The organism is Pseudomonas sp. ABC1 (assembly GCF_013395055.1).
Lineage (GTDB): Bacteria > Pseudomonadota > Gammaproteobacteria > Pseudomonadales > Pseudomonadaceae > Stutzerimonas.
In genome coordinates this window covers 57,672-173,014 of the sequence record NZ_CP058349.1, presented here as the reverse complement: position 1 = coordinate 173,014, position 115,343 = coordinate 57,672, and the positions used below count along the sequence as shown (strand labels likewise).

The window sequence follows — 115,343 nt, the reverse complement described above, 5'->3', positions numbered from 1 at the left end:
GTTGCCCAAGTCAATGATGGCACCCTTGGCATCGACTTCCTTGACAGTACCGCGAACGATGCTGCCTTTGTCATTGATCGAAGCGTAGTTGGAGAACGGATCGTCTTCCAGCTGCTTGATACCCAGGGAAATGCGCTCGCGCTCCGGGTCGACCGAGAGAATGACGGTATCCAGCTCGTCGCCTTTCTTGAAGCGGCGAACAGCCTCTTCGCCCGGCTCGTTCCAGGAGATGTCGGACAGATGGACCAGGCCATCGATGCCGCCGTCCAGGCCGATGAAGATACCGAAATCGGTGATCGACTTGATGGTGCCGGAGATGCGGTCACCCTTATTGAACTGACCGGAGAAGTCTTCCCATGGGTTGGTTTTGCACTGCTTGATACCCAGGGAGATACGACGACGCTCTTCGTCGATGTCCAGAACCATGACTTCCACTTCGTCGCCAACCTGAACGACTTTCGACGGGTGGATGTTCTTGTTGGTCCAGTCCATTTCGGAAACGTGCACCAGGCCTTCCACGCCCTCTTCCAGCTCGGCGAAGCAGCCGTAGTCGGTGAGGTTGGTGACGCGGGCCACGACGCGGGTGTTTTCCGGGTAGCGAGCCTTGATGGCAACCCATGGGTCTTCGCCCAGTTGCTTCAGACCCAGCGATACGCGATTACGCTCGCGGTCGAACTTCAGGACCTTGACGTCGATCTCGTCACCAACGTTGACGATTTCCGACGGATGCTTGATACGCTTCCAGGCCATGTCGGTGATGTGCAGCAGGCCATCGACGCCGCCCAGGTCGACGAACGCACCATAGTCGGTGAGGTTCTTGACGATACCCTTGACCTGTTGGCCTTCCTGCAGGGATTCCAGCAGGGCTTCGCGCTCGGCGCTGTTCTCGGCTTCCAGCACGCTGCGACGGGAAACGACAACGTTGTTGCGCTTCTGGTCGAGCTTGATGACTTTGAATTCGAGCTCTTTGCCTTCCAGGTGAGTGGTGTCGCGGACAGGACGCACGTCGACCAGGGAGCCCGGCAGGAACGCGCGGATACCATTGACGTCGACGGTGAAGCCACCCTTGACCTTGCCATTGATGACGCCCTTGACCACTTCTTCGGCAGCGAAGGCTGCTTCCAGAACGATCCAGCTTTCGGCGCGCTTGGCTTTTTCGCGGGACAGCTTGGTTTCACCGAAACCATCTTCCACCGCATCCAGAGCGACATGGACTTCGTCACCCACCTTGATGGTCAGTTCACCCTGTTCGTTGTAGAACTGCTCGACAGGGATGACGCCCTCGGATTTCAAGCCGGCATGTACAGTGACCCAGTCACCGTCGATGTCGACCACCAGGCCAGTGATGATGGAGCCCGGTTGCATGTCGAGGGATTTGAGGCTTTCTTCAAAGAGTTCCGCGAAGCTTTCGCTCATGTTGATTCCTGCTGTTCTCGGACGGGATTCCGCCCAATCTCCACATCCCAGACGATATGGGTTGACTCATTAATAAAAGGCCTGTGGAACAGGGTCTGGATTCCCACCCGCCTTCTTTTCGACGGACCGCACATGCGGCCCCTCATCAGGCGAGGTCGCGACGGGCGGCCTCGCTCAGAATACGTTCAAGCACCTGCTCGATGGTCAGCGCGGTGGAGTCCAGCAACACGGCGTCGTCAGCCGGTTTCAAGGGTGCCACAGTGCGTTGCGTGTCACGCTCGTCGCGGGCACGTATCTCATCGATAAGACTCGCGAGATTAACATCATCGCCCTTGCCCTTCAACTGCAAGAAGCGCCGGCGCGCCCGTTCCTCGGCGCTGGCCGTAAGAAACACCTTCAGCCGCGCATCAGGAAAGACCACCGTCCCCATGTCACGGCCATCGGCCACCAGGCCCGGCGACATGCGAAAATCTTTCTGCCGCTGCAGCAAGGCACTGCGCACCTGTGGCAATGCCGCGACCCTGGACGCCCCCGCCCCGACCGTTTCATTGCGAATGCTTTCGCTGACGTTCTCGCCCTCGAGCAGAATGACCGTTGCGCCTTCACCTTCCGCACCGAAACGAACATCCAGCGAAGCCGCCAGGGAAGCCAGGCGCACTTCGTCATCCAGCGCCACGCCATGCTTTTCAGCCGCCAGGGCCAGAATGCGATACAACGCCCCCGAGTCGAGGAAATTCCAGCCCAGTTGCCTGGCGAGCAGTGTCGCCACCGTCCCCTTTCCGGAACCACTGGGGCCGTCGATCGTGATGACGGATATCTCTGCACTCATAAACCAGCCTCTGTATTGATCCGCATGCCGAATCGCTCGGCAAATGCGATGAAATCCCGCAGCGACGTCGGGCTCTCGCGTATTTCCAGCCCACCGTCGACAACCAGCCCAGCCGCACACAAGGCCATGGCCAGTGATGGATCATGGTGCGCCGAGACACTGCCACCCACGAGCGCACCACCGCTGAGCGTCAGTGCGCCCTTGTCGATAGCCGCAGAAACACCCAACTCGCCCAGACTGCCGAGCAACTGCTCGACACGCTGCCGATCCTGCTCGAGCAAAGCATCGAACCCGTGAAAATGGCTCTCACCCGTAGCGCAAACAGCCGCGATGAGCAGGAAAGGAAGTAGCGATGCTGCATCGACGGCAATTTCGACGGCTTGCAAAGAGGCAGAGCGCACCCTGAAGCTTGCGGTCGGCACACCGACCCTATCGACCTGCCGAAGCAGGCAAACATCCGCCCCCATGCTTTCCAGAATGGACAGACCACGCTCGAACGCTGGCGTCACCGCAACGGATTCGAGAGTAACCTCGGAACCACGACTCAGAGTGGCTGCCAACACGAGAGCCAGCGCCATCATTGCATCCCCCGGCACGGCAACGGTCGTTGCCGCCAGTTGATAGCCGCCAGGGAGCGCTACTTCATTCCCGTCGAGCCGGACAGGCCAACCAAAGCCTCCCAGCAGGCCAGCTTCCAGGCTTGAGGAGGTATGCAGGTACGTCACGCCGGGGGCATACAGACCTGCGAGCAAAAGCGCCGAAGACGCTTCGCACGAAGGCTGCTCATCATTCGCCTGCAAAACCTGCCGCCCACAGATACGGACAGGCGCATGCCCTTCATGCAGGGCGATACTGGCTCCCATCGCGACCAGAGGGCCAACGACCGCCGCCATCGGCTCTCGGCTCAACTGCGCGTCACCGGTCAGCATGCAATCGAAAGGTTGCGCCGCCAGCAGGCCGGTGAACATGCGCATGGCTCGGAGCGAACCACCGAGATAGAGCGGCCCCGGAGGCGCCTGTAAGCCATTGAGCCCGGCACCATGGACCAGTAGCCGGCCCTGCTGTGGCCCCTCGATGACGACACCCATGTCGCGGAACGCCTGGATAGTCGCCAGCGAATCCTCACTGGCACGGAACCCGGAGATCTCACTGCGCCCTTCCGCCAGGGCGGCCAGCACGATTGCCCACAGGGCGATCAGCCGATCACCGGGAACAGACGCCTCGCCAACCAGTGGCGCGCCCCTCTCCACCCGCAGATTCGGACTGTCGGCGTATTCGTCCTCGGCATAGGCACGCCCGGCCAGGATCTTGCCAAAATGCTCACGGGCCGCTCGCGCCCGGGTGAAAACCCCCAGCAGATGATGGCCATCTCCATCGACCATCGCCTGGCGCAGCTGATCGAGATCGGCCTGGAACTCGTCCAGGGTCGCCAGGACCGACTTGCGGTTGGCCAGGAAGATGTCATGCCACATCACCGGGTCACTACCGGCGATCCGCGTGAAGTCGCGGAATCCACCAGCGGCATAGCGGAATATTTCCAGGTTCTCATGGCGCCGGGCCAGCGAGTCGACCAGACCGAAGGCCAGCAGGTGCGGTAGATGGCTGGTGGCCGCCAGCACTTCGTCATGGTGCTCGACAGCCATATGTTCGACATCGGCCCCCAGCACCCGCCACGCCCGGTCGACCAGTGCCAGCGCCTCAGGATCGGTATCCGGCTGCGGCGTGAGAATGACCTTGTGACGCCGGAAAAGCGCCGGTTTGGCCGCGCTCACGCCACTCTGCTCGGAGCCGGCAATGGGATGCCCCGGCACGAAGCGTGGCAGGTTGCAGCCGAATGCCTCGACCGCACAACGCACCACACTGCCCTTGGCGCTGCCGACATCGGTCAGGACGATGCGCTGAAGATCGAGCTTCATCCCCGCCAGTGTCCGCAGCAGGCGCTCCATGGCGAGTATCGGCACCGCCAACTGAATCAGATCGGCCTCACGGCAGGCCTCTTCCAGCGTTTCCGCGCAGCGATCGACCACACCCAATTCCACCGCTAACCGGCGCGACTGCGGGTCGAGATCGAAACCGATCACCGCCTCGCACAAGCCGGAGGCCCGCAGCCCCTTGGCGAATGAGCCGCCGATCAGGCCCAGCCCGATCACCAGGACACGACCGAAGGCGGGCGATGACTTCACGAAGCCAGCACCTTGCCCAGCGCAGCCAGGAAACGAGCATTCTCTTGTTCGGTGCCGATGGAAACCCGCAGGAATTCCGGCATACCGTAACCCGCGATGGGGCGCACGATCACACCTTCGCGCAACAGCCCCTGGTTCACCGGCCCGGCATCGCGCCCGACATTCACCGCGATGAAGTTGCCGCGAGAAGGAATCCAGGACAGCCCCAACGCCGCGAAGCCCTGCTCCAGTTGCGCCTTGCCGGCATCATTGATGTCGCGCCCGCGCCGCAGGTATTCGAGGTCGTCCAGGGCCGCGCAGGCGGCGGCCTGGGCCAGCGAGTTGACGTTGAACGGCTGGCGCACGCGATTGAGCACCTCAGCAATCCGAGGCGAACTGACCCCATAGCCGACACGCAGCGCACCCAGCCCATAGGCCTTGGAGAAGGTACGCGACACCAGCAGATTGGCATGACGCGACAGATAGCCAAGGCCGTCCGGCAGGTCATCGCCACTGGCGTACTCGATATAGGCCTCGTCCAGCACCACCAGCACATTTTCAGGCACGCGGGCCAGGAAACCTTCCAGAGCCTGCGGACCGAACCAGGTGCCGGTCGGGTTGTTCGGGTTGGCGACGAAGACCACCCGGGTCTGCGCATCGATAGCCGCCAGCATACCTTCCAAATCGTGACCATAGTCGATGGCCGCGACCACCTTGCTCTCGGCGCCTACGGCTTGAGTCGAGATGGGGTAGGCAGCAAAGGCATGGGCACTGTAGACAGCATTGCTGCCTGGCCCGAGGAAGGCGCGGGCGACGATGTCGATGATGTCGTTGGAACCGTTGCCCAGGGTAATCCCGGCAGGATCGATGGCGAATCGCTCGGCGAGCTTCTGCTTGAGCTCGTAGCCACCGCCATCGGGGTAGCGCGTCAACTCCGCCAGCGCCTGCTCGATGGCTTGCAGTACGCGAGGATTGGGACCTTGCGGGTTTTCATTGCTGGCCAGCTTGACGATCTCGCTCGGATCGATACCCAGCTCGCGCGCCAATTCGCTGATTGGCTTGCCCGTGACGTAAGGGGACAGTTGCTGTACGCCTGGCTGCGCCAGGGTGAGGAAATCACACGACATAAATAAGCCTCGAGCTTCGAGCCGCAAGCTTCAAGCCTCAGGCCAACCCACGTGCAGCTTGAGGCTTGCAGCTTGCCGCTGCGGTCAGAGAACGGCCTTAGGATAGGAACCCAGTACTTTCAGCGCCACCGCTTCGCCGTTGATCTTCTCCAGCACGTCCTTGACCAGCGGGTCCTGGTGATGGCCCATGCAATCGATGAAGAAGACATAGGTCCATTTGCCACTGCGCGACGGACGGGTTTCGATCCGGGTCAGATCGATGCCATTGGCATGGAACGGCAGCAGCAACTCATGCAGCGTACCGGGCTTGTTGCGCATGGAAACGATCAGCGAGGTCTTGTCGTCACCGGTCGGAGGCACTTCCTGGTTGCCTATGATCAGGAAGCGCGTGGAGTTGTCCGGACGATCTTCGATCTTCTCGTGCAACTTGGTCAGCCCGTAGAGGCTGGCGGCCATGTCGCCGGCGATCGCCGCAGAGTTCCATTCGCTCTTGACCCGTTTCGCCGCGTCGGCGTTACTGGAAACCGCCACGCGCTCGACGTTCGGGTAGTGGGCGTCGAGCCACTTGCGGCACTGCGCCAGCGACTGGGCATGGGAGTAGATGCGCGTGATGCGGTCGGTCCTGGTGGTTTCACCCACCAGCAGGTGATGGTGGATGCGCAGCTCGACTTCGCCGCAGATGACGATATCGTGCTCGAGGAAGCTGTCCAGGGTGTGGTTGACCGCGCCCTCGGTGGAGTTCTCCACCGGCACCACGCCGAAGTTCACCGCCCCGGCGACCACCTCGCGGAACACCTCGTCGATCGCCGCCATCGGCTTGCTCAGCACCGAATTGCCGAAATGCTTGAGGGCCGCCGCCTGCGAGAAGGTCCCTTCAGGGCCAAGGTAGGCCACGCGCAACGGCTGCTCCAGCGCCAGGCAGGAGGACATGATCTCGCGGAACAAACGAGCCACTTCCTCGTTGTCCAGCGGCCCCCTGTTCAGTTCCATGATGTGCTTGAGCACCCAGGCCTCGCGTTCCGGACGATAGAACACCGGCTGCTCGCCTTCCGACAGCGAGGCGGTCTTCACCCGTGCGACTTCCTGGGCGCAGCGGGCGCGCTCACTGATCAGCTCGAGCAGGCGCTCATCCAGGTTGTCGATGCGCAGGCGCAATGCCTTGAGCTGGTCAGCCTCGCTCATCAACCATGCTCCTTCTCGAACTCGGCCATGTAGGCCACCAACGCTTCGACCGCATCCAGGCCAACCGCGTTGTAGATCGAGGCGCGCATACCGCCGACCGAGCGATGGCCTTTCAGGTTGAGCAGGCCGCGCGCATCGGCGCCAACCAGGAACGGCTTGTCCAGGCGCTCGTCGGCCAGGCGGAACGGCACGTTCATCCAGGAACGGGCATTGACGTTGATCGGGTTGGTGTAGAACTCACTACGATCGATGAAGCCGTAGAGCAGCGCCTGCTTGGCATGGTTGCGCTGGCCGATGGCCTCGACGCCGCCCTGCTCCTTCAGCCACTCGAAGACCAGCCCGGAGAGGTACCAGGAGAAGGTCGCAGGTGTGTTGTACATGGAACCGTTATCGGCCGACACCTTGTAGTCGAGCATGGTCGGGCAGACGCTGCGGGCGCGCCCCAGCAGGTCTTCGCGAACGATCACCACCACCAGCCCGGAAGGACCGATGTTCTTCTGCGCGCCGGCATAGATCAGACCGAAGCGGGAGACGTCCAGCGGACGCGACAGAATGTCCGAAGACATGTCCACCACCAGCGGCACGTCGCCCGTCTCAGGAATCCAGTCGAACTGCAGGCCGCCGATGGTTTCGTTGCTGGCGTAATGCACATAGGCGGCATCCTTGCTCAGCGCCCACTCGTTCTGCCCGGGAATGGCGAAGTAGTCATAGGGCTTGGCGCTGGCAGCGACGTTGACGTTGCCATAGCGACGCGCTTCCTCGATGCTCTTGCGCGACCAGATACCGGTGTCGATATAGTCGGCAATGCCATCCTCAGGCAGCAGGTTCAACGGGATCTCAGCGAACTGCTGGCTGGCACCACCTTGCAGGAACAGCACCTTGTAGTTCGAAGGAATCGCCAGCAGGTCACGCAGGTCCTGCTCGGCCTTTTCAGCGATGGCGACGTAGTCGTCGCTACGGTGGCTCATTTCCATGACCGACAGGCCCTTGCCACGCCAGTCGAGGAGTTCCGCCTGTGCACGCTGCAGTACGGCTTCCGGAAGCGCGGCAGGGCCGGCGCAGAAATTAAAGGCTCGCTTGCTCACATCCACTCTCGCTCAAATGATCTCGTCCACCCCGCACGATGCGGAGCCATCGCGGTACAACCACAACGGCGGGCTCGAAGGCCCGCCGTTGTGTCGTCGTCACTCTTCCGGCTGCTGCTCAGCCTCGCCGTCCACGGCTTCATCGCCGGGCAGCGCCTCATCCAACTCGGCGTCTTCGTCCTCGGAAGGCTCCTGCACCCGCTCCAGTCCGACCAGGGTTTCCTCCTTGGCCAGCTTGATCAGCGTGACGCCCTGGGTATTACGCCCGGAGCTGGAGACTTCGTCGACGCGCGTACGCACCAGTGTGCCCTGATCGGAAATCAGCATGATTTCCTCACCTTCCTGCACCTGGATGGCAGAGACCAGCTTGCCGTTGCGCTCGCTGCAGACCATGGCGATGACGCCCTGGCCGCCACGTCCGCGACGCGGGAACTTGCTCAGTGCAGTGCGCTTGCCATAGCCACGCTCGGACGCCGTGAGGATCTGCGCTCCCGATTCGGGGATCAGCATGGAAATCAGGCGCTGACCTTGCGCCAGGCGAATACCGCGCACACCTCGGGCGTTACGGCCCATGGTGCGCACGGCGCTTTCAGCGAAGCGGATCACTTTGCCAGCCTCGGAGAACAGCATGACTTCCCGCGCACCATCGGTGATGGCAGCGGCGATCAGGCGGTCGCCTTCGTCCAGTTTCAGGGCGATCAGGCCGGAGCTGCGCGGTTTGCTGAACTGCGCCAGCGGCACTTTCTTCACCGTACCCTTGGCGGTGGCCATGAAGATGAAGGCGCCGGTCGGTTCGGCGACCAGCTCGGCAGTCTCGCCATCGGCCTCCTCGACCTCGGCCTCGACCACTTCGCCTTCGATCACGGAGCCTTCAAGATCGTCCAGATCGTCCTCATCGCCGGCATTCTGCTGCAGCGCTTCCAGGTCGATCTGCAGCATGGCGGTGATCAACTCACCCTCGTCCAGCGGCAGCAGGTTGACCATGGGACGGCCACGGGCCGCGCGCGAAGCCTCGGGAATCTCGAAGGTCTTCAGCCAGTAGACCTTGCCCTTGCTGGAGAACAGCAGCAGCGTGGCATGGCTGTTGGCGACCAGCAGGTGTTCGATGTAGTCCTCGTCCTTGACGCCCGTGGCCGACTTGCCCTTGCCGCCGCGACGCTGCGCCTGGTAGGCGGCCAGCGGCTGGCTCTTGGCATAGCCACCATGGGAAATGGTCACCACCCGCTCCTCTTCGGGGATCAGGTCGGCCATGGTCAGGTCGGTCTGGGACGCGGTGATTTCGGTGCGACGCTTGTCGCCGAACTCTGCCTTGACCTTCTCCAGCTCCTCGCGAATCACTTCCATCAGCCGCTCGGGGCTGGTCAGGATGCGGATCAGTTCGCCGATCTGGGCAAGGATTTCCTGGTACTCGCCCAGCAGCTTCTCATGTTCGAGACCCGTCAGGCGATGCAGGCGCAGGTCCAGGATCGCCTGGGCCTGTTCCGGCGACAGGTGATACTTGCCGTCTATCAGGCCGAACTGCTCGTCCAGCCCTTCGGGGCGGCAGGATTCGGCGCCAGCGCGCTCGACCATGGCCACCACCGCACTCGACTCCCACGACATGGAAATCAAGGCTTCCTTGGCCTCGGCCGGCGTCGGCGACGCCTTGATCAGCGCGATCACCGGGTCGATGTTGGACAATGCGACCGCCTGGCCTTCAAGGATGTGGCCGCGTTCGCGCGCCTTGCGCAGTTCGTAGACGGTACGCCGGGTCACCACCTCGCGACGGTGCAGGACGAAGGCTTCCAGCAGTTCCTTGAGGTTCAGCGTACGCGGCTGACCATCGATCAGCGCCACCACGTTGATCCCGAACACGCTCTGCAGTTGCGTCTGCGCGTAAAGGTTGTTGAGCACCACTTCCGGCACTTCGCCACGGCGCAACTCGATCACCACACGCATACCGTCCTTGTCGGACTCGTCGCGCAGCTCGGTGATGCCTTCGATCTTCTTCTCTTTCACCAGCTCGGCGATCTTTTCGATCAGCCGCGCCTTGTTCAACTGGTAAGGCAGCTCGGTGATGACGATCTGCTGGCGGCCACCGACCTTGTCGATGTCCTCGATATCGGCGCGGGCGCGGATGTAGATGCGGCCACGGCCAGTGCGGTAGGCCTCGATGATGCCGGCACGACCGTTGATGATGCCCGCCGTGGGGAAGTCGGGGCCGGGGATGAACTGCATCAGTTCGTCGATGCTGATATCGGCGTTGTCGATCAGCGCCAGGCAACCATCGATCACTTCGCCGAGGTTGTGCGGCGGGATGTTGGTCGCCATGCCCACGGCAATACCGCTGGAACCATTGACCAGCAGGTTGGGGATCTTGGTCGGCATGACCGCCGGGATCTGCTCGGTGCCGTCGTAGTTGGGCACCCAGTCGACGGTTTCCTTCTCGAGGTCGGCCAGCAGCTCATGGGCCAGCTTGGCCATGCGCACCTCGGTGTAACGCATGGCGGCCGCGTTGTCGCCATCCACCGAACCGAAGTTGCCCTGGCCGTCGACCAGCATGTAGCGCAGCGAGAACGGCTGGGCCATGCGCACGATGGTGTCATACACCGCCGAGTCGCCGTGGGGGTGGTATTTACCGATCACGTCACCGACCACACGGGCGGATTTCTTGTACGGCTTGTTCCAGTCGTTGCCCAGCTCGCTCATGGCATAGAGGACACGGCGGTGCACCGGCTTCAAGCCATCACGCGCGTCCGGCAAGGCTCGACCGACGATCACGCTCATTGCATAGTCGAGATAGGACTGCTTGAGCTCGTCTTCGATGTTGACGGGAAGAATTTCTTTGGCCAGTTCGCCCATGGAAGCCTGGTTCCTTATAGTCAGCAGGGTCCTGCGATAAGCGCGGGATAGTAACACAAGGCAAGCCGGCGCAGGAGCAGGCAACGCGCCCGCCGAACGCCTCCTGGCCGCCGTTCATTCGTGCGAGGAACATCAGTGCAGGTGGCGGCGACTCATGAGCGTCGCGATCTTCTCGCTGGTCGGCCGCTCGACGATGCCCCTTTCGGTGACGATGAGGTCGATCAGGTCCGCCGGGGTCGCATCGAACGCCGGGTTGAACACTTCGACGCCCAACGCCATGCGCTGTCCATCGTAGCCCAGCAGCTCATCGTCGCCGCGCTCTTCCAGATCCAGCAGCTCCGCCGTTTCCAGGGTCATGTCGATGCTGGAGCTGGGGGCCGCAACCATGAAGCGCACACCATGGTGCATCGCCAGTACCGCAAGCTGGTAGGTGCCGATCTGGCTGACGACATCGCCATTGGCGGCGATGCGGTCGGCCCCGACGATCACCCAGGTCACGCCACGCACCTTCATCAGGTGCGCTGCCGCCGCGTCAGCATTCAGCAGGACGGGAATGCCTTCGATCTCCAGCTCCCAGGCAGTCAGGCGCGAACCCTGCAAACGAGGGCGGGTTTCGTCGACGTAGACGCACTCCACCAGGTCTTCCTCACTGGCCGCCCGCACCACGCCAAGGGCCGTGCCGAAGCCGCCACTGGCCAGTGCGCCGGCATTGCCATGGGTCAGCAGATTCTGGGCATTGCCCTGGTACTTGCGGATGGCATCCAGCCCCAACTGCGCGATGACCAGATTGGCCTCGCGGTCGCTCTGGTGGATGGCGATGGCCTGCTGCTCCAGTGCATGCAAGGGGGATTCGCCCGCACGGCAACGGTCGAGTCGTTCACGCATCAGCCGTAGCGCCCAGCCCAGGTTGGCCGCCGTACTGCGAGAAGCGGCCAGGTGGTGAAAGTCTTCTTCGAGTGCGCCACGCCAATCACCACCGGCCTCGAGACGGGCACGCAGCGCAAGCACGATGGCGTAGGCGGCACTGATACCGATGGCCGACGCACCACGCACCACCAGGGAACGAATGGCCTGCACCACGCCGGAGGCCGTGTCGTAGCAATGCCATACGCTGTCCTGCGGCAACTGGCGCTGGTCCAGCAGATAAAGCCGTCCGTCCCGCCACTCGATGGACTTGACCTTTTCCGCCGCCAGCAGACGCTCGCGCATGGCACATTCCCCTATGCAAAAGGCGGCGATTATACCGATAGATACAGGCCAGGCGACCGCTCCGCCATCAATGCCGTGGACTGTTCTCTGGCAGCGCCATCAGTTGCAGCTCCTGAGCCCAGTCGAAATCCTCGCCAGCCTCTTCGGCCTCGAAACGGCGCTCGTCGATGGCCTGGAAGATCGCGATCTCCTCGTCCGGCATGAAGTGCAGGCAATCGCCACCAAAGAACCAAAGCAGATCGCGCGGGACCAGGTGGGCGATCTGTGGATAGCGCTGGAAGACCTGGCAGATCAGCTCCTGGCCGAGGTAGTTCTCCTGCCCCACGCTTGCCAGATCGCTCACCACCTCATCGAAGCGTTCAAGAAAAAGGGCATGGCTCTCGTCCTCCACCTGCTCGCTTTCCCCCACGGCGGCCAGGATGCTGCGCAGGTGCGTCATGAGCGCCACATTGTGATCAAGGTAGGAGGTCGTCATTGAGCATGCACCTGTGTCGGAATTTAGGGCGGGCGATTATAGGCGTGCAGCGCTCACGAAACGAGAGGATTGCCACAGAGACGAAAAGCGTTATTATTAAAAATGTTATCTCATAACATGAAGGCTCTCAGATGAAACCCGGCATCCACCCCGATTACCGCCCTGTTCTCTTCCACGATGTCGCCGCCGACGTCTACTTCCTCATCGGCTCCACGGCACAGAGCGACAAGACCCGTGAACACAGCGATGGCGTCACCTACCCCTATATCGCCCTGGATGTATCCAGCGCCTCGCACCCGGTCTACACCGGGCAGCAGCGCCAGACCAAGAGCGAAGGCCGCGTGGCTGGCTTCAACAAGCGCTTCGCCGGCTTCCCCGGAGGTGGCCAATGAAGGTCGTCTCCTCCCTCAAACAGGCCAAGCTGCGCCATCGCGACTGCCAGATCGTCAAGCGCCGCGGCCGTGTCTACGTCATCTGCAAGAGCGAACCGCGCTTCAAATGCGTGCAAGGCCGTCCGAAACCCAAACGCAAGAACAAAGGCTGACGAACCCACTCCGGGTACAACCGCCCGGAGCTTGCGGTCACACCTTGCGAAGAAATAGGATGCGACGAATTCACATCCGCATCCTGTTTCAGAGGTAGCCGCAGCAGTGTCCATCCACCCTCCCGGCTCCACTGACAAAGCGGACGTCCAGACGCTTTACCACGATCACCACGCCTGGCTGCTGAGTTGGCTCAGGCGCCGACTGCACAGCCATGACAGTGCACCCGACCTCGCCCACGACACCTTTCTCTACGCCCTGATCCGCCCGGAACAGACCGCGCATATACGGGAACCGCGCGCCTGGCTGCGCACCATCGCCCATGGTCTGATGATTGACCAGGTTCGCCGGCGCAAGCTGGAACAGGCCTACCTGGCCAGCCTCGCCCAGTGCCCGGAGGCCGAAGCGCCTTCCCCGGAAACCCGCTTGCTGATCCTGGAAACCCTGGCCCAGATCGACGCCCTGCTCGACGGTATGCCGAGCAAGGTTCGTAGCGCCTTCCTGCTGTCGCGCCTGGAGGGAATGGGCTACCGGGAGATTGCGCAACACCTCGATGTCAGCATCAGCTCGGTGGAAAAATACATGGCCAGCGCCATCCGCCACTGCTACCTCGTGCAACGCCGGGCAGGACAGTGAAAGCGACCACACCGGAGCTGCCTGAAGCCATCCTCGATCAGGCCATCGACTGGATGGTCCGCCTGCACTCCGGCGAACAACGCCCTTCGCAGCAAGCGGAATTCAGCCACTGGCTCGCCGCCAATCCGCTGCATGCGCTCGCTTGGCAGGCGTTGCAACACACCGAGCAGCGCTTCCAGAAACTAGCCCCGCTGCCACCTCAAGTCGCCCTGCAGACACTGGAGAGCCTGGGCCGGCAACGACTGGATCGACGCCAGGCGATCAAACTGCTGAGCCTGTTCGGGGCCGTCGGGACCAGCGGCTGGCTGGCCTGGGACCACCTCCCCGTCGCCGACTACCGTACCAGCACGGGCGAACGGCGCAGCTTCGAGCTGAGCGATGGCAGCCGGCTGCAACTCAATACCGGCAGCGCGGTGCTCGAACGTTTCGACGCGCGGCAACGCCTGCTCGAACTGCAACGCGGGGAAATTCACCTCGACACCCACGGCGATCCCCGTCCCTTCTGGGTGCATACCCGGCACACGCGACTGCAGGCGCTGGGTGCGCACTTCTCGGTGCGCCAGGACGAACGCCACACCGACCTGCAGGTCGACCAAGGGGCCGTCGGTATTCACCGTGCAGCAGCCGAGACATTGATCGCCACGCAAGGCCAGAATTACCGCATCACCCCGACGCAGAGCATTCGCGTCGCACAACCGGCACGGGATGGCAGCGCCTGGACACGCGGCCAACTGGTCGCCCGCCAACTCCCGCTGGCCGAGCTGGCACGAGAGCTGGAGCGTCATCGCCATGGCTGGCTGATCTGCGCAGACACCATCGCCGACCTGCGCGTTTCCGGCGTGTTCCAACTCGGGGATATCGACAAGGCGCTGGACGCCCTGGCGGACTCGCTGCCGGTGCGCATCGAGCGCACCACCCGGCTATGGACACGCATCGTTCCGGCATGAGGCCGGCAGTACACACGAATAAACGCTTCGAACCTGCTCACAATCTGCTACGCGTCGGCCCTGCTGCGTTAAAAACAGGCTCGGAATGCTCATTTACAACTCGTAAACTCCGCTTCCTCGCCTGTTTTTGCCTTGCAGTGCTCTAGCTCGCGAGATCGTGAACAGGTTCTAAGAATTATCAAAATCTCTTGAGGGTTTTTCCGGGCTCTTCGACATACAGCAATAACGATCAGCCAATAACGAAGGAGCCACCCTCATGATCCGTAGCACGCTCTGCTACAGCCCCCTTGCCCTGGCCTTGCAGGCCGTCCTGCTTGGTGGAATCGTCGGCAGCCCATCCCTGACGGTACAGGCCGCAGAAACCAGCCAGGTACGCCACTACCAGTTACCCGCCGCACCGCTGGAGCAAGCGCTCAACACGTTAGCCCAGCAGGCCGGCATTACCCTGCCCTACGATCCATCACTGGTAAGGGGAAAGAGGGCGCAAGCACTGGATGGAGAGTGCGACGTCGGCAGTGCCCTCGCACACTTGCTGGCGGGCAGTGGCCTGCTGGCCAGGCAAGGCAGCGGCGGCAACTGGCTGCTGGAAGCGCGGTCGCCACTGGCACTGGATGCGCTGGAACTGAGTGCCGTGAGTATCTCCGGCAAGGCCCCTGGTTCGATCACGGAAGGCACCGGCTCCTACACCACGCATTCGTCGAGCAGTTCGACGCGGCTCAACCTGTCGCTACAGGAAACACCGCAATCGATCACCGTCCTCACACGGCAAAGACTGGACGACCAGCGCCTGGACAGCCTGACGGACGTACTGGAAGCCACTGCGGGGATTACGGTGATCAGGGAATCGCTCGGCGCGGATGCCAACTCATTCTGGTCGCGCGGGTTCTCCATCGCCAACTTCTCGATCGATGGCGTGCCGACCTCATCCTCCCTGGCCAATTACCGGCACAACACGGCCATCTACGACCGGGTGGAAATCGTCAGGGGCAGCACCGGCCTGGTCAGTGGCATGGGAACCGCGTCGGCGACCATCAATATGATCCGCAAGCGCCCGACCTATGAACCGCAGGTGATCCTGAACGCCCAGGCAGGCTCATGGGACCGTTATGGCGGTGGCCTGGACCTGTCCGGCCCGCTGAATCAGAGCGGTAACCTCCGTGGCCGCCTGGTCGCCGACTATAAGAGCCAGCGGGCCTGGGTCGACCACTACGAGCAGGAAGACATCACCCTCTACGGCATCACGGAACTGGACCTGAGCGATCGCACGCTACTGACCCTGGGCTTCAGCCACCAGACAAGCAATGCCGATGCTCCGCTACGCAGCGGCTTTCCACTCTTCTACAGCAATGGCCAGCGTACCGACTTCAAACGCTCGGCCAACAGCGCCCCGAACTGGTCCTACTACGACAACGCCACGAACAACCTCTTCATCTCACTGGAGCACCAGTTCGACAGTGGCTGGAGCGCCAAGGCGGAATACAGCCACACCCGCTATGTCTATGACGCCGTGGTGACCTACCTCAGTGGCTCGCCCGACCAGGCCAGTGGCGCGGGAACCAGTCTTCAGTCAACGCGATTCCAGGCAGACCCTACCCGGCAAGACGCGCTGGACGTCTATCTGACAGGCCCGTTCAAGCTACTCGGGCGGGAACATGAGCTGATCGGCGGCGTTACGCTTTCCCAGCTCGACACCCTGAACAGCACCGACCATGGCTGGTTCTCGGTATCTAGCCCCATCGCGAACATCCACGATTGGAGCGGCAATGCACCAAAACCGCAATTCTCCACCTATGGGGAAAGCGATAGCCGGGTCTATCAATATGCCGCCTACCTCACCACACGCCTGCATCTGACCGATACCACCCAGTTGATCCTGGGCAACCGCGTGCTCGACTGGCGGGACAACTACGACTACACCGCGAACAACGGCGCCAAGAGCAAGAACAGTCGCCGGGAAAGCGGCGTCTACATTCCCTATGTCGGCCTGGTTCAGGCACTGGATGACACCTGGTCGCTCTACAACAGCTATACGAAGATATTCAACCCCCAGGGCGACTGGGTTCGTGATGCCAGTGGCAACCGGCTGGCCCCGGAAGAAGGCACCAGCTACGAAGCCGGCATAAAGGCCAGTTTCGACGAAGGCCGCCTTACCTCAAGCCTGTCGCTGTTCAGGACCGAACAGGACAACCTCGCTATCTATGACCCATCGTTCTCCGCCTACCGAACCGAGCAAGGCACCACCACCCAGGGCTTCGAACTCGAAATCAACGGTGAACTGACGCCTGGCTGGCAGTTGAGCGCAGGCTACACCCACAGTGTCAGCACCGATAAGAACGACGAGAGGATCGTCACGCAGATTCCCCGGCACAGCCTGAAAACCTTCACCAGCTACCGCCTGCCCGGCGCGCTGGACAAGCTGACGGTCGGCGGCGGCATCAACTGGCAGAGCAAGGCAGCCTATTACCCGGACACCTACATGCAAGGCAGCTACTCCCTCGTCAACCTGATGGCCCGCTACGACATCAGCGAAAACCTTTCCGCCTCGCTCAACCTGAACAACCTGTTCGACAAGGCGTACTACTCCAGCGCCAGCGAATACGGCGTCCATGGCGCACCTCGCCACTTCCTGACATCCCTGAAATACACCTACTGAAACAGAAGGGGCCGGCAAAGCCGGCCCCCTCGGGATTCATCGTGCCTACCACCCCAACTACGCCTCCTGCGGAACCTCCAGCAGCAGGCGTTCCCTGATCACATCCACCAGCTTCTCCGGCTGGAACTTGGACAGGAAGTTGTCGCAACCGACCTTCTGCACCATGGCCTTGTTGAAGTTGCCGGACAGCGATGTGTGCAGCACCACATAGAGATCGCTCATGCGTGGATCGTGGCGAATCTCGGTGGTCAGCCGGTAGCCGTCCATTTCCGGCATTTCGGCGTCGGTGAAGACCATCAGCAGCTTGTCGCTCAGCACCAGCCCTTCATCGGCCCATCGCTGCAACTGGCGCAGGCCCTTGAGCCCATCACTGGCGGTGTGGATGGTGATGCCCAATTGCGACAGCGTATCGCGCAGTTGCGCCAGGGCCACGATGGAGTCGTCGACACACAGCACTTCGCGGCCACGTGCGCGCTCCAGGATCGGATCGCTCAGGCGCTCACTGGAAATGCGCGTGTCGTACGGCACGATCTCGGCCAGCACTTTCTCCACGTCGATGACTTCAACCAGCTCATCATCCACTTTGGTGATCGCCGTCAGGTAGTGCTGGCGTCCCGCCGTGCTGGGCGGTGGCAGTACCGACTCCCAGTTGAGGTTGAGGATGCGGTCCACCCCACCGACCAGGAAGGCCTGCACGGACCGGTTGTACTCGGTGACGATGATGGTGCTGTTCGCATCCGGCACCAGCGGGCGCAGACCGATGGCTCGGGACAGATCGATGACAGGCAGGGTCTGGCCACGCAAGTTGATCACACCACACACCGAGTTGTGGCGGTGCGGCATCAGTGTCATGCGTGGCAGTTGCACGACCTCCTGCACCTTGAACACGTTGATCGCGAATTTCTGCCGCCCGGCAAGGCGGAACATGAGGATTTCCAGGCGATTCTGCCCCACCAACTGGGTGCGTTGATCGACTGAGTCGAGGATGCCGGCCATGACGTGCTCCTGAATGCTTCAAGACCCAGGGTATCGGCAGTGAACGCCCGGCCTTGAAAATGATTGCCGGGCAATCCCGCCGGCAAGGCATCATATCGCCATCAATGCGGGTTTGTCAGGCCACCGGCATGCGCAGCGGACACGACGGGGGCAGATGCATGCGCAAGGCACCTGGCCGCACACCGAAGCGCAGTGTCTTCGCCGTCAGTGGCTCGCCATCCAGATTGAGGTCGAGGGTGTCATCCAGTTCGATCTCCAGCCAGGGCAGCCGAGCGCCAACGGAAATGCTCTCCACCCCCAGGAAACTACCACTGAGCAATGCCCCGAGAGTTGCCACCGTATCCTCGGGCGCGGGAACGATGCAGAGATCCAGCAAGCCATCGTCGATCAAGGCCTCCGGGCAAAGCGCCTGGCCTCCACCGGCCTGGCGACCGTTGCCTACGCCCATGGCCAGGAAGTCGCCTTCCCAGTGGAAATCCGGTCCACGAAAGCGGCCATGGGCCGCATTCAATTCGCTGAAGCGCGACAAGCCGCTGAGCAGGTAGGCACCGCCCCCCAACACCTTCTTCAGGTCTTCCGGCGTATTGGCCGTGACATTCGAACCGAACCCGCCAGTGGCCATGTTGAGGAAGAAGTCGCCCTCGCCAAACTCCCCGACATCGACCGGCACCGCCGCACGATCAAGCAAGGCCAGGGCCTGGGCGGGTTGCAGCGGGACACCGGCGGCACGGGCAAAATCATTGGCCGTGCCCAGGGGCAATACCGCCAGGGAAACGGCATGGCCACCTTCGAGAATGGCACCGGCGACCTCGCGCACCGTACCGTCGCCACCGCCGGCGATAATCCGGCCATAGCCTTGCGCCACGGCTTCATGAACCAGGCGCCGCGCATCACCGCCTTCCCAGGTGACACGCACCGCCAGCGACTGCGGCCCGCCGTGGGTTTCGCGCCAGCGGGCCACGGCATGCCGCACGTCTTCGTTCAGCGCCTGTTTGCCGTGCAGAATCAGCAAGGCCGGTGCCTGCGCCATGGGGCTTCTCCAGATGATAGGTACAGCTCATCGGACAGCAGTGCCTGGCCAGCGTTTCCACTGCCAGGCTGCGTTGCCGATGCCTGATATCACTCGACCGATGGCGCCTCGGCGAGGCTGTCGCTGTGCCAGCCGCCGCCCAGGGCCGCGACCAGTTGCACGCTCGCCTGCAGACGGCTGCCCAGCAACGTCAATTGCGTGCGCTCGTTATCCAGCGCGGTGGCCTGTGCGGTGACCACATTCAGGTAATCCACCGTACCTGCACGATACTGGTTCTCGGCCAGGCGCAATGCCTCGCGGGCCGCCTCAAGCGCCTCACCCTGCACAGCGGACTCCTGTTCGAGTACGCGCAACTGCACCAGGTAGTCCTCCACCTCGCGCAGGCTGTCGAGCACCGTCTGGCGATAGCTGGCCACGGTGCGGTCATAGCTGGCTTCGGCTTTTTCGATACCGGAACGGATCTGACCGCCATCGAACAGGGTCATGGCGAACTCCGGCCCTATCGACCAGAAACGGTTGGGTGTCTCGATCCACTGGTCCAGCACACTGCTGCGATAACCACCGGAAGCGCTCAGGTTGAGGCTGGGGAACCAGGCGGTCTTGGCCACACCGATCAGCGCATTGGCCGACATGACCTGACGCTCGGCAGCCGCCACATCCGGGCGGCGCTCCAGCAACTGCGACGGTACCATCCTCGGCACCTGCGGCAGGCTCGGCAGCTGTTCCCGCGCCGCCAGTTCGAACTGTGCCGGAGGCACGCCGATCAGCACGGCGATGGCATGCTCCCGCTGGGCCCGCTGGTATTCCAGATCGATGAGTTGGGCTTCGGTGCTTTTCAGTTGGGTCCGTGCCTGGGCCACATCGGCCCGCGTGACAATGCCGGCCTTGCGCTGGTTCTCGGTGATACGCAGGGAGCGCGCATAAGCATCGAGGGTATTCTGCAGCAGTTGCCGTTGCGCATCGATGATGCGCAGTTGCAGGTAGCTCTGCGTCAACTCGGACTGCTGGCTCAGGCGCACAGCGGCCAACTCGGCGGCACTGGCGTCCAGGCTGGCCCGGTCGGACTCCAGTTGCCGGCGCAACCGTCCCCACAGGTCGAGCTCCCAGCTCACCCCGAGGGACAGGTCGTAGCTCTTGGAGATGCCGCCACCGGAACTGGTCACGGCGGTGCCATCGATCACCCGCGTACTGGTCCCGCCGCCCTGCCCGGAGCGGGTCTTGCCGGCACTCGCCGAAACCGTCGGAAAGAACGAGGCACTGGAACCGCGCACCACCGCCTGGGCTTCGCGGTACTGGGCCACCGCCTGCGCCAGGGTCTGGTTGGACTGCTGCAGGCGCGTGTGCAGATCACTCAGCAGCGGGTCATCGTACAGGCTCCACCAGTCGCCCTGGGCAATCTCCGCAGGCTCGGCCTGCTTCCAGCCTTCGACCTGGCGAAATTCGCCGGCCGCCGGCACTTCCGGACGCTGGTAGTCGGGCCCCAGGGCACAGCCGCCCAGGATCGTCAGGGAAACCGCCAGGCCAAGCGAGCACAAGCGTGCAGACGCAGTAAATGAACTCATAGTGGATTTTCCAGAGCGGCATCGGTGCGTACACCACGCCAACGGTTGAAACGGTGGCGCAGGTGGTCGAGGTACAGGTAGACCACCGGCGTCGTATAGAGCGTCAGCATCTGGCTGAACAACAGCCCGCCGATGATCGCCAGCCCGAGCGGCTTGCGCATCTCGGCGCCTTCGGTACCGCCGATCAACAGCGGCAGCGCACCGAGGATCGCTGCCATCGTGGTCATCAGGATCGGCCGCAGGCGCAACAGGCAGGAGCGCCGGATCGATTCCCTGGGCGACATGCCCTCCTCGCGCTCGAACTGCAACGCAAGGTCGATCATCAGGATGGCGTTCTTCATCACGATCCCGATCAGCAGGAACAACCCAAGCAGGGAAATCAGGCTGAACTGGTCACCGACCAGAATGACCGTGAGCAAGGCGCCCACCCCGGCGGACGGCAGGGTCGACAGGATGGTCAGCGGGTGGATGTAGCTTTCGTAGAGGATGCCCAGCACGATGTAGACCGCCAGGATCGCGCCGAGGATCATCAGCGGCTGGTTGTCCAGGGTCGACTGGAAGGCGCCGCCACTGCCGCCCAGGCGTCCCTGGACGTCGCTGGGCAGACCAATGCCGGCCACCGCCCGGGCGATCGCGATATTGGCCTGGTCCAGACTGATGCCCGGTGCCAGCTGGAAGTAGATATTCTCCACCGCGAACTGATTCTGGTGCCTGACCCGGTCATTGGCGACGCTCATCTCGTAGCTGGCGAAGGCCGAGAGAGGAATTTTGCGTCCGTCCTCGGTGACCACCTGGATGCGTTGCAACACCACCGGGTCATAGGCATAGCGCGGGTCGACCTCCATCACCACCTGGTACTGGTTCAGCTCCGAGTAGATGGTGGAAATCTGCCGCTGGCTGAACGCGTTGTTCAACAGGGAGGTGATATCGCTCATCTCGACGCCCAGGCGCCGCGCGGCGTCCCGGTCGATCTTCAGGCTGACTTGTGCGGTGCCATCGCCTTCGTTGCCATCGATATCCACCAGTTCCGGCAGTTTCTTCAATTCGGCCAGCACCTTGGGCTGCCAGGTGCGGAGCTTGCCCAGGTCATCCGCCAGCAATTGGTATTCATACTGCGAGCTGCGATCCCGGCCTGGCCCGCTGAAGCTAAGGTCCTGGTTCTGCATCAGGAACATCCGGGCACCCGGCACCTTGGGAACGCTGTCACGCAGGCGGTCGATGACTTGCTGCGAGGAAATCTTGCGTTCCTTGATCGGCTTCAGGCGTATCAGCAGAAACGCGTTGTTGATCCCGCCGTCGCCGCCAATGAAACCCGCCACACCCTCCACCGCGGGGTCTTTCAGCAGCGCCTGGCGATAGATTTCCATCTTCGGCTGCATGACCTGGAACGACAGCCCGTCGTCGCCGCGGATGAATCCGTTCAATTGGCCATTGTCCTGCTGCGGCATCAGTGTCTTGGGCACTTCGATGAACAGGAACACGTTCAGGCCAATGGTCGCCAGCAACGCCAGCAAGGTGACCCGAGGGTGCTGGAGGATAAAACCGAGGCTGCGGTCATAGCCGCTGACCAACCGCTGGTGCAGGGCATGGCTCCAGCGCTGCAGACGCGATTCCTCATGCCCTGCGCCATGGGCGCGCAGCCAGCGGGCGCAGAGCATCGGCGTCAGGGTCAGGGAAACCAGCAGGGAGACCAGCACGGCGGTCGCCAGGGTGATGGAGAACTCCCGGAACAACTGGCCGAACACCCCGCCCATGAACAGGATCGACAGGAACACCACCACCAGCGAGACGTTCATCGACAGCAAGGTGAAGCCCACCTCCTTGCTGCCCAGGTAAGCGGCACGCAACGGCGGCTCGCCGTTATCGACGTGGCGTGCGATGTTCTCCAGCACCACGATGGCATCGTCCACCACCAATCCGGTGGCCAGGATCAGCGCCATCAGGGAAAAGATATTGAGCGAAAAGCCCCACAGGTACATCACGGCGAAGGTGCCGATCAGCGAAATGGGCACGGCCAACGCCGGGATCAGTGCCCGGCGCACGCTGCCGAGGAACAGGAATACCAGCAGGATGACCAACCCCACCGCGATGGCCAGGGTCAGCTTGGCTTCGTTGAAGGTGGCGTTGATCACCCGCGTCCGGTCTGCCGCGATCTGCAGGTCGACACTGGCGGGCAGCAGTTCGCGCAAGCCAGGCAAGCGCGCTTTGATCGCATCCAGGGTTTCCAGGATATTGGCCCCGGACTGCCGGTAGACCACCAGCAGGACCGCCGAGCGATCATTGTAGAAACCACTGTTGTAGCGGTTCTCGACCGCATCGGTGACCCTGGCCACATCCCCCAGGCGTATGGCGGCACCATTCTCGTAACGGATCACGATGGGTTCGTAATCGACGGCCTTGTGCAGCTGATCGTTGGCCTGCACCTGCCATTGGCGATGCCCATCCTCGACGAAGCCTTTCGGCCGCCGCTGGTTGTTGTTGGCGATGCTCTGGCGCACCTCGTCCATCGAAAGGCCGTGGTGCTCCAGCAGGTTCGCCTGCAATTCGATGCGCACCGCCGGCAGCGAACTGCCACCGATACTGATCGCCCCGACGCCCTGAACCTGCGCCAGGCTCTGGCCGACGATGGTGTCCGCCAGGTCGTACAACTCGCCCTTGCTGAGGATATCGGAGCTGAGCGCAATGGCCGTCACCGGCTCACCGGCGGTACTGGCCTTGCTGTAGCTCGGCATGCTGCGCATGCCGCTGGGCAACAGGTTGCGCGAGGCATTGATCGCCGCCTGCACCTCGCGCGCAGCGGCATTGATATCGCGGCCGAACTCGAACTCGATCATCACGCTGGCCGAGCCCTGGTTGCTGCTGCTGTTCATCTGGCGTATCCCGGCGATACTGCCGAGGGAGCGCTCCAGTGGCGTCGCCACCGTCGCCGCCATCACCTCGGGGCTGGCTCCGGGCAGGCTCGCCGAGACTTCGATCACCGGAAAGTCCACCTGCGGCAACGGCGAAACCGGCAGCAGCCGATAGCAGACGGCGCCCAGCAGCATGATCGCCAGGCCCAGCATCATGGTCGCGACAGGACGAGCGATAAAGGGAGCCGATGGGTTCATGAACGACGCTCCAGCAGCATGATCATGACGCCTCCCCGGACACCTGCGCTGCATCGCGACGCCGACGCAGGCCCGCGCCCAGGCGATCGAAGAACAGGTAGATCACCGGTGTCGTGAACAGCGTCAGCAACTGGCTCAGCAAAAGTCCACCGACCATTACCAGGCCCAGCGGCTGGCGCAGTTCGGCGCCCGAGCCCGAGGCCAGCATCAGCGGTACCGCACCGAACAGCGCGGCCAGCGTGGTCATCAGGATCGGCCGGAAACGCAGCAGCGCCGCCTGATAGATGGCCTGTTCCGGTGACATGCCCTGCTGCCGCTCCGCCTCCAGAGCGAAGTCAATCATCATGATCGCGTTCTTCTTGACGATGCCGATCAGCAGGATGATGCCGATGATTGCGATCAGCCCCAGGTCGTTGCCCGTCAGCAGCAGCGCCAGCAACGCGCCCACTGCCGCCGACGGCAGCGTGGAGAGGATGGTGATCGGGTGGATATAGCTCTCGTAGAGCACGCCCAGCACGATGTACATCGTCACCACGGCCGCCAGGATCAGCAGCAAGGTGCTCGACAACGAGGCACGGAAGGCTTCCGCCGCCCCCTGGAAGCGCGTCTGGATCGATCCGGGCAGGCCTATTTCCTGCTCCACCTGCTCGATTGCCGCCACGCCCTCGCCCAGGGAAACGCCCGGCGCCAGGTTGAACGACACGGTCACGGCCGGGAACTGACCGATATGGTTGATCAACAATGGCGCCGCACGCTGCTCGACACGCACCAGCCCGGACAGGCGTACCGGCGTTCCACCCGCACTCTGCACGAAGACCTGCTCCAGCGCCCGAGGGCCGAGCGTACCGCCCTCGGCATTCTCCAGCACCACGCGATACTGGCTGGCCTGGGTGAAGATGGTGGAAATCTGCCGCTGGCCAAAGGCATCGTAGAGCGCATCGGTGATCGCCGACATCTCGATACCAAGGCGTGCCGCCGCATCACGGTCGATGTCCATGAACACCTGCAAACCTTCGTTCTGCAGGTCGCTGGCGACATCGCGCAGTTGCGGGTGTGCCTGCAGCGCTTCGAGCAGGCGTGGCGTCCATGTCTCCAGCAGTGCATTGTCCGGCGACTGCAAGCTGAACTGGAATTGTGTGCGGCTGACCCGATCCTCGATGGACAGGTCCTGCACCGGCTGCATGTAGAGCGCGATACCGGGCAGCTTCGCCAGTTCCGGGCGCAGGCGCTCGATCACTTGCTGCGCGGTCACGTCACGCTCGGCGAAGGGTTTCAGGTTGATGAGGACACGGCCACTGTTGAGGGTGACGTTGTCGCCATCCACGCCGATGTAGGACGACAGGCTCTGCACCGCCGGATCGGCCAGGACCACCCGCGCCAGTGATTGTTGGCGCTCGCTCATGGCACTGAAGGAAATCGACTGCGGCGCTTCGCTGATGCCCTGGATGACGCCCGTATCCTGCACGGGGAAGAACCCCTTGGGGACGGCCAGGTAGAGCAGCACGGTCAGCCCCATGGTCGCGACGGCCACCAGCAGTGTCAGCGTCTGGTGACGCAGGACCCAGCGCAGCCAGCCGGCATAACCCGCGATCAACCGCTCGACCCAGTCCGGCTTGTCGCTCTGGTGTGCCGGGCTTTGCCGCAGCAGGCGCGAACACATCATCGGCGTCAGCGTCAGCGAAACCACCAGCGAAATAAGGATGGCCACCGCAAGAGTGACCGCGAACTCACGGAACAGGCGCCCGACCACATCCTGCATGAACAGCAACGGGATCAACACCGCGATCAGTGAGAAGGTCAGGGAAATCAAGGTGAAACCGATCTGCCGGGCGCCCTTGAGCGCGGCCTGCAACGGCGTCTCGCCCTGCTCCAGGTGGCGGGCGATGTTCTCCAGCATGACGATGGCATCGTCCACCACGAAGCCTGTGGCGATGGTCAGGGCCATCAGGGTCAGGTTGTTCAACGAGAAGCCGGCCAGGTACATCACCGCGAAGGTACCGATCAGCGACAGCGGCACGGCAATGGTCGGGATGATGGTCGCAGACAGTTTCTTCAGGAACAGGAAGGTCACCAGTACCACCAGCACCGTCGCCATCAGCAACTCATGCTGCACATCGGTGATCGCCGCACGAATGGTCTGGGTGCGGTCGGTCAATACCACCACATCCACCCCGCTCGGCATGCTGGCGGTAATCTCCGGCAACAGCGCCTGGATACGGTCGACCACATCGATGACGTTGGCGCCGGGCTGGCGCTGGATATTCAGCAGCACGGCCTGGCTCTGGTTGGCCCAGGCCGCCAGCCGCTCGTTCTCGGCACCGTCGACGATGCTGGCGACATCGCGCAGGCGCATGGTCGCGCCATCCTGATAGTTGAGGATAAGGTCGGCGTATTCCTCCGGCGTCTTCAACTGATCGTTGGCGTCGAGCATCGACATCTTGATCGGGCCGTCGAAGTTACCCTTCGGCTGGTTGACGTTGGAGCGTGTGACCAGCGAGCGCACGTCCGCCAGGGTCAGGCCGTAGGATGCCAGCGCCTCTGGATTGACCCGGATACGTACCGCGGGTCTCTGCCCACCGGCAATACCGACCAGGCCGACACCGCTGATCTGCGCCAGTTTCTGCGCCATGCGGGTGTCGACCATGTCGTGCAGCTTCGGCAGCGGCAGGCTCGGCGAGGTCACCGCGAGGGTGATCACCGGCGTGTCGGCGGGGTTGACCTTGTTGTAGACCGGTGGTGCCGGCAAGTCATCGGGCAACAGGTTGTTGGCCACGTTGATCGCCGCCTGCACTTCCTGCTCGGCCACATCCAGGGAGACCTCCAGGGAAAAGCGCAGGGTGATGATCGAGGCGCCACCGGAGCTGGTCGAGGACATCTGGGTCATGCCCGGCATCTGCCCGAACTGGCGCTCCAGCGGTGCCGTCACCGCGCTGGTCATCACCTCCGGACTGGCACCCGGGTACAGCGTCATCACCCGGATGGTCGGGTAATCCACCTGCGGCAATGCCGCGACAGGCAAGAGACGGTAGGCGATCAGACCGGCAATCAGGATGGCGATCATGCTCAGCGTCGTTGCCACCGGTCGCAGAATGAACAGGCGGGAGATGTTCATCGTGCGGCGTTCTCCGCGCCGTCAACGGCAGATTGCTCGGCGGCGGCAGACTCGACGACTTCCACGTCCGAACCGTCACGCAGGCGATCCGTCCCTTCCAGCACCACACGCTCGCCCGCGTTCAGGCCCTTGCGAATCACCGTGAACTCGCCGTTTTCCGGACCGAGCTCCAGCGTGCGGATCTCGATGGTGTTGTCCTCCTTGACCACGTAGGCAAAGATGCCACGCCCACCGAATTGCACGGCGGAAGACGGGATCATCAGCGCATTTTCCAGCGTCTCGACCCGCAGCCGGACATTGACGAACTGGTTGGGGATCAGCACTTCGTCTTCATTGTCGAAGCGTGCCTTGAGCTTGAGCGTGCCGGTCGTTGCGTCGATCTGGTTGTCGACGCTGGCCAGCACGCCCTCCCCCAGCAATTGGCGTTCGCCTCGATCCCAGGCCTGGACCTGCAAGGTTTCGCCACGGCGATGGCGCGACAGCACGGCCGGCAAATCCCCTTCCGGCAACGTGAAGCTGATGGAAACCGGCTGGGTTTCGGTGATGACCACCAACGCTGTCGAGTCGTTGGCGGCCACCAGATTGCCCTTGTCCAACTGACGCAAGCCGACACGACCATCGATCGGCGCGCGGATATGGGTGTAGGCCAAGTTGAGCCTGGCTTCATCGACCGCCGCCTGATTGCTGGCGAGCGTGCCCTTGTACTGGCTGTAGAGCGCCTCCTGGGTGTCCAGGGTCTGGCGGGAAATACTGTCCTCGGCATGCAAGTGGCGGTAGCGACGCAAATCCGTTTCAGCATTTTTCAGCAGGGCCTGATTCTGCTGCAACGTACCTTCGGCCTGCTGCAAGGCGACCTTATAGGGGCGCGGGTCTATCACCGCCAGCAAGTCTCCGGCCTTGACCCGTTGCCCCTCCTCGAAATGGATTTCCACCAGTTCGCCTGCGACCCGGCTGCGCACATTCACCACGTTCAGCGGCGTGACGCTTCCCAGCGCCTTGTTCTGGATGTCGAAGGACGCCTGCCGCACCGGCTCGACACGCACGGGGATGCCCTGGCCGAACGAGGCGAACGAAGAGCCCCGGCTGGCCGGAGCACTCGACTCCGAGGGCCAGAGCCACCAGACGATCAGGAGAACAGCGATCAGAAGAAGAGAGAGGACCAGCCAGATACGGCCGGCGCGTTGAGGAGAACGATGAGCCTCGGACATGGAATGTATGTTCGCAGGAGGAGGAAGACGGGAACCATAATCACTCTCGATAAAAACGGAAAGAGCATTTACGGCATTTTTACGAATGGTCCACAGACTTTTGGGAATCCGTTCGATCATTTCACAAACAGTTTAACCTACTGTTTCCAATACCATTATCCATTGAATTGTGACAGGAACGCACGGCAGCTTGGCTTGCCGAGTGTTATCGACAGCTCCTAGAATGTGCGGGTTTGTAGCAATCCCCCAATGGGTTCCCTAACCCCATCCAACAAAAAGGTCCCACATGCCGTTATATGACGAGTCTCGCCAGCGCCTGTTGCTGGCAGCACTGATCACGTTTCATATCCTGATCATCATCGCCAGCAACTACCTGGTGCAATTGCCGGTCGACCTGTTCGGTTTCCACACCACCTGGGGTGCGTTCAGTTTCCCCTTTATCTTCCTCGCCACTGACCTGACGGTGCGCCTGATGGGCAAGTCGCCTGCGCGCCGGGTGATCGCCAGGGTCATGCTGCCCGCGCTGGTGGCGTCCTATGCGGTCTCGGTGCTGTTTCACGAAGGTGTGTTCAACGGCCTGGCGGCGCTGGGCGAGTTCAATGCGTTCGTCTTTCGCATCGCCCTGGCCAGCTTTACCGCCTATGTCCTTGGTCAATTGATGGACGTGCAGGTATTCGACCGCCTGCGCCGCAATCATCGCCAGTGGTGGATCGCACCGGCCGCCGCCAGCGTGGTCGGCCAGGCGCTGGACACCGCAGCCTTTTTCTCCATCGCGTTCTGGAACAGCAGCAACGCCTTCATGGCCGAACACTGGGTGGAGATCGCCCTGGTGGACTACGTCATCAAGCTGGCAGTCAGCCTGATGCTGTTCGTACCGTTATACGGCATGTTGCTCAACACCATCGTGCGCCACTTGCCGACGCTCCAGGGACGGGGCGAAGTCGTCCGATAATAGAGGCGCAACCTGGGCTCAACGCACCTCGCGCAAGCGCGCCAGGTGCAGGGCCACGCCCAGGGACAGCAGCAACAGCATGGCAATGAACAGGCCAACGCCGTTCCAGCCCGCGGCCTGCCAGAACAGCCCGCCCAAGGTGCCGGCCACGCTCGATCCCAAGTAGTAGCAGAACAGGTAAAGCGACGACGCCTGCCCCTTGGCTTGCAGCGCACGCCGTCCGATCCAGCTGCTGGCAACCGAATGAGCGCCGAAGAAGCCGAAGGTGAACAGCAGGATGCCACCCAGGATCGACGGCAGGTAATCGCCCAGGGTCAGCAATAGGCCAGCCAGCATCAACGCAATCATGGCCCACAACACCCGCTGCCGCCCATGCCGGTCGGCCAGCGCCCCGGCCTTGGTCGAACTGTAGATGCCGGAGAGGTAGACCACCGACAGCAGGCCGACGCTGGTCTGGCTCAAGCCCAGCGGCTCGGCGATCAGGCGATAGCCCATATAGTTGAACAGCGTCACGAAACTGCCCATCAGCAGGAAACCCTGGGCGAACAGCCAGGGCAGCCCCGGATCGCGCAGGTGCAGCACGAAGCCCTGCAACAGCGAACGCGGACGCAGCGAGCGCGACGCGAAATGGCGCGAGTCGGGCAACAGCCGCCAGAACGCCACGGCCAGCAGCAATGCCAGCCCGCCCAGCAGCCCCACCGCCATATGCCAGGACACGTAGTCCACCAGCACCCCACCCAGCAGGCGCCCGGCCATGCCACCAATGGCGGTACCGGCGATATAGACGCCCATCGCCAGGCCCAGGTGCAGGGGGTCGATCTCCTCGCTCAGGTAACTCATGGCCACCGCTGCCACGCCGCTCAGCGACAGGCCGACCAACGCCCGCATCACCAGCACCGCATGCCAGCTCGGCACCAGCGCCGCACCCAGGGTGAACACGGAGGCCGCCAGCAACGCCACCACCATCACCGGCTTGCGCCCCCAGGCATCGGACAACGGCCCGGTCACCAGCAACCCCAGGGCCAACGAAATGGTCGAGACGGACAGCACCAGGCTGCTCTGCGCCGCCGTCAGACTGAAACGCTCGGCCAGCATCGGCATCATCGGCTGCACACAGTACAGCAGGGCGAAGGTGGAAAAGCCGCCCGCACACATCGCCAGCAGCACCCGCACGAACTGCGGTGTTCCCTTGAGCACATGGCTGGAAGGGTTATGGTTCTCGTTATTCTGATTCATCACGGCCTCTTGCACGCACCCGCACACAGGGACCATCGCGCCGCTTGAGTACGCGGCCCCCATGCCTAGGCAGGAAAACGCGCACAGATTAATAAGCCGAACGAGACATATCCAATATAGAATTCGACATATTCGATACTCAAAACGAATCAATTGACGCTTATGGAACTACGCCACCTCCGCTACTTCGTCGCCGTCGCCGAAGAACTGCACTTCGGCCGCGCCGCAGAACGCCTGGGTATTTCCCAGCCCCCCCTGAGCCAGCAGATCCAGGCGCTCGAACAGGAGCTTGGGGTTCGCTTATTGGAACGTGGCAGCCGTCATGTGGCGCTGACCGATGCGGGTCGCCTGTTCCTCGAGGAAACCCGGCAGACCCTGGCCCAGGTGAACAAATCAGTGGATGTCGTCCGCCGCGCCCAACAGGGCGAGCTGGGTGAGCTGCAGATCGGCTTCACCTCCTCCTCACCCTTCGTCTCCATCATCCCGCGTTCGGTGTTCGCTTTCCGCCAGGCCTTCCCCGCCGTCCACCTCGACCTGCAGGAAATGACCAGCAGCGAAGTCAGCCAGGCGGTGCTGGAGCGCAAGGTCCAGGTCGGCATGATCCGTCCGCTGGAGCTGCCACAGGAATTGTCTGCGGTGGAACTGCTGCGTGAGCCGCTGGTGGCCCTGCTGCATGCCGATCACCCGCTGGCCGGGAACGAGGATGAAGCCATGCCGCTGGCCGCACTGGCCGAGGAACCCTTCGTATTCTTTCCCCGCACCTACGGCACCGGGCTCTACGGCCAGTTATTCCAGCTCGCGCGTCAGGCCGGCTTCACCCCGCGCATCACCCAGGAAGTGCACGAGGCCCTGACCATCATCGGCCTGGTCGCGGCCGGACTCGGGGTTTCCGTACTGCCCGCCTCCTTCCGCCGTGCGCGTATCGATGGCGTAGTGTTTCGACCGTTGAGTGATGCCGGCGCCACCACCGCCGTCTGGCTGATCAAACGCCGTCAGGAACACTCCCCGCTGGCCCAGGCCTTTATCGATATCCTGACGCAGAATGGGCAGAAGCATCAGGGATGAGTCCATGCGTGTTGCGTAGAGGGGCTTGACCGGGCTCGTGGCACGCGGTCAAGAGGTCAAGACAGCCCGTACGTACTCAGCCTGCCACGTCTGGGCGATCCGCTCGGCACGCCCCAAAGCGATGCTGTCGTTCTCGAAATCCACCACCACGTGAAAATCGGCGGCGTCAGGACATGGCGGCACCTGGCGAAAGCGCGCATCGCTGAGCAGCCACAAGCCGCACTCGCCCCCCGGATGACGTTTGCGCCAGTTACCGATCTCACGTTCAGACAGTGTCAACGCCGCATCCACCGGCGAACCGCCGCCAGCCCCTAATGGTGCGATCCAGCCACGGCTGTTGGCAGAAGCCCGCCTTGGTGCCTGGATCAGCCATGCGCGCTGTCCGGCGAAGCCGATCACCAGCAGGTCGGCGCGTTGCCGGTAGCAATCCTCGGCGCAGTGCAGCAGCCAGCCCTTGGCCAGAGCCAGCTTGTCGCCACGCAGCATGGACGCGGAGCAGTCCAGCAGCAGGCAATGCAATTGACGGGCCCCGCCACGTACCGAACGAAAGCGCAGATGCTCCGGGCGCAACGCCGCCTGGCCCTTGGCCAGCAGGGTGCGAGGCCAGTGCAGGCGCATGTCCTGCTGACTGCCCGAGTCGGTATGACGCAGTTTATGCGGCGCACGCGACCTGGGCAGGCGACCGCCCGCCAGTTGCGGCGTCAGGGCTTTTTTGCCGGTGCGGGCTCCAGCCGTGGTTGCCGTGTCGACGGCTCCTGTATCGCTACGGTCTGCGGCGGCATGGCGCCCCAGTCACCGTCACCATCCGCGTCGGACTGACCTTCACCCGATGTCGAGGACGACGACGCGGACGGCGGCTGCCCCCCGCCATCCGCCGGTGGCTCTGGCGGGTGCTTGCGTCGGTGCGCCAGCACCAGCTCCGCCACTGCCGACACATCGTCTTCTCGCACCTCGTCCCGGCCCTGCCAGGCGGCATGGGCAGCGGCGGCGCGCAGCATCACCAGGTCCGCGCGCACGCCCTCGACACCCGCGCCGTGGCACAACTGGCTGACCTGGCGATACAACGCATCACCGAACTCCAGCGTCGCCACCCGTTGCCGCGCCTCGGCCAGGCGCTCACTCAACGCCTGCTGCTGCGCCTGGTAGCCCGCGACAAAGGCCTGGGGATCGCGATCGAACTGCAAGCGGCTGCGCACGATGCGCTCGCGCTGCTCCGGCTCGATCCCCTGCCCCAGACGCACCAACAGGCCAAAGCGGTCCAGCAGTTGCGGGCGCAGCTCGCCCTCCTCCGGGTTCATGGTGCCGACCAGGGCGATACGCGCCGCATGCTGGTGGGAAATACCGTCGCGCTCGATGCGGTTGACGCCACTGGCACAGACATCCAGCAACAGGTCCACCAGGCTGTCGGCCAGCAGGTTGACCTCGTCCACGTAGAGCACACCGCCATCGGCGCGCGCCAGCAGGCCGGGCCTGAACGCCACTTCGCCATCGCGCAGCGCGGCCTGGATATCCAGCGAGCCGGCCAGTTGCTCCTCGCTGCTGCCCAGCGGCAGGTTGACCAGGCGCCCATCCGGCAACAGGTCCGCCAGCGCCCGCGCACTGGTGGACTTGGCGGTGCCGCGCGGCCCCTCGATCAGCACGCCGCCGATACGCGGGTCGATGGCCACCAGCAGCAGCGCCAGGCGCAGTTCGTCCTGGCCATGCAGGGCGGCAAAGGGATAATGCGGGGTCATGCGCCACCTTCCAGCGTGTGTTCGGCATCCAGCAGGTGCTGCTCGATGCGTTGTCGATAATCGCCCGGCTCCTGCCAAAGCCCGCGCTGGATGGCTTCCAGCAGGCGCTCGCTGATATCGCGCAGGGCATCCGGGTTGTGTCGCTGGAGGAATTCACGGGTGTCCGCATCCTCCAGCCAGGCGTCGCTCAGGCTGGCGTACTGGTCGTCACGCACCACGCCAGTGGTGGCGTCGTAGGCGAACAGGTAGTCCACCGTCGCCGCCATCTCGAAGGCACCCTTGTAGCCGTGGCGCTTGACGCCGTCCAGCCATTTCGGATTAGTCACCCGCGCGCGCATGACCCGGCTGACCTCCTCGTCCAGGCTGCGGATACGCGGCGCCTGCGGGTTGCTGTGGTCGCCGAACAGGATCGCCGGCTGGCGACCGCTGAGATGGCGCACGGCAGCGCTCATACCGCCCTGGAACTGGTAGTAGTCGTCGGAATCGAGCAGGTCGTGTTCGCGGTTGTCCTGGTTCTGCACCACCGCCTGGATCTGCCCCAGTCGCCGAGAGAACCCTTCACGGTCGACCTCGCCATAGGCCTGCTGGCCATAGGCGTAGCCGCCCCAGTTCAGGTAGGCCTCGGCCAGGTCGGCATCGCCCTGCCAGTTACGCGAATCCATCAGCCCCTGCAACCCGGCGCCATAAGCCCCCGGCTTGGCGCCGAAGATACGGAAGCCGGCCTGGCGCCGTGCTTGCGCCGCGTCCATTCCCGCTGCCTGCAATTCGCCGCTTTCCTGGCGAATGCGCGCGCGGATCGGGTTGAAGTCGTCCGCCTCGTCCAGCTCGGCGACTCGCTGCACCGCTGCATCGAACATCTGCATGACATTGGCGAAGGCATCGCGGAAGAAGCCGGAGACCCGCAGCGTCACATCCACCCGTGGGCGATCCAGGCGCTTCTGCGGCAACACCTCGAAGTCGGTCACCCGGTAGCTGCCCTCGGCCCACTTCGGCCGCACCCCGAGCAAGGCGAAGGCCTGGGCGATATCGTCGCCACCGGTGCGCATGGTGGCGGTACCCCAGACCGACAGGCCGATGCTGCGCGGGTAGTCACCGTTGTCCTGCACGAAGCGCTCGACCAGCAGCGCCGCCGACTTCTCGCCCAGCGCCCAGGCGGTGGGCGTGGGGATCATGCGCGTGTCCACCGAGAAGAAATTGCGCCCGGTCGGCAGCACGTCGGGGCGGCCCCGGGACGGCGCGCCGCTGGGACCGGGCGGCACGAAGCGCCCGGCCAGGCCACGGCAGAGCTGCAACAGTTCCTGCTCGCCACAGGCTTGCAGGCGTGGACGCAGGTCCGCCTCGACACGCGCCAGCACCGCCGCCGTTTGCGGCCAGTCGGTGCCAACCGGTAGTTCCTGCTCCAAGAGGTGTAACGCCAGCAGTTCCAGGCGCTCTCGGGTATCGCCAAGGGTACGCCAGGCTTGCCCGGACAGCGCCAGCAAGGCCTCGGGTCGCTCGCCCAGCCAGGGTTCGCCCCAAATGGCATCCAGTGGATCGAAGGGGCTCGCCGGTAACAGGTCGGCGGCCAGCGCACGGATCAGGCTGGCATTGCCGCCCAGTCCATCGCCCACCGGGTGCCGTGCCAGTGCCAGCAAGGTGTCGCGCAGCAGCCGCTGCTGCGGCGACTGGCCGAAGATATGCAGGCCATCGCGGATCTGGCTCTCCTTCAGTTCGCACAGGTAGGTGTCGGTGCGATTGAGCAACCGTTGCTCGCTTTCCTCGTCCTCAGGCGGCGGCAAGCCAAGGTCGGCATGCAGATTATGGGCGAGGATCAGTTCGAGAATCTGCCGGCGCAGCAGCCCGGCGCGGCGGGGGTCCAGGGTCAGCGCATCGTAGAACTCGTCGACCAGCCGCTCCAGGTCGCGGGTTACGCCATAGCTCTCGGCGCGGGTCAGTGGCGGCATCAGGTGATCGATGATCACCGCCTGCGCGCGGCGCTTGGCCTGGGTACCCTCGCCCGGGTCGTTGACGATAAAGGGATAGAGGTGCGGCATCGGCCCGAACACCAGGTCCGGCCAGCACTGTTCACTAAGGGCCACGCTCTTGCCCGGCAGCCACTCCAGGTTGCCGTGCTTGCCGACATGCACGATGGCGTCCGCCGCCCAGCGCCGGCGTAGCCAGCAATAGAAGGCCAGGTAGTAATGCGGCGGCACCAGGTCGGGATCGTGGTAGTTGGCCATTTCGTCCAGGTCGTAACCACGCGCCGGCTGGATACCGACGAACACCCGCCCCAGGCGCAGCCCGGCGATCATGAAGCGCCCCTGGCGTAGCATCGGGTCGGCCTGCGGCGCCCCCCAGCGTTGCAGGATGGCTTGCCGGTTGGCCTCCGGTAGGCTGTCGAAGAAGGCCAGGTAATCCTCCATCGCCAGGCTCTGCCAGGCCGGGCGCAGCGCCCAGTTGTCCGGGTCGTTGGTGATGCCCTGCTTCAGCAGACGCATCAGCGCATCGCCATCCTCGGGGATGTCCTCGACCGCATAGCCCTCGTCGCGCAGGCGTTGCAGGATGCCGATCACCGAGGCCGGCGTATCCAGGCCGACACCGTTGCCCAGGCGCCCTTCGCGGGTCGGGTAGTTGGCCAGGATCAGCGCCAGGCGCTTGTCGCCATTGCCCAGGCTGCGCAGGCGACACCAGCGACTGGCCAGCTCGCAGACGAATGCCAGGCGGTCGGCCAGGGCCTGGTACTGCACCACGTCACACTGGGTCAGCGCATCGCGCCCCTGGGAGCCTTTGAAACTGACCGCCCGGCTGATGATGCGCCCGTCCACCTCGGGCAGTGCCACATGCATGGCCATGTCGCGCGGTTGCAGGCCATGGGCGTCGGCTTCCCAGCTTTCGCGGTTGCCGCCGGACAGCACCACTTGCAACACCGGTATATCGCCGGCCAGGGCATGGTCGCCCGGATCGTCCATGGCCGAGTGTGAGAACGCCGTAGTGTTGAGGATCAAGGCGACCTGCTGCTGTTCGCACAACTGCCGCAGGGTGTCCAGGCACAGCGCATCCTTGAGCGACAGCAGCGCCAGCGGCAACGGGTTCAGGCCCTGGCGCAGCAGGCCTTCGCACAACGCGCGAAACACTTCGGTATTGCCTGCCTGCAAATGCGCCCGGTAGAACACCAGCAACACGCAGGGTGCCTGCGCATGCCACTCAGCCTGCCAGTGGCTGACGCTGGCACTGTCGTGTTCCGGGTGAAAGATCGCCACGGGTGGCAGCGTCTGTGGCGGCAATGCCTGCCAGGGACGCTGGAAAAAACGCTCGCCGATAAAGCGATAGAACTGCCGCGCATTGCCGGCACCACCCTCGCGCAGGTAGCGCCACAACTGGCGGCAGTCGTCAGCGGCAATGGTGCTCAGCGCCAGCAGGTTCGGGTCTTCATGCATGTCCCCGGAGAACATCGCCAAGGCAATGCCCTTGCGCTGGCACAGGCTGACCACTTGCTCGGTGCCATAGGGCCAATAGCTCTCACCGCCCAGATGGTCGATGACGATCAGTCGCGCATGTTGCAGCACTTCATCCAGATAAAGATCGATGGAGGCGTGCTGGCGCAGATGCATCAGATTGGCCAGACGCACGGCCGGGAAATCCTCGGCCGGGCAGGTCGCCGCCAGCAGTGCCAGGGTGGTGTCGGCGGCGCTGAGAATGACGATCTCGCCAGGCGTCTGCTCCAGTCGGGTGATGATCGACGCATCCTCGACATAGCCACCTGGCAACGCTGACAGCATGTGCATGGTTCAGGCCTCGATCACCGCGCCTTGCAGCGCGCCCTGCAATTGCTCGGCATCCAGCTCACGGCCGATCAGCACCAGATAGCTGTAGGGCGTTTCGTCGTCGCGCCAGCGGCGGTCGAAGTAGCTGTCGAAACGCTTGCCGACGCCATGCACCACCAGTCGCATGGGCTTGCCCGGCAGCGCCAGGAAGCCCTTGATGCGCAGGATATCGTGCTGTTCGACCAGCCCCTGGAGAACCGCCAGCAGCCGCTCGCGCTCGACCAGCGGCAGCTTCACCACCACCGACTCGAACAGGTCATGATCGTGCTCATGGTCGTCATCACCATGATCATGGTGGCTCTCGCGCAGGTGGATACTGTCTTCCGAAGCGCTGGACAGGCCCAACAGCAGGTCCAGATCGAGACGGCCCTGGTCGCTGGCCACCACCTTGACCTGAGGCGGCAGCTCCTCGCGCACCAGCGCTTCCACCTGGCGGATGGTCGCGGCATCAGCCTGGTCGGTCTTGCTCAGCACCACCAGGTCGGCGGACAGCAGTTGGTCCTCGAACAGCTCGTGCAGCGGCGATTCATGGTCGAGATTCGGGTCGGCGCGACGCTGGGCGTCCACTGCCTGCGGGTTGGCGGCGAACTGACCGGACGCGGCGGCCGGCACGTCGACCAGGGTGATCACCGCATCGACGGTGCAGGCATTCTTGATCTCCGGCCAATTGAAGGCCTGTACCAGTGGTTTGGGCAGGGCAAGGCCGCTGGTCTCGATGAGGATATGATCCAGGTCGTCACGACGGCCGATCAGTTCCTTCATCACCGGGTAGAACTCTTCCTGCACGGTGCAGCACAGGCAGCCATTGGACAGTTCGTACAGTTGTCCGCCCTGCTCCGCGCCACTCTCGTCGCAACCGATACCGCAGCCGCGCAGGATCTCGCCATCGATCCCCAGTTCGCCGAATTCGTTGACGATCACCGCAATGCGCCGGCCTGCGGCGTTCTCCAGGATATGGCGCAGCAGCGTGGTCTTGCCGCTACCGAGAAAGCCGGTGACGATGGTGACGGGAATCTTGCCTTGAACGGCCATGGTGTTGCCCTCGCGATACAAAAGTGAAAAGCAGCGTTGAAAATCAGTCTTCCAGCACGGGAATCCGGGCGATGAACTTGCCCTTTATCCCCTGTGGCCAGTCGCGGAACGGCACCTGGCCGCTGCTCGACATTCGATAGTGTTCGGCATAGTCCAGCAGTGCCTGGGCCGCCGCCTGGTCCGGCTGGAAATCGCCCAGCACGTAGGTGATCTTGCCGGGCTCGCGCAGCAACACGCTGCAATGCCGCTGGCAGGCCATCAGGCAACGGGTACGCCCCAGACGCAGGGATACACCACGCGCTTGCGCCAGTCGCTCGACCTGTTCGGCGAACAACGCCCCGCGCCGTGGCTGCTCCGGGTTGGCGGCGTCATAGCCGCAGGTTTCGCAGATCAGCAGTTGACTCGTCATACCCGCCCCCTTGGTGTGAGCGATCCGTAGGATGGGTCGAGGAGCGAAGCGACGATACCCATCAATGCCGTCCAGTGATGGGTGTCGCTACGCTCGACCCATCCTACCCATGTGCCCTTTCTTCTCATGCGCTATCCCCTTCCGGGCGGCACGCCCAGGGCAGTACGAACGGCTGTTGCTGGTGTTCGCCGAGCATCGCCTGCACTTTGTAGACCTGTTGCAAGTTCTTCGGTGTCAGCACCTGGCGCGGGCTGCCGTATTCCACCACACGTCCGTGGTCGAGCAGCAGCACGCGGTCGCAGAAGCGACTGGCCAGGGTCAGGTCGTGCAGCACCACCAGAACAGTGCGGCCCTGGCGGCATTGCGCACCGAGCATTTGCATTACGTTCAGTTGATGGAAAGGGTCCAGCGCCGCCACCGGTTCGTCCGCCAGCAGCAGCGGGCTGCCGACCGCCAGTGCCCGTGCCAACCGTGCGCGCGCGCGTTCGCCACCAGACAGACTGTCGACACGGCGCGTGGCCAGGTCGGTCAGTGCCATATCCGCCATGGCCTGCGTCACCGCCTGGTGATCCTCCTCCCTCGGGCGGCCCCAGAACGTCCGGTGCGGCAAGCGGCCCAGGGCGACGTAATCATTCAGGCGCAATGGCCAACCGTGCTCGTCGCCCTGCCCCAGGTAAGCCATACGCAGAGCGCGCTGGCGCGGGTCGAGGGCCTTCAGGTCCTGGCCATCGAGGCGGACCGCGCCACTGTAGGGCAACAGGTGCGCCAGCACCTTGAGCAGGCTGCTCTTGCCGGCGCCGTTGGGGCCGATCAGCCCCAGCAGGCAGCCCGGCTCCACCTCCAGAGAAATGGCGTCGAGCAGCCGTTTGCCATCGATCTCCAGGCCGACTGCCTCCAGCACCAACCCGCTCATCGGGCCAGGCTCCCGCGCTGGCGCAGCACCAACAGCAGGAAGAACGGCGCACCGAGCAAGGCCGTCACCACGCCGAGCATTAACTCCTGCTCGCCACTGACCAGGCGCAGCAGGATATCCGCCGCCAGCAGCAGGATGGCACCGCCCAGGGCGCTGCTCAGCAACAACCGCGAAGGGTGATAGTCGACCCAGCGTCGCAACAGGTGCGGCACCACCAGTCCGATAAAACCGATAGCGCCGGTAACCGCAACACTGGCACCCACACACAACGCTGTGCCAAGGATGATCTGCAAACGCAGGCGCGACAGGTTGACACCCAGGCTGCCGGCCTCGTCCTCACCCAGGGTCAGGGCATCCAGTTGCCGACCACAGGCCAGCAACAACGCCAGGCCGCCGAGGATGAACGGCAGGCTCAGGTGGATATCGGCAAAGCTGCGGTCGCTCAGCGAGCCCATCAGCCAGAGCACGATGTCCTGCATATCGGTCGGTGTCGGCGCCAGGTTGATCGCCAGGGATGTCAACGCCGCCGCCAGGGCGGACAGCGCCACGCCGGCAAGGATCAGCGTCAGGTTGCCGCCTCGGCGGCGGGCGATCAGGTAGAGCAACAGTGTCGAGAGCGCTGCGCCGCCCATGGCAGCCCCCGGCAGCAGCCAGTGGCTCAGCCCGGCGTAACCGTAATAGAGGCACAGCACAGCACCCAGACTGGCACTGCTGCTGACGCCGAGCAGGCCAGGCTCGGCCAGCGGATTGCGCAGCAAGCCCTGCAACGCCGCCCCTGCCGTGCCCAGCGACATACCGACCAGGATCGCCAGCAACACCCTGGGCAAGCGGATTTCATGCACGATAATCCACTGCTGTACCGCAAGGTCGCGCAAGTCGTCACTGGCCGGCTGCCATTGCAGCAGCGCCCGCAGCACTTCGCCTGGCGTCAGGGCCACGGAGCCGATGCTCAGCGACAACAGGAACAACACGACCAGTATCAGCAGCAGGATGGGATTCACCAGCCGGTTCATGGGTGCAGCACTCCCGTATCGACCAGTGCATCCAGTTGCCCGGCCAGTTGCTCCGCAGCCGTCACCAGTTGCCCATCGCTGCAGCCCCAGCGGTTATCGGCGATGGTGATCGAAGGGGTATGACGCAACAGTTGCTGCAACCGAGGATGGCGCCAGTAGGATGACTTGGCATGACCCTGGTCGATCAGCATATCCGCTTTCACCAGCACATCCGGCGGAGCACCGAGCAGGCGCTCCAGCGGGTAATGCCCCCAGCCTCGTGCCGGGAAGGCGTTCTCCGCGCCAAGGGCCTGGAACACCGTATCGACATAGGTTTCGTACCCGGCACTGCCGCCATTGGGGCGCAGGTATAGCAAGCGGAATGGCCGCTCACGTGCCTGTAACCGTTGCAGGCGCGCCTGCCAATCGGCCACGTGCGCTTGCCCGGCTGCTTCCCGGTCCATGCGCCGTGCGACCAGTAGCGTGGTGTCGAATATCTGCTGCCAGGTGGTCGGGTACGGCACCGCCAGTACCTCGATGCCATGGCGCTGGAACAGCTCGCGCGGGTTCTGCGCCAGCCAGCGGCGCGAGGCCAGCACCAGGTCCGGACGCAGCGCGATAATCTCCTCGGACGTGGCCTGATTCGCCGGGTACTGGCGTGCCTGCCCAGGCATGGACGACACCCGCGCATCCTGGCTCTTGGCCGACACTGACAACAGTTGACCGGGCGCGGCCAGCCCCAGTGCCAGGTAATCCGCGCACAGGTTGGTCGACACTACGCGAGGCAGCGCCATGGCGCCCTGGACGACCAGCAGCGACAGCACAACCCCCGCCCCGTAGGCGCGGGCTTGCCCGCGAAGCCGTTGCGGCCCCCTACGAAAGCGCAAAAACATCAGAAATCGACGCCAGCCTGGCCTTTCACCCCAGCGTTGTAGGCATGCTTGACGTCACGAATTTCGCTCACCGTATCAGCCAGCTCGACCAGCTCCGGCTTGGCTGCTCGCCCGGTGACGATCACGCTCTGGTGCGCGGGCCGCTCGCGCAGGGCTTGCAACACTTCGTCCAGCACCAGGTAGTTGTACTTGAGCATATAGGTCAGTTCGTCGAGCACCACAAGGTTCAGACTGGCATCGGCGAGCATGGCCCGCGCATGGGCCCAGGCTTCGTCAGCGGCGGCCTTGTCCTTGTCCCAGTCCTGGGTGTTCCAGGTGAAACCGGTGGCCATCGCGTGGTAACGCACTTGTGGTGCGTGCTGTTGCAGATAGATGACTTCGCCGGACGCGTGGGTGCCCTTGATGAACTGAACCACCCCGGCCTGCTGGCCATGCCCCAGCGCCCGGTACAGGGTGCCGAAGGCCGAAGTGCTCTTGCCCTTGCCGTTACCGGTGATGAGGATCAGGATGCCACGCTCGATCTGCGCCTTGTCGATACCGGCATCGACCACGGCCTTCTTGCGCTTCATGCGCTCGGCATGGTTCTGCTTCTTCTGTTCGTCGATCATCGCTCGCCACTCCGCAAAGGGGCCGGATGGACGCACACAGGCAAGCACGAAAAGGCCTGGCAGCGGCAACCACCCTCACCCCGGGGTCATACCTGGTCATAACAGGCCGGTCTTCTGGCTCGCCGTCGCTCGCATACCGCGCCTTCCCGGAGCGAACCCCAGTGGCGTATCACGGCAGCGTCAGGCTTACAGCAGCGGGGGCTGCGCCGGACTCGGCATGCGCTGGGCACGACTCACCGGACTTCCCGTTTCAGCCCTGCCATGGAGATGGCGCGGGCACCTGTTCGAGGTGTGGCAGGTTAGCAGCAAAACAGTGGAAAGCCGATAGCGGGAGGGCTCGGGTGGAGCGAATCCAGATCTATACTTTTCCGCCAGGCCCAGGCGGCAGGTGCCGACCGTACCAGGGGCGCCGGGGTATACGCTTGGACAGGCGCTCCACTTCCAGCTCGTCGGAGTGGATGATCCGCAGCGCGAGCTTCATGGTCTCGATATCCAACTCCCCGCCGCCACCACCATTGCCTTGTAGCCAGGCACCGCAACCGGCCTGCTGCGGCCCGAGCCAGGGCCGCGCGAGCTCGACCCAACGCCCAGGGGCGAACCAGGGCACGCCATCGACCAGGGTGCGCACCACTTCACCGGGGTGTGCTTGCTCATGGGCCAGGAACCAGTCGTCGATACGGTCGTCGATCCAGCCATGGAACGCCCAGAACACTGGATTGACATGGGACGAGAAGGCATCGCCAAGGAAATCATTGTCCTCGCGGAACCAGCGCTCGGAGAAGTCGACAGGGTTGCGCGCATAGGGCATCGGCAGGCCGCTGTTAGGATCGCGCGCCAGGGAAGCCCAGCACATATGCAGCCAGTCATGGATACCCAGCTCGATACGCGAACCCAACTCTCCCAGACACAGAGTGCTCAAGTACTCAGGGTTCTGGTACTGCGCCTCCCACAGCTGGAAATTACCGAAATACCCCTCGCTGCTCTTGATACCGAGCAGCCAGGCATTGAAGCCAGCATCACCGGGAATCTCCCAGAACGGCGGCGTCGAATAGCCATCGTGGTTTTCCACATAGTCGATGAATGCCTGCACACCATGGCCGATATAGGGCCGTGGCGGCGGCAGACTGGGCCAGGAAAGCAACGGTTGCATGGCACGTGCCTTCAGCACCATATCCCGGTGCATGAACAGGAAGTCCTCGCCCGAGCCGTTGCGGTGGCGCTCCTTGCCCCGCGCATCCCGCTCCTGGCCTTCCGGCCCTGGCTGCCAACCCAGGCTCCGTACCCCACGCCGCTGCGTTTCGTCCAGATGCCGCCAACGATCGCGGGCGGCGTGCCAGAGCTGGTGAAACAACCGATGCCCAGGTGAAATCAGCCAGGCCTTGAGCTCAGGCCGGTAGGGAAGTCGTTCGCGGGCTAGCACGAAAGGGCGGCGCACCGCGACGAAGCGTGCTTGCCGTGTGGAAAAACCGTGCTGCTGTCCTTGCGTACTCAAAGCGCCGCTGATCGTCGCCTGGCCACCACCACTGCTCCAGTCGCCCCAGATTTCATCGAAGATCGCCTGGCAGTCATAGGCATGGCCGGCATGGTCCGTCAGCTTCCAACGCAGGTTGGGAACCTTGCTTGCATCCAGTTCGCCGAACACCTGCAGGTTGCCCTTATCGAAGGGCCGCCGGCCCAGCACACCGCGCACCGCACGCCCACCCGGACCGATGTCCAGCAACAGTTCGAGGTGATCGAGCGCCAGCCCGGGAAAGTCCCCCTGCCCGTCGAGCAAGCGGAAATCCCAGATACCGACCAATCGCTCGCCAAGCAGCACTTCCGCCTGAGGCACCGGAATGATTTCCGGCTCTTCTCTCAACTCGGCCGCTTCCTTTTCCTGATGGCTACGGTAGGCACTACGCGCTGCCACCAACGCCCCGCCTGCGACCCCAGCCGCCGCCAACCCTGCCACGAACTTCCGTCGAGAAACCCTCATAAATTCCTGCCCAGACCTTCTGCCCGATACGGACATTTCCCATACGGACGAAGCGGTCAAAGGTGGATTTAGCGACATAAGGTCAGGCTTGCCTGCGAATGGATGGTCTCCCCCGAAAGCGGATGCCACCTGCACGGTTAAATCCTTCCATGGCCGACTCGTCTAGTCGGTTCAAGGTCAGTCTCAGAGAAGCCCCCATGCCGCCACGCCTGTCCGCGGAAATCTTGCGCATCCTCAAACCCTTCTGGCTGTCCGTCGTGTTATCGACCTTGCTCGGCATCGTCAGTGGCCTGAGCGTCACCGCGCTGTTGGCGACCATGAACGACGCCCTGAACCGCGAAGGCGGCGCCACCACACGCCTGGCCCTGCTGTTCGCCGGCCTGTGCCTCCTTACCTTGGCCTGCTCCACCCTCTCCAACCTGCTGACCAACCGGGTCGGGCAGAAGGTCATCGCGCGCATGCGCCAGGAACTGGCGGCAAAGATCCTCGTCGCGCCCATCGAGCAATTGGAGCGCTACCGCGCCCACCGCCTGATCCCGGTGCTGCTCAACGATATCGGCACCATCAGCGGCTTCGCCCTGTCCGTGGCGCCCATGGTGATCTCCTTGACCGTGACCCTCGGCTGCCTGTCCTACCTGGCGCTGCTGTCCTGGCAAATCCTGCTGCTGACCCTGCTCACCGTGGTCATCGGCAGCGGCGCCCAATACCTCGCCCACCGGGCGGGTCTGCGCAGCCTGCAGGCCGCCCGAGATGGCGAGGACGAACTGCAGAAGCACTACCAGGCCATCTCAGCCGGCGCCAAGGAACTTCGCATCCAACGCGGGCGCCGTCACGACATGCTGGAGCGACATATCAAAGGCACAACGGACGACATCTGCCGTGCCAACATCCGTGCCGCCACCATCTTCGTCAGTGCCGAGACCTTCGGCTCCATGCTGTTCTTCGCGGTGATCGGCATGGCCATCGCCTTCCAGGCCCTCGGCTCAGGTACCGACAAGAGTGTGCTGGGCGGGTTTATCCTGGTGATGCTCTATATGAAAGGGCCGCTGGAACAACTGATCACACTCATCCCCAGCATCAGTCGCGCCGAAGTGGCCTTCCGCCGGGTCGCCGAACTGTCGCAGCGCTTCTCGTCCCCCGAGCCGCACCTGCTGCTGAGTGAACTGCCCGCAACGGACGACGCACTGCAGAGCATCGAACTTCATCGGCTCGGCTATGACTACCCCGAGGTAGAAGGTAGTCAGGCCTTCCACCTCGGGCCGGTGGACCTGGAAATCCGCCGGGGCGACATCGTCTTTATCATCGGCGAGAACGGCTGCGGCAAGACCACCCTGATCAAGGTTCTGCTCGGTCTCTATGAACCGCACCAGGGTGAAATCCGCCTGAACGGCCAGCGTGTCGATGCCGAACACCGCGACGACTACCGTCAACTCTTCACCACCATTTTCGCCGACTACTACCTGTTCGACGACCTCGCCCCCGGCAAGCAACAGCTTCCCGCGGAAGCGGAAAAATACCTGCAACGCCTGGACATCGCGCACAAGGTCTCGATCCGCGACGGCGCCTTCACCACCACCGATCTCTCCACCGGCCAGCGCAAGCGCCTGGCCCTGATCAATGCCTGGCTGGAAGAGCGCCCGGTGCTGGTCTTCGACGAATGGGCCGCCGACCAGGACCCGGCCTTCCGCCGGGTGTTCTACACCGAGCTGCTGCCCGAACTGAAACGCCAGGGCAAGACCATCATCGTCATCTCCCACGACGACCGCTATTTCGACATCGCGGACCAACTGGTGCATATGCATGCCGGCAAGGTGGTCAGCGAGCGTGTTGCAGGCAAAGAAGTGCCCGCCTGAACGTAGGATGGGTTGAGCACCGCAAAACCCATCAACGAGTGCTACAGTTGGGCATCGTCGCGGGGCCCCTCAGCCATCAACGAGAGGCCGACTACAACGCAACACCACCACATCCCACCCGACTGCGCCCCAGATAGTCACCACACCTGTCAGCAACAAACTAGCACCAAAAAAATAGGTGATATATCATCAACTAAAGCATTTAGCAGATGATATACCATGCGAAAGCATAAATCGCTCTTGCCAGATTCGACCCTATCCCTGCTCGCTCAACTCGGAATCAACATTGACCAGGCACGCAAACGCCGCCGCCTCTCGGTCGATACGATCTGCAGCCGAGCCGGGATCACAGCCCAGACCTACAGACGCCTGAGCAAAGGCGAACCGGGCATCGGCATCGGAATCATGGCCGCGGTCTTGAGCGCGATGAACCTGGAAGATGATCTTGCACTGATCGCCTCACCGTCTTCCGATGAAGTAGGCATAGCCATGGAAAGAGCGCATCAACCCAAGCGCATCCGCGAGGAGGCGTCCGATGAACTGGACACCGATTTCTAAGGCGTACGTTTTTGCAGCTCTCGACGGCGAACCACGCCCCCTGGGTGTACTGGCCAAGGACGCCTCCGGGCTGCGCTTTGCCTATGCACAGAGCTGGCTTGGCTCTCCCGACGCCTTCTCCGTCGATCCACTGAATCTTCCCCTGTCACCTGGCGAAAAGAGCGCATCGAAGCTATGGGGATGCTTCGAAGACGCCACACCCGACAACTGGGGCAGAAAGGTCCTCCTCGCCACCCACAGACAGGCCCCCGCCAACGAACTCGAATGGCTACTGGCCTCTCGCGGCGCCGGCGCCGGTTGCCTGCTTTTCTCAGCCTCGCGTCACTCGGTGACAGCTCCCGTCACCGTTCCCTCGTTTTCCGAACTCGAACAACTGCTGGAGCTCGCCGACGAGATCGACCGTGGCGAACTGCCAAGCCACCTGGACGATACACTGGCCAAACTGCTGGTCTACGGCTCATCCATGGGCGGCGCCCGGCCCAAAGTGACGGTGCGCCTCGGTGATCGACAATACATCGCCAAACTTTCCCGGCGCGATGACCTGTTCAACCAGCCCCGCGCCGAATTCGCCAGCCTGACCATGGCCAAGGACGCCGGCATCCCCACCCCTGGCCATCAACTGCGTACCGTGAATGGCAGAACGGTGCTACTGATCGAACGCTTCGATCGCGCGGGAGAACATCGCCGCCACTACCTGAGCGCCAACGCACTCATAGCACCAGATCGCATGCGCCAGGGGGATGTGGAAGGCTCGGTAAGCTACCTGCGCCTGGCGGCCGTCATCCAGAAGATCAGCCAGGACGCCCAGGCCGACTGGCATGACCTGTACCGCCGCATGGTCTTCAATATCGCGATCGGCAACACCGACGACCATCTGAAGAACCACGGTTTCCTGCATCAGGGGCGCGATCAGTACCGACTTGCACCGGCATTCGATATCCTTCCGCACCCCGACCAGACCGCCGAGCTCTCCCTTATCGTGGGCACGCAAGGACGCGCGGCCACTTTCGAGAACGCCCTGAGCCTGTGCGAACGCTTCGGCCTGTCCAAGGCACAGGCCGGGCAGGTCATTGAGGAAGTAAAAGCGGTTACCCTGGATGCAGCCCGGTATTTCCAGGAGGCAGGCTTACCCCCGGTGGAAGCAGATATTCTCACTGCCGCGTGCAGCAGGCACCGAATATAACGGCACGACTCGCTCAGAGGACTTTTCTACCGCACAACTGACCAACTGCTCCATCTGCGCCCTCCCCCTTTCCCCATACAAGAAACAAGGCATAGCTCTACTAAGGTTCCGCTGCCGCATCCTATCGGACTAAATCCCCCTCCCCCCGCCTCGTTCTCCCCATTGATCACTCACATACAGAGCGACGAGCAGACGCCACGGGAGGCTTATGAACACGCGCCACAGAAGCTGGAAATGGTTGATTCCAGTCCTAATCCTGACCCTGGCTGTCGCGGCCGCGCTTATCTGGTGGTTCGTCCTCAGGCAGTCCCAGCCTTACCCGCAGGAGGTCATACGCCGGGCGAATGCTCTGCATGAACAAATGCTGTCGTTCGATGCCCATCTAGACATTCCTCTCGACTATGGCAGTCCCGGAATTGAGGCCAACCATGATGGCCATAGCCAATTCGACCTGGTCAAGGCCGGCAAGGGCCGACTGAGTGGTGGTGCGCTAACCATATGGTCCTGGCCGGAGTTCTGGACCGGTCCGAATTCACCACATAGGCCAACTCCCGGATTTCTAGAGGCCATGCAGAGTGAACTGGAAGTGCGCTACCGGATCATCACAGGTATCGCCAAGGACTATCCCAACCAGGCAGCTATCGCTTACTCCCCTGCCGATTTCCGCCGTTTGGCCCACGAAGGCAAGTTCGCCATCGTCATCAGCATGCTCAACGCAGCTCCATTGGGAGATGACATAGACAAGTTAGATACATGGGCCGCCAGGGGTGTACGCATCTTCGGTCCCGGCTATGTCGGTAACAACAGTTGGACCGACTCGGCCCGTCCGCTGCCATTTCTCGGGGATACGGAAGATGAATTGGGAGGGCTTTCCGAAATCGGTCGTACCGCCATCGAGCGCCTGAATGACCTAGGGGTGATCATCGATGTATCGCAGATGTCCAGCAACGCACTGCGCCAGACCGCTGAATTGACCCGAGCGCCCATCATTGCCTCCCACAGCGGCGTACGGGGCACCATGGATATCCGCCGTAACCTGAGCGACGAAGATCTGCGGTACATCCGGAATACCGGCGGAGTAGCCCACATCATCGGCTACTCCGGCTTTCTCAAACCATTCTCTCGCGAAACCATCGCACGGATGAACGAGCTTCGAGCCCAATACGGCCTGCCGGACATTCAGAACATGACCCAAGTCAGCACCACCACCGACCCGATATTCTCCATCTGGTCCGAAGAGAAGTTCGGCGAATACCTGAACCCCTTCTACGGCATCCTCGGCCAGGAACCCAGCGCCACCCTGGAACAGTTCGTCGATGCCATTGACTACGCCGTAAAAAAAATCGGCATCGACCACGTCGGCATCGGCTCCGACTTCAACGATGGCGGTGGCCTGATCGGCTGGGAGAGCGTTGCCGACAACCGCAACATCACCGTAGAGCTGATCCAGCGCGGCTATTCGGATGAAGACATCGCCAAACTCTGGGGGGGGAATTTCCTCAGGGTGTGGGAGCAGGTGCAGCAATCTGCCAATAGCACGACAAAAGAGAAATAAATATAGCCGATCAACACGACTTTTCGAAAAAGACAGGGTGGCCTATATCGGATGACTTTGTCTTAGCAATGCTTTTAATTGATCTAACTTATTGTGGAGTTCTCATGCATTCAGTTATCTTTCTCGCACAAATGATCGTTCTCGGCCTATTATCAAACAGCATTCAGGCTCAGGACTTATCAGCTCCAAGCACAGTATTCCAAGATTGCCCCACCTGTCCGGAAATGGTCGTACTACCTTCGGGTGAATTTACCATGGGCAGCCCGGAAGATGAGTTGGGCCGTCAACCAGATGAGGGCCCACTGCATCAAGTAACCTTCGCTAAACCTTTCGCCATCAGCCGCTTTCACGTCACCGTCGAAGAGTGGAACACCTATACCAAGGAAACAGGTGTAACTCTCAAGGATGGCGACAGCCGTCCTGGCCGCGAATGCATCGCCGGCACCCCTCGTTATGAACAGACTCCTCGTCATCCAGCCGTCTGCATCGATTTCCACGACGTGCGCAACTACATCGAGTGGCTCGCACAAAAGACAGGTAAGCCCTATCGCATGCTTAGTGAAGCGGAACGCGAATACGCCGCCCGCGCCGGCTCCAGCGGTCCCTTCCCATTTCCCTTCGATGAAGATGGCGAATACCAGATCAGCAAACACGCCAATACCTATGGTCCCCGCGATGGATTCAGCTATGTCGCACCGGTTGGTAGCTTTCCAGCCAATGCCTTCGGCGCCTATGACATGCACGGCAATGTTTATGAATGGATAGAAGACTGCTACCACAATAGCTATAACGGCGCCCATAGCGATGGTAAGGCTCGTCTGACCGGGGAATGTAATCTCAGGGTCATCAGGGGCAACGACTGGATAGAACCCCCGATTTTCTCACGCTCGGGCAACCGAAATGAACGGGCACCCGATATTCGTGGGGATTGGCTGGGTTTCAGAGTAGCCCGGGAACTTTAAAGTTACTCAAACTTTTAACCAAATAGTGAAAGGAGCTCTCAAAGCGCTTTCTAAATCCCCAAGACTCCTCTTCGTCCTCTATTCAGGGTGTGAATAACGACAGCGCAGCTTGGACACAGCCAGTTCCAGGTATCGAACACCATGTGCTCTGCGCCCTCACCGCTTGTGTGCATAACGGCTTATCGACAAGCCATCAGCCATTCGCTTTCGGAAATCGAACCACTTCTGAGGAAAATGCAGACATGACCACGACTACCGCAACCCCCACCCACGACCTTATCGGCGTAGGCTTCGGACCATCCAATATCGCCCTGGCCATCGCCCTCAAGGAACTGTCCCTGCCAGCCGGCAAGAATCTGGATACCCTGTTTCTCGACAAGCAGCAACATTACAGCTGGCACGGCGACACCCTGGCCAGCCAGAGCGAACTGCAGATTTCCTTCCTCAAGGACTTGGTATCCCTGCGCAATCCAACCAGCCCCTACAGCTTCGTCAACTACCTGAAACAGCACGACCGGCTGGTAGACTTTATCAATCTCGGCACCTTCTATCCCTGCCGGATGGAGTTCAACGATTACCTGAGGTGGGTCGCCGAACACTTTTCCGACCAGGTTCGCTACGGCGAGGAAGTGCTGCGCATCGAGCCAGTCAAAAACGCTACCGGCGCTATCCAGAAGCTGAAGTTGATCTCCCGCGACAGCAAAGGCCAGGAACAGGCTCGCCACACCCGTGCCGCCGTGATCAGTTCGGGTGGCACGCCCAGGATTCCGGATATATTCACGGCCTTCAAGGACAACCCTCGGGTTTTCCATCATTCCCGCTACCTGAGCAGCCTGGAACGACTGCCCTGTACTCAGGGCAAGCCCATGCGCATCGCCATCATTGGCTCCGGGCAAAGCGGCGCCGAAGCCTTTATCGACCTGCATGAAAGCTTTCCACACGTCAAAGCTGAAATCATCACCCGCGCTTCTGCCATGAAACCTGCCGACGACACGCCATTCGTCAACGAAGTCTTCGGCCCGGCCTATACCGACCTGGTCTTCGCCAATACGCCCGAAGGCCGGGAAAAACACCTGCGGGAATACCACAACACCAACTACTCAGTCGTGGACCCGGAACTGATTGAGCATATATACGGCGTGCTCTACCGCCAGAAAGTCTCCCGCCAGCCCCGACATGCCGTCCTATGCCGACAGCAAGTGGAAGCCGCAGTGGCCACTGCCGAAGGTATCGAACTGACCCTGAGTGACCTGGCCACCGGGCAACAGCGCACCCACCGCTACGATGCCGTGATCCTTGCCACCGGCTACGAGCGCCGTTCCCACAAGGACCTGCTGGCGCCACTGCAAGAGTACCTGCAGGACTATCAGGTAGACCGTGACTACCGCGCCCTCACCAGCCCGGAACTGCAAACACCTATCTACTTGCAAGGCTTCTGCGAAAGCACTCACGGCTTGAGCGATACCTTACTGTCGGTACTGCCGATTCGAAGCGAGGAGATCGGCAAGGCGCTGTACCAGGACTTGGGCCTAGGCTTGGGTAAACACAAGAACGAGCCATTGGCGACGGCATTGGCCAGCGCCTGAGCAAAAAGAACAGGGCGGAGCCTCAAGGCCTCCGCTCTTAATCACCTAATCCCGAAGACTAAATCCCACTACCGCACTTGCGTTCTGATGCTATAACCAGCATTACGGAACGCCGAGATGAACGCCCTCCTCATAGAAACTCCAGTCCTTTCCAGCCGTTATCCCGCTAGACAGCTTCAAACCCAGATATCATCAGAGAGGCTTGTCGTCACCCTGAATGGCCTGACATTATTGGATCTAGCTCTCCAGCCGGATACACAGGATGACTCACTCCGGGGAGAGCTCAAGTACATCGACAAAACCATGGAGTCGGAAGCCATCCTGGCAGCCTGTGAAGGCGCATTTACACAGAGTCCGGCACTGGAAAAATTGACACTTAGCCATCCCCCCTCAGTGGCAATCGAAGCCTTCCTGGCTGATGGGCTACTACGACGGGCTGGCAAAGATTCCGTGACTTGTACATCCCAGGCCCTCTGGCAAACACCCCACCCCTGGCTGCCCAAGGCCTCGTTCGGAGTCCTGCCTCAGCAATATGTCATGACCGATACAAAACGGCACCCACTACGCCCCGCACCACAATCCTCCGTGCTCTATCGACGCTTTATCCCCTGGCTCGGGCAGACCCTGACCTTCAAACTCAGCGACCCAGAGCGAGACCTAGAGACATTCAACCGCTGGATGAACGCCCCTCGAGTCGCACAATTCTGGGAGGAAGAAGGCAGCCAGGAACAGCACCGAGCCTATCTGCAAAAAATGCTGGACGATCCCCATGCACAACCCGTGACGGGCTTCTTCGATAACCAGCCATTCGGCTATTTCGAAATCTACTGGGCTAAGGAAGATCGCATCGCCCCGTTCTATGAAGCCGACGATTACGACAGAGGGCTGCACCTGCTCGTTGGAGAGGAATCCTTTCGTGGCAAAACCTTCTACACGGCCTGGTTTTCATCCATCTGCCACTACCTGTTCCTCGACGACCCACGCACCCAGCGTATCGTCTGCGAGCCACGCCACGATAACCAGAGGCAGATCGCTAATTTCGACCGTAGCGGCTTCGCCAAGATCAAGCACTTCGACTTTCCCCACAAGCGCGCCTTGCTGGTAATGCTGTCCCGGGAGCGTTTTTTCAGTGACGGCCTTTACCAGCCACTGAAAAGTCAATAGCCCGACCACACAAAATTCGACACACAGCGCAACTATATAAACAAGAAAAATCCCGCTACCGCCCTGTAGAGCTGTATTTAACCACCAAGAAAAATGAGACTAATTTTTATTCTGGATTGATGAAAATAGGCGTCTCAAGGAAGGTTCACCTTAGTCCTCAAATCATGTTTCTTAAGGTGTCTGGTAGCACTTGGCGGTCAAAGACAGGTTCGCTACAGCCGCTGCTTGGACTCCCGCCTTCGCGGGAATGACGGGGAAGGTAAACGGATTGAAAATTCGAGTATTCATCTGTCGGCCCAGAGAAAGCGTGAAATTTGGTACGCAGATACCCAGACAGTCATTTAAAAAATTAATAAAGAGAGTAAAGAGCATAGCTATGTCAACACAACACATTTTGAGTCATCTGAGCAAAGCACTTCACCTTCGGCAAGTTTTCAAACCGACGCTTTCTGCAGTAGCCCTAGCGGCCGCCCTCCCCCCAGCGGTACAAGCACAAACCCAAGAATGGCAACTGAATATCCCCGCCCAGCCGCTCAGCCAAGCGCTGCAGGAACTGGCCAGTAAAACTGGCGCACAGCTGCTCTACAATCCAAGTGATGTCGAAGGTCTGCGCTCCACTACACTTAATGGTCGCTATCAACTGGCTGACGCGACCAGAACCATTATCCAGGGCACCGGGCTGAGTTATGGTCTGAACGGAGATACCGTTACATTGCAACCGGTTACTAAAAGTTCGTTGCAACTTTCAGTAACCGAAATTACCAGCCAGAAACTGGGAGCAGTCACAGAAGGCACTGGCAGCTACACCACCGGCGTCACCAGCACCGCCACCAAGATGAATCTGTCCATCCGTGAAACTCCGCAATCCATCAGCGTCGTTACTCGCCAACGTATGGATGACCAAGACTTGACCAGTATTACCAAGGTGCTAGAGCAAACACCTGGTGTCACCATCACCCGCAACTCAGATGAACGTTTCAATATCTACTCACGCGGTAGTGAGATTACCAAGTATCAGTATGATGGCCTCACCACTCATGTGGAGAATGGGACACAGAATATGACGCAAAACCTTGCCGACATGTCGATTTACGACAGAATCGAGGTTGTGCGTGGTGCCACCGGCCTGATGACCGGTGCGGGCAATGTCAGCGGCATGGTCAATATGGTACGCAAAAAACCCACCGAGATATTCCAAGCCAGCCTAGCCGGAAGCGTAGGGCGCTGGGATGACTATCGTGGCTCGGTAGATATGTCAGGTCCACTGACCAACAGTGGTAAGTTGCGCGCACGCTTTGTCGGCGCCAAACAGGAAAATGACAGCTTTACTGACTACCGCAGCCAGAAGCGTGATGTCTATTACGGCGTGGCGGAAGTGGATATTACTAATAGTACCACACTACGATTCGGTATTGACTACAATAAATATGACGTCAATGGTGGAGCCGATTCACCTTTATTCTATACCACCGGACAACAGACCAATCTCTCCCGCTCCACTACGGTAACTTCTAAACATCAAAACCAGAAGCTTGAAACAACTAATTATTTTTTCAATATTGATCAGGCGCTGGCAAATGACTGGAGACTGGTCATAGCTGGCGGCTATATGGACGTTGATCGAGACATCTCAAACTATGCGTCTATGACCAAGACCGGAGATCTCGATATCGATAGAGAAACAGGGACTTTTCTTGCAAGTCGAATAGCCAAGGCTGTCAATCCTCTTAGTCAAAAATCTGCCGCTGTCAATCTGCAAGGGCCATTTTCACTATTTGGCAGAGAACACCAAGCAATCGTCGGCTATGAGTTCAGTCGCTACAAGTCTCATTACGAAGCCTATGGTCAAGGGCGTATAACTACAAACCTGTCCAGCATTCACGATGTAGAGATGCCTAATCCCGACCTTCATCTTATTCAAGATTTTTATATCATTCAACAAGGATACTATGGCGCCCTACGTCTCAACCCAATTGATAAGCTTCATGTCATTTTAGGCGTTCGTGCATCTGACTATAAATACGATTCCTCTTTCGTATTACCGACTTCTAATTCTTATAGCTCTAGTGCTTATAAAAAGACAGGCGAAATCACCCCCTATGCCGGCCTAGTCTACGACCTAACACCTCAGCAGTCAGTCTATTTCAGCTATACCGATATTTTCCGGCCCAACAATAACACTGACATAAACCGCAAGGTGATTGAGCCACAGGTAGGTTCGAACTATGAGATCGGCTGGAAGGGCGAACTCTATGATGGCCACCTCAATGCTAATGTGGCACTCTACCGGGTCAGCCGTGACAACGCTACCGAACTTGCAGGCTATGACTCTACTAATACGGCTTATTACCGTGCCATCAATGGTTTGGAAACCAACGGTATTGATATCGAAATTGCCGGTGAAGTTCTAACAGGCTGGAATGTCAGCGCCAGCTACAGTCACTCCAGATCGGAAGATGCTAATGACACCCGCAAAACTTCAGAGCACCCGCTGGACACCGTCAAATTTTGGAATACATATAAATTCTCTGGCGAATGGAAAAACCTTACTATCGGTGGTGGCGCTCGCTGGCAGTCGAAAACGTCTACAACTCCATTTACATGGGCCGGAGTATATTACCAAGCTACACAGGATGATTTTGTAGTGGTTGATGCTATGGCCCGCTACAAGTTCAATCAGCACCTTTCCGCCAGCATCAATGCCAACAACATTTTCGACAAAAAGTACTATTCCGCCATCGATAATCTGAACGTGGGCTACTACGGCGCACCACGCAACCTCACTTTAGGCGTTAGATATGATTTCTGACCAGAAACCGGCAGGGCAATCGTAACCTGGAGTTTCCAGTTTTTAGTGGACACGTGACCGGTGATGGCGACGCGCTGCCTCGAACTCGTCAGGACTGACGCCGCCGAGATAGCTATGGCAGCGCGTTGAATTATAGAACCCATCGATGCAGTCGGATATATCCGAGGTCGCTACTTGCCGACTTGCATAGATACATTTCTTGATCCGTTCCTTCTTCAAACTGCTGCAGAAGGATTCAACAACCGCGTTGTCGCAGCAGTTGGCACGCCTGCTCATGCTTGGCTTAAGGTGATTGTATTTGCAGAAACGCCGCTATGCGTCACTGAATCGCCCCGGCTTTTGTGGAGGCCTCAACTCTTGAGAAGATGAGGCCATGAGAAAACTCCCCCGAAGTCCGTGAGCGTGCTGTACGCATGGTTCTGGAGCACCTGAACGACTACCCCTCCGAGTGGGCAACCATTGAAGCCATAGCCCCGAAGATTGGCTGTGCAGCGCAAACTCTGCATGCGCCACCAGACCGATGCCGGTCAGCGTCCTGGGCCGACCAGCGAAGAGCGTGAGCGCATCAAAGCCCTGGAACGGGAAAATCGCGAGCGGCGCAAAGCCAACGAGATTCTACGCCTGGCCAGTGCGTATTTTGCCCAGGCGGAGCTCGACCGCCGCACCAAGTCCTGAGGGCATTTGTCGACCAGCATCGTGACCGTCTCGGGGTCGAGTCGATCTGCCGCGTCTTGCAGATTGCCCCGTCCGGTTACCGCAGACACGCGGCGCAGCAGCGCAACCCGATACTGCGCTGTTGCCGTGCTCGGCGCGATGACACGCTGATCAATGAAATCCACCGCATATGGGACGCGAACATGCAGTGCTATGGCGCAGTGAAGGTCTGGAAGCAGCTTCAGCGAGAAGGCATCGAGGTAGCCAGATGCACGGTGGAGCAACTGATGCGCCGAGCTGGGTTGCAGGGCATCCGTGGCAGCCAGTGCGTCTCGATCCTCTACACAGAGCGACTGCCGGAGGCTGGTATCGAGCCCTCGGTGGGCAGCAAGGGCGACAGCTACGACACTCAGTTCCAATACTGTTGGACACCAACGTGATCTGACCCGAGCTACGACTGGCACAGTTGCCTTTGCATTGACTTGTCGATCACGTCGGATGTTCCCCGAGCACCGTCGGGCTCAATGCATGTGACCTAATAGGAGCTTTGTTCTGCACCATGAATGTCCTGTCCAGCTATTGAGGTTGGCGATGCCTTCTTCAATAAGGAGGAATTCGTGTGAATCAGGACGAAGTCATACTTGGTGTCGATACCCATCTGGATATGCATGTTGGCGCAGTGATTAGCGCCACCGGTAGGCTGCTTGGAACGCAGGCAGTGGAGACAACCGCAGCGGGTTATCTCCAATTGCTGAACTGGGCTCGATCATTCGGAGCATTGCGTCGCGCCGGTGTCGAGGGTACGGCCACCTACGGCGCAGGACTGACAAGACGCGATAATAGCGTCGAGATGTTCGAAGTCAACCATCCCGACCGAGCCGCAAGGCGGACGCGTGGAAAATCCGACCCCACCGGCGCTGAAAGCGCTGCATGTGCCGTCCTCGCAGGCCGTGCAACAGCCATCCCTAAACAGCAGTCTGGCGCTGCATACGCGATGCGCGCTGTCTCGGCGGCGCGCCGTAGCGCCGTGAAGTCCAAAACACAGACCATCAACCAGTTACGTGGGATCTTGGTCAGCGCGCCGCAAGACATCCGGGATCGCTTACTGCATCCCAAGGCCGAGGATTGCGTGCACATGTGCTTGAAAGTGAGATCGCTGGGCACGGGGCCCTTGCTGCAATCTCTGCGGGCAACCTTACGCCTCCTTGCGAAGCGGTGGCTGGCGTTGAAAGCGGTGGTCAAGGTTCTGGACGCGGAGCTCGAACAGCTCACATGTCAGCATGCTTCGCGGCTCCGCCAGAAGTTCGGCGTCGGGGCCCAAACCGCTGCCGTCCTGGTTTGCGTCGCTGGAGATAATCCGGATCGACTGAAGAGCGAGGCATCCCTGACAGCTCTCTGAGGGGTCAGCCCCTTGCAAGCCTCATCCGGAAAAACCAAACGTCATCGCTTGAATAGAGGTGGCGATCATTCAGCAAATAATGCTCTTTGGACCATTGCAATGGTCCGAATGCGAAGTGATCCTCGTGCGCGCGAATATGTTGCTCGCCGAACGGCACAGGGGCTATCGACCAAGGAGATCCAGCGATGCCTGAAGCGGTACATTGTGCGCGAGTTGTACCCGTTGATATTGGGTGATCTGGGCCAATCACCTGGCACCTCTTGACATAGGAGCGTCAACGCCTTGGCCGAAACCATCAACGGGCTGTACAAGGCCGAGCTGATTTACCGCCAGTCATGGAAGAGCCGCGGTAGGCGTCTGCCGAACACACCTTCAGAATCCCCAGATTAAGGACGATGGTGTCCACCTAAAAATACGTGGACACCATCGCACTTAATTCAAGGCCCAGGTTGTTCAGGAATGCCTGCACCCAGGTATCTCGATTGCCAGCGTAGCCCTGCGGCACGGTATCAACGCCAACCTGGTTCGCAAATGGATCCCGCTCTACCGGGACCGGAAAGCTTCTGCTTTGCCTGCATTTATACCGTTGAAGCTTGAGACCGCTGTGGCGATGCCAGCTCGGCAGGATGTCGCTCGCATCGATATTTCCTCCGAGCAGGGTACAGTCACTGTGAGCTGGCCGATCTCCGACCCTGGCGGCTGCGCCCGCTTTATCCGCAGCCTTTCGCAATGATCCGCATCGATACCATCTGGCTCGCCACCGAGCCCATGGACATGCGTGCCGGCACGGACACAGCCCTCGCCCGCGTGGTCACCGTATTCGGTGCGGCGAAGCCGCACTGCGCTTATCTGTTCGCCAACCGCCGCGCCAATCGGATGAAAGTCCTGGTGCACGACGGCGTGGGTATCTGGCTTGCTGCACGGCGCTTGCACCAGGGCAAGTTTCAGTGGCCTGGTATGCATCGAGGCCATGAAGTTGAACTCGACACCGAACAACTTCAAGCGCTGGTACTGGGCCTGCCTTGGCAGCGGGTTGGCGCCAACGGCGCAATTACGTTGCTCTGAATCGGGTCTTTTAGCTGTGTCGGGAGGGTTGCGTTGGTAAAATCCACGGCATGACCTCCTCGCCCAATCTCGACCAGATGCCCCCCCGATCAACTGCGCGCACTCGCTGCGCAGTTGCTGTCGAAGGTCGACACCATGGGCCGAGAGAGGCGCCGCGACAAGACCGTCATCGAGCAGCTCTCTCACGAGATCGCCATTCTCAAACGCCACAAGTTTGCCAAGCGCAGTGAGCAGATCAGCCCGGCGCAAGGCCGCTTGCTGGATGACTTGCTCAACACCGACCTTGAAGCCATAGACGCCGAGTTGAAAGCCCTTCGTCCCGCCCCGGCACCGGACGAACCACGCCAACAACCCAAGCGCGCCCCGTTGCCACCGCAGTTCCCACGTACCGTTATTCATCACGAGCCGGAGAACACCGAGTGTGCCTGCGGCTGCCAGCTTCAACGCATTGGCGAAGACGTCAGCGAGAAACTGGATTACACGCCAGGCCCGGCGCAAGTTTTTCGACCTGCATGTGGCGAACAAAAGCCAGTTGGCCGAGCAAGCGCTGCACTCCATCGGCGGCTTGTACGAAGTCGAACGGCAGGCCAAGGACATGAGCGATGAAGATCGCTGGCGATTACGCCAAGAAATAGCGGTGCCCATCGCTGAAAAGTTGCATGAGTGGATGATCGCTCAACGCGCGCTTGTGCCCGAGGGATCGGCCACAGCCAAGGCACTGGATTACAGCTTGAAACGCTGGGTAGCGCTGACGCGCTACCTGGATGACGGTGCTGTGCCCATCGATAACAACGCCTGCGAAAACATGATCAGGCCGTGGGCGCTTGGTAGGTCGAACTGGCTCTTTGCTGGATCGCTGCGCAGCGGTAAACGGGCTGCGGCGATCATGAGCCTGATCCAGTCGGCGCGCATGAACGGGCATGATCCGTATGCGTATCTTAAGAATGTGCTGATGCGGTTGCCGACGCAGAAGGCCAGAGAGATTGAGCAGCTACTGCCCCATCAATGGATGGCTGGCTAACCTGCGTAAGGCGTGTTCCCCGTACGCTTACGAGCCGCGAAGCTGTTGAGATGGCGACGTTGAAGTGGGTGCACTGGTACAACCACCAGCGCCTGCTGAGCTCAATCGGGTATGTCACGCCTGAGGCAAACTTCTACCAGCAACAAGCAGGTCAGGCCATGGCAGCCTGACTTAAACGAAATGGCCTCCACAAAAGCCGGGGCGGTTCACTACAGCCTATTTACAACGAGCCTTTAGCCAATCAGCCACGTCGCTATAAATTCCCTGAACCCTATCGGTCACGCCAGACATTCTTAAGAAGTCATGAGTCAAGCCTTCCATGACCTCGAAATCAACCTCCCCACCCTTACCCCATAAAGCGTCCGCATAAAACTTCCCCTCATCGCGTAATGGATCGTATTCTGCGACTCGTATATAAGCTGGCACAGGGCATGCCTTAACAGGCTCAAGCAATGGAGAAACTCGCCAGTCCAGTCTCTGCGCGCTCGAGTCAAGATAGTGCTGATAAAACCAGTCCATTGTCTCACTCTCCAGCAGATAACCTTCCCCATACTCCCGAAAAGACTCGTAAACACTTGAGGCATCCGTCACCGGATAGAACAACAGTTGCCCAGTAGGCCTGAATGCGGTTCTCTGCGTCCCTACACTTCCGCTACCGCTTGCCAATAGCGTTGCCAATGTCGCACCAGCGCTATCGCCACCGACAATGACTCTTTCCTTGTCCAGTCCCAATTGTTCTGCCTGCTCCACCAGCCAGCCGGCCGCATCCTCTGCATCTTCCACTGCCGTTGGAAAACGATGCTCCGGTGCCAAGCGATAAGCAGGCGCCAGAACCGCAAAACCGCTGGCCAGCGCCAGCCGACGGCAGACACAGGCATGGGAGTCCAAGCTGCCGACAACATAGCCACCACCATGAAAATAGAGGATGACTGGGCACTTTTCTTTTTCAGACAGAACCCCTCGATAGAACCTGGCCTCAATTGACTCGCCATCTCTCAATGGCACTCGGTACGACTGGATTTCAATACCTCGCGGCAGTTCGGGATCAAGCAATTCCGCGCTCAATTCAAACTCACGACGCGCCTGCTCGACACTGAGCTGGTGCATGGGTACAGCTTTTCCAGTCATTTTTCCCAGTTCGACCAACTCCAGAAATGCTTCGACATCCGGATCCAGAGGCATACTCAGCTCCATCAAGAGCCAGCCTGCAAAGGCTGGCGTTCGATCAAATTACCTGTTCCACACCTATGGCGCAGGAAAGGATTCTTTCTTGTGCAACCAAGAAGTCGTAATCTTTCAAGATGCTGTAGTGATCGCTATCGACACATAAGCTCACGACCTCCGTACCCAGGGCACTTTCAAAACATTTATGCCGAGCATGAGCCTCGCTCTGCGCCCACCAGACATTCACTACCGCCTTCAGCACCGGCATGGAGATAGCCTTCGAAGACAAAGCTCTCAACCTCATCCCCACAATAAAGGCCTGGGCCAAGTCTTCAGCATCGAATTCCCTCGCCTCTCCGCAGGAGGGAGAAGCCGATGCCAGGTTCAACCCAGTAAAGACATCCGCAAGAAGCTCCAGCGTGGGCTCGCAGGTCTTGTCCCACAAGGAAGACGGTAGTTCTTCCACTACACGCCCATACAGGGAATGGATAAACCCTTGCAGATCGTGCCGCCAGTCACCCTCATCACCATGCGTCTCCTCGGCAAATCCCGTTCCAGGGGGAATGAAACTGTCAACCAATGACAGAAATTCCACTTCCTGCCCCTGCTGCTCAAGCTCCGCGGCGACCAGAACCGCAAGGACTCCTCCCAGGGACCAGCCCATCAAACGATACGGACCATAAGGCTGGGCCTGGCGGATATATTGCGCATAATCAATGGCCATCGCGGCCAGCGATTCATCCTGCCAGCCAAGATCCAGCAACATACGGCATTGCAAACCGTAAATACTGCATACGCCATCAAGACGGCGAGCAACCGGCTCATAGTCGAACACCGTACCGAAGCCTGCATGGATGCAGAACAGTGGTATTACCGAGGCCACTTGGCGGTTGAGCAGTAGCAGCGGATTCAGCTGCGCCGCACTATCGCTGAAACCGGAAAGTTCCGCGATCGAAGGACGGGTCATAAGATCACGCAGCTTCAATTCGAAACCTTCGATTTTCAACGCCCGGACCTTGGAGATGACTTTCAGGCTGCGCAGCGAGTCGCCGCCTCGCTCGAAGAAATTATCGGTCACACCGATTCGCTCGACGCCGAGCACTTCGGCCCAGATACGCGATAACTGTTCTTCCAGCGCATTGCGCGGCGCCACATAAAGCTCTTCACAACCACTGAAGTCAGGCTCTGGCAACGCCTTGCGGTCCAGTTTGCCATTCGGGCTCACCGGCAAGGACTCCAGCACCATGATCTGCGTCGGCACCATATAGTCCGGCAGGCATCCGCGCAGACGCTCTCTCAGTGCCTCGTTTCGCCCCAGCGGCAGGCCATGAGCCGTGACATAGCCCACCAGTTGCCGATCCGCCTCGCCACCACAGACTATAGCCACTGCGTCCCGCACATCCGCCTGCTCGCGTAAACGCGCTTCGACCTCCCCCAACTCAATGCGGAAGCCACGAATCTTGACCTGCTGATCAAGACGCCCCAGGTATTCGTAGACCCCATCTGCACGCAGCCGGACAAGGTCGCCGGTTCGGTACAGTCGACCACCGACTGAAAAGGGATCGGCCACAAAACGCTCGGCGCTCAACCCAGGACGCGCGTGGTAGCCGCGTGCCAATCCCTGTCCGCCAATAAATAGCTCGCCTGCGACCCCGTCGGGCAGCCGGTTGAGTTGCGTATCCAGCACATACAGTTCACGCGCACCAACCACTGCGCCGATGGGCGCGATGGGGCCACCACACCACTGCTGCGCATGAGCATCTACTGTCCACAGTAGCGGCGTCACCACTGTCTCGGTAGGGCCATAACCATTGGTCAGGTAGCGCGGACGCAGCTCGGACTTGACTAGCTCGAACGTCGCCTCGGCGACCGCATCGCCACCGAAACAATAGGTATCCACCTTGGGCGGTGCTTTATCAGACGAGGCTACGCACTCGGCAAGCTCCCGCAGATAAGCCGGAGGGAAACAGGCAATAGTGATGGCTTTATCATGCAGTACCTGCAGTGTCTGCTCAGGTGTCCAGAGTTGTTGATCACGCAAGACCATCTCGCCGCCACTGAGCAATACCGACAGCCAGCGCTCCTGGGCGCCATCGAAAGCAAAGGACATAAAGAGCAGTTCACGAGTCTCCTGCTCCATCCCATACTTTTCGACGATGGCCTGGCAGTGCATGCTCAAGGGACCATGGCTTACCGCCACGCCCTTGGGCTGCCCAGTCGACCCCGAGGTATAGATCAGATAGGCCAGACTGTCGGGACTGAGTGCAGCTACTGGCCAGGCAGAAGGAATAGCACACTCCCCGAGCCGATCGATTTCCAGAATATCGATGGCATATGCCCCACTGAATCGTGCACCGAGATCGGAATGAGTTAGCAGCAACGACATTTCCGAGTCCCGAATTATCCAATCGAGACGCTCCGTCGGGTAGTCGATATCCAAGGGCACATAGGCGGCTCCCGCCTTGAGCACCGCGTAAAAGGCAACGATAGACTCCAGCGAACGATTCAGCGCTACTCCGACACGGTTTTCCAGCCCAATACCCCGAGCTTGTAGAATATTGGCAAGTTTTCCAGCACGCTGCTCCAGAAGTTTATAAGTCATGCTGTCCCCGGCGCACCTCACGGCAATTGCCTGAGGTGATCGCTGAGCCTGAGAGGTAATAAGCTCGACTAAGGATGGAATGCCCGGAGAAGTATCTGCTTCGGTTTTTTCTGCCTCAGGCAATAAAAGCAGACTGCCCAGATAGCCATCGGCATTTCCAAGCAGTGCCTGCAGCAAATGTTCGAAGGATTCGACTATTCGAGAGACATCCTGAGGAATGAAGCGATCACGCAGGTACATAAATTCAATGTTCAACGTGGCCCCAAGATGTATCGCCAGATCCATTGCATAGTTCGTGACGTCACGACTCTTGGCCTGCCCGAAGCTGATAGTTTCTGCAACGCCCTGCTGTAAACGCTCGCCGATGGGATAGTTCTCGAAGACGATAATACTGTCAAACAGTGGCTGCCCGGCGTATCCGCTCCAGCGTTGAATATCAGCCAGGGAGCTATGCTCATGACTCCGTATATCCAGATTATAGTCTTGCAACTGCTGCAACCACTGTCCTACCTGTTGCTCTGGCAGTGCCTCCTGAATGACCGGTAAGGTATTGATGAACAGCCCAAGTACTTTATCCATACCGGGCAAATCCACAGGGCGACCAGATACCGTCGCACCAAAACATACCGTGGACTGTCCGGTATAGCGCTGCAGCAGCAATAGCCATACCGCTTGGATAACTGTATTAGGCGTCACTTTCAGGCGCTTTGCAAAAATGAGTAGGGATTCCGTCCGCGCTATATCCCAGTTCAGATACAGCGCCGCATGGCCACCGGAATTTGTATCAGGCTTCGCTAAATTATCAGCCAACAACGTGGGGCCAGGCAGGGTATCCAGCTTTTCCATCCAGAAACGTTCACTGGATCCGGCATCCTGCCGTTGCAGCCAGGCCAGATAGTCACTGTACTGATATTTAATTGGCTCGACCGCCTGCCCCGCATAACGGGCTAGAACCTCGCCGATAAGCTGAGAGGTACTCCAGCCATCCATCAGGATGTGATGAGTGGTCCATATCAGATGTTGCTGATCCGAGAATTGAACAAGAGTAAGGCGCATCAAGGGCGCGTGCGAAAGTGAAAATCCATGTTGGCGATCCTTTGCCGCCTGCTGGTCAATCCGATCAAGGCTTTTCCCATGATTGAGGTGATGCCAATCAAGCACTTGCAAGTCCATTTCGGCCATACGATGTACAACCTGCACAGGTTCACTCAACAGGCCACCTGTATGGAAACTTGTCCTCAGTATTGAATGTGCTTTTATCGCTGCCTTCCAGGCGGCGATAAAACGCTCTATATCCAGACCATTGACCGGGACACTGGTCTGATTGACATAAACATCATCCTGAAGGCTATGGAACAGAATACCTTGCTGTGTCGGTGTCAGCGGGTAGATATCCTCAATTTCGCGAGCCATAACCGGCAAAGTGTCCAGTTGCTCCTGGCTCAAGCCGGCCAAAGTAACATCCGATGGAGTCAGGCCGCTGTTATCTTCAGAAATGCAATGTTCGATCAGGATCCTGAGTTCTTCAGCGTACTCCCGCGCCAGATACTGGATAGTTTCCTCCCTGAACATCTCACGACTGAAACTCCAGTTCAGACTCAGTTCGCCGCCATAGACTTGGCCGTTGATGCTTAGCCAGTTACCCAGAGGAGCCTGTTCGCTCTGGCTTGCACCTGGGCTTTCCAGTGCAGGCGCAAGGAATGCCTCCTCTCCGTCATCCTGCTCTTGGGCAAAGCTGCTATCGAACTGCCCCAGATAGTTGAAGGTGATCCGTGGTACGGGGAGTTGGGCCAGGGCTTGTTGTGCCGGCGCCTCTCCCAGATAGCGAAGTGCACCGAAACCAATGCCTTTATGCGGAATCGCGCGCAGTTGTTCCTTGATTCCCTTGATCGAGCCATCCAGGGTTCCAGTTGGACTCAGCTTCACCGGGAATACACTGGTAAACCAACCCACGGTTCTTGTCAGGTCGATATCCTCGAACAACTCTTCACGGCCATGCCCTTCGAGTTGAATCAGTACATCGCTCCGTTCTGTCCAACGTGCAATGACACGAGCCAGCGCCGTCAGCAACAGATCATTGACCTGGGTGCGATAAGCTGCCGGCGCCTGTTGCAGCAGTTGTTGGGTACAGGTCCGATCCAAACGAGTCTGAGCGCTGGCTGCATAAAGCCCCTGCAGAGAGCCTTCCGGGTTATCGCAGGGCAATTCGGATTGAGTATCAGCCAACTGCGTTGCCCAGTAGCCTAATTCCTGTTGCAGCGCTTCACTATTAGCATAGGTTTGCAGATGCTCCGCCCAAGCTTTGGTCGAGCTAGTTTTTGCAGGCAGTTTGATCGTCTGGTCTGCTTGCAGTTGGCCATAGGCCATCTGCAAATCCTCTAGCAGGACGCGCCAGGACACGCCATCCACCACTAGGTGATGAATCGCCAGCAACAATCTCTGACTACCATCGGCCAGCGTCGCCAGCACCGCTCGAATCAGTGGGCCACCCTGCAAATCCAGGCTACGCTGGGCTTCGTTACACAAGGCCTCCAGCTCGGCTTCATCCTGAACCTCGGACTGCCACAGAAGCAATTGCGGTTCGGCAACCGGGTGGTAACAAGCCGTCCACATCCGATTGACATCCTGTGTGAAACTCAGTCGTAGAGCATCGTGGTGAACGACAAGTGCCCGAATGGCTTGTTCAAGGGACTCGGCATTCAGATCTTTGCCTGGTTTAAGCAACAACGCCTGGTTCCAGTGATGACGCTCGGGGATGTCTTCCTCGAAGAACTGCTGATGAATAGGCAGCAACAGCGCTTCGCCCGTAACCGGGCCTTGATCGATCTGCAGACCTCCCTCTTCGCCACACGTCGCTACCGAGGCCAGCCCCTGTACCGTTTGATGCTGGAACAGTTCCTTGGGCGTAAAGCGGATACCCGCCTGCCGGGCACGGCTGACCACCTGGATCGAAATGATCGAGTCGCCACCCAGTTCGAAGAAGTTATCGGTCAGGCCGACCTTCTCGACCTTCAGTACATCGGCCCAGATACTTGCGATCTGCTGCTCCAGCTCACTCTGCGGCGCGATGAACTCCTGCTGCAATTGACTGACGTCAGGCTTCGGCAATGCCTTGCGGTCCAACTTGCCGTTCGGCGTCAGTGGTAGTTTGTCCAGGAACAGCAGGTGGGCCGGAACCATATAGTCCGGCAGGACTTCCTTTAGATAGTCGCGCAGGCTCGTGCGCAATTCACTCTGCTGCTCGACATCAGCCGTTTGATCCCCAGTCGATACCAAGTAGGCCGCCAGTTGCTTGCCACTCGGCCCTTCGATATCGATGACGACCGCTTCGCGAACAGCTTCATGTTCTTGCAGCCGGGCCTCGATCTCGCCCAGTTCGATACGGAACCCGCGAATCTTCACCTGATGGTCGATACGCCCAACGTACTCGATCACACCATCGGTACGGTAACGAGCCAGATCACCAGTGCGGTACAGACGACCACCTCCCAGCCTACTCTGGTCGAATGGATCAGGAACAAATCGCTCCGCGGTTAGTGCCGGGCGTTGATGATAACCCCGGGCAAGCCCCACCCCACCTAGGTAAAGTTCCCCAGCTACATGCTGAGCAGCAGGCGAAAAGCTACCGATCAAGATATGCATCTTGAGGTTATCAATCGGTTGTCCAATCGGAATGCCACTCTGGTCTTCTGGACGACACGTCCAATGTGTCACATCAATCGCAGCCTCGGTTGGGCCATATAGATTAAACAGCTCCGCTTTCGGCAGTCGTACCAAGGTCTGCAGTGCAAGCTCCACTGGAAATGCCTCACCGCTACACACAATACGTTTGATGCTTGTACAGCTCTCCACCTGCTCATTGGCCATGAAAGCTTGAAGCATTGAGGGCACGAAGTGCAATGTAGTTACCTTATGGCGGTGAATAGTTTCGATCAGGCGCACCGGATCACGGTGGTCACCGGGTTGTGCCATCGCCAAGCGTGCCCCGGTTATCAGCGGCCAGAAAAACTCCCAGACCGATACATCAAAACTAAAAGGTGTTTTCTGCAGAGTGGTATCGACCGTATCCAGCTCATAGGCTTTTTGCATCCAGATCAAGCGGTTGACCAGCCCTGCATGACTATTGGCTGCTCCTTTGGGTCTCCCTGTCGAACCAGAGGTATAAATCACATAAGCTAGGTTCTCAGGTCGAACGATATTTTCCGGATTAACTCCGCTGTAGTCTCTCAGCGACTCGTTGCCCTGATCCAAAACAATAGTTTTGATATGGTTTGAGATCGGCAACTGCTCTTGCAGATGGCTCTGCGTCAGCAACAATTGGATGCCGCTGTCTTCCATCATGTACGTCAGCCGCTCCTGCGGATATTCCGGGTCCAGCGGCACATAGGCACCGCCAGCCTTGAGAATCGCCAGCAGGCCAATCACCATTTCCAGGCTGCGTTCCACCGCGATGCCGACCAGTACGTCCGGGCCCACACCCAACTCGCGGAGTTTGTGTGCCAGTTGATTGGATTTTTTGTTCAGCTCTTGGTAGGTCAGTTCTTTATCACCAAACACAACAGCCACGGCATCCGGGGTTTCCTTGACCTGTGCTTCGATTAACTGGTGGATGCATTGATCGCTCGGGTAACTCGCTTCAGTGCGGTTCCAATCGTAGATAATCTGTTGCTGCTCCTCTGAACTGAGCAGCGGCAATTCAGCAATACGTTGGCTCGGCGCCTTGACGATGCCTTGCAGCAGATTGAGCCAATGCTTGGCCAAACGCTCGATGGTCGCCCTGTCGAACAAGTCTGTCGCATAGTTCAGCGAAGCAGCAATTCCATGACCATGCTCGAAGGTATCCAAGCTTAGATCGAACTTAGTGGTATTTCCGTCCCAAGAAAGCCCTTCGACTGTCAGTCCTGACAAGCAGCGGCTCTCGCCTCTGACCTGGGTCTGGTGGTTGTACATCACCTGGAACAGCGGGCTGTGGCTCAGGCTGCGCTCCGGGTGCAGGGCCTCGACCAGTTGCTCGAACGGCAAATCCTGATGCGCCTGTGCGCCAAGTGCCGTTTGCTGGACCTGCTTGAGCAGACTGCTGAAGGTTGTGTCCAGATCGAATTCTGCCTTGAGCACCTGGGTATTGACGAAAAAGCCGATCAACCGCTCGGTTTCCACCCGGTTACGGTTGGCGGTGGGAACGCCCACACGAATATCGTCCTGGCCCGAGTAGCGGTGCAGCAGGCTCTGGAAACTGGCCAGCAACAGCATAAACAGGGTCACGCCCTGTTGCTGGGCCAGTTGTTTCAGCGATTGTGCGAGGTCGTCGTTAAGGCTAACGCTGAAATTAGCGCCCTCCTGACTCTGGATCGCCGGACGTGGCCGATCGGTGGGCAGTTCCAATACCGGCTGTTCTTCACCTAGTTGTTCTTTCCAGTAGGCCAGTTGCCGTTCCTGCTCACCAGCTTCCATCCAGTTGCGCTGCCAGATGGCATAGTCGGCATATTGGATCGGCAGTTCCGGCAGAGTGACTTGCTGGCCTGTGCGATAGCCTTCATAAAGCTGAACCAACTCATCGACCATGATGGGCATCGACCAGCCATCGGAGACGATATGGTGCAGGGTCAGGATCAGGACATGATCGTCCTCGGCTAACCGCAGCAGCTTTATCCGTATCAACGGACCTTGTTCCAGATCGAAAGGCTCAGCGACTTCTTCCTCGACCTTGGACTGGATCAGCTCCTCGCTCGTATCTTCCTGCTTCTCCTGAAGCAGCGCAAAGTCAATCTTTGGATGAATGATCTGCAGCGCCTGCTCCCCTTCCTGGCGGAAGGTGGTGCGCAGGCTTTCGTGGCGGGCGATCAGGGCTTCAAAGCTGGCGCGCAGCGCCCCAATATTCAAGTCACCCTTGAACCTGAGGGCTGTAGGCATATTGTAGGCAGTGCTCTCAGGCTCCAGTTGCCAGAGGAACCATTGGCGCTGCTGGGCGTAGGACAGTAGCAGTGTCTGAGTACGATCCACTCGCTGAAAGGCCGGTGTCGTATTGGATACTCCCTGCCCTATATGGGCAGCGAAATCCTCCAGCATCGGTGCCTCGAACAACGTACGCAGTGGCTGTTCGATATTCAAGTCTTGGCGGATGCGAGAAATCACCTGGATGGCTAACAAAGAGTGCCCCCCCAGTTCAAAAAAGTTGTCCCTCAGGCCAACCCTCTCGACTTTCAGCACGTCCGCCCAGATGCTTGCGATCTGCTGTTCCAGCTCGCTTTGCGGCGCGACATATTCCTGCTGCAACTGGCTGGCATCGGGTTTCGGCAGTGCCTTGCGGTCCAGCTTGCCGTTTGGTGTCAGCGGTAATGTATCCAGGATCATCAAATAGGTAGGAATCATGTGCCCCGGTAGAGCCCGTTTCAACAACTGCCGGACTTCATCCAGAAAAGCCTGTTGTGCCTGCTCGTCCAAAGCTAGCTCTGGCACCAGATAGGCAGCCAGTTGCTGAGCCTGCTCCTCAACTATATTCACACAGACATTGCCCACGCCCGGAAAAGTGCGCAGTAGGCTTTCAATTTCCGCCAGCTCGACACGATAGCCACGGATTTTCACTTGGCTGTCCTTACGCCCGGCGAACAGTAACTCCCCATCTCTGGTGCGGCGTATACGATCACCACTACGGTAAGTCCGCCTTCCGCTGGAGTTGGAAAGATCGGGAACAAAACGTTCGGCTGTCAATGCCGGACGCCCCAAATAACCTCTGGCTAGCCCTGCACCCGAGATATGCAGCTCTCCACAGACACCATCAGGGACAATTTGCAGGTCGTCATCCAACAATTGGATACCGGTATTTCCCAGGGGCCAGCCCAGATGCGGAGCTCCCTTCATCTCTCCCGCCAGAACGCCTACGGTGGTTTCCGTAGGGCCGTAGTGGTTGAACACTGTCAGTCCTGGCGCCAAAGCCACTATCCTGCTCAACAAAGATGGGGGACAGACTTCGCCACCTAGAATCAGACAGCGCCTGGGTAGCACCTGCCGTCCAAGAGACAGCATCACTCCCAAGTGAGAAGGAACAATCTTAACGGCATCCACCTCGTAGACCTGTATGTAGCTAGCAAATGCCTCTGCATCAAGAACTGTTTCCTTATCCAGAAGATGCAGTTTCTTACCTGTGCACAGAGCACCGTATAAAACAGTGTGGCCCAAGTCTGCCGTTGGTGTGGAGACCATCGCCATACTTTGGATCGCATCCAAAGGTAGACACTGACCAATGGAATTGACGTAATTCTCTAAGGCACCGTGGGATACTGCTACACCCTTTGGCATACCGGTGGTGCCGGAGGTGTAGATAACATATGCTAGGTTTGCTGGCTGCGCGAAATTGGCAAGATTTTCTTGTGAATAAACGTCCAGCCCGCTCTTATCCAGATAGAGGCACAGAGTAGGAATTGGTAGCCTGTCTTGCTGATACTCCTGAGCCAGTAACAACTGGATGCCACTGTTCTCTATTAGATAAAGTAGACGATCATGCGGATATTCCGGGTCCAGCGGCACATAGGCACCGCCAGCCTTGAGAATCGCCAGCAGGCCAATCACCATTTCCAGGCTGCGTTCCACCGCGATGCCGACCAGTACGTCCGGGCCCACACCCAACTCGCGGAGTTTGTGTGCCAGTTGATTGGATTTTTTGTTCAGCTCTTGGTAGGTCAGTTCTTTATCACCAAACACAACAGCCACGGCATCCGGGGTTTCCTTGACCTGTGCTTCGATTAACTGGTGGATGCATTGATCGCTCGGGTAACTCGCTTCAGTGCGGTTCCAATCGTAGATAATCTGTTGCTGCTCCTCTGAACTGAGCAGCGGCAATTCAGCAATACGTTGGCTCGGCGCCTTGACGATGCCTTGCAGCAGATTGAGCCAATGCTTGGCCAAACGCTCGATGGTCGCCCTGTCGAACAAGTCTGTCGCATAGTTCAGCGAAGCAGCAATTCCATGACCATGCTCGAAGGTATCCAAGCTTAGATCGAACTTAGTGGTATTTCCGTCCCAAGAAAGCCCTTCGACTGTCAGTCCTGACAAGCAGCGGCTCTCGCCTCTGACCTGGGTCTGGTGGTTGTACATCACTTGGAACAGCGGGCTGTGGCTCAGGCTGCGCTCCGGGTGCAGGGCCTCGACCAGTTGCTCGAACGGCAAATCCTGATGCGCCTGTGCGCCAAGTGCCGTTTGCTGGACCTGCTTGAGCAGACCGCTGAAGGTTGTGTCCAGATCGAATTCTGCCTTGAGCACCTGGGTATTGACGAAAAAGCCGATCAACCGCTCGGTTTCCACCCGGTTACGGTTGGCGGTGGGAACGCCCACACGAATATCGTCCTGGCCCGAGTAGCGGTGCAGCAGGCTCTGGAAACTGGCCAGCAACAGCATAAACAGGGTCACACCCTGTTGCTGGGCCAGTTGTTTCAGCGATTGTGCGAGGTCGTCGTTAAGGCTAACGCTGAAATTAGCGCCCTCCTGACTCTGGATCGCCGGACGTGGCCGATCGGTGGGCAGTTCCAATACCGGCTGTTCTTCACCCAGTTGTTCTTTCCAGTAGGCCAGTTGCCGTTCCTGCTCACCAGCTTCCATCCAGTTGCGCTGCCAGATGGCATAGTCGGCATATTGGATCGGCAGTTCCGGCAGAGTGACTTGCTGGCCTGTGCGATAGCCTTCATAAAGCTGAACCAACTCATCGACCATGATGGGCATCGACCAGCCATCGGAGACGATATGGTGCAGGGTCAAGATCAGGACATGATCGTCCTCGGCTAACCACAGCAGCTTTATCCGTATCAACGGACCTTGTTCCAGATCGAAAGGCTCAGCGACTTCTTCCTCGACCTTGGACTGGATCAGCTCCTCGCTCGTGTCTTCCAGCCTCTCCTGAAGCAGCGCAAAGTCAATCTTTGGATGAATGATCTGCAGCGCCTGTTCCCCTTCCTGGCGGAAGGTGGTGCGCAGGCTTTCGTGGCGGGCGATCAGGGCTTCAAAGCTGGCGCGAAGTGCCCCAATATTCAAGTAACCCTTGAACCTGAGGGCTGTAGGCATATTGTAGGCAGTGCTCTCAGGCTCCAACTGCCAGAGGAACCATTGGCGCTGTTGAGCATAAGATAATGGAATGGAATTAAAGAGGCTCTGAACCGGTGGCAGGGGCAAATTCGCTGGAGAGATATTTTCTTCATACATTTTCCCTAGATAAACTTTACGCTTATCCAGCGGTAGAGTGACAAAGCGCCTGGCAATACTAATGGCCGCGTCCATACTCATTCGATCGCCTCCAAATCTTCAAAAAAAACATCCAGTCGGTGTAGCTTTTCTTCAAATACAGAGGCGGCATGGCCATCCAGGCTTGAAACAAAATCGCGCAAAATTGGATATTGAAAAAGCATCGACGGCTCCACTTTCAAGCCAAGAACTATCTGTAGCCGAGACACAATGGAAATAACAAGTAGAGAATGTCCGCCTAACTCAAAGAAGTTATCGGTCAGACCAACCTTTTCGACTTTCAGAACATCCGCCCAGATATTTGCCACTTGCTGCTCCAGCTCACTCTGTGGCGTGACAAATCCCTGCTGCATCTGACTGGTATCGAGTTTTGGCAATGCCTTACGGTCCAGCTTGCCATTGAGCGTCAGCGGAAGCTTGTCCAAGAACAGCAGATGGACTGGGGCCATATAGTCCGGCAGGACTTCCTTCAGATAATCGCGCAGGCTGCTACGCAGTGCAGCCTGTTGTTCAAGCCCATTCGAAAATCGAGTATCCGTGACGAGATAGCCAACTAGTTGCTTACCACTCGGCCCTTCGATATCGATTACCACTGCTTCACGAATGGCTTCATGCTCTTGCAACCGGGCTTCAATCTCACCCAGCTCTACACGAAAACCGCGAATCTTCACCTGATGGTCGATACGGCCAACGTATTCAATTACACCGTCGGCACGGTAGCGGGCCAAATCACCAGTGCGGTAGAGCCGCCCTCCACCTTTCCCGCTATTATCGAATGGGTTGGGGATAAATCGTTCGGCCGTCAGTGTTGGACGGTCGTGATAACCACGACTCAGCCCCTCTCCACCCAGATGCAGTTCACCCCTCAGATTCACTGGCAGCGGGCTCAAACCCTCGTCGAGTACATAGGCATAGCGTCGCCCGACCGGCCTGCCAATCGGCGCATAGCCCTCAAATATCTCAGAATCTGCTTCCCATAGCAGCGGAGTAACCACGGCTTCCGTGGGACCGTATGCATTGAATATACGGAACACCTGAATGGCATCAGTTAATAGACCATGTCCCCAGGCCTCGCCTCCCAGGATGCACAAGCGGACATCAATACTCTTCTGCGCCCCGCCCAAGCTTTCGACAATATGAGCTAGATAGGCCGGTGGTATATTGAGAATGGAGACTCCATACTTATGGATACGCTCCACCAGTTGCTTGATCGACCACTGTTTTATCTCGCCAATGACCAATCGCAGGCCAAAGGCTAAAGACATGAAAATCTGTTCGGCAGCAGCATCGAAACTGATCGAGGCAAACTGCAGCATGCAGTCCTTCTCAGTGATGCCATAACGCAGCGCAGCCGCCTGGCAATGCATGGAGAAAGCCCCATGGGGAATGGTCACGCCCTTAGGTTTTCCCGTAGAACCAGAAGTAAAGATCAAATAGGCAGCACTGCCCTGCATCGACTGTCGTGCCGGTGCATCCTCTTCATACCCAGCAAGCCAGTCGGTTTTCTGGCCCAGACTCAAGCAGAGGACACTTTCCGGAACAGATAAATGTTCCTGTAAATGCTCTTGGATCAGCAGCAGCCCAACCCCGCTGTCCTCGATCATGTAAGCCAGCCGCTCTCGTGGATACTTCGGGTCCAACGGTACATAAGCACCACCAGCCTTGAGGATCCCCAGCAGGCCAATCACCATTTCCAGACTGCGCTCGACGGCAATACCCACCAGCACGTCCGGGCCTACGCCTAGTTCAATCAGCTTGTGCGCCAATCGATTAGCTTTTTTATCAAGCTGCTTATATGTGAGTTCCCGACTCTCGAAGACAACGGCCACCGCTTGTGGAGTCCTGCGTACCTGCTCCTCGATCAGCTCGTGAATACACTGGTCACTTGGATAGTTCGCTTCAGTGCGGTTCCAGTCATAGATAATCTGCTGCTGTTCGTCCTGGCTCAACAACGGTAGCTCACCAAGAGCTTTTCGTGGACTATATGCAAGAGTCTGAAGCAAGTTTCTGAAATGCTCAGAAATTCTTTGAACTGTCGAAGCACTGAAGTGCTCCCGATCATAACTGTAATGAATCGACAAGGTATCGCCCAGACCGACTGCCAGGGTTAGTGGGTAATTAGTCTGTTCTTGGCTCATTACCGGTCCAAACTTGATGCCTTCTGGTGCACCTTGTTGCAAAGCTTCGGAGATCGGATAATTTTCAAAGACCAGAATAGTGTCAAACAGCGCCTCGCCGCCCAGCCCAGCCCACCGCTGAACTTCATACAACGGTGTATATTCGTGCTCACGCAAGGCCAAGTTCCGGGCCTGTACCTGCTCGATCCACTGTGCCACGCTCCGTTCCGGTTTCGGGCTGGCAATAACCGGCAAGGTGTTGATAAACAGCCCCAGTTGTTGCTCCACGCCTTTCAGTTCCGCAGGACGGCCAGCCACCGTGGCGCCGAAGCTGACGGTGTCCTGGCCTGTGTAGCGTTGCAGCAACAGCAACCAGGCTGCCTGTACCAAGGTATTGACCGTTACCCGCTGCTGACGAGCGAACTCACTGAGGTATCGGGTTTGATGTTGATCCAGAGCCTGGTAGTGATCGCCGTAGCCAGTGCCGAGATGTGCTCTGTCCTGGCGAATGGCTTGGGCTAAACGAGTCGGCTCTTCCAGCTCATTGAGCTGTTCTCTCCAGAAAGTTTCGCTGATCGCTTTATCCTGTTTCTGCAGCCAGTCGATATAGTCCCGGTAGCGGCCTGTTTGCGAATTGGATTGCACACCGGCATAGGCCTGCAGCACCTCACCCAACAACTGCGAATTGCTCCAGCCGTCCATCAAGATATGGTGGCCGGTATAGATCAAGTGATGGCTGTTTTCATCCGTACGAATGACCGCAATACGCAGCAGTGGATCATTCAGCAGATCGAAACTTTTTTGCCGATCGGCTTCGGCCCAAGTATCTAACCCCGCCTGAAGATCAGGCTGGGTACGCCAGTCCAAGCTGGCGAAGGGCATTTCCACATGTTTGCGGATGACCTGCAGTGGCTGTTCGAACTGGGTAATAAAGCTGGCGCGCAGTACTTCATGACGGTCGACTGCTGCTTGCCAAGCTTGGCGAAAGCGCTCGATGTCCAGCCCTTGCACGTCAACACGCATCTGATTGATATAGTCGCCACCCTCCTGTGCGTACAGGGTGTGGAACAGCATCCCCTGCTGCATTGGTGATAGCGGATAAATATCTTCTATTATCTTTGCGGCTATTGGCAGAGCGTCCAGTTGCTCTTGGCTCAAACCAGCCAGAGGAACGTCCGATGGCGTCAGACCAAAGGTATTTTCGTCCACACAGTGAGCAATCAGCACCTTGAGCTCTTCGGCATACTCTTGTGCCAGACACTGAATGGTCTCCTCCCTGAACATCTCACGACTGAAACTCCAGTTCAGACTCAGTTCGCCGCCATAGACTTGGCCGTTGATGCTTAGCCAGTTACCCAGAGGAGCCTGTTCGCTCTGGCTTGCACCTGGGCTTTCCAGTGCAGGCGCAAGGAATGCCTCCTCTCCGTCATCCTGCTCTTGGGCAAAGCTGCTATCGAACTGCCCCAGATAGTTGAAGGTGATCCGTGGTATGGGGAGTTGGGCCAGGGCTTGTTGTGCCGGCGCCTCTCCCAGATAGCGAAGTGCACCGAAACCAATGCCTTTATGCGGAATCGCGCGCAGTTGTTCCTTGATTCCCTTGATCGAGCCATCCAGGGTTCCAGTTGGACTCAGCTTCACCGGGAATACACTGGTAAACCAACCCACGGTTCTTGTCAGGTCGATATCCTCGAACAACTCTTCACGGCCATGCCCTTCGAGTTGTATCAGTACATCGCTCCGTTCTGTCCAGCGTGCAATGACACGAGCCAGCGCCGTCAGCAACAGATCATTGACCTGGGTGCGATACGCTGCCGGTGCCTGTTGCAGCAGTTGGCGGGTGAAATCTTGATCAAGACGAGTCTGAGCAGTGGCTGCGTGCAGGCTTTGCAGAGAACCCTCAGGGTTATCGCAAGGCAACTCGGCACTTGCATCGTCCAGCTCGGCTTGCCAGTACAACAATTCCTGCTGCAAGACCTCGCTGGCGGCATAATCACGCAGATGCTCGGCCCAAGCTTGAGTCGAGCTGGTCTTGGCCGGCAGGCTGACAACCTGGCTAGTATCCAACTGAGCATAGGCTGTCTGCAGGTCCTCCAGCAGGATGCGCCAGGACACACCATCTACCACCAAGTGATGGATCACTAGCAGCAGTCGCTGGCTACCATCGTCCAAGGTCGCCAAAACGGCCCTAAGCAAGGGCCCGCCCTGTAGATCCAGGCTGCGCTGGGCTTCATTGCAAAGATCCTCCAGCGCTTGCTCTCCCTCCACATCGACAGCCCACAGGATGGGGTTTTGCCCCCAGGCGTGCTGCTGTTCCAAGAGTGAATGGTACTGCGCAGCCCAAACACCATCCGCCTGCCGCGAAAAGCCCAAGCGCAAGGCATCGTGGTGAGTGATCAATTCTTGCAGTGCCCGCTGGAGCGTTTCACTGCTCAGTATCTTGCCCGGCTTAAGCAATAGCGACTGGTTCCAATGATGGTGCTCAGGGACCTCGCTATCGAAGAACCATTGATGAATCGGTAGCAGCAACGCTTGTCCATTTACCAAGCCCTGGTCAATCTGAAATCCAGCCGACTCTCCCTGTTGTGCCACGGAGGCGAGCCCCTGCACCGTCTGGTGCTGGAACAGCTCCTTGGGTGTAAAGCGGATACCGGCCTGCCGCGCGCGACTGACCACCTGAATGGAAATTATCGAGTCGCCACCCAGCTCGAAGAAGTTGTCGGTCAGCCCAACCCGCTCGACCTTCAGCACATCCGCCCAGATCGCGGCGATCCGTTGCTCCAGCTCACTCCGAGGTGCTACATAGGCCTGTTGCAGTTGGCTTACATCCAGCCTGGGCAATGCCTTGCGATCCAGTTTGCCGTTGGGCGTCAGCGGCAGGGCTTCGAGGAAAATCAGGTGGGCTGGAACCATATAGTCCGGCAGCCGCTCACTCAGATAATCGCGCAGGCTCGTGCGCAGTTCGCTCTGTTGTTCAGAATCAGTCGCCCGATCCGCAGAGGGTACCAGGTAAGCTGCTAGTTGCTTGCCTATCGGACCATCGATATCGAGCACCGCCGCTTCATGAATCGTTTCATGCTCCTGCAGCCTGGACTCGATCTCACCCAGTTCGATGCGGAAACCACGGATCTTCACTTGATAGTCGATACGGCCCAGGTACTCTAGTACACCATCGGCACGGTACTTGGCCAGATCGCCGGTGCGGTACAGTCGGCTTCCACCCGGTTCTCCGCTATCGAAGGGATCGGGGACGAAGCGTTCGGCCGTCAGGGCGGGACGGTCGTGGTAGCCACGCGCCAGCCCTTCTCCACCGAGGTACAACTCGCCACTGCCGTTTGACGGCAACAGATTCATGCACTCATCAAGCACATAGGCACTACGCTCCCCGACGGGACGCCCAATCGGCGCATAGCCCCCGAAGGCGCCGGATTCCGCTTCCCAGATCAATGGAGTGACCACAGCTTCCGTGGGGCCATAGGCGTTGAAAATATGGGACGCCCGGATAGCCCCACTCAACAAACCATGGCTCCATGCTTCCCCACCCAGGATGCACAAACGGATATCGACGACCTTCTTGGCCCTGTCCAGACTTTCGCAGAGATGAGCCAGGTAGGCCGGTGGGAGATTAAGGATGGAGACGCCATGTCTTTCGACACGCTCCAGCAACTGCTCGACCGACCATTGTTTCACCTCACCCTGCAGCAACCGGAGGCCAAAGGCCAGGGACATGAAGATCTGCTCGGCGGCAGCATCGAAGCTGATCGAGGCGAACTGCAGCATGCAGTCCTTCTCTGTGATGCCATAGCGCTGCGCGGCGGCCTGGCAGTGCATGGCGAAGGCACCATGGGGAATGGTCACCCCCTTGGGCATACCCGTCGAACCAGATGTGAAGATCATATAAGCGGCACTATCGTATCTGGCCAGAGGAGCGGGATCATCGTCCCCGTACCCTTCCAGCCAGTTGGCCTCCTGATCCAAGTACAGGCTGAGAACCCCGGGCAAGTCCAGCATGCCGGACTGCGTCAGCAGCAACCCAATGCCGCTATCCTCGGCCATATAGGCCAGGCGCTCCCGTGGATACTCAGGATCCAGCGGCACATAGGCACCACCGGCCTTGAGGATCGCCAGCAGGCCAATCACCATTTCCAGACTGCGCTCCACCGCGATACCGACCAGTACATCCGGGCCTACACCCAACTCGCGGAGTTTGTGCGCCAGTTGGTTAGCTTTTCTATTCAGTTCTTGATAGGTCAGCTCTTCATCGCCCAAGACCATTGCAGTGGCATATGGAGTTCTCTCGGCCTGGGCTTCGATCAACTGGTGAATGCACTGGTCGCTTGGATAGTTCGCTTCGGTACGGTTCCAGTCGTAGGTAATCTGTTGCTGTTCCTCTGGACTGAGCAGCGATAATTCTGCAATACGCTGGCTCGGCGCCTTGACGATACCTTGCAGCAGATTGATCCAATGCTGAGCCAGCCGTTCGATGGTGGATTTATCGAACAATGCCGTGGCATAGCTCAACGAGGCGCCAATACCCTCTCTGTACTCGAAGGTATCCAGTGTCAGGTCGAACTGGGCGGTCTGCTTTTCCCAGGACACCCCTTCTACTGCCAGCCCTGACAAGAGGCGAGCCTCGCCTCTGACTTGGGTCTGGTGGTTGTACATCACCTGGAACAGCGGGCTATAACTCAGGCTGCGCTCCGGGTGCAAAGCCTCGACCAGTTGCTCGAACGGCAAATCCTGGTGCGCCTGTGCGCCCAGTGCTGTCTGCTGGATCTGCTTGAGCAAGTCACTGAAGGTGGTACCCAGGTCGAATTTGGCCTTTAGCACCTGGGTGTTGACGAAAAAGCCGATCAGACTTTCAGTTTCCACCCGGTTACGGTTGGCAGTGGGAACACCCACGCGAATATCGTCCTGGCCCGAGTAGCGGTGCAACAGGGCTTTAAAGCTGGCCAGCAGCAGCATAAACAGGGTGACACCCTGTTGCTGGGCCAGTTGTTTCAGCGACTGTGCGAGGTCGTTGCTAAGACTAACGCTGAAATTAGCACCCTCCTGATCTTGGATCGCCGGACGTGGTCGGTCTGTGGGCAGTTCCAGTACCGGTTGTTCGTCTCCCAGTTGCGCTTTCCAGTAGGCCAGTTGCCGTTCCCGCTCACCGGCCTCCATCCATTGGCGCTGCCAGATGGCGTAGTCGGCGTACTGGATCGGTAGTTCCGGTAGATTTACTTGATGATTTGTACAATAGCCTTGGTAAAGCTGGACCAACTCATCGACCATAATGGGCATAGACCAGCCATCGGAGACGATATGGTGCAGGGTCAAGATCAGGACATGATCGTCCTCAGCTAACCGCAGCAGCTTTATCCGTAGCAGCGGACCATGCTCCAGATCGAAAGGCCTAGCGACTTCTTCCTCGACCTTGGATTGGATCAGTTTCTCGCTAGTGCCTTCCAGGCTCTCCTGGACCAAGGCAAAGTCGATCCTTGGATGAATGATCTGGAGTGCCTGCTCCCCCTCCTGTCGGAAGGTGGTGCGCAGGGTTTCGTGGCGAGCAATCAATGCCTCGAAGCTGGAACGTAAAGCCTCAATACTCAAGTCACCCTTGAACCTGAGGGCTGTAGGCATATTGTAAGCGGTGCTTTCAGGCTCCAACTGCCAAAGGAACCATTGGCGCTGCTGGGCATAGGAGAGGAGCAGCGACTCTTCTGGCTCCCTTGGATAAATTGGAGCGACCCCATACAGGTTGATGCCTTGGCGCTTGAGCAGAACTGCCAGAGCCTTGCGCTCCCTGCTGGACAAGGTTTTTACGGACTCAAGCAGCTCTTGCACTGGGATATCTCCTAAGAAGTCAGTTCATCGATTTCCTCTGAGGAGAGACGTTTAAGGGCCTCCAGCGATTTAGTCAGTTCTGACTGCAACGGTGCCGCCATACTGGATTTGCTTGCAAGATGTCTGGAAAAATGAGCGAGGCGGGGGTACTCGAACAGCTCTCGCAGAGCAACATCAAGCTCCATCTGATTCCGGATTCTCACCACTACCTGGGTAGCCAGCAGCGAATGCCCGCCTAGTTCGAAGAAGTTATCGGTCAAACTAACCTTCTCGACCTTCAATACACCGGCCCAGATCGCTGCTATCTGCTTTTCCAACTCACTTTGTGGGGCAATATATTCCCGCCGCGACAAACTCGCCTCCGGTCTCGGCAATACCTTGCGGTCCAGCTTGCCATTGGGTGTCAGTGGCAGTTTATCCAAGAACAGCAGATGCGCCGGGAGCATATGGTCTGGCAGGTTTTCTGCCAGATAATTACGCAGGCTCCCACGCAATGCGTCCTGCAGCTCAAGATCATCCGAAATGTTAGTGTCAGCAACGAGATAACCAACCAGTTGCTTGCCATTCGGCCCATCGATATCAATTACTACCGTTTCGCGGACAGTTGCGTGAGATTGTAGTTGCGCCTCGATCTCGCCCAGCTCAATGCGGAAGCCACGAATCTTAACCTGGTGGTCGATACGGCCCATGTATTCGATCACACCATCAACGCAATAACACGCCAAGTCGCCAGTGCGGTATAAGCGACCGCCCTGTTGCTCATCGAATGGGTTAGGTACGAACCTTTCAGCTGTCAGACCGGCACGCCGCCAATAGCCTTCGCCGACACAGCTCCCACCGATATGCAGCTCTCCCACCAATCCGGGCGCCTGAAGCTCACCCGAACTGCTCAGGACATAGGCCTCCACTCCAGGCAAGGGACGCCCGATCGGTACGGACGTCAAACCGGAAACTGCCACATCTTTCGCCGCATAGGCGATCACTACATCCGTGCATTCGGTCGGGCCGTAGGTATTGTGAAGCATGACACCGGCCGCTTCTGGCGCACCCAACCAATCGGACAGCTCACCTGGCTGAATAGCCTCGCCCCCCAGCAGCACATGGCGCAACGATCGTAGCCTGGCATATCCATCCTGTAATAGGGGCTGGAAAGCACTTGGTGCGCAATTGACCAGCGTCAGATGGTGGAGCTCAATCTGCCGCGCACATGCCTCGGGGTCATAGCCTGGCGCAGGCAAATGCAACTGCCCGCCGACGCAGAGAACGCCGTAGATATTCTTTTGTGTCAGGTCGAAAGCGTACGAACTGAACAGAAGCACCTTATCGTCCGAAGACAGCTCACAAGCCCCCTTGTACCAGTGCAGCAAATTGACGAAGCTGCCGATCCGCACTGCCGCCCCTTTGGGTCGCCCCGTGGAACCAGATGTATAAATCACATAAGCCAGATTCTCAGGTTGAACGATATTTTCCGGATTAACTTCGCTGTAGCCTCTCAGCGACTCGTTGCCCTGATCCAAAACAATAGTTTTGATATGGTTTGAGATCGGCAACTGCTCTTGCAGATGGCTCTGCGTCAGCAGCAATTGGATGCCACTGTCTTCAAGCATGTAACTCAATCGATCCTGCGGATACTCCGGATCCAGCGGTACATAGGCACCGCCGGCCTTGAGGATCGCCAGCAGGCTAATCACCATCTCCAGGCTGCGTTCCACCGCAATACCAACCAGTACGTCCGGACCAACACCCAACTCTAGAAGCTTGTGCGCCAGTTGATTGGATTTTTTGTTCAGCTCTTGGTAGGTCAGTTCTTTATCACCAAACACAACAGCCACGGCATCCGGGGTTTTCTTGACCTGGGCTTCGATTAACTGGTGGATGCATTGATCGCCCGAATAACTCGCTTCGCTATGGTTCCAGTCGTAGATAATCTGTTGCTGCTCCTCTGGACTGAGCAGTGGCAATTCAGCAATACGTTGGTTCGGCGCCTTGACGATGCCGTTCAGCAGATTGAGCCAATGCTGAGCCAGCCGTTCGATGGTGGATTTATCGAACAATGCCGTGGCATAGCTCAACGAGGCGCCAATACCTTCTCTGTACTCGGAGGTGTCCAGTGTCAGGTCGAACTGGGCGGTCTGCATTTCCCAGGACAATCCTTCAACTGTCAGTCCTGACAAGCGGCGGCTCTCGCCTCTGACCTGGGTCTGGTGGTTGAACATCACCTGGAACAGCGGGCTATGGCTCAGGCTGCGCTCCGGGTGCAGGGCCTCGACCAGTTGCTCGAACGGCAAATCCTGATGCGCCTGTGCGCCAAGTGCCGTTTGCTGGACCTGCTTGAGCAGACCGCTGAAGGTTGTGTCCAGATCGAATTCTGCCTTGAGCACCTGGGTATTGACGAAAAAGCCGATCAGCCGCTCGGTTTCCACCCGGTTACGGTTGGCGGTGGGAACGCCCACACGAATATCGTCCTGGCCCGAGTAGCGGTGCAGCAGGCTCTGGAAACTGGCCAGCAACAGCATAAACAGGGTCACACCCTGTTGCTGGGCCAGTTGTTTCAGCGATTGTGCGAGGTCGTCGTTAAGGCTAACGCTGAAATTAGCGCCCTCCTGACTCTGGATCGCCGGACGTGGCCGATCGGTGGGCAGTTCCAATACCGGCTGTTCTTCACCCAGTTGTTCTTTCCAGTAGGCCAGTTGCCGTTCCTGCTCACCAGCTTCCATCCAGTTGCGCTGCCAGATGGCATAGTCGGCATATTGGATCGGCAGTTCCGGCAGAGTGACTTGCTGGCCTGTGCGATAGCCTTCATAAAGCTGAACCAACTCATCGACCATGATCGGCATCGACCAGCCATCGGAGACGATATGGTGCAGGGTCAAGATCAGGACATGGTCGTCCTCGGATAACCACAGCAGCTTTATCCGTATCAACGGACCTTGTTCCAGATCGAAAGGCTCAGCGACTTCTTCCTCGACCTTGGACTGGATCAGCTCCTCGCTCGTGTCTTCCAGCTTCTCCTGAAGCAGCGCAAAGTCAATCTTTGGATGAATGATCTGCAGCGCCTGCTCCCCTTCCTGGCGGAAGGTGGTGCGCAGGCTTTCGTGGCGGGCGATCAGGGCTTCAAAGCTGGCGCGCAGCGCCCCAATATTCAAGTCACCCTTGAACCTGAGGGCTGTAGGCATATTGTAGGCAGTGCTCTCAGGCTCCAACTGCCAGAGGAACCATTGGCGCTGCTGAGCGTAGGACAGTTGCAGTGGCTGAATACGATCCACTCGCTGAAAGGCCGGTGTCGTATTGGATGTTCCCTGCCCTATATGGGCAGCGAAATCTTCCAGCATCGGTGCCTCGAACAGCGTACGCAGTGGCTGTTCGATATTTAGAGCCTGGCGAATGCGGGAGATCACCTGGGTGGCTAGCAGGGAGTGTCCACCTAGCTCGAAGAAGTTGTCGGTCAGGCCAACCTTCTCGACCTTCAGCACGTCCGCCCAGATACTTGCGACCTGCTGTTCCAGCTCGCTTTGCGGCGCGACATATTCCTGCTGCAACTGATTGGCATCAGGCTTCGGTAATGCCTTGCGGTCCAGCTTGCCGTTAGGCGTCAACGGCAGTTTGTCCAAGAACAGCAGATGGGCCGGCACCATATAGTCCGGCAGGGCTTCTTTCAGGAAATCGCGCAGCCTGCTGCGTAGCGCAGCCTGCTGCTCAAGATCATCCGAAAGATGGGTGCCAGCAAGAAGATAGCCAACCAATTGCTTGCCACTCGGCCCCTCGATATCGATCACCACCGCTTCGCGAACAGCTTCATGCGCCTGCAGCCGGGCTTCGATCTCGCCCAGTTCGATACGGAAACCGCGAATTTTCACCTGATGGTCGATACGCCCTACATATTCAATTACACCATCAGCACGGTAACGGGCCAGATCACCGGTGCGATACAGACGGCCGCCACCTTGTTCACTGCAGTCAAATGGGTCGGGAATAAAGCGCTCAGCAGTCAGTGCCGGTCGGTGGTAATAACCACGTGCCAGCCCTGCACGGCCAATATGTAATTCACCATGACATCCTGGGGTTGCGACTCCAAGGTTTCCATCCAGAAAATACCAGGATAGATCCGGAATCACTTCGCCGATCGGGCTAATAGTAGCCTTGGCCAAATCAGCCAAGCGAATAGGCCGATATGTGACATGCACTGTCGTCTCGGTAATACCGTACATATTGACCAGTTGCGGCTGATGATCACCGAACTTCTCGAGCCAAGTAACCAGACTGGTAACGTCCAACGATTCTCCGCCAAATATGATGTAACGCAACGACAGTTTCTGAGATCTTTCTACAGCGATGGGGATCAACTGTTTAAAAGCAGAAGGGGTCTGGCTAAGGACGGTGACTTTCTCTCTTACCAAAAGGGCATGGAAGTCTTCAGGCGAGCGCGCCACCTCCTTCGGCACGATGACTGCCTTGGCTCCATACAATAAAGCACCGTACAGTTCCCACACGGAAAAATCGAAGGCATAGGAGTGGAAGACACTCCAGACATCACCGGAACCAAACTGGTACCAGCCCTGAGTGGCCTGGAACAAACGCATGACGTTTTGATGAGGCAACAAGGTACCCTTGGGCTTGCCAGTTGAACCAGATGTATAAATCACATAAGCCAGATTCTCAGGTTGAACGATATTTTCCGGATTAACTTCGCTGTAGCCTCTCAGCGACTCGTTGCCCTGATTCAAAACAATAGTTTTGATATGGTTTGAGATCGGCAACTGCTCTTGCAGATGGCTCTGCGTCAGCAGCAATTGGATGCCACTGTCTTCAAGCATGTAACTCAATCGATCCTGCGGATACTCCGGATCCAGCGGTACATAGGCACCGCCGGCCTTGAGGATCGCCAGCAGGCCAATCACCATCTCCAGGCTGCGTTCCACCGCAATACCAACCAGTACGTCCGGGCCCACGCCCAACTCTCGAAGTTTGTGCGCCAGTTGGTTGGCTTTTCTATTCAGCCCCTGATAGGTCAGCGCTTCATCGCCAAAGACCACTGCGACAGCATCTGGATTTCTCTCAGCCTGGGCTTCTATCAATTGATGGATACATTGATCGCCCAAATAACTCGCTTCGCTATGGTTCCAGTCGTAGATAATCTGTTGCTGCTCCTCTGAACTGAGCAGCGATAGTTCGCCGAGAGTTTGTTGCGAATTTTCTATAAAGGCCTGAAGGAGGTTTCCGAAGCACTGAGCGATACGCTGCACTGTTGCTGTACTGAAGCGCTCCCTGTCATAGCTATAGTGAATTGACAAGGTATCACCCAAACCCACTGCTAGAGCCAGCGGGTAGTTGGTCTGCTCATGACTAGTTACTGGCCCAAACTTGAGTCCATCGGGTGCGCCTTGTTGTAGGACTTCGGAGATCGGGTAGTTTTCGAATACCAAAATAGTGTCGAACAGCCCTTCGCCACCCAGGCCAGACCAGCGCTGGACATCATACAGCGGCGTATGCTCATGCTCACGCAAGGCCAAGTTCTGGGTCTGTATCTGTTCGACCCACTGCGCCACACTCTGCTCCGGTTTTGGACTAGCAATAACTGGCAAGGTGTTGATAAAAAGGCCTAATTGTTGCTCCACGCCCTTCAACTCTGCGGGACGACCGGCCACCGTAGCACCGAAACTGATAGTGTCTTGGCCTGTATAGCGCTGTAGCAGTAACAACCAAACTGACTGCACCAATGTATTGACCGTTACCCGCTGCTGGCGAGCGAACTCGCTGAGCTGTCGGGTTTGCTCAGGCGTAAATTGCCGATGATGCTCACCATATCCGGGACTCAACTCTGTCTCACTCTGGCGAATCGCCTGAGCCAATCGAGCGGGTTCTTGCAACTCCTGGAGTTGTTTTCTCCAGAAAGTTTCGCTGATCGCTTTATCCTGTTTCTGCAGCCAGTCGATATAGTCCCGGTAGCGGCCTGTTTGCGAATTGGATTGCACACCGGCATAGGCCTGCAGCACCTCACCCAACAACTGCGAATTGCTCCAGCCGTCCATCAAGATATGGTGGCCGGTATAGATCAAGTGATGGCTGTTTTCATCCGTACGAATGACCGCAATACGCAGCAGTGGATCATTCAGCAGATCGAAACTTTTTTGCCGATCGGCTTCGGCCCAAGTATCTAACCCCGCCTGAAGATCAGGCTGGGTACGCCAGTCCAAGCTGGCGAAGGGCATTTCCACATGTTTGCGGATGACCTGCAGTGGCTGTTCGAACTGGGTAATAAAGCTGGCGCGCAGTACTTCATGACGGTCGACTGCTGCTTGCCAAGCTTGGCGAAAGCGCTCGATGTCCAGCCCTTGCACGTCAACACGCATCTGATTGATATAGTCGCCACCCTCCTGTGCGTACAGGGTGTGGAACAGCATCCCCTGCTGCATTGGTGATAGCGGATAAATATCTTCTATTATCTTTGCGGCTATTGGCAGAGCGTCCAGTTGCTCTTGGCTCAAACCAGCCAGAGGAACGTCCGATGGCGTCAGACCAAAGGTATTTTCGTCCACACAGTGAGCAATCAGCACCTTGAGCTCTTCGGCATACTCTTGTGCCAGACACTGAATGGTCTCCTCCCTGAACATCTCACGACTGAAACTCCAGTTCAGACTCAGTTCGCCGCCATAGACTTGGCCGTTGATGCTTAGCCAGTTACCCAGAGGAGCCTGTTCGCTCTGGCTTGCACCTGGGCTTTCCAGTGCAGGCGCAAGGAATGCCTCCTCTCCGTCATCCTGCTCTTGGGCAAAGCTGCTATCGAACTGCCCCAGATAGTTGAAGGTGATCCGTGGTATGGGGAGTTGGGCCAGGGCTTGTTGTGCCGGCGCCTCTCCCAGATAGCGAAGTGCACCGAAACCAATGCCTTTATGCGGAATCGCGCGCAGTTGTTCCTTGATTCCCTTGATCGAGCCATCCAGGGTTCCAGTTGGACTCAGCTTCACCGGGAATACATTGGTAAACCAACCCACGGTTCTTGTCAGGTCGATATCCTCGAACAACTCTTCACGGCCATGCCCTTCGAGTTGAATCAGTACATCGCTCCGTTCTGTCCAACGTGCAATGACACGAGCCAGCGCCGTCAGCAACAGATCATTGACCTGGGTGCGATAAGCTGCCGGCGCCTGTTGCAGCAGTTGTTGGGTACAGGTCCGATCCAAACGAGTCTGAGCGCTGGCTGCATAAAGCCCCTGCAGAGAGCCTTCCGGGTTATCGCAGGGCAATTCGGATTGAGTATCAGCCAACTGCGTTGCCCAGTAGCCTAATTCCTGTTGCAGCGCTTCACTATTAGCATAGGTTTGCAGATGCTCCGCCCAAGCTTTGGTCGAGCTAGTTTTTGCAGGCAGTTTGATCGTCTGGTCTGCTTGCAGTTGGCCATAGGCCATCTGCAAATCCTCTAGCAGGACGCGCCAGGACACGCCATCCACCACTAGGTGATGAATCGCCAGCAACAATCTCTGACTACCATCGGCCAGCGTCGCCAGCACCGCTCGAATCAGAGGGCCACCCTGCAAATCCAGGCTACGCTGGGCTTCGTTACACAAGGCCTCCAGTTCGGCTTCACCCTGAACCTCGGACTGCCACAGAATCGATTGCGGTTCGGTAACCGGGTGGTAACAAGCCGTCCACATCCGATTGACATCCTGTGTGAAACTCAGTCGTAGAGCATCGTGGTGAACGACAAGTGCCCGAATGGCTTGTTCAAGGGACTCGGCGTTCAGCTCTTTGCCTGGTTTAAGCAACAACGCCTGGTTCCAGTGATGACGCTCGGGGATGTCTTCCTCGAAGAACTGCTGATGAATAGGCAGCAACAGCGCTTCGCCCGTAACCGGGCCTTGATCGATCTGCAGACCTCCCTCTTCGCCACACGTCGCTACCGAGGCCAGCCCCTGTACCGTTTGATGCTGGAACAGTTCCTTGGGCGTAAAGCGGATGCCCGCCTGCCGGGCACGGCTGACCACCTGGATCGAAATGATCGAGTCGCCACCCAGTTCGAAGAAGTTATCGGTCAGGCCGACCTTCTCGACCTTCAGTACATCGGCCCAGATACTTGCGATCTGCTGCTCCAGCTCACTCTGCGGCGCGATGAACTCCTGCTGCAACTGACTGGCATCAGGTTTCGGCAATGCCTTGCGGTCCAGCTTGCCATTGGGCGTCAGAGGCAGCTTGTCCAGGAACAACAGATGGGCCGGAACCATATAGTCCGGCAGGACTTCCTTTAGATAGTCGCGCAGGCTCGTGCGCAATTCACTCTGCTGCTCGACATCAGCCGTTTGATCCCCAGTCGATACCAAGTAGGCCGCCAGTTGCTTGCCACTCGGCCCTTCGATATCGATGACGACCGCTTCGCGAACAGCTTCATGCCCTTGCAGCCGGGCTTCGATCTCGCCCAACTCAATACGGAACCCGCGAATCTTCACCTGATGGTCGATACGCCCAACGTACTCGATCACACCATCGGTACGGTAACGAGCCAGATCACCAGTGCGGTACAGACGACCACCTCCCAGCCTACTCTGGTCGAATGGATCAGGAACAAATCGCTCCGCGGTTAGTGCCGGGCGTTGATGATAACCCCGAGCAAGCCCTTTACCTGCAATAAATATCTCACCATTTACAAAAGTCGGCTGACAAATTAAACCGTCACTCAGCAAGTAAGAACTACGCTCACCAACAGGGCGTCCAACAGGAACTACCGACTGACAAGCAGCCAAATTATCAACCTTGAAAGACAGAGGAGTAATAACAGTTTCAGTAGGACCATAAGCATTGAAAATCATGGCACCGGGGAAGACATATAAACTTTCCAGCAGTCTTTTACCCCAAGATTCACCGCCAATAATACACGCTTTAATAGACTCATTCTGACGAGATTCAGACTGGAGAAATTGTACATAGCCCAAGAGATACGCTGGCGGCAGATCCAAAAAGGTAATACCGAGCTTACAAATATTATCGTAAATCTCAGCATAGCTCATCCGAGGAAAATCCCCGACATGGAGCGCAGCTCCATGGGAAAGGCCTCCCCATATTTGTTCGGAAGCAGCATCGAAGCTCAATGAAGAAAACTGTAATATACGCTCTTTATCACCGAGGCAATAAAAACAGGAAACCCCAACCACATGCATACTCAAAGCCCCATGAGGCACAACAACTCCCTTAGGTTGCCCGGTCGAACCAGAAGTATAAATTACATAAGCCAGATTCTCAGGTTGAACGATATTTTCCGGATTAACTTCGCTGTAGCCTCTCAGCGACTCGTTGCCCTGATTCAAAACAATAGTTTTGATATGGTTTGAGATCGGCAACTGCTCTTGCAGATGGCTCTGCGTCAGCAGCAATTGGATGCCACTGTCTTCAAGCATGTAACTCAATCGATCCTGCGGATACTCCGGATCCAGCGGTACATAGGCACCGCCGGCCTTGAGGATCGCCAGCAGGCCAATCACCATCTCTAGGCTGCGTTCCACCGCAATACCAACCAGTACGTCCGGGCCCACGCCCAACTCTCGAAGTTTGTGCGCCAGTTGGTTGGCTTTTCTATTCAGCCCCTGATAGGTCAGCGCTTCATCGCCAAAGACCACTGCGACAGCATCTGGATTTCTCTCAGCCTGGGCTTCTATCAATTGATGGATACATTGATCGCCCGAATAACTCGCTTCGCTATGGTTCCAGTCGTAGATAATCTGTTGCTGCTCCTCTGAACTGAGCAGCGATAGTTCGCCGAGAGTTTGTTGCGAATTTTCTATAAAGGCCTGAAGGAGGTTTCCGAAGTACTGAGCGATACGCTGCACTGTTGCTGTACTGAAGCGCTCCCTGTCATAGCTATAGTGAATTGACAAGGTATCACCCAAACCCACTGCTAGAGCCAGCGGGTAGTTGGTCTGCTCATGACTAGTTACTGGCCCAAACTTGAGTCCATCGGGTGCGCCTTGTTGTAGGACTTCGGAGATCGGGTAGTTTTCGAATACCAAAATAGTGTCGAACAGCCCTTCGCCACCCAGGCCAGACCAGCGCTGGACATCATACAGCGGCGTATGCTCATGCTCACGCAAGGCCAAGTTCTGGGTCTGTATCTGTTCGACCCACTGCGCCACACTCTGCTCCGGTTTTGGACTAGCAATAACTGGCAAGGTGTTGATAAAAAGGCCTAATTGTTGCTCCACGCCCTTCAACTCTGCGGGACGACCGGCCACCGTAGCACCGAAACTGATAGTGTCTTGGCCTGTATAGCGCTGTAGCAGTAACAACCAAACTGACTGCACCAATGTATTGACCGTTACCCGCTGCTGGCGAGCGAACTCGCTGAGCTGTCGGGTTTGCTCAGGCGTAAATTGCCGATGATGCTCACCATATCCGGGACTCAACTCTGTCTCACTCTGGCGAATCGCCTGAGCCAATCGAGCGGGTTCTTGCAACTCCTGGAGTTGTTTTCTCCAGAAAGTTTCGCTGATCGCTTTATCCTGTTTCTGCAGCCAGTCGATATAGTCCCGGTAGCGGCCTGTTTGCGAATTGGATTGCACACCGGCATAGGCCTGCAGCACCTCACCCAACAACTGCGAATTGCTCCAGCCGTCCATCAAGATATGGTGGCCGGTATAGATCAAGTGATGGCTGTTTTCATCCGTACGAATGACCGCAATACGCAGCAGTGGATCATTCAGCAGATCGAAACTTTTTTGCCGATCGGCTTCGGCCCAAGTATCTAACCCCGCCTGAAGATCAGGCTGGGTACGCCAGTCCAAGCTGGCGAAGGGCATTTCCACATGTTTGCGGATGACCTGCAGTGGCTGTTCGAACTGGGTAATAAAGCTGGCGCGCAGTACTTCATGACGGTCGACTGCTGCTTGCCAAGCTTGGCGAAAGCGCTCGATGTCCAGCCCTTGCACGTCAACACGCATCTGATTGATATAGTCGCCACCCTCCTGTGCGTACAGGGTGTGGAACAGCATCCCCTGCTGCATTGGTGATAGCGGATAAATATCTTCTATTATCTTTGCGGCTATTGGCAGAGCGTCCAGTTGCTCTTGGCTCAAACCAGCCAGAGGAACGTCCGATGGCGTCAGACCAAAGGTATTTTCGTCCACACAGTGAGCAATCAGCACCTTGAGCTCTTCGGCATACTCTTGTGCCAGACACTGAATGGTCTCCTCCCTGAACATCTCACGACTGAAACTCCAGTTCAGACTCAGTTCGCCGCCATAGACTTGGCCGTTGATGCTTAGCCAGTTACCCAGAGGAGCCTGTTCGCTCTGGCTTGCACCTGGGCTTTCCAGTGCAGGCGCAAGGAATGCCTCCTCTCCGTCATCCTGCTCTTGGGCAAAGCTGCTATCGAACTGCCCCAGATAGTTGAAGGTGATCCGTGGTATGGGGAGTTGGGCCAGGGCTTGTTGTGCCGGCGCCTCTCCCAGATAGCGAAGTGCACCGAAACCAATGCCTTTATGCGGAATCGCGCGCAGTTGTTCCTTGATTCCCTTGATCGAGCCATCCAGGGTTCCAGTTGGACTCAGCTTCACCGGGAATACACTGGTAAACCAACCCACGGTTCTTGTCAGGTCGATATCCTCGAACAACTCTTCACGGCCATGCCCTTCGAGTTGAATCAGTACATCGCTCCGTTCTGTCCAACGTGCAATGACACGAGCCAGCGCCGTCAGCAACAGATCATTGACCTGGGTGCGATAAGCTGCCGGCGCCTGTTGCAGCAGTTGTTGGGTACAGGTCCGATCCAAACGAGTCTGAGCGCTGGCTGCATAAAGCCCCTGCAGAGAGCCTTCCGGGTTATCGCAGGGCAATTCGGATTGAGTATCAGCCAACTGCGTTGCCCAGTAGCCTAATTCCTGTTGCAGCGCTTCACTATTAGCATAGGTTTGCAGATGCTCCGCCCAAGCTTTGGTCGAGCTAGTTTTTGCAGGCAGTTTGATCGTCTGGTCTGCTTGCAGTTGGCCATAGGCCATCTGCAAATCCTCTAGCAGGACGCGCCAGGACACGCCATCCACCACTAGGTGATGAATCGCCAGCAACAATCTCTGACTACCATCGGCCAGCGTCGCCAGCACCGCTCGAATCAGAGGGCCACCCTGCAAATCCAGGCTACGCTGGGCTTCGTTACACAAGGCCTCCAGTTCGGCTTCACCCTGAACCTCGGACTGCCACAGAATCGATTGCGGTTCGGTAACCGGGTGGTAACAAGCCGTCCACATCCGATTGACATCCTGTGTGAAACTCAGTCGTAGAGCATCGTGGTGAACGACAAGTGCCCGAATGGCTTGTTCAAGGGACTCGGCGTTCAGCTCTTTGCCTGGTTTAAGCAACAACGCCTGGTTCCAGTGATGACGCTCGGGGATGTCTTCCTCGAAGAACTGCTGATGAATAGGCAGCAACAGCGCTTCGCCCGTAACCGGGCCTTGATCGATCTGCAGACCTCCCTCTTCGCCACACGTCGCTACCGAGGCCAGCCCCTGTACCGTTTGATGCTGGAACAGTTCCTTGGGCGTAAAGCGGATGCCCGCCTGCCGGGCACGGCTGACCACCTGGATCGAAATGATCGAGTCGCCACCCAGTTCGAAGAAGTTATCGGTCAGGCCGACCTTCTCGACCTTCAGTACATCGGCCCAGATACTTGCGATCTGCTGCTCCAGCTCACTCTGCGGCGCGATGAACTCCTGCTGCAACTGACTGGCATCAGGTTTCGGCAATGCCTTGCGGTCCAGCTTGCCATTGGGCGTCAGAGGCAGCTTGTCCAGGAACAACAGATGGGCCGGAACCATATAGTCCGGCAGGACTTCCTTTAGATAGTCGCGCAGGCTCGTGCGCAATTCACTCTGCTGCTCGACATCAGCCGTTTGATCCCCAGTCGATACCAAGTAGGCCGCCAGTTGCTTGCCACTCGGCCCTTCGATATCGATGACGACCGCTTCGCGAACAGCTTCATGCCCTTGCAGCCGGGCTTCGATCTCGCCCAACTCAATACGGAACCCGCGAATCTTCACCTGATAATCAATGCGCCCCAGGTAATCAACCACGCCATCTGCTCGAGCCCGGGTCAGGTCGCCACTGCGGTATACACGCTCCCCATCACCGAAGGGGTCAGGAACAAAGCGCTCTGCGGTAAGCCCTGGTCGATCCAAGTAACCTCGGGCCACGCCATGACCACCCAGATACAGCTCGCCGGCGAACCCTGCAGGTAATAGGCTGAGATCATTACCCAATACGTAGCCACGGCGGCGCCCTACCAACCTACCTATCGGAGCATAGGCCGCGCCGCAGTGCTCGCTCTTACCCGCCTTCCACAACAGTGGTGTCACCACGGTTTCGGTCGGCCCGTATCCATTAACGATATATTGGGGACACAGCGCCTTTCGAGCCAGCTCGTAACTTGCCTGTGGCACCGCATCACCACCAAAGCAGTAAATACGGGTGACCGGTGGATTACCCTCGCGAGCAGCATGTTCGGCCAGTTGCTGCAGATACACTGGCGGGAATATACCTATCGTCACCTTATGCTGGTGCATTTGGGCATAGGTGTACTCGGGTAGCCACAGGCTATCGTCGCGGATCAGTACCCGGGCCCCCTTGGCCAGGGCCGGCATCCAGCCTTCGTGAGAACCATCGAAGGCGAATGACATGAAGTGCAGCTCGCAATCAGCCGGACCGGTTTCATACAGGTCGGCAATGGCCTGGATATGGGCGACCAGAGGACCGTGGGAAACAGCCACCCCTTTGGGCTGTCCGGTGGAGCCGGAGGTGTAGATCACATAGGCCAGGTTGTCTTCGGCAATGGCAACCGCGGGAGCACTGTTCGGGTAGCCTCCCCAGGCATCGCCCTTATCCAGCAACACGGTAGCCAAGCCTTGCGGAATCGCCAGGACATCCAGCAAGTCGCTCTGGGTCAGCACTAGGGCGGCCTTGCAATCCTCCATCATGTACAGCAGCCGCTCCCGAGGATGGGCCGCATCCAGTGGCACATAGGCACCACCTGCTTTCAGCACGGCAAGGAAGGCCATCATGATTTCCGCCGAACGGCGCATCGCGATGGCCACACGCACTTCCGGCCCGACACCCATCTCGATCAGCTTATGGGCCAAGCGGTTGGCCTGGACATCCAGCTCGCGATAGGTCAACGGCTGATCATTGAAAATGACCGCAACAGAGTCCGGCGTCTGGCGTACCTGATCCTCGATCAACTGGTGGACATAGCGACTACTTGGGTAACTGGCATGGGTATTGTCCCATTGGTCCAGAATGGCATGATGTTCGGCTTCTGCCAGCATCGGCAATTCAGCAATACGCTGGCTCGGAGCATTGACAAGGCCTTGCAACAGGTTGAGCCAGTGCTGGGCCAGCCGTTCGATGGTGGATTTATCGAACAATGCCGTGGCATAGCTCAACGAGGCGCCAATACCTTCGCTGTGCTCGAAAGTATCCAGTGTCAGGTCGAACTGGGCGGTCTGCTTTTCCCAAGATAGCCCTTCGACTGTCAGTCCTGGTAAGCGACGGCTCTCGCCTTTTACCTGAGTCTGATGATTGAACATCACCTGGAACAGCGGGCTATGGCTCAGGCTGCGTTCCGGGTGCAGCGCCTCGACCAGTTGCTCGAACGGCAAGTCCTGATGAGCCTGCGCGCCCAGCGCCGTCTGCTGGATCTGCTTGAGCAGGTCGCTGAAGGTGGTGTCTAGGTCGAACTCGGCCTTGAGCACCTGGGTATTGACGAAGAATCCGATCAGCCGCTCGGTTTCCACCCGGTTGCGGTTGGCATTGGGTACGCCCACACGAATGTCGTCCTGACCCGAGTAGCGGTGCAGCAGGCTCTGGAAACTGGCCAGCAACAGCATAAACAGGGTCACGCCCTGTTGCTGGGCCAGTTGTTTCAGCGATTGTGCGAGAGCGTCGTCAAGCTCGATAGCGAGGTTAGCGCCTTCCTGACTCTGGATCGCCGGACGTGACCGATCGGTAGGCAGTTCCAATACCGGTTGTTCTTCACCCAGTTGTTCTTTCCAATAGGCCAGTTGCCGTTCCTGCTCACCGGCTTCCATCCAGTTGCGCTGCCAGATGGCATAGTCGGCATATTGGATCGGCAGTTCCGGCAGAGTTACTTGCTCGCCTGTGCGATAGCCTTCATAAAGCTGAACCAACTCACCGACCATGATGGGCATCGACCAGCCATCGGAGACGATATGGTGCAGGGTCAGGATCAGAACATGATCATTTTCGGCCAGTTGCAGCAGCTTCACCCGCACCAGCGGGCCATGCTCCAGATCGAAAGGTCTGGCAACCTCTTCCTCGACCTTGGACTGGATCAGCGCCTCACTCGCCGTCTCCAGATACTCCTGATCCAACGCAAGATTGATCCTTGGATGAATGACCTGAACGGCCTGCTCCCCTTCCTGACGGAAGGTGGTGCGCAGGCTTTCGTGGCGGGCGATCAGGGTCTTGAAGCTGGAGCCTAAGGCCTCAATATCCAGCTCACCCTTGAATCTGAGGGCTGTCGGCATATTGTAAGCAGTGCTTTCAGGATCCAGTTGCCAGAGGAACCATTGACGCTGCTGGGCGTAGGACAAAGAAAGGTGCTCAGTCTCATGTCGAGTCGGTACTATGGGTAAAAGTTTAAAGCTCTGACCGGTTTCGGCCATTTTCTCGAGAATCTGTCGGCGCTGCCCCAATGACAGGCCGACGAAGCGTTTGGCGATACGTTCCGCTGTTGTCTTGTCCATCTTCAGGCCTCTGCCATTTCGTTCATCAGTTTTTCGATATCGCTCAAGCCGGCTTCACTTAGCGCCAAACTGCAGCTCTCTAAACTCATAGAGAAATCACTCAATACTGGTCTCTCAAAAATCAGTTGCAGAGGTGAATCAATGTCCAATTTGGCATTGATTTGGTAAATAACTTGAACAGCCAAAAGGGAATGACCACCCAAATTGAAGAAGTTGTCGGTCAAGCCAACTCTCTCGACCTTCAGTACATCAGCCCAGATATCCGCAATACGCTGTTCAAACTCGCTTTGTGGCGCGACATATTCCTGCTGTAACTGATTGACCTCAGGATTCGGCAATGCCTTGCGGTCCAACTTTCCATTGGGCGTCAGAGGCAGCTTGTCCAAGAACAACAGATGGGCCGGAACCATATAGTCCGGCAGGACTTCCTTCAGATAGTCGCGCAGGCTCGTACGCAGCTCACCCTGTTGTTCAGCATCGGCCATTTGATCCGCAGAGGGCACCAAGTAGGCTACCAGTTGCTTGCCACTCGGCCCTTCGATATCGATGACGACCGCTTCGCGAACAGCTTCATGCCCTTGCAGCCGGGCTTCGATCTCGCCCAACTCAATACGGAAACCACGAATCTTCACTTGATGGTCGATACGGCCCGCGTATTCGATGACGCCATCGGCACAGTACTTGGCTAAATCGCCGGTGCGATAAAGGCGACCACCACCCTGCTCACTGCTATCGAACGGATTGGGTAGAAACTTCTCGGCGCTCAATGCTGGACGCCCGAGGTAACCCCGTACCAGCCCTGCCCCGGCCAGATAGATTTCGCCAGAACACCCCACAGGCAAGGGATTCATTGAACTACTCAGCAGATAGGCTGAACCATTGGAAATCGGCGCCCCAATATTAGCCTGCCCATTCAGCGCTCTCAGAGTATAGGTTGAATAAGTCGTGTCTTCCGAGGGACCGTACAGGTCGTAGACCTTCTCGATATGTTTGGCCTGGTACAGGCTATCGACCAGTGATTGCTTCAGTGCCTCTCCTGCCAGGTTAATGATGCGCACACTCTCAGGAATCTGGCCTGATTCACTCAGCACCTTGATCGCAGAAGGTACGGTATTGACCAGACGGACACGCTCCTTAGCAGCAAGCTGGGGAAGCTCCAGAGCATTATTGGCCAGGACGATATAGCCACCGGCGGACAACGTGACAAATAGCTCCCAAACGGAAAGATCGAAACAGATAGAAGTAGAGGCCAACACACCCTGTAAATCTTCCTGACTATAAACCGAATGTGCCCAGCCGATCAGCGCCGCAACATTACGGTGTTCGATCAATACACCCTTTGGCCGTCCAGTGGAGCCTGAGGTATAGATGCTGTAAGCCAGATTGCCCGGCGTCAGCAGGATTTCTGGGTTTTCGAAGGAATAGGACTCCAGAGAAAAGTTATCCAGTAATAGAACATTTGCCTGCACAGCTTGGGGCAAACGCTCCAGTAAAGATGACTGCGACAGCAACAATAAAGCTTGGCTGTCCTCCATCATGTAAGTCAGCCGCTCCTGCGGATACTCCGGATCCAGAGGCACATAAGCACCGCCGGCCTTTAGAATGGCCAGAAGACCAATCACCATTTCCAGGCTGCGTTCTACCGCGATGCCAACCAGTACATCCGGAGCTACACCCAGCTCTCGGAGTTTGTGCGCCAGTTGGTTAGCTCTTCTGTTCAACTCTCGATACGTCAGCTCTTGATCACCAAACATGACAGCCACGGCATCCGGGGTTTTCTCGGCCTGGGCTTCGATTAACTGGTGAATGCACTGCTCTCTTGGATAACTTGCTTCGGTACAGTTCCACTCATAGATGATCTGTTCCCGCTCTTCCTGATCCAGCAGTGGTAACTCCGAAATGGCTTGCCAAGGTCGCTCTGCAACTGCATACAACAAATTTAGCCAATGGCGTGCTAATCGCTCTATTCGCCGTACATCAAATAAATCGGAGGAATAACTAAAAAAGGCAGTCACACCATCGGAGCCTTCCATAGTGTCCAGAGACAGGTCGAACTGGGCACTACGCTCCAACAGATTCACCTCTCCAACGTGCAAACCATACAGACTATCCGCTGACACCTGCTCACCAAAATCACGCAGATGGTTGTACATCACTTGGAACAGAGGGTTGTACCCCAGCCCACGCTCAGGTTTCAGCTCCTCCACCAGCACATCGAAGGGAATGTCCTTGTTGGCCTGGGCTTCCAGAGCCGTTTCTTTCACGGCTTCGAGCAGTTGCCGGAAACCCATAACCGGCTCTACATCTACTCGAACCACGATTGTGTTGACGAAGAAGCCGATCAACCCCTCTAGTTCCAGGCGATTGCGATTGGTGACGGGTACACCGATGTTGGTCTTGTCCCGACCGCTGTAGCGCGACAATAAGATGGCAAAGGTTGCCAGGAACACATGGAACAGAGTGGCATTGGCCTCGACTGCAAGGCGACGCAATTTTTCCGTCAGTTCATCGGATAGTCGAATATCTACGCGCCCCCCCTTGTAGCTCTGCACTTGCGGCCGGACTCGGTCGGCAGGCAATTCAAGAACATCGAAGTCGCCTTCCAGCTTCGTCCTCCAATAGGAGAGTTGCTCCTGTATCTGACCGTCGGCTAGGCGCTCGCGCTGCCAAGTGGCATAATCGACGTATTGCACCGGTAGAGGCTGAAATTGCTGCACTTGCCCAGTCGCCCAAGCGTTGTAGGTAGTGGCAAACTCGCGCACCATCACGCTCATCGACCAGCCGTCTGAGACGATATGGTGGAGTGTCACTGCGAGCAGGTGCTCGTCCTCCCCAACCTTGAACAGCCTCACCCGTATCAGGGGCCCAGTCTCGAGATCGAAAGTCGCGAAAACCTCTTCCTCCAGCTTGCGGGTGACATCCTCTTCCTCCAGACCTGCCAGATCTTCATAGCCGATAGGCATGCTGCCAACTGGTAGTATCCGCTGCCATGGCTGGCCGCCCTGCTCTTCAAAAACAGTACGCAGAGATTCATGGCGGGCGACCAGAGTATCCAGGGCAGCCTGCAGCGCTTGTCGATCCAGGCTGCCACGCATCCTTACCGCCAATGGTGTGTTATAGGCGGTGCTTTGCGGATTAAGCTTCCAGAACAACCATTGACGATGCTGGGCATGGGATACCGCCAGCGGTGTACTGCGGTCCAAGAGTTCGATGCAACTCTCCTCGAAACGCCCAATGCCTTGTACCGATGCAGCGAAGGATTGCAGGTCAGCAGTATCGAACAGAGCCCGCAGCGGAATATCCATATCCAGTTGTTTTCGAGCCCTCGATACCACCTGGGTCGCCAGCAGCGAATGCCCACCCAGAGCAAAAAAATTATCCGTCAGCCCTACTCGCTCAACCCGCAGCACTTGTCCCCACACCTCGGCCAACTGGGTCTGCAGTTGCGTGACTGGAGCTACATAGCTCACCACGTTCGCTACTGGTTCAGGTAAAGCCTTGACGTCAACCTTGCCGTTGGCGGTGACGGGCAGTCGCTCCAGCGCCAGCATATGGGTTGGCTGCATATGCTCCGGCAGGCGCTGTTTGAGTTCACGGCGGATATCATCAAGGAAGAGCTTTTGTCCGGCCTCATCGGCCAAAGTCACTGCCGGCACCAGCCAGGCGGCCACTTGCCGATTGATGTCATCACCAATGACTTGTACGACGGCATTACTAATGCTCGGTAATTGCCGCAGTTGGCTTTCGATTTCCGCCAGCTCGACGCGGTAGCCACGAATCTTCACTTGGCCGTCCATACGGCCGACGAACAACAGCTCGCCCTTGGCATTGCGGCGTACCCAGTCGCCGGTGCGATACATACGCTCGCCCTCGGCGCCAATCGGATCGGGCACGAAATGCTCGGCAGTCAGTGCCGCACAACCCAGATAGCCTCGGGCCAAACCTGCGCCGGAAATATACAACTCGCCGCGGGCGGAGCCTGGTACCGCTTGTAGGCAGTCGCTCAAAACCTTCGCACGGATATTAGCCAAGGGACGCCCCAGCAGCGGCTGGCCTCTCACCTCATGGGTAAGCACGCCAACAGTGGTTTCAGTCGGGCCATAGTGGTTGATCACCTGAAGCTCAGGCGCCAGCGATGCGATATGCTCCAGTAGGCCAGTAGAGCAGCTTTCTCCACCGACGATCAGGCAGCGCGTTGGCAATGCTGAAGCACCAGCAGCCAGCATGGCCTGCAGGTGGGATGGAACGATCTTCAACGTATCGATCCGATGATGATTCATATAAGCCGCGAAGGTTTCGGCATCGAGTACGCTGTCCTTGTCGAGCATATGTAGGGTCTTGCCGCTGCACAGCGCGCCGTAGAACAGGGTATGCCCCAAGTCCGCAGCCGGGGTGGTGACCATGGCTAGGTTGTGTAGGTCATCCATTGGCAGGCGACACGACATACCCTGCACATAGTTGACCAAAGCGGCATGGCTGATACCCACGCCTTTCGGCAAGCCGGTGGTGCCGGAGGTGTAGATCACATAAGCAAGATTGGCAGGGTTGATATTCACCATGGGCGTTTTGGTAGAGCGCGGGGCTTTATCCAACTCAATACGGACTATGCCTCCCGGCAATTCACCGCTCCAGCTTGCGCTGACCAGCACCAACTGTACCGAGCTGTCAGCCAGCATGAAATCCAGGCGCTCGCGGGGCTGATCAGGTTCCAGTGGCAGGTAGGCGGCACCGGACTTCAGTACTGCCAGAATACCCACCAACATTTCGATGGAACGGTCAGCAATAACACCTACGCGCTGATCGGGTTGTGTGCCACTGTCCAGCAACACCTGCGCAACGGCATTGGCACGTTCATTGAGAGTCTGGTAGTCGACTTGCTGCTCACCGCTGACTGCCGCAACGTGGAGTGGCTCGGTCTTCGCAGACTGCTCGATCAGATGATGGATACAGCGATCTGCAGCATAGGTTTCGACCTGTTCCACTTTGGCCTCATGCTCAGCTAGCAACAGAGGCAGTTCTCCGACCACACACTTCGATTCAACCGTCAGACCTTCCAACAGTTGCAACCAGTGTTGCTGCAAGGTCCTGACCGTGTCGCCATCGAACACGTCCAGCGCATAGGTGAATACAGCATGCAGTCGACCGGCGCTCTCGTAGGTGTCCAGCGACAGATCGAAACGTGCGCTGTGACGGTCCAGTAGAACCTTTTCCAGGCCTAACCCGGAACGGGTACTGATTTGCCCTGCATCGACCACATTGGGCTGGTGGTTGAACAGCACTTGGAACAGCGGGTTATGGCTAAGGCTGCGATCCAGGTCTAGCGCTTCCACCAGTCGCTCGAACGGCAGATCCTGATGCGCCTGGGCGCCCAGAGCGGTTTCCTTGATCCGCTGCAGCAGCTCGACCACATCGATCAGCGGGTCGATTTCTGTATGCAGTACCTGGGTGTTGATAAAGCAGCCAATCAACCCCTCCACTTCAGAACGATTACGGTTGGCCACCGGCACACCGACACGGATCACCTGTTGTCCACTGTAACGCTGCAACAGCACCTTGAAGGCGGCCAGCAGCACCATAAACAGGGTTACGCCCTGCTCTCTGGCCAAATCTCGCAAGCGCTCTACCAAGGCCGGCTCGACCTGGAATTCGTAGCGAGCCCCCCTGTAACTGGGTGCCGATGGGCGCGGGTGGTCGGTAGGTAGCTCCAGTTGGGAGTGATCGTCACCCAACTTGTCGCTCCAATATGCCAGTTGCCTCGCCTGCTCTCCGGCTTCCAGCCAACTGCGCTGCCACAGGGCGTAGTCACGGTACTGGATCGGTAGCGGATGCAAGGTCGCTTCAATGCCACTGCAGGCCGAGTCGTAGAGGCGAGTGAACTCGTCGATCAGAACGTTATGGGACCAGCCATCGGCGACGATATGGTGCAGGGTCAGCAACAACACATGTTCCTGGGCGGCCAGCTTCAGCAAGTGCACACGTAACAGTGGCCCACTGGTCAGATCGAAAGGTGCCAGGGCCTCAGCATCGGCGAATGAGCGAACTTGCTCTTCGCGCTCGCTGGTTTCGACGGTACTCAGGTCATGCTGGTCGATGGTCACCGCGAATGGCTCGGCAATGTGCTGACGGGCAAGGCCATCCTGCTCGCTGAAGTGGCTGCGCAAGGTTTCATGCCGGGCCACCAGGCCATCGAAGGCGCTCTGCAAAGCAGATCTGTCCAACTCACCCTTCAGGCGCACTGCCATAGGTAGGTTGTAGGCAGGACTCTGAGGGTCGAGCTGCCAGAGAAACCACATGCGCTGCTGGGAATACGAGAGCCTATCGCTCTCATCGCTGACGATGTCGCTAGGGATGGGGAACAGGGAGAAGTCGACCCCTTCCGCCCTCAACCCATCAAGAAACAAGCGGCGCTTTTCCAAGGGAAGCTCTATGAAACGGCGGGCGAGTTTATGGGCGTTTTCGGCGTTCATGCATTCGTTCCTTACTGGTCAGCGGCGTGGCCCTGAGGCCTGTCGTATCGGTAAGAACGAAGCTCGATCAATGTTATTTAAAAGGCCCCACCACATCAGGGAAGGGTTTACGACGCTAGCCTCTTCCACACATGGAAGAGGGAGCAAAGATTTTGAGTAACGTCTAATTAGGCAATAAACCTGAGAAACACGGAATTTAAGTGGAGTGTTCCTCTGGGCCAAACAGTCTAAGATTTACAGGACTCTGAAAGTTTCTATCCGATGACAGGAAGCGCTCGATAAACTCAAGCCCAGCCCGGCAATCGGCTTGCTGCCGGAAATAGACCTGCATGCGTTCAGCCGCCACCCGGTACGGCTCTTTTTGTATTTCCTCCAATAAGCCCAACACAACTGACACAGAAACACTAGAAAAATCCCCACTGACCCCCATCCCGTGGTAGATCAACCGTGCTGCATTTCCCAGCCCGTCGTTGCAGTATGGGAACAAAACAACTGGAACCCCGAAATAACAAGCTTCCCGAGTAGAACTGAATCCACCATGAGTGATAAATATGTCCGCCCGCTCCAAAACTTCTAGCTGGGGAACCCGTTTAACCAAGCGGATTCGCTCCGGCAGCTCTCCAAAAGCTTCTGCATCGGCGACATTGCCAAGCTGCACAATAGCCTGCAGATCTTCTCTCTGCATCAGTGCTTCGATCACAGCACCAAAGAGACCACGGCCATTCCGGAACCACTCGCTGTAAGTTCCCAGAGAACAATAGACTAAAGGTTTGCTCCGATCGATCCCCCCCCAATCGAACTCACCATCAGTTCGGGAAATATCTACACAGGCACCAATGTAGGTCCGATCATTGGATGCGACGAGCTGGGGAAAATCCACTTCACAAGGAGCAACTACCAGTTCCGGTAAGATCAAGCGCGGGCCATATTCACCCCAGCGAAAAGCTCCTCCCAACTGCTGTATCCGATTAAGACCATTGGTTTGTGGTGGTAGCCCATAAAACAGAGGCCATACTTTTTCATACATGAACAGATTGAAACGTGCCCTCAGAATCCAACGGCTCCAAGCAAGCATATTACGCAACCGTACTTGCCAACGACCAGGGTCACCAACAGGGAGCCCGGAGAATACAGGCGGCACCTGAAGATTAAAGTAAGATGCCAACGTCGTACTGAAGGCAATCATGGGCACACCACTGCGCAAAGGTAGCTCGGCGTAAGGCCAGATCAGTGGATCGAAGAGCACCAGCGCCGGATTGATCTCGGCAAACCTGATTACACTGCGCTCCATCAAGTCGCGCGACTCACGTCGATAGTATTGGATGACCCTGCGAGTGCGTAGCCAACGGCCAATAAGCCCTGGTTCAGGCTGCCCTTCTGGTGTTTTGATGAAATCCGGCTCAGGGACCTCAAGGCGTTCATAACCGAATCCTTGAGCCTGCACATGCTCCTCGAAACGCTCCGGTCCGCCATAAAGAATACGATACCCTTGCTCCCGCAGAAGACGCGCCAGGGTAAAGCTGGCGTTGTAAGCGCTAGTTTCCGGCAACAGCATAAAGATGATCAGTGATTGACTCTGGCTCATACGAGACTCCTAGGGATATCTTGAACCAGAGACGAAAACCACTGACCTGTCTTTAGACGGACGAGTTAGCACACTCGCTTTCACCATCTGGCAACAGGCAGCCATCAAGACACTCCATAGACTTTTTCTAACTTTCATTCCCGCGGAGCCATTTCATATACAGCTGTCGGTGGGGCAGAATGAATTCTTGCACCATTCCCTAAACATTCACGCTAAATCCCCCACCCTCTCCTGCGTCTTCCAGATGTCATCCCCTGAGCACGACAGGTTTCCCATGGCATTCACGACGTCTCTCAAGCAGCGGCTGCAATCGCTTATCCAGCACACACTCCCCAGCAGGCCCCGCAGTTATCGGGTGTTCGATCTTCAGTTGAAAGCGCGCATCGCTGTCAGTCCTGCGTTGGCGCGTTTCGTCTTCACCGGGCCCGAGGTGAAGAACATCCAGACGCTGGCTGCGGATCAGCGGGTCAAGCTGTTCTTCCCCAGTACTGAAGGCACACCACCTTCGCTCCCCCTGGAGGGCGACTGGCACAAGGCGTTGCAAGCATTGGACTCTGGGCTGCGCCCGGCTATGCGCACATACACCATCCGCGCCTTGCGTACAGAAGCGGCCGAGGTGGATGTGGAGTTCGTGCTGCATGGCGACAGTGGCCCCGCTTCGCGCTGGGCGGAGCATGCGGTGCCTGGCGACAGGCTGCAGATGGTTGCCCCTAATGCAGCCTTCCAGGGAGACCCGGGGGGTTATGAGTGGCAGCCGCCTGCCAGCGCACGTCATATCCTGCTGATTGGTGATGAAACCGCACTGCCTGCCATTGCCGGCATCCTCGAGGAGCTGGCCGCTGAATCGAGTACAGCGGTCGTGCAGGCTTTTATCGAGGTGCCGGATACGGCAGACCAGCGCCAACTGGTCCATCCCGAGAATGCCCAGATTGTCTGGCTGCCACGCGGCGCCCACGGCTTCGGTCACGGTGAAGGCATGCAGAAGGCCGCTCGCGAGTTGGCCGTGCTCCCGCTGTCGACTCCCCAGGTTGGCAAGCCTCAAGCGCTTGGCGAGGTGGATGTAGATACCCAGATACTCTGGGAACTGGCTCAACCGAACGATAGCGAGTTCTACGCCTGGATCGCCGGCGAGTCGGCTGCGGTGATGGCGATCCGTCGCTATCTGGTTGGCGAGCGCGGGCTGGAGCGCAAGGCGATGTCGTTCATGGGTTACTGGCGTCTCGGCAGGGCCCTTGAATAGGGGTTTCGAGCCTTTCTGGAGAAAAAACCAGAAAAAAGCATTTTGGGTCTGGATATTTTCCGAATTGAAAGCGATAATTCAAAATAACAGGGACTCAAAAGTTGAAATGCGATGGAAGCAGAATTCAGTGTTGTTTCCATGAATGAAAAAGTCGAGTTTTCCGAACGCCTGCGCAATGCCATGACGGCATCGGGTTATCCAGCTCGCCCCGCGGTCTTGATGCATGCCTTCAACGCACGTTACCTGGGACGCCCTGTCACGTGCCAAGGGGCTTCTCGCTGGCTGCGTGGCCAATCCATTCCGGCACAGGACAAGCTGGTCGTACTCGCGGAATGGCTGTCGATAGAGCCACATAAGCTGCGCTTTGGTGGCTATTCCCACGAGGATGTCCACGAGCAACATAACGAGTGGAAGATTGGCCTGCCGCCCCAGGAAAGGGAAACGCTCGATGCTTACCTGGAGCTTCCCGAGCTCAAACGCAGGCTGGCCCAGGAAATCATCATGGCCCTCGCCAAGCTGAGCGGGTATGCAATGCCCGAGAAGGAATGAGCAGGAAGCAGGTTGCCCGCCCATTTAACGTTCCGGATAAGAAATCCAGAACGTTAAATGGGAAATACAACACCCGATTTCATGAAGGAGCAGTAAATGACGACTCAGACGACAGAAACCGACCTCAATAGCAGTTCCCAGACGGAGAAGCTTGAGTTCTCCCAGCGCCTGCGCGACGCCATGGAAGCTTCTGGCTATGCCTGCCGTCCGGGTATCCTCGAGCGCGAGTTCAATGCGCGTTACTGGGGCAAGCCTGTAACCTTCCAGGCCGTGTCGCGCTGGTTGCGTGGCCAGTCGATTCCTGCCCAGGACAAGTTGCAGGTGCTGTCCGAGTGGCTGAATGTCGAACCACAGGCGCTGCGTTTCGGCGACAAGGCCGTGAGCCGCATCCGCGAGAACCGTTCGCGCTGGGAAAAAGGCGAGCCCGCACATGAACGTGCGACCATCGATGCTTATCTGAGCCTGCCGCTGGAACAGCGCAAGATTGCTCGCGAGGTCATCATGGCGCTCTCGAAACTGCACAAATTCGAAAGCAGCGTCCGCTAGCCGATGGTCATACATTCACTCTGAATGTCGGCAAGATAGACGCCAGTGGGTGATTGAAACCGTGTTCGGCCACACGGTTTCGTACTTTTCATCGGCAACGGCGCCCACCCTTCTTACCCCGTCGCGACCAATCCACCACCGGCGTTCAATGGCCCATCCACCCACTCAGGACGTCCCTCCGAAACGACTTCGCCAAGTTGTAACTTGTGGCTTCCCCCGTTCAACTGGAGACGTTGGCAGGATAAGCTAGCACCCATGTCGGAGCGCTCTGCTCCACCCCATACAGCGTCATTCCAGCCCCCTGCCTTCGGTAGTCCTATGCGCGGCCGTTTTTTCAGTTTCAGCCTCTGCCTGCTTCTTTCATCCATGCTCAGTGGCGCCAGCCAGGCCGCGACGCTGGCCCAGCAACGCCTCTACTATGACGAAGCCAAACAAGCCCTGGCCAAGGGTGACAGTGGTCCTTACAAACGCTATGCCAGTGCGCTGCGCAGCTATCCACTGGAGCCTTACCTCGCCTATGACGAGTTGACCGCACGTTTGAAGACTGCCAGCAATGAAGAGGTCTCGGCCTTTCTCACCCGGCACGGCGACCTGCCGCAGATCAGTTGGATGAAGCTGCGCTGGCTGCGTCTGCTGGCAGCGCGCGGTGAGTGGCCGCTGTTCGTCAAGTACTACGACCCGAGCATGAACTTCACAGAGCTGGACTGCCTGTTCGGCCAATACCAACTGAGCCATGGCCAGGTACAGGCCGGCAACCAGACTGCCGAGCGCCTGTGGCTGGTCGGCAAATCGCAACCGAACAGTTGCGATCCGCTGTTCGAGCGTTGGGAAGCCTCCGGCCAACTGACGGAAGAAAAGCGCTGGCAGCGCGCCAAACTGGCGGTCGAAAGCGGCAACTACAGTTTTGCCACTTTTCTCGGCAAGAGCATGCCGAAGCTGCAGGACAAGGTGAAACTGCTGATCGATGTCGCCCAGAAGCCACAGATGCTCAGCCAACCGACCCGCTTCGCCCCCACCAGCCCGCAGATGGCCGATATCGTGTCCCTCGGTTTGCGTCGCCTGGCCCGCCAGGACCCGGAAAAAGCCCTTGGCCTGTTGCAGAGCTATGCCAATCACTTTTCCTTTTCCGAGGATGAAAAGGTCGCCATCGCACACCAGGTTGGCCTGACCCTGGCCCGGCGCTTCGATACCCGTGCGCTCAAGGTCATGGCCGACTACGACCCGAAGCTGCGTGACAACACCGTCAGCGAATGGCGCGCCCGCCTCTTGCTACGCCAGGGCGAATGGCAGCAGGCCCATGCACTGATCAACCGCTTCCCTACCGACCTGGCCGAAAGCAACCGCTGGCGCTACTGGAAGGCCCGCAGCCTGCAACTGGCACAGGCCAGCGAGGAACAGGTACGCAAGCTGTACCAACCTGTCTCGAAGGAGCGGGATTTTTATGGCTTCCTTTCTGCTGACCGGATCAAGGCACCCTACAAGTTCAACCACAAGCCACTGGTCATCGACACCAAGACGCGCCAGAAGGTCCGCGCCACACCGGGCATCCTGCGCGCCCTCGAATTCCACGCACGCGGGCAGATCGTCGACGGGCGCCGCGAGTGGTACAACGTCAGCCGTCACTTCAGCCGCGATGAAATGGTGGCCCAGGCACGCCTGGCCTACGACATGCAGTGGTATTTCCCAGCCATACGCACCATCACCCAGGCGCAATACTGGGATGATCTGGACATACGCTTCCCCATGGCCTACCGCAGCCAACTGGTTCAGGCCGCGAAGACGCGCGATATCCATCCCAGCTGGGTGTTCGCCGTGACCCGCCAGGAAAGCGCCTTCATGGTCGATGCCCGCTCCCACGTCGGCGCCACCGGCCTGATGCAACTGATGCCGGCCACGGCCAAGGAGACCGCCAAGCGCTTCAACATACCGCTGGCCTCCCAGCAGCAGGTGCTCAACCCGACGACCAACATCCAGTTGGGCGCCGCCTACCTGAGCCAGATCTACAACCAGTTCAACGGCAACCGCGTACTGGCGACCGCCGCCTACAACGCCGGCCCAGGGCGCGTGCGGCAATGGCTGAAGGATGCGGAGCACCTGGCCTTCGACGTGTGGGTGGAGAACATCCCCTTCGACGAGACCCGCCAGTATGTGCAGAACGTACTGACTTACTCGGTCATCTACGGGCAGAAGCTCAATGCACCGCAACCACTGATCGAATGGCACGAGCGCTATTACGAACGCTGATGCTGTGGAAGTGAGCGTGTTCATCGACGGCAACCGTTCATGAACACGCTCACTCACGAGGCCGGACGCATGACTTCACCCACCGATTGGACGCCGCCACTTTGACCAAAGCCGCTCTAGGCCTCGACGCGGCACTTATTGAAAGCGACTGGCCTCCACGGGCAGTGCTGGAGCGTCATTTTCACCTGCAAGCCTTGCCCGCCAAGGACACCGACAGCATTACAGGCCTGTGCGGACATATACGCAGCCATGCGCCGACAGCGGATGTGCGAGCCAACACCTTGTACCCACAGGTCGCCGCTGGACAACTGGAGCAATCGGCCTGCCGCGACAGTTTCTTCACCCGCGCCTTCGCCCTCGCCGACTGGCAGAACATGCTCACCGAAGGCCTCGGCGAACACGCCTTGACCGCCTTCCATGCACGCTACAAGTACCTGGTGCTCGCTTACGATCCGCAAGGCTACAAATCCCTCGGCCAATTGCTCGGGCGCCCTGCCGAGCACCCTCTCGAACGAAGGGCCAGCCTCTATGTGCAAGGGCTCATGGCCAGCCTGGGCAAGGCCGCCGAACATGGCCGACAGTTGAACGCCTTGCTGCATGTCGCGGGCTACCTGAAGCAGCGCTTGAATGAAGAAGAACAACGGAACTGGCAAGCCCTGCTGGAGGACTACCGTTCGCGCAAGCTGCCACTGGCCGCCCCCCTGGAACTGCTGCGCCAGTACTTCCGGCGCTACCCCGATCCTTATATCCAGCGACAGACCTACCTTGACCCTTATCCATCAGAACTCGTCGACGTGACGGGCTGGGACTCATTTTCATGCAACTGATCTGGTTACGTACCGACCTGCGAGTAGCAGACAACACGGCCCTGCATGCCGCCATGCGCAACGGGCCGACCGTCGCCCTGTTCGTCCTGACGCCCCGACAATGGCAACTGCACGACGACGCCCCGTGCAAGGTCGACTTCTGGCTGCGCAACCTCGAACAGCTTCGTACCGATCTGCAACAGTTGAACGTGCCTTTGCTGGTCCGCCACTGCGATGACTGGTCCGGGGTGCCTGACCTGCTCGGGCGCCTGTGCCATGAGCTGCACATCGATGCCGTACACCTCAACGACGAGTACGGCATCAACGAACAACGGCGCGACCAGCAGGTCGCCACCCGACTGATGATGGAAGGCGTCACACTGCATCGGCACCTGGACCAGTTGCTCTTCCAGCCTGGTAGCCTGCTGACCCGCGCCGGCGACTACTTCAAGGTCTACAGCCAGTTTCGCAACCTCTGCCTGCAACACTTGCGCGCAGCGCCACCGCAGCCTCGCGGTCGACCACAGGCGCAGGCGCCCTTGCCCATCGCCAGCGATAAAGTCCCAGCTCAGCTGGACGGCTGGCAAGCGCCGGATGCCAGCCTCCGCGCCCACTGGCCCGCAGGGGAAGAGGCAGCTCTTGCCGCACTGGCCAGCTTTACCGACGAACATATGCAGGATTATGCGGAGCAGCGCGACATCCCCTCCGCCCCGGGCACCAGCCTGCTCTCACCCTACCTGGCGGCCGGCGTACTCTCGCCACGCCAGTGCCTGCATGCGGCACTGAGCTGCAACCAGGGCGAGTTCGACACCGGCAACGATGGCGCCATCACCTGGATCAACGAGTTGCTCTGGCGCGAGTTCTACAAGCACATCCTGGTCGGCTACCCGCGTGTCTCGCGCCATCGGGCCTTTCGCCCGCAAACCGAGGCACTGCCCTGGCGCAACGCGCCGCAGGACCTGCAAGCCTGGCAAGAAGGTCGAACCGGCCTGCCAATCATCGATGCCGCCATGCGCCAGTTGCACGCCACCGGCTGGATGCACAACCGTCTGCGCATGGTAGTGGCAATGTTCCTCAGCAAGAACCTGCTGATCGACTGGCGCGAAGGCGAGCGCTTCTTCATGCGCCACCTGATCGACGGCGACCTGGCCGCCAACAACGGCGGCTGGCAATGGTCGGCGTCCACCGGAACGGATGCCGTGCCCTACTTCCGCCTGTTCAACCCGATCTCACAGTCGCAACGCTTCGATCCCAAGGGGCGCTTTATCCGCCATTGGCTGCCGGAACTCACCAGCCTGAGCGACAAGGCGATCCACTCGCCGCCCGTCGGCGATCTGTTCTGCTCTGTCGACTACCCGGCACCGATCCTCGACCTTGCCGCCAGCCGCGAACGGGCACTGGCGGCTTTCCGCGACTTGCCTTAAAACCGGCCACGACCTTCCGAGCCAACGCTGCCGTAGGGTGCGCCATGCGCACCGGCTTCTTGCACAGGTGCCAAGCCCTGCGATGGCTCTTACAGGACCATCGCCGCTATCCAGCCGAATACCAGCAACGGCAGGTTGTAGTGCAGGAAGGTCGGCACCACCGTGTCCCAGATATGGCTGTGCTGGCCGTCCACGTTCAGGCCCGAGGTTGGGCCAAGGGTTGAGTCGGAAGCGGGTGAGCCTGCATCGCCAATCGCGCCAGCAGCACCTACCAGGCTGATGATTGCCAGGGTGCTGAAACCGAGCTCGACACTCAGCGGCACGAAAATCGCTGCGATGATCGGCACAGTGGAAAAGGACGAGCCGATGCCCATGGTCACCAACAGCCCCACCAACAGCATCAGCAGTGCACCAATGGCCTTGCTATTGCCGATCCAGCCAACCGAAGTATCCACCAGGGTCTTGACGTGCCCCGTTTCACGAATGACTTCTGCGAATCCCGATGCTGCAATCATGATGAAGCCGATCATGGCCATCATCTTCATGCCCTCGGTGAACAGATCGTCCGTCTCCCGCCAGCGCACCACACCCGATACGGAAAAGAGCACAAAACCGACCAACGCGCCGATGATCATCGAGTCCAGCCAGAGCTGGACGATAAAGGCAGAAGCGATGGCCAGCAAAGCAACCGATAGAGTGAGCGGGCTATAGGCCACTTTTTGCGAGGTTGCACTCTCCAGCCGATCCAGCGCATAGACGCGTGGTTTGCGATAACTGATGAAGGCAATCAACAGGCCAGCCGTCATGCCCAGCGCCGGGATCAGCATCGCCTCGGTGACATTGACGCCGGTGACATCGACACCGCTGCGGGTGATGTTCGCCATCAGGATTTCATTGAGGAAGATGTTGCCGAAGCCCACCGGCAGGAACATATAAGGCGTGATCAGCCCGAAGGTCAGCACACAGGCGATCAGGCGCCTGTCGATCTGCAACTTGCTCAGCACGAAGAGCAACGGCGGCACCAGCAAGGGAATGAAGGCGATATGGATCGGCAGGATGTTCTGCGAAGAAATCGCCACGGCCAGCAGCAGCCCGATCATCATCCACTTCAGCGCCCCACCACCATGCGCCTCCTGCCGGCCGACCATCGCCAGAGCCTTGTCGGCCAGCACATGGGCCAGGCCCGACTTGGAGATGGCGACAGCAAAAGCCCCCAGCAGCGCATAGGACAGCGCCACCGTCGCACCGCCGCCCAGGCCCTTGTTGAAAGCCGCCAGCGTCGCTTCGACGCCGAGCCCGCCGAGCAGGCCTCCACTGAGTGCCCCTACGATCAGGGCGATCACCACATGCACACGGCACAAGGAAAGCACCAGCATGATACCGACCGCCGCCACCACTGCGTTCATTCGAACCTACCCGCCAGGAGTTGAAAAAGCGGCGTACTGTGCAGCATGCCCCCCGGCAAGTCAAAACGGCACCATATAGATCGGCACCAGAATGCCGATAACCTTCTGCCCACGCCGGGAAAAGCCCGAGGTAGAGCGTGCTCCGAAAGGATGGGATGGCAATGATCCGCTGATCTCCGACAATGCACCGGGTGGCGAATCGTTCGATGATCCGGCACCGACCATAAAAACGAAAAGATATTCACCCAGGAGCGAAACAATGGACCTGCTGCGCAAATTCCCGATCAGCAAGCGGCTCTGGCTGATTCCGGTATTCGCCACCTTCATGCTGTTCACCCTTGGCCTGCTGATGATCCTGCAGGTGCGTAGCGATCTCTACGAAAGCAAGGATGTGATGACACGCCATGTGGTCGAGACCGCGGCCGGTATTCTCCAGCATTACCAGAAGCTGGAAAGCGACGGCAGCATGAGCCGCGAACAGGCCCAGAACGCCGCACTGGAGCAGGTCCGTACCCTGCGCTACGACGGCCATGACTATTTCTGGATCAACGACCTGCAACCGAAAATGATCATGCACCCGATGCAGCCCGCATTGGAGGGACAGGACCTTTCGCGCAACAAGGACCCGAACGGCAAGGAGTTGTTCAACGAGATGGTCGCGGTGGCCAAGCGTGACGGCGCCGGCGCGGTGGCCTACGAATGGGCACGGCCGGGCGAAGATGCACCGGTCCCCAAGACCTCCTACGTGCAACTGTTCCAGCCCTGGGGCTGGATCATCGGCTCCGGCATCTATATCGATGACGTGGAAAAGGAATTCACCAACTACCTGGTGCGCTTCTCGCTGATCGGCCTGCTGATCGCCCTGGTCATGGCCAGTATGGTGGCGATCCTGATCCGCAGCATCACCCAGCCCTTGCAGAACTCGATGGAAGCCATGGCCAATATCGCCAGTGGCGAAGCCGACCTGACACGCAGCCTGGACGTGGCCGGGCGCGACGAACTGGCAACGCTGGGGCGCGACTTCAACCGTTTCACGGAAAAACTGCGCACACTGATCGGCCAGTTGCAGCACACATCAGACTCCCTGAAAACCTCCTCGCACAGCCTCGGCGAACTCTCCGAACGCACCCACGAACAGAGCCAGCAGCAACTGCAACAGATGGAGCTCGTGGCCACTGCGGTCAACGAAGTCACCTACGCGGTACAAGAAGTGGCGAAGAACGCCGAACATGCCGCCACCGAGGTGGACCTTGCCGACAAGCAGGCCAGCCAGGGCCAGCAGAACATCGAAACCACGCTGCAGCAGATCGACCAGCTGTCGGGCACCATCACCCAGTCCGTCGAGGTCATCCATTCCCTGGCGGAACAGACCAGCAAGATCGGCTCGGTGCTTGAAGTGATCGGCTCGATTGCCGACCAGACCAATCTGCTGGCACTCAACGCCGCCATCGAGGCGGCCCGCGCGGGCGAACAAGGCCGTGGCTTCGCCGTCGTGGCCGACGAAGTGCGCCTGCTGGCACAACGCACGCAGCAGTCGACAGCGGAAATCCAGGGCATGATCGAGCGCTTGCAGCAGAACTCCGAGGCTGCCGTGAACGTCATTATGGCCAGCAACCGAGCCTCGCAACTGACGGTGGAGCAAGCCAGCCAGGCCGGTGAAAGCCTGGGACAGATCGCCCAGTCCCTGCGCAACCTGTCAGGCCTCAATGCATCGATCGCCAGCGCGACGCTGCAGCAGTCCCATGTCACCGAAGACATCAACCAGAACGTGACCCGGGCCGCCGGGCTGGCCCAGGCGAGCACCAGTGCCGCCGAGCAGTCCAGCGACGCCGGCAAGCACCTGGACGAGTTGTCGGAGCGCCTGAATCGCCTCCTGAGCCAGTTCAAAGTATGAGATTCACCTCAAGCAGCAAGGCCGGCACAGGCTTGCTGCCTGAGGCTTAAGACTTAGACTTTGGGCTAATTGATAAAAATATTTCTATTTTTTCAATTCCGATGTGACTTTCCCCCTCACTGCCGGCATCAACAGTACAAAGCCAACGCGCAACACGCCGCAGCGGCACATTTCCGGATGCCCCAGAGAGATACTTGCAATGACTCATACACTGCGCTTCAACGACGCCCTTCTCATCACTGACCGTGCCTTCCAACCCTTCCATTGCGTTGCCTGGACCCAACAAGGCGGCAATGGTGAAGTCAGCATCAGCGTTCTCGATGGCAGCCAGTCCCGCATCCTGGGTCGTTGCAACATCGCCAGCAATGTCTACAGCGATCCGGTGAAACTGGGCAGCATCCTGCAACAGGCCCGTGAGCGCCTGAGCAACGAAGGCCTCAGCTTCTCGCCTTGGAGCATGCCTGCGTAACACCGCGCCATCCGGCCGTATCTTTCGAAAACCCCGCTGTAGTTCGCTACGCGGGGTTTTTCATTTTTCGGCAGCCACATCGACACCATAGAGACTGGTGCGGTTGCGCCCCTGAGCCTTGGACTCGTAGAGCGCCCGGTCGGACATCGCGATCAATTGCTCAGCACCGAGCACTGCCTGCGTCGACTCCGCCACGCCCAGGCTGATGGTGAAGCAGACCGACTGCCCCTCATAGGAGACTCGCTGCTCCTGCACCGCCCCTCGCAAACGCTCGGCGAAAATACGCGCACCGTCCCTGTCGGTATCCGGCAGCAGCACAGCGAACTCTTCACCGCCGTAACGCCCGGCGATATCCGAGTCACGCACAGTCATGCGCACCGCGTCGGCCACACGCCGTATCACCGCATCACCCGTCTGGTGCCCGTAGCTGTCGTTGATTCGCTTGAAGTGGTCGATGTCGAACATGACCAGGGAAGCCTGGCCGCCGGAGCGGCTGTAGCGGG

General features: G+C 58.8%; 60 protein-coding genes, 5 pseudogenes, 1 riboswitch and 1 other annotated feature (2 of these 67 cut by a window edge). Of the genes and pseudogenes, 30 read left to right on the top strand and 35 right to left on the bottom strand.

The annotated features are described in order from the left end of the window. The 9 genes from rpsA to HW090_RS00515 all read right to left on the bottom strand — a co-directional run. Positions 1-1,416, bottom strand: the 5' portion of a protein-coding gene (gene rpsA / locus HW090_RS00555) for a 30S ribosomal protein S1 (RefSeq protein ID WP_179111640.1). 267 nt of this gene lie to the left of the window's left edge; 1,416 of the gene's 1,683 nt are visible here — the first part of the coding sequence; its start codon is at positions 1,414-1,416; the stop codon falls past the left edge of the window. Positions 1,417-1,561: 145 nt separating this feature from the next. Next, entirely contained in the window at positions 1,562-2,245 is a 684-nt protein-coding gene (cmk, locus tag HW090_RS00550) for a (d)CMP kinase (RefSeq protein WP_179111639.1), read from the bottom strand. After that, positions 2,242-4,428, bottom strand: a complete 2,187-nt coding sequence (locus HW090_RS00545; RefSeq protein ID WP_256930704.1) for a prephenate dehydrogenase/arogenate dehydrogenase family protein — start codon at positions 4,426-4,428, stop codon at positions 2,242-2,244. The genes cmk and HW090_RS00545 overlap by 4 nt, the downstream gene beginning before the upstream one ends. Then, positions 4,425-5,534, bottom strand: a complete 1,110-nt coding sequence (gene hisC, locus HW090_RS00540; protein ID WP_179111638.1) for a histidinol-phosphate transaminase — start codon at positions 5,532-5,534, stop codon at positions 4,425-4,427. The genes HW090_RS00545 and hisC overlap by 4 nt, the downstream gene beginning before the upstream one ends. 84 nt (positions 5,535-5,618) lie before the next feature. Next, on the bottom strand, positions 5,619-6,716 hold the full coding sequence (gene pheA / locus HW090_RS00535; protein ID WP_179111637.1) for a prephenate dehydratase: 1,098 nt from the start codon (positions 6,714-6,716) through the stop codon (positions 5,619-5,621). Then, entirely contained in the window at positions 6,716-7,801 is a 1,086-nt protein-coding gene (gene serC, locus HW090_RS00530) for a 3-phosphoserine/phosphohydroxythreonine transaminase (RefSeq protein WP_179111636.1), read from the bottom strand. The genes pheA and serC overlap by 1 nt, the downstream gene beginning before the upstream one ends. A gap of 99 nt (positions 7,802-7,900) precedes the next feature. Next, entirely contained in the window at positions 7,901-10,642 is a 2,742-nt protein-coding gene (gene gyrA, locus HW090_RS00525) for a DNA gyrase subunit A (protein WP_179111635.1), read from the bottom strand. A 132-nt stretch (positions 10,643-10,774) separates the two neighbouring features. Further along, a complete protein-coding gene (mtnA, locus tag HW090_RS00520) occupies positions 10,775-11,851 on the bottom strand; it encodes an S-methyl-5-thioribose-1-phosphate isomerase (protein ID WP_179111634.1) in 1,077 nt (358 codons plus the stop codon). Positions 11,852-11,918: 67 nt separating this feature from the next. Then, the gene (locus HW090_RS00515; RefSeq protein WP_179111633.1) at positions 11,919-12,326 is read right to left on the bottom strand and encodes a PA2817 family protein; all 408 of its coding nucleotides are present in this window, start codon (positions 12,324-12,326) and stop codon (positions 11,919-11,921) included. A gap of 131 nt (positions 12,327-12,457) precedes the next feature. On the opposite strand from HW090_RS00515, the gene HW090_RS00510 reads away from it, so the two are divergent. The 5 genes from HW090_RS00510 to HW090_RS00490 all read left to right on the top strand — a co-directional run bounded on the left by HW090_RS00510 (position 12,458) and on the right by HW090_RS00490 (position 17,104). Next, positions 12,458-12,718, top strand: a complete 261-nt coding sequence (locus tag HW090_RS00510) for a type B 50S ribosomal protein L31 (RefSeq protein ID WP_179111632.1) — start codon at positions 12,458-12,460, stop codon at positions 12,716-12,718. Beyond that, positions 12,715-12,870, top strand: a complete 156-nt coding sequence (gene ykgO, locus HW090_RS00505) for a type B 50S ribosomal protein L36 (RefSeq protein ID WP_131183950.1) — start codon at positions 12,715-12,717, stop codon at positions 12,868-12,870. Before HW090_RS00510 ends, ykgO begins: the two co-directional genes overlap by 4 nt. Before the next feature lie 106 nt (positions 12,871-12,976). Continuing rightward, positions 12,977-13,504 carry a sigma-70 family RNA polymerase sigma factor gene (locus HW090_RS00500; RefSeq protein ID WP_306299181.1) on the top strand — a complete coding sequence of 176 codons (528 nt, stop codon included), beginning with the start codon at positions 12,977-12,979 and terminating at the stop codon, positions 13,502-13,504. Further along, on the top strand, positions 13,501-14,451 hold the full coding sequence (locus tag HW090_RS00495) for a FecR domain-containing protein (RefSeq protein WP_179111631.1): 951 nt from the start codon (positions 13,501-13,503) through the stop codon (positions 14,449-14,451). The genes HW090_RS00500 and HW090_RS00495 overlap by 4 nt, the downstream gene beginning before the upstream one ends. A gap of 256 nt (positions 14,452-14,707) precedes the next feature. Further along, positions 14,708-17,104: a TonB-dependent siderophore receptor gene (locus HW090_RS00490; RefSeq protein ID WP_179111630.1), complete on the top strand. Its 2,397-nt coding sequence runs from the start codon at positions 14,708-14,710 to the stop codon at positions 17,102-17,104. A gap of 57 nt (positions 17,105-17,161) precedes the next feature. On the opposite strand, the gene HW090_RS00485 is transcribed toward HW090_RS00490, so the two are convergent. From HW090_RS00485 to HW090_RS00460, 6 genes are all read right to left on the bottom strand, one after another. Then, on the bottom strand, positions 17,162-18,100 hold the full coding sequence (locus HW090_RS00485) for a chemotaxis protein CheV (protein ID WP_179111629.1): 939 nt from the start codon (positions 18,098-18,100) through the stop codon (positions 17,162-17,164). 115 nt (positions 18,101-18,215) lie between these two features. Further along, positions 18,216-19,130 (bottom strand): lipid kinase YegS, encoded by a 915-nt coding sequence (gene yegS, locus HW090_RS00480; RefSeq protein ID WP_179111628.1) that lies wholly within the window; start codon positions 19,128-19,130, stop codon positions 18,216-18,218. 89 nt (positions 19,131-19,219) lie between these two features. Continuing rightward, the gene (locus HW090_RS00475; RefSeq protein WP_179111627.1) at positions 19,220-20,692 is read right to left on the bottom strand and encodes an efflux transporter outer membrane subunit; all 1,473 of its coding nucleotides are present in this window, start codon (positions 20,690-20,692) and stop codon (positions 19,220-19,222) included. Beyond that, a complete protein-coding gene (locus HW090_RS00470; RefSeq protein WP_179111626.1) occupies positions 20,689-23,799 on the bottom strand; it encodes an efflux RND transporter permease subunit in 3,111 nt (1,036 codons plus the stop codon). The genes HW090_RS00475 and HW090_RS00470 overlap by 4 nt, the downstream gene beginning before the upstream one ends. Before the next feature lie 22 nt (positions 23,800-23,821). Further along, the gene (locus HW090_RS00465; protein WP_179111625.1) at positions 23,822-26,911 is read right to left on the bottom strand and encodes an MdtB/MuxB family multidrug efflux RND transporter permease subunit; all 3,090 of its coding nucleotides are present in this window, start codon (positions 26,909-26,911) and stop codon (positions 23,822-23,824) included. Next, positions 26,908-28,119: an MdtA/MuxA family multidrug efflux RND transporter periplasmic adaptor subunit gene (locus HW090_RS00460; RefSeq protein ID WP_179111624.1), complete on the bottom strand. Its 1,212-nt coding sequence runs from the start codon at positions 28,117-28,119 to the stop codon at positions 26,908-26,910. Before HW090_RS00460 ends, HW090_RS00465 begins: the two co-directional genes overlap by 4 nt. A gap of 286 nt (positions 28,120-28,405) precedes the next feature. Here HW090_RS00460 and HW090_RS00455 point away from each other — a divergent pair, with 286 nt between their 5' ends. Next, positions 28,406-29,071 (top strand): 7-cyano-7-deazaguanine/7-aminomethyl-7-deazaguanine transporter, encoded by a 666-nt coding sequence (locus tag HW090_RS00455; RefSeq protein ID WP_179111623.1) that lies wholly within the window; start codon positions 28,406-28,408, stop codon positions 29,069-29,071. An 18-nt stretch (positions 29,072-29,089) separates the two neighbouring features. Here the strand turns inward: HW090_RS00455 and HW090_RS00450 are convergent, their stop codons facing one another. Continuing rightward, positions 29,090-30,307: an MFS transporter gene (locus tag HW090_RS00450; protein WP_256930703.1), complete on the bottom strand. Its 1,218-nt coding sequence runs from the start codon at positions 30,305-30,307 to the stop codon at positions 29,090-29,092. Positions 30,308-30,469: 162 nt separating this feature from the next. Between HW090_RS00450 and HW090_RS00445 the strand changes: the two genes are divergently transcribed. Beyond that, positions 30,470-31,372: a LysR family transcriptional regulator gene (locus tag HW090_RS00445; protein ID WP_179111621.1), complete on the top strand. Its 903-nt coding sequence runs from the start codon at positions 30,470-30,472 to the stop codon at positions 31,370-31,372. A gap of 48 nt (positions 31,373-31,420) precedes the next feature. Here HW090_RS00445 and HW090_RS00440 read toward each other — a convergent pair whose 3' ends face one another. From HW090_RS00440 to HW090_RS00395, 10 genes are all read right to left on the bottom strand, one after another. Beyond that, the gene (locus HW090_RS00440; protein WP_179111620.1) at positions 31,421-31,990 is read right to left on the bottom strand and encodes a magnesium chelatase; all 570 of its coding nucleotides are present in this window, start codon (positions 31,988-31,990) and stop codon (positions 31,421-31,423) included. An 83-nt stretch (positions 31,991-32,073) separates the two neighbouring features. Next, a complete protein-coding gene (locus tag HW090_RS00435) occupies positions 32,074-33,105 on the bottom strand; it encodes an ATP-binding protein (protein ID WP_179111619.1) in 1,032 nt (343 codons plus the stop codon). Further along, positions 33,102-36,869: a cobaltochelatase subunit CobN gene (cobN, locus tag HW090_RS00430; RefSeq protein ID WP_179111618.1), complete on the bottom strand. Its 3,768-nt coding sequence runs from the start codon at positions 36,867-36,869 to the stop codon at positions 33,102-33,104. Before cobN ends, HW090_RS00435 begins: the two co-directional genes overlap by 4 nt. 3 nt (positions 36,870-36,872) lie before the next feature. Beyond that, positions 36,873-37,940 carry a cobalamin biosynthesis protein CobW gene (cobW, locus tag HW090_RS00425; RefSeq protein WP_179111617.1) on the bottom strand — a complete coding sequence of 356 codons (1,068 nt, stop codon included), beginning with the start codon at positions 37,938-37,940 and terminating at the stop codon, positions 36,873-36,875. 43 nt (positions 37,941-37,983) lie between these two features. Further along, positions 37,984-38,349: a DUF1636 domain-containing protein gene (locus HW090_RS00420; RefSeq protein ID WP_179111616.1), complete on the bottom strand. Its 366-nt coding sequence runs from the start codon at positions 38,347-38,349 to the stop codon at positions 37,984-37,986. A 124-nt stretch (positions 38,350-38,473) separates the two neighbouring features. Next, complete coding sequence (locus tag HW090_RS00415) at positions 38,474-39,262, bottom strand: ABC transporter ATP-binding protein (RefSeq protein WP_179111615.1); 789 nt, start codon at positions 39,260-39,262, stop codon at positions 38,474-38,476. Next, complete coding sequence (locus HW090_RS00410) at positions 39,259-40,275, bottom strand: iron ABC transporter permease (RefSeq protein WP_179111614.1); 1,017 nt, start codon at positions 40,273-40,275, stop codon at positions 39,259-39,261. Before HW090_RS00410 ends, HW090_RS00415 begins: the two co-directional genes overlap by 4 nt. Then, positions 40,272-41,147 carry an ABC transporter substrate-binding protein gene (locus tag HW090_RS00405; protein WP_179111613.1) on the bottom strand — a complete coding sequence of 292 codons (876 nt, stop codon included), beginning with the start codon at positions 41,145-41,147 and terminating at the stop codon, positions 40,272-40,274. Before HW090_RS00405 ends, HW090_RS00410 begins: the two co-directional genes overlap by 4 nt. Continuing rightward, positions 41,147-41,755, bottom strand: coding sequence for a cob(I)yrinic acid a,c-diamide adenosyltransferase (cobO, locus tag HW090_RS00400; protein WP_179111612.1), 609 nt, complete (start codon positions 41,753-41,755; stop codon positions 41,147-41,149). The genes HW090_RS00405 and cobO overlap by 1 nt, the downstream gene beginning before the upstream one ends. 86 nt (positions 41,756-41,841) lie before the next feature. Then, positions 41,842-42,054: riboswitch (cobalamin riboswitch) on the bottom strand. A 59-nt stretch (positions 42,055-42,113) separates the two neighbouring features. Continuing rightward, positions 42,114-43,730 (bottom strand): PvdJ/PvdD/PvdP-like protein, encoded by a 1,617-nt coding sequence (locus HW090_RS00395; protein WP_179111611.1) that lies wholly within the window; start codon positions 43,728-43,730, stop codon positions 42,114-42,116. 197 nt (positions 43,731-43,927) lie between these two features. Between HW090_RS00395 and HW090_RS00390 the strand changes: the two genes are divergently transcribed. The 8 genes from HW090_RS00390 (at position 43,928) to HW090_RS00355 (ending at position 55,400) form a co-directional block, all read left to right on the top strand. Then, positions 43,928-45,583, top strand: a complete 1,656-nt coding sequence (locus HW090_RS00390) for a cyclic peptide export ABC transporter (protein WP_179111610.1) — start codon at positions 43,928-43,930, stop codon at positions 45,581-45,583. 219 nt (positions 45,584-45,802) lie between these two features. Beyond that, complete coding sequence (locus HW090_RS00385) at positions 45,803-46,141, top strand: helix-turn-helix transcriptional regulator (RefSeq protein ID WP_179111609.1); 339 nt, start codon at positions 45,803-45,805, stop codon at positions 46,139-46,141. Then, complete coding sequence (locus HW090_RS00380) at positions 46,119-47,324, top strand: type II toxin-antitoxin system HipA family toxin (protein ID WP_256930702.1); 1,206 nt, start codon at positions 46,119-46,121, stop codon at positions 47,322-47,324. The genes HW090_RS00385 and HW090_RS00380 overlap by 23 nt, the downstream gene beginning before the upstream one ends. Before the next feature lie 208 nt (positions 47,325-47,532). Continuing rightward, positions 47,533-48,879 carry a dipeptidase gene (locus HW090_RS00375; RefSeq protein WP_179111608.1) on the top strand — a complete coding sequence of 449 codons (1,347 nt, stop codon included), beginning with the start codon at positions 47,533-47,535 and terminating at the stop codon, positions 48,877-48,879. A gap of 131 nt (positions 48,880-49,010) precedes the next feature. Further along, a complete protein-coding gene (locus HW090_RS00370) occupies positions 49,011-49,841 on the top strand; it encodes a formylglycine-generating enzyme family protein (RefSeq protein ID WP_373416403.1) in 831 nt (276 codons plus the stop codon). A gap of 242 nt (positions 49,842-50,083) precedes the next feature. Then, positions 50,084-51,427 carry a lysine N(6)-hydroxylase/L-ornithine N(5)-oxygenase family protein gene (locus HW090_RS00365; protein WP_179111606.1) on the top strand — a complete coding sequence of 448 codons (1,344 nt, stop codon included), beginning with the start codon at positions 50,084-50,086 and terminating at the stop codon, positions 51,425-51,427. 117 nt (positions 51,428-51,544) lie between these two features. Beyond that, entirely contained in the window at positions 51,545-52,591 is a 1,047-nt protein-coding gene (locus HW090_RS00360; RefSeq protein WP_179111605.1) for a GNAT family N-acetyltransferase, read from the top strand. A gap of 376 nt (positions 52,592-52,967) precedes the next feature. After that, positions 52,968-55,400: a TonB-dependent siderophore receptor gene (locus HW090_RS00355; RefSeq protein ID WP_179111604.1), complete on the top strand. Its 2,433-nt coding sequence runs from the start codon at positions 52,968-52,970 to the stop codon at positions 55,398-55,400. Positions 55,401-55,442: 42 nt separating this feature from the next. Here HW090_RS00355 and HW090_RS00350 read toward each other — a convergent pair. Further along, positions 55,443-55,712: pseudogene (locus tag HW090_RS00350) on the bottom strand (IS3 family transposase); the annotation flags it as partial. A gap of 101 nt (positions 55,713-55,813) precedes the next feature. On the opposite strand from HW090_RS00350, the pseudogene HW090_RS00345 reads away from it, so the two are divergent. From HW090_RS00345 to HW090_RS00320, 7 genes and pseudogenes are all read left to right on the top strand, one after another. Beyond that, positions 55,814-56,461: pseudogene (locus HW090_RS00345) on the top strand (IS3 family transposase); the annotation flags it as partial. Beyond that, positions 56,030-56,146 (top strand) — a sequence feature (AL1L pseudoknot). It overlaps the preceding pseudogene by 117 nt. Positions 56,462-56,673: 212 nt before the next feature. Next, on the top strand, positions 56,674-57,453 hold the full coding sequence (locus HW090_RS00340) for a transposase (protein ID WP_218673552.1): 780 nt from the start codon (positions 56,674-56,676) through the stop codon (positions 57,451-57,453). A gap of 12 nt (positions 57,454-57,465) precedes the next feature. Then, positions 57,466-57,717 (top strand): transposase, encoded by a 252-nt coding sequence (locus HW090_RS18035; RefSeq protein WP_218673551.1) that lies wholly within the window; start codon positions 57,466-57,468, stop codon positions 57,715-57,717. Positions 57,718-57,916: 199 nt separating this feature from the next. Next, positions 57,917-58,186 carry an IS66 family insertion sequence element accessory protein TnpB gene (locus tag HW090_RS18030; RefSeq protein ID WP_179114775.1) on the top strand — a complete coding sequence of 90 codons (270 nt, stop codon included), beginning with the start codon at positions 57,917-57,919 and terminating at the stop codon, positions 58,184-58,186. Further along, complete coding sequence (tnpB, locus tag HW090_RS00330; RefSeq protein ID WP_179111602.1) at positions 58,183-58,518, top strand: IS66 family insertion sequence element accessory protein TnpB; 336 nt, start codon at positions 58,183-58,185, stop codon at positions 58,516-58,518. Before HW090_RS18030 ends, tnpB begins: the two co-directional genes overlap by 4 nt. Before the next feature lie 50 nt (positions 58,519-58,568). Then, positions 58,569-59,539: pseudogene (locus HW090_RS00325) on the top strand (transposase). Between the two features lie 32 nt (positions 59,540-59,571). Continuing rightward, positions 59,572-59,709 (top strand): annotated as a pseudogene (locus HW090_RS00320) (integrase core domain-containing protein); the annotation flags it as partial. Positions 59,710-59,755: 46 nt separating this feature from the next. Here HW090_RS00320 and HW090_RS00315 read toward each other — a convergent pair. The 6 genes and pseudogenes from HW090_RS00315 to HW090_RS00280 all read right to left on the bottom strand — a co-directional run bounded on the left by HW090_RS00315 (position 59,756) and on the right by HW090_RS00280 (position 104,262). Next, a complete protein-coding gene (locus HW090_RS00315) occupies positions 59,756-60,721 on the bottom strand; it encodes an alpha/beta hydrolase (protein WP_179111601.1) in 966 nt (321 codons plus the stop codon). A gap of 43 nt (positions 60,722-60,764) precedes the next feature. Further along, positions 60,765-72,575, bottom strand: a complete 11,811-nt coding sequence (locus HW090_RS00310) for a non-ribosomal peptide synthetase (protein WP_256930701.1) — start codon at positions 72,573-72,575, stop codon at positions 60,765-60,767. Then, a pseudogene (locus HW090_RS00295) lies at positions 72,572-80,350 on the bottom strand (amino acid adenylation domain-containing protein); the annotation flags it as partial. The gene HW090_RS00310 and the pseudogene HW090_RS00295, both read right to left, overlap by 4 nt. Positions 80,351-80,487: 137 nt before the next feature. Then, the gene (locus tag HW090_RS00290; RefSeq protein WP_179111599.1) at positions 80,488-96,210 is read right to left on the bottom strand and encodes a non-ribosomal peptide synthase/polyketide synthase; all 15,723 of its coding nucleotides are present in this window, start codon (positions 96,208-96,210) and stop codon (positions 80,488-80,490) included. A 2-nt stretch (positions 96,211-96,212) separates the two neighbouring features. After that, complete coding sequence (locus tag HW090_RS00285; protein ID WP_179111598.1) at positions 96,213-102,677, bottom strand: non-ribosomal peptide synthetase; 6,465 nt, start codon at positions 102,675-102,677, stop codon at positions 96,213-96,215. Between the two features lie 196 nt (positions 102,678-102,873). Continuing rightward, positions 102,874-104,262 carry a nucleotide disphospho-sugar-binding domain-containing protein gene (locus HW090_RS00280; RefSeq protein ID WP_179111597.1) on the bottom strand — a complete coding sequence of 463 codons (1,389 nt, stop codon included), beginning with the start codon at positions 104,260-104,262 and terminating at the stop codon, positions 102,874-102,876. A gap of 274 nt (positions 104,263-104,536) precedes the next feature. On the opposite strand from HW090_RS00280, the gene HW090_RS00275 reads away from it, so the two are divergent. The 6 genes from HW090_RS00275 to phrB all read left to right on the top strand — a co-directional run bounded on the left by HW090_RS00275 (position 104,537) and on the right by phrB (position 111,071). Next, entirely contained in the window at positions 104,537-105,502 is a 966-nt protein-coding gene (locus HW090_RS00275) for a siderophore-interacting protein (protein WP_179111596.1), read from the top strand. Between the two features lie 111 nt (positions 105,503-105,613). Continuing rightward, positions 105,614-106,051: a transcriptional regulator gene (locus tag HW090_RS00270; RefSeq protein WP_256930700.1), complete on the top strand. Its 438-nt coding sequence runs from the start codon at positions 105,614-105,616 to the stop codon at positions 106,049-106,051. Positions 106,052-106,147: 96 nt separating this feature from the next. Next, positions 106,148-106,597, top strand: coding sequence for a transcriptional regulator (locus HW090_RS00265; RefSeq protein ID WP_179111595.1), 450 nt, complete (start codon positions 106,148-106,150; stop codon positions 106,595-106,597). Between the two features lie 318 nt (positions 106,598-106,915). After that, on the top strand, positions 106,916-108,841 hold the full coding sequence (locus tag HW090_RS00260) for a transglycosylase SLT domain-containing protein (protein ID WP_179111594.1): 1,926 nt from the start codon (positions 106,916-106,918) through the stop codon (positions 108,839-108,841). A gap of 101 nt (positions 108,842-108,942) precedes the next feature. Further along, on the top strand, positions 108,943-109,668 hold the full coding sequence (locus tag HW090_RS00255) for a DUF1722 domain-containing protein (RefSeq protein WP_179111593.1): 726 nt from the start codon (positions 108,943-108,945) through the stop codon (positions 109,666-109,668). Continuing rightward, positions 109,659-111,071: a deoxyribodipyrimidine photo-lyase gene (phrB, locus tag HW090_RS00250; RefSeq protein WP_179111592.1), complete on the top strand. Its 1,413-nt coding sequence runs from the start codon at positions 109,659-109,661 to the stop codon at positions 111,069-111,071. The genes HW090_RS00255 and phrB overlap by 10 nt, the downstream gene beginning before the upstream one ends. Positions 111,072-111,160: 89 nt before the next feature. Here phrB and HW090_RS00245 read toward each other — a convergent pair whose 3' ends face one another. Continuing rightward, positions 111,161-112,477, bottom strand: coding sequence for a Na+/H+ antiporter family protein (locus HW090_RS00245; protein WP_179111591.1), 1,317 nt, complete (start codon positions 112,475-112,477; stop codon positions 111,161-111,163). A 259-nt stretch (positions 112,478-112,736) separates the two neighbouring features. Here HW090_RS00245 and HW090_RS00240 point away from each other — a divergent pair, with 259 nt between their 5' ends. Together HW090_RS00240 and HW090_RS00235 are read left to right on the top strand one after the other, a co-directional pair. Next, entirely contained in the window at positions 112,737-114,371 is a 1,635-nt protein-coding gene (locus HW090_RS00240) for a methyl-accepting chemotaxis protein (protein ID WP_179111590.1), read from the top strand. Between the two features lie 199 nt (positions 114,372-114,570). Beyond that, positions 114,571-114,840 carry a hypothetical protein gene (locus tag HW090_RS00235; RefSeq protein ID WP_179111589.1) on the top strand — a complete coding sequence of 90 codons (270 nt, stop codon included), beginning with the start codon at positions 114,571-114,573 and terminating at the stop codon, positions 114,838-114,840. A gap of 60 nt (positions 114,841-114,900) precedes the next feature. Here HW090_RS00235 and HW090_RS00230 read toward each other — a convergent pair whose 3' ends face one another. Further along, positions 114,901-115,343, bottom strand: partial view of a sensor domain-containing diguanylate cyclase gene (locus HW090_RS00230; protein ID WP_179111588.1) — the final stretch only. It continues 532 nt past the right edge of the window; only the last 443 of its 975 coding nucleotides appear in the window; its start codon lies off the right edge, out of view; its stop codon occupies positions 114,901-114,903.

What these genes read in the sequence shown, in the direction of transcription:
- cmk (WP_179111639.1), bottom strand. Translation starts at nt 2,245, where the DNA reads ATGAGTGCAGAGATATCCGTCATCACGATCGACGGCCCCAGTGGTTCC.
- hisC (WP_179111638.1), bottom strand. Translation starts at nt 5,534, where the DNA reads ATGTCGTGTGATTTCCTCACCCTGGCGCAGCCAGGCGTACAGCAACTG.
- pheA (WP_179111637.1), bottom strand. Translation starts at nt 6,716, where the DNA reads ATGAGCGAGGCTGACCAGCTCAAGGCATTGCGCCTGCGCATCGACAAC.
- gyrA (WP_179111635.1), bottom strand. Translation starts at nt 10,642, where the DNA reads ATGGGCGAACTGGCCAAAGAAATTCTTCCCGTCAACATCGAAGACGAG.
- mtnA (WP_179111634.1), bottom strand. Translation starts at nt 11,851, where the DNA reads ATGCGCGAGCGTCTGCTGGCGGCGGAAAAGGTCAAGTCCATCGAGTGG.
- HW090_RS00515 (WP_179111633.1), bottom strand. Translation starts at nt 12,326, where the DNA reads ATGACGACCTCCTACCTTGATCACAATGTGGCGCTCATGACGCACCTG.
- HW090_RS00510 (WP_179111632.1), top strand. Translation starts at nt 12,458, where the DNA reads ATGAAACCCGGCATCCACCCCGATTACCGCCCTGTTCTCTTCCACGAT.
- ykgO (WP_131183950.1), top strand. Translation starts at nt 12,715, where the DNA reads ATGAAGGTCGTCTCCTCCCTCAAACAGGCCAAGCTGCGCCATCGCGAC.
- HW090_RS00490 (WP_179111630.1), top strand. Translation starts at nt 14,708, where the DNA reads ATGATCCGTAGCACGCTCTGCTACAGCCCCCTTGCCCTGGCCTTGCAG.
- HW090_RS00485 (WP_179111629.1), bottom strand. Translation starts at nt 18,100, where the DNA reads ATGGCCGGCATCCTCGACTCAGTCGATCAACGCACCCAGTTGGTGGGG.
- yegS (WP_179111628.1), bottom strand. Translation starts at nt 19,130, where the DNA reads ATGGCGCAGGCACCGGCCTTGCTGATTCTGCACGGCAAACAGGCGCTG.
- HW090_RS00475 (WP_179111627.1), bottom strand. Translation starts at nt 20,692, where the DNA reads ATGAGTTCATTTACTGCGTCTGCACGCTTGTGCTCGCTTGGCCTGGCG.
- HW090_RS00470 (WP_179111626.1), bottom strand. Translation starts at nt 23,799, where the DNA reads ATGAACCCATCGGCTCCCTTTATCGCTCGTCCTGTCGCGACCATGATG.
- HW090_RS00465 (WP_179111625.1), bottom strand. Translation starts at nt 26,911, where the DNA reads ATGAACATCTCCCGCCTGTTCATTCTGCGACCGGTGGCAACGACGCTG.
- HW090_RS00460 (WP_179111624.1), bottom strand. Translation starts at nt 28,119, where the DNA reads ATGTCCGAGGCTCATCGTTCTCCTCAACGCGCCGGCCGTATCTGGCTG.
- HW090_RS00455 (WP_179111623.1), top strand. Translation starts at nt 28,406, where the DNA reads ATGCCGTTATATGACGAGTCTCGCCAGCGCCTGTTGCTGGCAGCACTG.
- HW090_RS00450 (WP_256930703.1), bottom strand. Translation starts at nt 30,307, where the DNA reads ATGAATCAGAATAACGAGAACCATAACCCTTCCAGCCATGTGCTCAAG.
- HW090_RS00445 (WP_179111621.1), top strand. Translation starts at nt 30,470, where the DNA reads ATGGAACTACGCCACCTCCGCTACTTCGTCGCCGTCGCCGAAGAACTG.
- HW090_RS00440 (WP_179111620.1), bottom strand. Translation starts at nt 31,990, where the DNA reads ATGCGCCTGCACTGGCCTCGCACCCTGCTGGCCAAGGGCCAGGCGGCG.
- HW090_RS00435 (WP_179111619.1), bottom strand. Translation starts at nt 33,105, where the DNA reads ATGACCCCGCATTATCCCTTTGCCGCCCTGCATGGCCAGGACGAACTG.
- cobN (WP_179111618.1), bottom strand. Translation starts at nt 36,869, where the DNA reads ATGCACATGCTGTCAGCGTTGCCAGGTGGCTATGTCGAGGATGCGTCG.
- cobW (WP_179111617.1), bottom strand. Translation starts at nt 37,940, where the DNA reads ATGGCCGTTCAAGGCAAGATTCCCGTCACCATCGTCACCGGCTTTCTC.
- HW090_RS00420 (WP_179111616.1), bottom strand. Translation starts at nt 38,349, where the DNA reads ATGACGAGTCAACTGCTGATCTGCGAAACCTGCGGCTATGACGCCGCC.
- HW090_RS00415 (WP_179111615.1), bottom strand. Translation starts at nt 39,262, where the DNA reads ATGAGCGGGTTGGTGCTGGAGGCAGTCGGCCTGGAGATCGATGGCAAA.
- HW090_RS00410 (WP_179111614.1), bottom strand. Translation starts at nt 40,275, where the DNA reads ATGAACCGGCTGGTGAATCCCATCCTGCTGCTGATACTGGTCGTGTTG.
- HW090_RS00405 (WP_179111613.1), bottom strand. Translation starts at nt 41,147, where the DNA reads ATGTTTTTGCGCTTTCGTAGGGGGCCGCAACGGCTTCGCGGGCAAGCC.
- cobO (WP_179111612.1), bottom strand. Translation starts at nt 41,755, where the DNA reads ATGATCGACGAACAGAAGAAGCAGAACCATGCCGAGCGCATGAAGCGC.
- HW090_RS00395 (WP_179111611.1), bottom strand. Translation starts at nt 43,730, where the DNA reads ATGAGGGTTTCTCGACGGAAGTTCGTGGCAGGGTTGGCGGCGGCTGGG.
- HW090_RS00390 (WP_179111610.1), top strand. Translation starts at nt 43,928, where the DNA reads ATGCCGCCACGCCTGTCCGCGGAAATCTTGCGCATCCTCAAACCCTTC.
- HW090_RS00385 (WP_179111609.1), top strand. Translation starts at nt 45,803, where the DNA reads ATGCGAAAGCATAAATCGCTCTTGCCAGATTCGACCCTATCCCTGCTC.
- HW090_RS00380 (WP_256930702.1), top strand. Translation starts at nt 46,119, where the DNA reads ATGAACTGGACACCGATTTCTAAGGCGTACGTTTTTGCAGCTCTCGAC.
- HW090_RS00375 (WP_179111608.1), top strand. Translation starts at nt 47,533, where the DNA reads ATGAACACGCGCCACAGAAGCTGGAAATGGTTGATTCCAGTCCTAATC.
- HW090_RS00370 (WP_373416403.1), top strand. Translation starts at nt 49,011, where the DNA reads ATGATCGTTCTCGGCCTATTATCAAACAGCATTCAGGCTCAGGACTTA.
- HW090_RS00365 (WP_179111606.1), top strand. Translation starts at nt 50,084, where the DNA reads ATGACCACGACTACCGCAACCCCCACCCACGACCTTATCGGCGTAGGC.
- HW090_RS00360 (WP_179111605.1), top strand. Translation starts at nt 51,545, where the DNA reads ATGAACGCCCTCCTCATAGAAACTCCAGTCCTTTCCAGCCGTTATCCC.
- HW090_RS00355 (WP_179111604.1), top strand. Translation starts at nt 52,968, where the DNA reads ATGTCAACACAACACATTTTGAGTCATCTGAGCAAAGCACTTCACCTT.
- tnpB (WP_179111602.1), top strand. Translation starts at nt 58,183, where the DNA reads ATGATCCGCATCGATACCATCTGGCTCGCCACCGAGCCCATGGACATG.
- HW090_RS00315 (WP_179111601.1), bottom strand. Translation starts at nt 60,721, where the DNA reads ATGCCTCTGGATCCGGATGTCGAAGCATTTCTGGAGTTGGTCGAACTG.
- HW090_RS00310 (WP_256930701.1), bottom strand. Translation starts at nt 72,575, where the DNA reads ATGAGTATGGACGCGGCCATTAGTATTGCCAGGCGCTTTGTCACTCTA.
- HW090_RS00290 (WP_179111599.1), bottom strand. Translation starts at nt 96,210, where the DNA reads ATGGACAAGACAACAGCGGAACGTATCGCCAAACGCTTCGTCGGCCTG.
- HW090_RS00285 (WP_179111598.1), bottom strand. Translation starts at nt 102,677, where the DNA reads ATGAACGCCGAAAACGCCCATAAACTCGCCCGCCGTTTCATAGAGCTT.
- HW090_RS00280 (WP_179111597.1), bottom strand. Translation starts at nt 104,262, where the DNA reads ATGAGCCAGAGTCAATCACTGATCATCTTTATGCTGTTGCCGGAAACT.
- HW090_RS00275 (WP_179111596.1), top strand. Translation starts at nt 104,537, where the DNA reads ATGGCATTCACGACGTCTCTCAAGCAGCGGCTGCAATCGCTTATCCAG.
- HW090_RS00270 (WP_256930700.1), top strand. Translation starts at nt 105,614, where the DNA reads ATGGAAGCAGAATTCAGTGTTGTTTCCATGAATGAAAAAGTCGAGTTT.
- HW090_RS00265 (WP_179111595.1), top strand. Translation starts at nt 106,148, where the DNA reads ATGACGACTCAGACGACAGAAACCGACCTCAATAGCAGTTCCCAGACG.
- HW090_RS00260 (WP_179111594.1), top strand. Translation starts at nt 106,916, where the DNA reads ATGCGCGGCCGTTTTTTCAGTTTCAGCCTCTGCCTGCTTCTTTCATCC.
- phrB (WP_179111592.1), top strand. Translation starts at nt 109,659, where the DNA reads ATGCAACTGATCTGGTTACGTACCGACCTGCGAGTAGCAGACAACACG.
- HW090_RS00245 (WP_179111591.1), bottom strand. Translation starts at nt 112,477, where the DNA reads ATGAACGCAGTGGTGGCGGCGGTCGGTATCATGCTGGTGCTTTCCTTG.
- HW090_RS00240 (WP_179111590.1), top strand. Translation starts at nt 112,737, where the DNA reads ATGGACCTGCTGCGCAAATTCCCGATCAGCAAGCGGCTCTGGCTGATT.
- HW090_RS00235 (WP_179111589.1), top strand. Translation starts at nt 114,571, where the DNA reads ATGACTCATACACTGCGCTTCAACGACGCCCTTCTCATCACTGACCGT.